Annotated in this window: 109 protein-coding genes, 1 tRNA gene and 1 pseudogene (1 of these 111 running past the window's edge); 61 read left to right on the top strand and 50 right to left on the bottom strand. The window is 37.2% G+C overall.

Features of this window, described 5'->3' with window-relative positions; translation table 11 throughout:
- Window positions 1-1,981 carry the 5' portion of a sensor histidine kinase gene (locus K8089_RS03345; RefSeq protein WP_237601860.1) on the bottom strand. It extends 881 nt beyond the left edge of the window, so the window shows 1,981 of its 2,862 coding nt (coding positions 1-1,981); it begins with the start codon at window positions 1,979-1,981; its stop codon lies off the left edge, out of view.
- 46 nt (window positions 1,982-2,027) lie between these two features.
- On the opposite strand from K8089_RS03345, the gene radA reads away from it, so the two are divergent.
- Both radA and K8089_RS03335 read left to right on the top strand, forming a co-directional pair.
- Window positions 2,028-3,398 (top strand): DNA repair protein RadA, encoded by a 1,371-nt coding sequence (gene radA, locus K8089_RS03340; protein ID WP_237601859.1) that lies wholly within the window; start codon window positions 2,028-2,030, stop codon window positions 3,396-3,398.
- Window positions 3,399-3,525: 127 nt separating this feature from the next.
- On the top strand, window positions 3,526-4,890 hold the full coding sequence (locus K8089_RS03335; RefSeq protein WP_237601858.1) for an acyl-CoA dehydrogenase family protein: 1,365 nt from the start codon (window positions 3,526-3,528) through the stop codon (window positions 4,888-4,890).
- Between the two features lie 27 nt (window positions 4,891-4,917).
- Here the strand turns inward: K8089_RS03335 and K8089_RS03330 are convergent, their stop codons facing one another.
- Both K8089_RS03330 and K8089_RS03325 read right to left on the bottom strand, forming a co-directional pair.
- Complete coding sequence (locus K8089_RS03330; RefSeq protein ID WP_237601857.1) at window positions 4,918-5,955, bottom strand: aldo/keto reductase; 1,038 nt, start codon at window positions 5,953-5,955, stop codon at window positions 4,918-4,920.
- Between the two features lie 75 nt (window positions 5,956-6,030).
- Complete coding sequence (locus K8089_RS03325) at window positions 6,031-6,804, bottom strand: exodeoxyribonuclease III (RefSeq protein ID WP_237601856.1); 774 nt, start codon at window positions 6,802-6,804, stop codon at window positions 6,031-6,033.
- A gap of 207 nt (window positions 6,805-7,011) precedes the next feature.
- Here K8089_RS03325 and K8089_RS03320 point away from each other — a divergent pair, with 207 nt between their 5' ends.
- Together K8089_RS03320 and K8089_RS03315 are read left to right on the top strand one after the other, a co-directional pair.
- A complete protein-coding gene (locus K8089_RS03320; protein ID WP_237601855.1) occupies window positions 7,012-10,497 on the top strand; it encodes a hypothetical protein in 3,486 nt (1,161 codons plus the stop codon).
- A 36-nt stretch (window positions 10,498-10,533) separates the two neighbouring features.
- Complete coding sequence (locus K8089_RS03315; RefSeq protein WP_237601854.1) at window positions 10,534-10,911, top strand: hypothetical protein; 378 nt, start codon at window positions 10,534-10,536, stop codon at window positions 10,909-10,911.
- Window positions 10,912-10,958: 47 nt separating this feature from the next.
- Here the strand turns inward: K8089_RS03315 and K8089_RS03310 are convergent, their stop codons facing one another.
- Both K8089_RS03310 and K8089_RS03305 read right to left on the bottom strand, forming a co-directional pair.
- The gene (locus K8089_RS03310; RefSeq protein ID WP_237601853.1) at window positions 10,959-12,497 is read right to left on the bottom strand and encodes a glycine--tRNA ligase; all 1,539 of its coding nucleotides are present in this window, start codon (window positions 12,495-12,497) and stop codon (window positions 10,959-10,961) included.
- Between the two features lie 128 nt (window positions 12,498-12,625).
- Window positions 12,626-13,510: a hypothetical protein gene (locus K8089_RS03305; protein WP_237601852.1), complete on the bottom strand. Its 885-nt coding sequence runs from the start codon at window positions 13,508-13,510 to the stop codon at window positions 12,626-12,628.
- Window positions 13,511-13,593: 83 nt separating this feature from the next.
- Here K8089_RS03305 and K8089_RS03300 point away from each other — a divergent pair, with 83 nt between their 5' ends.
- Window positions 13,594-14,256: a ComF family protein gene (locus K8089_RS03300; protein WP_237601851.1), complete on the top strand. Its 663-nt coding sequence runs from the start codon at window positions 13,594-13,596 to the stop codon at window positions 14,254-14,256.
- 80 nt (window positions 14,257-14,336) lie between these two features.
- Complete coding sequence (locus K8089_RS03295) at window positions 14,337-15,941, top strand: Ig-like domain-containing protein (protein WP_237601850.1); 1,605 nt, start codon at window positions 14,337-14,339, stop codon at window positions 15,939-15,941.
- Here the strand turns inward: K8089_RS03295 and K8089_RS03290 are convergent.
- The 3 genes from K8089_RS03290 to K8089_RS03280 are packed head-to-tail and all read right to left on the bottom strand — an operon-like array spanning window position 15,928 to window position 18,362.
- Window positions 15,928-16,707, bottom strand: a complete 780-nt coding sequence (locus K8089_RS03290) for an amidohydrolase (RefSeq protein WP_237601849.1) — start codon at window positions 16,705-16,707, stop codon at window positions 15,928-15,930. The two genes, K8089_RS03295 and K8089_RS03290, sit on opposite strands and share 14 nt — an antisense overlap.
- A gap of 49 nt (window positions 16,708-16,756) precedes the next feature.
- Window positions 16,757-17,899 carry a methionine aminotransferase gene (locus tag K8089_RS03285; protein WP_237601848.1) on the bottom strand — a complete coding sequence of 381 codons (1,143 nt, stop codon included), beginning with the start codon at window positions 17,897-17,899 and terminating at the stop codon, window positions 16,757-16,759.
- The gene (locus K8089_RS03280; protein ID WP_237601847.1) at window positions 17,883-18,362 is read right to left on the bottom strand and encodes a very short patch repair endonuclease; all 480 of its coding nucleotides are present in this window, start codon (window positions 18,360-18,362) and stop codon (window positions 17,883-17,885) included. Before K8089_RS03280 ends, K8089_RS03285 begins: the two co-directional genes overlap by 17 nt.
- 17 nt (window positions 18,363-18,379) lie before the next feature.
- On the opposite strand from K8089_RS03280, the gene K8089_RS03275 reads away from it, so the two are divergent.
- Window positions 18,380-19,162 carry an Eco47II family restriction endonuclease gene (locus K8089_RS03275; RefSeq protein ID WP_237601846.1) on the top strand — a complete coding sequence of 261 codons (783 nt, stop codon included), beginning with the start codon at window positions 18,380-18,382 and terminating at the stop codon, window positions 19,160-19,162.
- Here K8089_RS03275 and dcm read toward each other — a convergent pair whose 3' ends face one another.
- The gene (gene dcm, locus K8089_RS03270) at window positions 19,163-20,431 is read right to left on the bottom strand and encodes a DNA (cytosine-5-)-methyltransferase (protein ID WP_237601845.1); all 1,269 of its coding nucleotides are present in this window, start codon (window positions 20,429-20,431) and stop codon (window positions 19,163-19,165) included. It abuts the gene before it with no gap.
- Between the two features lie 186 nt (window positions 20,432-20,617).
- Window positions 20,618-21,934, bottom strand: coding sequence for an adenosylhomocysteinase (gene ahcY, locus K8089_RS03265; protein ID WP_237601844.1), 1,317 nt, complete (start codon window positions 21,932-21,934; stop codon window positions 20,618-20,620).
- 95 nt (window positions 21,935-22,029) lie between these two features.
- On the opposite strand from ahcY, the gene K8089_RS03260 reads away from it, so the two are divergent.
- The 9 genes from K8089_RS03260 to K8089_RS03220 all read left to right on the top strand — a co-directional run bounded on the left by K8089_RS03260 (window position 22,030) and on the right by K8089_RS03220 (window position 29,119).
- Entirely contained in the window at window positions 22,030-22,668 is a 639-nt protein-coding gene (locus K8089_RS03260) for a 4'-phosphopantetheinyl transferase family protein (protein WP_237601843.1), read from the top strand.
- The gene (locus tag K8089_RS03255) at window positions 22,669-23,385 is read left to right on the top strand and encodes a phosphoglycerol geranylgeranyltransferase (RefSeq protein ID WP_237601842.1); all 717 of its coding nucleotides are present in this window, start codon (window positions 22,669-22,671) and stop codon (window positions 23,383-23,385) included.
- A 189-nt stretch (window positions 23,386-23,574) separates the two neighbouring features.
- A complete protein-coding gene (locus K8089_RS03250; protein ID WP_237601841.1) occupies window positions 23,575-23,835 on the top strand; it encodes a thiamine-binding protein in 261 nt (86 codons plus the stop codon).
- Complete coding sequence (gene pnuC, locus K8089_RS03245) at window positions 23,819-24,454, top strand: nicotinamide riboside transporter PnuC (protein ID WP_237601840.1); 636 nt, start codon at window positions 23,819-23,821, stop codon at window positions 24,452-24,454. Before K8089_RS03250 ends, pnuC begins: the two co-directional genes overlap by 17 nt.
- The gene (locus tag K8089_RS03240) at window positions 24,454-24,993 is read left to right on the top strand and encodes an AAA family ATPase (RefSeq protein ID WP_237601839.1); all 540 of its coding nucleotides are present in this window, start codon (window positions 24,454-24,456) and stop codon (window positions 24,991-24,993) included. The genes pnuC and K8089_RS03240 overlap by 1 nt, the downstream gene beginning before the upstream one ends.
- Before the next feature lie 96 nt (window positions 24,994-25,089).
- A complete protein-coding gene (locus K8089_RS03235; protein ID WP_237601838.1) occupies window positions 25,090-26,613 on the top strand; it encodes a DUF4301 family protein in 1,524 nt (507 codons plus the stop codon).
- On the top strand, window positions 26,610-27,014 hold the full coding sequence (gene arfB, locus K8089_RS03230) for an alternative ribosome rescue aminoacyl-tRNA hydrolase ArfB (RefSeq protein WP_237601837.1): 405 nt from the start codon (window positions 26,610-26,612) through the stop codon (window positions 27,012-27,014). Before K8089_RS03235 ends, arfB begins: the two co-directional genes overlap by 4 nt.
- A 212-nt stretch (window positions 27,015-27,226) precedes the next feature.
- Entirely contained in the window at window positions 27,227-27,616 is a 390-nt protein-coding gene (locus tag K8089_RS03225) for a hypothetical protein (protein WP_237601836.1), read from the top strand.
- 123 nt (window positions 27,617-27,739) lie between these two features.
- Complete coding sequence (locus tag K8089_RS03220; RefSeq protein WP_237601835.1) at window positions 27,740-29,119, top strand: sigma-54-dependent transcriptional regulator; 1,380 nt, start codon at window positions 27,740-27,742, stop codon at window positions 29,117-29,119.
- On the opposite strand, the gene K8089_RS03215 is transcribed toward K8089_RS03220, so the two are convergent.
- The gene (locus K8089_RS03215; protein WP_237601834.1) at window positions 29,116-31,599 is read right to left on the bottom strand and encodes a hybrid sensor histidine kinase/response regulator; all 2,484 of its coding nucleotides are present in this window, start codon (window positions 31,597-31,599) and stop codon (window positions 29,116-29,118) included. The two genes, K8089_RS03220 and K8089_RS03215, sit on opposite strands and share 4 nt — an antisense overlap.
- 306 nt (window positions 31,600-31,905) lie before the next feature.
- Between K8089_RS03215 and K8089_RS03210 the strand changes: the two genes are divergently transcribed.
- The gene (locus K8089_RS03210; RefSeq protein ID WP_237601833.1) at window positions 31,906-34,293 is read left to right on the top strand and encodes a TonB-dependent receptor; all 2,388 of its coding nucleotides are present in this window, start codon (window positions 31,906-31,908) and stop codon (window positions 34,291-34,293) included.
- Between the two features lie 16 nt (window positions 34,294-34,309).
- Here K8089_RS03210 and K8089_RS03205 read toward each other — a convergent pair whose 3' ends face one another.
- On the bottom strand, window positions 34,310-34,744 hold the full coding sequence (locus tag K8089_RS03205; protein WP_237601832.1) for a hypothetical protein: 435 nt from the start codon (window positions 34,742-34,744) through the stop codon (window positions 34,310-34,312).
- A 259-nt stretch (window positions 34,745-35,003) separates the two neighbouring features.
- On the opposite strand from K8089_RS03205, the gene greA reads away from it, so the two are divergent.
- Window positions 35,004-35,480 (top strand): transcription elongation factor GreA, encoded by a 477-nt coding sequence (gene greA, locus K8089_RS03200; RefSeq protein ID WP_237601831.1) that lies wholly within the window; start codon window positions 35,004-35,006, stop codon window positions 35,478-35,480.
- Window positions 35,481-35,482: 2 nt separating this feature from the next.
- On the top strand, window positions 35,483-35,878 hold the full coding sequence (locus K8089_RS03195) for an HIT family protein (protein WP_237601830.1): 396 nt from the start codon (window positions 35,483-35,485) through the stop codon (window positions 35,876-35,878).
- On the opposite strand, the gene K8089_RS03190 is transcribed toward K8089_RS03195, so the two are convergent.
- Together K8089_RS03190 and K8089_RS03185 are read right to left on the bottom strand one after the other, a co-directional pair.
- Complete coding sequence (locus tag K8089_RS03190) at window positions 35,875-36,219, bottom strand: hypothetical protein (RefSeq protein ID WP_237601829.1); 345 nt, start codon at window positions 36,217-36,219, stop codon at window positions 35,875-35,877. The genes K8089_RS03195 and K8089_RS03190 overlap by 4 nt on opposite strands.
- A 1-nt stretch (window position 36,220) precedes the next feature.
- Complete coding sequence (locus K8089_RS03185; RefSeq protein WP_237601828.1) at window positions 36,221-37,375, bottom strand: sensor histidine kinase; 1,155 nt, start codon at window positions 37,373-37,375, stop codon at window positions 36,221-36,223.
- A gap of 119 nt (window positions 37,376-37,494) precedes the next feature.
- Between K8089_RS03185 and K8089_RS03180 the strand changes: the two genes are divergently transcribed.
- The 7 genes from K8089_RS03180 (at window position 37,495) to K8089_RS03150 (ending at window position 42,573) form a co-directional block, all read left to right on the top strand.
- Window positions 37,495-38,367: a flavin reductase family protein gene (locus K8089_RS03180; RefSeq protein ID WP_237601827.1), complete on the top strand. Its 873-nt coding sequence runs from the start codon at window positions 37,495-37,497 to the stop codon at window positions 38,365-38,367.
- Between the two features lie 112 nt (window positions 38,368-38,479).
- A complete protein-coding gene (locus K8089_RS03175; protein WP_237601826.1) occupies window positions 38,480-38,857 on the top strand; it encodes a DUF3127 domain-containing protein in 378 nt (125 codons plus the stop codon).
- A gap of 95 nt (window positions 38,858-38,952) precedes the next feature.
- Window positions 38,953-39,594 carry a leucyl/phenylalanyl-tRNA--protein transferase gene (gene aat / locus K8089_RS03170; RefSeq protein WP_237601825.1) on the top strand — a complete coding sequence of 214 codons (642 nt, stop codon included), beginning with the start codon at window positions 38,953-38,955 and terminating at the stop codon, window positions 39,592-39,594.
- Between the two features lie 116 nt (window positions 39,595-39,710).
- On the top strand, window positions 39,711-39,965 hold the full coding sequence (locus K8089_RS03165) for a type II toxin-antitoxin system Phd/YefM family antitoxin (protein ID WP_237601824.1): 255 nt from the start codon (window positions 39,711-39,713) through the stop codon (window positions 39,963-39,965).
- A gap of 1 nt (window position 39,966) precedes the next feature.
- Window positions 39,967-40,224, top strand: coding sequence for a Txe/YoeB family addiction module toxin (locus tag K8089_RS03160; protein WP_237601822.1), 258 nt, complete (start codon window positions 39,967-39,969; stop codon window positions 40,222-40,224).
- 73 nt (window positions 40,225-40,297) lie between these two features.
- The gene (locus K8089_RS03155) at window positions 40,298-42,046 is read left to right on the top strand and encodes an agmatine deiminase family protein (protein ID WP_237601821.1); all 1,749 of its coding nucleotides are present in this window, start codon (window positions 40,298-40,300) and stop codon (window positions 42,044-42,046) included.
- 179 nt (window positions 42,047-42,225) lie between these two features.
- A complete protein-coding gene (locus K8089_RS03150) occupies window positions 42,226-42,573 on the top strand; it encodes a hypothetical protein (RefSeq protein ID WP_237601820.1) in 348 nt (115 codons plus the stop codon).
- Here K8089_RS03150 and K8089_RS03145 read toward each other — a convergent pair whose 3' ends face one another.
- The 6 genes from K8089_RS03145 to K8089_RS03120 form a co-directional block, all read right to left on the bottom strand.
- Complete coding sequence (locus K8089_RS03145; protein WP_237601819.1) at window positions 42,574-43,143, bottom strand: DNA-3-methyladenine glycosylase I; 570 nt, start codon at window positions 43,141-43,143, stop codon at window positions 42,574-42,576. It abuts the gene before it with no gap.
- 81 nt (window positions 43,144-43,224) lie between these two features.
- On the bottom strand, window positions 43,225-43,947 hold the full coding sequence (locus tag K8089_RS03140) for a hypothetical protein (protein WP_237601818.1): 723 nt from the start codon (window positions 43,945-43,947) through the stop codon (window positions 43,225-43,227).
- Between the two features lie 71 nt (window positions 43,948-44,018).
- Window positions 44,019-44,708: a tRNA pseudouridine(55) synthase TruB gene (gene truB / locus K8089_RS03135; protein ID WP_237601817.1), complete on the bottom strand. Its 690-nt coding sequence runs from the start codon at window positions 44,706-44,708 to the stop codon at window positions 44,019-44,021.
- Window positions 44,709-45,503 carry an undecaprenyl-diphosphate phosphatase gene (locus K8089_RS03130; RefSeq protein ID WP_237601816.1) on the bottom strand — a complete coding sequence of 265 codons (795 nt, stop codon included), beginning with the start codon at window positions 45,501-45,503 and terminating at the stop codon, window positions 44,709-44,711.
- Window positions 45,504-45,767 carry a DUF3098 domain-containing protein gene (locus K8089_RS03125; protein WP_237601815.1) on the bottom strand — a complete coding sequence of 88 codons (264 nt, stop codon included), beginning with the start codon at window positions 45,765-45,767 and terminating at the stop codon, window positions 45,504-45,506. It lies immediately after the preceding gene.
- A gap of 47 nt (window positions 45,768-45,814) precedes the next feature.
- On the bottom strand, window positions 45,815-46,693 hold the full coding sequence (locus K8089_RS03120; RefSeq protein WP_237601814.1) for a cell division protein FtsX: 879 nt from the start codon (window positions 46,691-46,693) through the stop codon (window positions 45,815-45,817).
- Window positions 46,694-46,828: 135 nt separating this feature from the next.
- Here K8089_RS03120 and K8089_RS03115 point away from each other — a divergent pair, with 135 nt between their 5' ends.
- From K8089_RS03115 to K8089_RS03105, 3 genes are all read left to right on the top strand, one after another.
- Complete coding sequence (locus tag K8089_RS03115; protein ID WP_237601813.1) at window positions 46,829-47,686, top strand: UbiA family prenyltransferase; 858 nt, start codon at window positions 46,829-46,831, stop codon at window positions 47,684-47,686.
- Window positions 47,687-47,780: 94 nt separating this feature from the next.
- Window positions 47,781-50,819: a leucine--tRNA ligase gene (locus K8089_RS03110; RefSeq protein ID WP_237601812.1), complete on the top strand. Its 3,039-nt coding sequence runs from the start codon at window positions 47,781-47,783 to the stop codon at window positions 50,817-50,819.
- A 161-nt stretch (window positions 50,820-50,980) separates the two neighbouring features.
- Window positions 50,981-51,670, top strand: coding sequence for a zinc metallopeptidase (locus tag K8089_RS03105; protein WP_237601811.1), 690 nt, complete (start codon window positions 50,981-50,983; stop codon window positions 51,668-51,670).
- Between the two features lie 233 nt (window positions 51,671-51,903).
- Here K8089_RS03105 and K8089_RS03100 read toward each other — a convergent pair whose 3' ends face one another.
- Entirely contained in the window at window positions 51,904-53,271 is a 1,368-nt protein-coding gene (locus K8089_RS03100) for a saccharopine dehydrogenase family protein (RefSeq protein WP_237601810.1), read from the bottom strand.
- A gap of 71 nt (window positions 53,272-53,342) precedes the next feature.
- Between K8089_RS03100 and K8089_RS03095 the strand changes: the two genes are divergently transcribed.
- On the top strand, window positions 53,343-53,741 hold the full coding sequence (locus K8089_RS03095) for a DUF423 domain-containing protein (protein ID WP_237601809.1): 399 nt from the start codon (window positions 53,343-53,345) through the stop codon (window positions 53,739-53,741).
- A 70-nt stretch (window positions 53,742-53,811) separates the two neighbouring features.
- Window positions 53,812-55,413, top strand: coding sequence for a phosphoenolpyruvate carboxykinase (ATP) (pckA, locus tag K8089_RS03090; RefSeq protein WP_237601808.1), 1,602 nt, complete (start codon window positions 53,812-53,814; stop codon window positions 55,411-55,413).
- Window positions 55,414-55,488: 75 nt separating this feature from the next.
- Here the strand turns inward: pckA and K8089_RS03085 are convergent, their stop codons facing one another.
- Together K8089_RS03085 and K8089_RS03080 are read right to left on the bottom strand one after the other, a co-directional pair.
- The gene (locus tag K8089_RS03085) at window positions 55,489-56,238 is read right to left on the bottom strand and encodes a uroporphyrinogen-III synthase (RefSeq protein WP_237601807.1); all 750 of its coding nucleotides are present in this window, start codon (window positions 56,236-56,238) and stop codon (window positions 55,489-55,491) included.
- 32 nt (window positions 56,239-56,270) lie between these two features.
- Window positions 56,271-56,930, bottom strand: a complete 660-nt coding sequence (locus K8089_RS03080; protein ID WP_237601806.1) for a DUF4271 domain-containing protein — start codon at window positions 56,928-56,930, stop codon at window positions 56,271-56,273.
- Window positions 56,931-57,039: 109 nt separating this feature from the next.
- Here K8089_RS03080 and K8089_RS03075 point away from each other — a divergent pair, with 109 nt between their 5' ends.
- The 3 genes from K8089_RS03075 to K8089_RS03065 all read left to right on the top strand — a co-directional run bounded on the left by K8089_RS03075 (window position 57,040) and on the right by K8089_RS03065 (window position 59,626).
- Window positions 57,040-57,789 (top strand): polyprenol monophosphomannose synthase, encoded by a 750-nt coding sequence (locus K8089_RS03075; RefSeq protein WP_237601805.1) that lies wholly within the window; start codon window positions 57,040-57,042, stop codon window positions 57,787-57,789.
- Window positions 57,790-57,854: 65 nt separating this feature from the next.
- Window positions 57,855-59,195 (top strand): dihydroorotase, encoded by a 1,341-nt coding sequence (locus K8089_RS03070; protein WP_237601804.1) that lies wholly within the window; start codon window positions 57,855-57,857, stop codon window positions 59,193-59,195.
- Window positions 59,195-59,626 (top strand): DUF4296 domain-containing protein, encoded by a 432-nt coding sequence (locus K8089_RS03065; protein WP_237601803.1) that lies wholly within the window; start codon window positions 59,195-59,197, stop codon window positions 59,624-59,626. Before K8089_RS03070 ends, K8089_RS03065 begins: the two co-directional genes overlap by 1 nt.
- Here the strand turns inward: K8089_RS03065 and K8089_RS03060 are convergent.
- Window positions 59,618-60,628 (bottom strand): NAD-dependent epimerase/dehydratase family protein, encoded by a 1,011-nt coding sequence (locus tag K8089_RS03060; protein WP_237601802.1) that lies wholly within the window; start codon window positions 60,626-60,628, stop codon window positions 59,618-59,620. The genes K8089_RS03065 and K8089_RS03060 overlap by 9 nt on opposite strands.
- A 199-nt stretch (window positions 60,629-60,827) precedes the next feature.
- Between K8089_RS03060 and tyrS the strand changes: the two genes are divergently transcribed.
- Together tyrS and K8089_RS03050 are read left to right on the top strand one after the other, a co-directional pair.
- Window positions 60,828-62,126, top strand: a complete 1,299-nt coding sequence (tyrS, locus tag K8089_RS03055) for a tyrosine--tRNA ligase (RefSeq protein WP_237601801.1) — start codon at window positions 60,828-60,830, stop codon at window positions 62,124-62,126.
- A 177-nt stretch (window positions 62,127-62,303) separates the two neighbouring features.
- Window positions 62,304-62,474 carry a hypothetical protein gene (locus K8089_RS03050; RefSeq protein ID WP_237601800.1) on the top strand — a complete coding sequence of 57 codons (171 nt, stop codon included), beginning with the start codon at window positions 62,304-62,306 and terminating at the stop codon, window positions 62,472-62,474.
- Window positions 62,475-62,827: 353 nt separating this feature from the next.
- Here K8089_RS03050 and K8089_RS03045 read toward each other — a convergent pair whose 3' ends face one another.
- Both K8089_RS03045 and K8089_RS03040 read right to left on the bottom strand, forming a co-directional pair.
- A complete protein-coding gene (locus K8089_RS03045; RefSeq protein WP_237601799.1) occupies window positions 62,828-63,802 on the bottom strand; it encodes a LuxE/PaaK family acyltransferase in 975 nt (324 codons plus the stop codon).
- 90 nt (window positions 63,803-63,892) lie between these two features.
- Window positions 63,893-64,870 carry a T9SS type A sorting domain-containing protein gene (locus tag K8089_RS03040; protein WP_237601798.1) on the bottom strand — a complete coding sequence of 326 codons (978 nt, stop codon included), beginning with the start codon at window positions 64,868-64,870 and terminating at the stop codon, window positions 63,893-63,895.
- Window positions 64,871-65,110: 240 nt separating this feature from the next.
- On the opposite strand from K8089_RS03040, the gene K8089_RS03035 reads away from it, so the two are divergent.
- Window positions 65,111-65,791: a response regulator transcription factor gene (locus tag K8089_RS03035; protein WP_237601797.1), complete on the top strand. Its 681-nt coding sequence runs from the start codon at window positions 65,111-65,113 to the stop codon at window positions 65,789-65,791.
- Window positions 65,792-65,797: 6 nt separating this feature from the next.
- Window positions 65,798-66,835 (top strand): sensor histidine kinase, encoded by a 1,038-nt coding sequence (locus K8089_RS03030; protein WP_237601796.1) that lies wholly within the window; start codon window positions 65,798-65,800, stop codon window positions 66,833-66,835.
- On the opposite strand, the gene K8089_RS03025 is transcribed toward K8089_RS03030, so the two are convergent.
- A complete protein-coding gene (locus tag K8089_RS03025) occupies window positions 66,809-67,876 on the bottom strand; it encodes a glycosyltransferase (protein ID WP_237601795.1) in 1,068 nt (355 codons plus the stop codon). The genes K8089_RS03030 and K8089_RS03025 overlap by 27 nt on opposite strands.
- A gap of 66 nt (window positions 67,877-67,942) precedes the next feature.
- Here K8089_RS03025 and trmB point away from each other — a divergent pair, with 66 nt between their 5' ends.
- The 7 genes from trmB (at window position 67,943) to K8089_RS02990 (ending at window position 72,768) form a co-directional block, all read left to right on the top strand.
- Window positions 67,943-68,617, top strand: a complete 675-nt coding sequence (trmB, locus tag K8089_RS03020; protein WP_237601794.1) for a tRNA (guanosine(46)-N7)-methyltransferase TrmB — start codon at window positions 67,943-67,945, stop codon at window positions 68,615-68,617.
- Between the two features lie 38 nt (window positions 68,618-68,655).
- Complete coding sequence (locus K8089_RS03015; RefSeq protein ID WP_237601793.1) at window positions 68,656-69,282, top strand: lysine transporter LysE; 627 nt, start codon at window positions 68,656-68,658, stop codon at window positions 69,280-69,282.
- Between the two features lies 1 nt (window position 69,283).
- Window positions 69,284-69,607: an MGMT family protein gene (locus K8089_RS03010; RefSeq protein ID WP_237601792.1), complete on the top strand. Its 324-nt coding sequence runs from the start codon at window positions 69,284-69,286 to the stop codon at window positions 69,605-69,607.
- A 235-nt stretch (window positions 69,608-69,842) separates the two neighbouring features.
- Entirely contained in the window at window positions 69,843-70,982 is a 1,140-nt protein-coding gene (locus tag K8089_RS03005) for an Mrp/NBP35 family ATP-binding protein (RefSeq protein WP_237601791.1), read from the top strand.
- Window position 70,983: 1 nt separating this feature from the next.
- Complete coding sequence (locus tag K8089_RS03000; protein WP_237601790.1) at window positions 70,984-71,226, top strand: NifU family protein; 243 nt, start codon at window positions 70,984-70,986, stop codon at window positions 71,224-71,226.
- A gap of 67 nt (window positions 71,227-71,293) precedes the next feature.
- Complete coding sequence (locus K8089_RS02995; RefSeq protein WP_237601789.1) at window positions 71,294-72,346, top strand: NAD(P)/FAD-dependent oxidoreductase; 1,053 nt, start codon at window positions 71,294-71,296, stop codon at window positions 72,344-72,346.
- A gap of 92 nt (window positions 72,347-72,438) precedes the next feature.
- Entirely contained in the window at window positions 72,439-72,768 is a 330-nt protein-coding gene (locus tag K8089_RS02990) for a 2Fe-2S iron-sulfur cluster-binding protein (protein ID WP_237601788.1), read from the top strand.
- Here K8089_RS02990 and K8089_RS02985 read toward each other — a convergent pair.
- The 5 genes from K8089_RS02985 to K8089_RS02965 all read right to left on the bottom strand — a co-directional run bounded on the left by K8089_RS02985 (window position 72,765) and on the right by K8089_RS02965 (window position 76,773).
- On the bottom strand, window positions 72,765-73,454 hold the full coding sequence (locus K8089_RS02985; RefSeq protein WP_237601787.1) for an SGNH/GDSL hydrolase family protein: 690 nt from the start codon (window positions 73,452-73,454) through the stop codon (window positions 72,765-72,767). The genes K8089_RS02990 and K8089_RS02985 overlap by 4 nt on opposite strands.
- A gap of 186 nt (window positions 73,455-73,640) precedes the next feature.
- Window positions 73,641-74,819 carry an acyl-CoA dehydrogenase family protein gene (locus tag K8089_RS02980; protein ID WP_237601786.1) on the bottom strand — a complete coding sequence of 393 codons (1,179 nt, stop codon included), beginning with the start codon at window positions 74,817-74,819 and terminating at the stop codon, window positions 73,641-73,643.
- Between the two features lie 50 nt (window positions 74,820-74,869).
- Complete coding sequence (locus K8089_RS02975; protein ID WP_237601785.1) at window positions 74,870-75,580, bottom strand: tRNA1(Val) (adenine(37)-N6)-methyltransferase; 711 nt, start codon at window positions 75,578-75,580, stop codon at window positions 74,870-74,872.
- 68 nt (window positions 75,581-75,648) lie between these two features.
- Window positions 75,649-76,173, bottom strand: coding sequence for a ribosome maturation factor RimM (rimM, locus tag K8089_RS02970; RefSeq protein ID WP_237601784.1), 525 nt, complete (start codon window positions 76,171-76,173; stop codon window positions 75,649-75,651).
- Window positions 76,174-76,185: 12 nt separating this feature from the next.
- Window positions 76,186-76,773, bottom strand: coding sequence for a 30S ribosomal protein S16 (locus K8089_RS02965; RefSeq protein ID WP_237601783.1), 588 nt, complete (start codon window positions 76,771-76,773; stop codon window positions 76,186-76,188).
- Window positions 76,774-76,911: 138 nt separating this feature from the next.
- Between K8089_RS02965 and K8089_RS02960 the strand changes: the two genes are divergently transcribed.
- The 9 genes from K8089_RS02960 to K8089_RS02920 all read left to right on the top strand — a co-directional run bounded on the left by K8089_RS02960 (window position 76,912) and on the right by K8089_RS02920 (window position 87,095).
- Window positions 76,912-77,703 (top strand): DUF6252 family protein, encoded by a 792-nt coding sequence (locus K8089_RS02960; protein WP_237601782.1) that lies wholly within the window; start codon window positions 76,912-76,914, stop codon window positions 77,701-77,703.
- 180 nt (window positions 77,704-77,883) lie between these two features.
- Window positions 77,884-78,333, top strand: coding sequence for a ferritin-like domain-containing protein (locus tag K8089_RS02955; RefSeq protein WP_237601920.1), 450 nt, complete (start codon window positions 77,884-77,886; stop codon window positions 78,331-78,333).
- A 187-nt stretch (window positions 78,334-78,520) separates the two neighbouring features.
- The gene (gene dnaE / locus K8089_RS02950; protein WP_237601781.1) at window positions 78,521-82,951 is read left to right on the top strand and encodes a DNA polymerase III subunit alpha; all 4,431 of its coding nucleotides are present in this window, start codon (window positions 78,521-78,523) and stop codon (window positions 82,949-82,951) included.
- Between the two features lie 152 nt (window positions 82,952-83,103).
- The gene (gene trxA, locus K8089_RS02945) at window positions 83,104-83,421 is read left to right on the top strand and encodes a thioredoxin (protein WP_068761863.1); all 318 of its coding nucleotides are present in this window, start codon (window positions 83,104-83,106) and stop codon (window positions 83,419-83,421) included.
- Window positions 83,422-83,606: 185 nt separating this feature from the next.
- Entirely contained in the window at window positions 83,607-84,152 is a 546-nt protein-coding gene (locus K8089_RS02940) for a ClpP family protease (protein WP_237601780.1), read from the top strand.
- 79 nt (window positions 84,153-84,231) lie between these two features.
- On the top strand, window positions 84,232-84,696 hold the full coding sequence (locus K8089_RS02935; protein WP_237601779.1) for a copper resistance protein NlpE: 465 nt from the start codon (window positions 84,232-84,234) through the stop codon (window positions 84,694-84,696).
- Window positions 84,697-84,769: 73 nt separating this feature from the next.
- The gene (locus tag K8089_RS02930; protein WP_237601919.1) at window positions 84,770-85,699 is read left to right on the top strand and encodes a DUF58 domain-containing protein; all 930 of its coding nucleotides are present in this window, start codon (window positions 84,770-84,772) and stop codon (window positions 85,697-85,699) included.
- Window positions 85,700-86,002: 303 nt separating this feature from the next.
- A tRNA-Asp gene (locus tag K8089_RS02925) sits at window positions 86,003-86,076 on the top strand.
- Between the two features lie 332 nt (window positions 86,077-86,408).
- On the top strand, window positions 86,409-87,095 hold the full coding sequence (locus K8089_RS02920) for a DUF5995 family protein (protein WP_237601778.1): 687 nt from the start codon (window positions 86,409-86,411) through the stop codon (window positions 87,093-87,095).
- On the opposite strand, the gene K8089_RS02915 is transcribed toward K8089_RS02920, so the two are convergent.
- Complete coding sequence (locus K8089_RS02915) at window positions 87,079-87,216, bottom strand: hypothetical protein (RefSeq protein ID WP_237601777.1); 138 nt, start codon at window positions 87,214-87,216, stop codon at window positions 87,079-87,081. The two genes, K8089_RS02920 and K8089_RS02915, sit on opposite strands and share 17 nt — an antisense overlap.
- Window positions 87,217-87,265: 49 nt before the next feature.
- On the opposite strand from K8089_RS02915, the gene K8089_RS02910 reads away from it, so the two are divergent.
- From K8089_RS02910 to K8089_RS02900, 3 genes are all read left to right on the top strand, one after another.
- A complete protein-coding gene (locus K8089_RS02910) occupies window positions 87,266-87,826 on the top strand; it encodes a Crp/Fnr family transcriptional regulator (RefSeq protein WP_237601776.1) in 561 nt (186 codons plus the stop codon).
- 101 nt (window positions 87,827-87,927) lie between these two features.
- Window positions 87,928-88,803 carry an alpha/beta fold hydrolase gene (locus K8089_RS02905; protein WP_237601775.1) on the top strand — a complete coding sequence of 292 codons (876 nt, stop codon included), beginning with the start codon at window positions 87,928-87,930 and terminating at the stop codon, window positions 88,801-88,803.
- Window positions 88,804-88,896: 93 nt separating this feature from the next.
- Window positions 88,897-89,823, top strand: a complete 927-nt coding sequence (locus tag K8089_RS02900) for a DUF5694 domain-containing protein (RefSeq protein WP_237601774.1) — start codon at window positions 88,897-88,899, stop codon at window positions 89,821-89,823.
- Window positions 89,824-89,879: 56 nt separating this feature from the next.
- Here the strand turns inward: K8089_RS02900 and K8089_RS02895 are convergent, their stop codons facing one another.
- Both K8089_RS02895 and K8089_RS02890 read right to left on the bottom strand, forming a co-directional pair.
- Window positions 89,880-90,227: a hypothetical protein gene (locus tag K8089_RS02895; RefSeq protein ID WP_237601773.1), complete on the bottom strand. Its 348-nt coding sequence runs from the start codon at window positions 90,225-90,227 to the stop codon at window positions 89,880-89,882.
- 320 nt (window positions 90,228-90,547) lie between these two features.
- On the bottom strand, window positions 90,548-92,356 hold the full coding sequence (locus K8089_RS02890) for a HEPN domain-containing protein (RefSeq protein WP_237601772.1): 1,809 nt from the start codon (window positions 92,354-92,356) through the stop codon (window positions 90,548-90,550).
- Between the two features lie 587 nt (window positions 92,357-92,943).
- On the opposite strand from K8089_RS02890, the gene K8089_RS02885 reads away from it, so the two are divergent.
- Window positions 92,944-93,921, top strand: coding sequence for an AAA family ATPase (locus K8089_RS02885; RefSeq protein WP_237601771.1), 978 nt, complete (start codon window positions 92,944-92,946; stop codon window positions 93,919-93,921).
- A gap of 3 nt (window positions 93,922-93,924) precedes the next feature.
- Entirely contained in the window at window positions 93,925-96,396 is a 2,472-nt protein-coding gene (locus K8089_RS02880; protein WP_237601770.1) for a S8 family peptidase, read from the top strand.
- Between the two features lie 246 nt (window positions 96,397-96,642).
- Here the strand turns inward: K8089_RS02880 and K8089_RS02875 are convergent, their stop codons facing one another.
- Window positions 96,643-97,050 (bottom strand): helix-turn-helix domain-containing protein, encoded by a 408-nt coding sequence (locus tag K8089_RS02875; protein WP_237601769.1) that lies wholly within the window; start codon window positions 97,048-97,050, stop codon window positions 96,643-96,645.
- A gap of 172 nt (window positions 97,051-97,222) precedes the next feature.
- On the opposite strand from K8089_RS02875, the gene K8089_RS02870 reads away from it, so the two are divergent.
- Entirely contained in the window at window positions 97,223-97,429 is a 207-nt protein-coding gene (locus K8089_RS02870) for a helix-turn-helix transcriptional regulator (RefSeq protein WP_237601768.1), read from the top strand.
- Window positions 97,430-97,658: 229 nt separating this feature from the next.
- A complete protein-coding gene (locus K8089_RS02865; protein WP_237601767.1) occupies window positions 97,659-97,817 on the top strand; it encodes a DUF3871 family protein in 159 nt (52 codons plus the stop codon).
- 37 nt (window positions 97,818-97,854) lie between these two features.
- Here K8089_RS02865 and K8089_RS02860 read toward each other — a convergent pair whose 3' ends face one another.
- From K8089_RS02860 to K8089_RS02795, 14 genes and pseudogenes are all read right to left on the bottom strand, one after another.
- The gene (locus K8089_RS02860; protein WP_237601766.1) at window positions 97,855-99,759 is read right to left on the bottom strand and encodes a hypothetical protein; all 1,905 of its coding nucleotides are present in this window, start codon (window positions 99,757-99,759) and stop codon (window positions 97,855-97,857) included.
- On the bottom strand, window positions 99,752-100,264 hold the full coding sequence (locus K8089_RS02855) for an ABC-three component system middle component 5 (RefSeq protein WP_237601765.1): 513 nt from the start codon (window positions 100,262-100,264) through the stop codon (window positions 99,752-99,754). Before K8089_RS02855 ends, K8089_RS02860 begins: the two co-directional genes overlap by 8 nt.
- Entirely contained in the window at window positions 100,261-100,833 is a 573-nt protein-coding gene (locus K8089_RS02850; RefSeq protein WP_237601764.1) for an ABC-three component system protein, read from the bottom strand. Before K8089_RS02850 ends, K8089_RS02855 begins: the two co-directional genes overlap by 4 nt.
- Entirely contained in the window at window positions 100,833-101,015 is a 183-nt protein-coding gene (locus tag K8089_RS02845; protein ID WP_237601763.1) for a hypothetical protein, read from the bottom strand. Before K8089_RS02845 ends, K8089_RS02850 begins: the two co-directional genes overlap by 1 nt.
- Before the next feature lie 83 nt (window positions 101,016-101,098).
- A complete protein-coding gene (locus tag K8089_RS02840) occupies window positions 101,099-101,419 on the bottom strand; it encodes a hypothetical protein (RefSeq protein WP_237601762.1) in 321 nt (106 codons plus the stop codon).
- 3 nt (window positions 101,420-101,422) lie between these two features.
- Window positions 101,423-104,470, bottom strand: coding sequence for an Eco57I restriction-modification methylase domain-containing protein (locus K8089_RS02835; RefSeq protein ID WP_237601761.1), 3,048 nt, complete (start codon window positions 104,468-104,470; stop codon window positions 101,423-101,425).
- Window positions 104,471-104,764: 294 nt separating this feature from the next.
- Window positions 104,765-105,415, bottom strand: a complete 651-nt coding sequence (locus tag K8089_RS02830; protein ID WP_237601760.1) for a hypothetical protein — start codon at window positions 105,413-105,415, stop codon at window positions 104,765-104,767.
- A 404-nt stretch (window positions 105,416-105,819) separates the two neighbouring features.
- Complete coding sequence (locus tag K8089_RS02825; RefSeq protein WP_237601759.1) at window positions 105,820-106,455, bottom strand: response regulator transcription factor; 636 nt, start codon at window positions 106,453-106,455, stop codon at window positions 105,820-105,822.
- Window positions 106,456-106,466: 11 nt separating this feature from the next.
- Window positions 106,467-107,183, bottom strand: coding sequence for a sensor histidine kinase (locus tag K8089_RS02820; protein WP_237601758.1), 717 nt, complete (start codon window positions 107,181-107,183; stop codon window positions 106,467-106,469).
- A 111-nt stretch (window positions 107,184-107,294) separates the two neighbouring features.
- Window positions 107,295-110,060, bottom strand: coding sequence for a PAS domain-containing hybrid sensor histidine kinase/response regulator (locus K8089_RS02815; RefSeq protein ID WP_237601757.1), 2,766 nt, complete (start codon window positions 110,058-110,060; stop codon window positions 107,295-107,297).
- Window positions 110,061-110,088: 28 nt separating this feature from the next.
- Window positions 110,089-111,504 (bottom strand): hypothetical protein, encoded by a 1,416-nt coding sequence (locus K8089_RS02810; RefSeq protein WP_237601756.1) that lies wholly within the window; start codon window positions 111,502-111,504, stop codon window positions 110,089-110,091.
- A gap of 12 nt (window positions 111,505-111,516) precedes the next feature.
- On the bottom strand, window positions 111,517-114,318 hold the full coding sequence (locus tag K8089_RS02805) for a hypothetical protein (protein ID WP_237601755.1): 2,802 nt from the start codon (window positions 114,316-114,318) through the stop codon (window positions 111,517-111,519).
- 9 nt (window positions 114,319-114,327) lie between these two features.
- Window positions 114,328-115,134 carry a hypothetical protein gene (locus tag K8089_RS02800; RefSeq protein WP_237601754.1) on the bottom strand — a complete coding sequence of 269 codons (807 nt, stop codon included), beginning with the start codon at window positions 115,132-115,134 and terminating at the stop codon, window positions 114,328-114,330.
- Window positions 115,135-115,223: 89 nt separating this feature from the next.
- A pseudogene (locus K8089_RS02795) lies at window positions 115,224-115,343 on the bottom strand (peptidoglycan-binding protein LysM); the annotation flags it as partial.

Here is a 115,343-nt window from a genome sequence, read left to right as displayed (position 1 = left end):
ACTTCGTTTTTTCGGGATTGGTGAATGTAATGGCTTCCATTGAAAAACTTAAATAGTTTTTTTGGTATGGTAAAACAACGCCATTTTCTGTTCGGTAGATACTATCGTTAAACGGTTCTGAAAATAAGTGAATTTCCGCTAGATTTAACTTTGGGGGCTTTTTATTGGGTATAAAATTGTTTTCATTAAAGGCTATTATTCCATTTAACGACGAAGCCAAAACTGTTTTGTTCTGTGTAATAAGAAGTGAATTATAATCTATGTCGTTTTCTAAAAAATGCGGTGTAGTGTTGTAATATTTCGCTATTATGGTATCTTTTTTTAATAAAGATTCCAGATTTACTTTAACTAATAACGCTCTGCCTGCCAACCATAAATCGTTTCCATCTATTTCTAAGGCGCGAAAATATTTTAAACCAGCGAAACGACTCAAGCTAAAGGTTTGTATTTTAAAATGGTTATTTTCAAGGCGTATGTAGTATAGATTTTTTTCACTGCCGGCGATAATTTCGTTGGCTCCAATTGAGGCAATGCTTCTAAAATCGCTATGCTCTTTGGGGTCTAAGCCCGGAATTATATCTAATTTATTATTCTTAATTTGGTACAATCCACTTATTTTACAAAGCAAATAGCGATCGCCAATAGCTTCAATGCCAATCGATTTTTTAGATTTTATGTAAAAAATAGAATCTTTTGAAAGAACTTTTATTCTGTCTGTTTCAAATAGAAGGGTGTTGTTGCGGTCTTTATAAATTAAATTGTAGTCGCCTTCATCAACGAGATTTGAACTTGATTTACTCGCAGCATGTTCATAAACTGCATTGCCTGTGTTATACAATAGGTTGTCTTCTGCAGTGACAAATAGATTTTTTATTGAGCCATTTTTGGTTATTTGGCGAATGTTTTTTTTCTCGTCAATAATAGCAACACCATTATTCGTAGCGATAACTATTTCTCCTTTCCATTCCACTATGTCGTTAACCGCTATTACACCTTGACTGTCATCATAAATTTTATAGGCGGTGTCTCTAAACCGAATAATCCCTTCGCCATAAGAGGTCATCCAGTGGTTGCCTTCAGAATCTTTAATGGTTTGGTAAATATATTTAGAAGGCAGACCCTGTGCTTCATTTATTATTTTTAAATGGCCTGTTTTTTTATTAAAAATACCAAAACCATTCCCCTCAAAACTTAAAAACAATTCATTTTCATTTTCTTCTAAAATTCCATAAATGCGGTTTTTGTCAAAATCTTCAGGATTGAATTTGTATATAAAAAGTTGGCCATCTGTTATTTTATAGAGTTCGCCATAAGCGCCTACCCAAACATTTTTAGCACGATCTACTAATACCGAATAACAAATATTATTAATGCCGTGCTTTTCGCTAAAAACATTTTCAATTTTTAACGGATTTAAAGTGAGTTTATAAATACCGTGGTCTGTGGAAGCTAGATAAATAGTATTTGTATCAAACCACGCAGCTTTTTGTATTCCCGAAAATTTATTTCCTGCACTGTTTTTGAACAAAAGCTCCAATTTGCCATTTTTATAACTGGCAAATCCTTCTATAAAAAAAATATAAATAGTGCCGTCTGCCGCTTCAAGTATAGCAGTTGCCGCACCAAGTTCATTAAAATCTATACCCTTTGGATTAGTAATTTTACCAGCATCAATTATGCTCACACCTTTATCTAAGGTGCCTGCCCAAATACGACCTTTTGAATCTTCAAAAAGACTAAAAATAATATTTGAGGCGAGCCCGTCTTCGGTAGCGTAATTTTTAAAAGTGGTTCCGCTAAAGCTACTTAATCCAGCGGTGGTACTTATCCAAATTCGGTCGTCTTTAGCTTGTAGAATTGCAAAAGTCTCATTGTTTATAAGGCCTTCCTCTATTTTGTATTTTTTAAATTGATATCGCTGAGCGGTTGCATGCATTGAGCAAACACACACAAATAATAATGTGAGGAATAAGCGTATCATTTAGCGAAGTTTCTACCGTAAATATATTTAATTTAGCCGAACTATTATGGCTAAAACTAAAACAACATTTTTCTGTCAAAACTGTGGCGCCCAATATGCTAAGTGGCAAGGGCAGTGCAACGCCTGTAAAGAATGGAATACCATTGCCGAAGAGGTAATTCAAAAAGCCGAAAAGGTGAGTTGGAAAACCCATGATTCGCCGTTAACCGAACGCAGCCGAACCGCAAAACCACAACGTATTTCTGAAATTTCTACCCAAGCCGAAGCACGGCTCAATACAAAGAACAACGAACTAAACAGGGTTTTGGGCGGCGGATTAGTTCCGGGCTCGTTAACACTTTTAGGCGGAGAACCAGGCATCGGGAAAAGTACGTTAATGCTCCAGATTGCACTTCAGCTGCCTTATAAAACGCTTTACGTTTCGGGTGAAGAAAGTGCGCAACAAATTAAAATGCGGGCCGAACGTATTCAGCCTATTGCTGAAAATTGCTACATTTTAACCGAAACCAAAACACAGAACATTTTTAGAAATATTGCGGAAATTGAACCAGATATTGTGGTGATAGATTCCATCCAAACGCTACACACAGACTATATTGAAAGCACTGCAGGAAGCATTTCGCAAATTCGTGAAACTACCGCCGAACTTATAAAATTTGCAAAGGAAACCGCAACTCCAGTAATTTTAATTGGTCACATTACCAAAGATGGAAACATCGCAGGGCCAAAAATTTTAGAGCATATGGTAGATACGGTTTTACAGTTTGAAGGCGACCGAAACCATATTTACAGAATTCTGCGCGCCAATAAAAACCGCTTTGGAAGCACCAACGAATTAGGTATCTACGAAATGCAGGGCAGGGGTTTACGCGAAGTTTCAAATCCTTCTGAAATATTAATTTCTAAAAATGACGAAGATTTAAGCGGCACCGCAATTTCGGCAACTTTAGAAGGTATGCGTCCGTTGATGATTGAAATTCAAGCTTTGGTAAGTAGCGCAGTTTATGGCACACCGCAACGAAGCGCCACGGGTTACAACGCAAAACGATTAAATATGATTCTTGCCGTTTTAGAAAAACGCGCAGGTTTTAAACTAGGGGCAAAAGATGTTTTTTTAAACGTCACTGGTGGAATAACCGTTGACGACCCCGCAATAGATTTGGCTGTAGTTGCCGCGGTGCTTTCTTCTAATATAGACATTGCCATAGACAAACGCCTCTGTTTTGCCGCTGAGGTTGGTCTGGCAGGCGAAGTACGTCCCGTAACCCGGGTGGAACAACGCATTTTAGAAGCCGAAAAACTTGGTTTTACCTCCATCGTTATTTCAAAATACTGTAAAATTCCAAAGAATAATTTTCACATAAATATTATAAAGGTGGCTAAAGTGCACGATGTAGTACATCATCTTTTTGGATAACTATCATATTTACTTTAAAATTCATTAAATCTTTGTACCTATATTTTTACCGGCGAATTAACTTTTCTTTAGCCGTGATAAAAATTGCTTAATAGTATCTTTAGAAATCATTTCTGAAAAATATACTATGTCTATCTTCTCAAAAATAAAACAGACCATTCATTTAATGAAAGAAATTGATCTTGATGCGCTCGGAAAACTTTCGCAAAAAGTAGATCTTTCTGAAATTATGAAAACCGTGGGTGAACTTGACGATCGCCAACTTGCAGGTTTAATGCGAATGTTAAAACACAAAGGCGGCAAAAAGGGGCAACACAAACTTCCGCCTATCGATGGCGATTTTTACGATTTAGCCTTAAAACTCACTCCCCAACAACGCGAGCTTCAAATAAAAGTCCGTAATTTTATGGAAGACGAAATAAAGCCGATAGCCAATGAATACTGGAATAAGGCTGAATTTCCGTTTCAAATTATTCCGAAAATGGCAGAATTAAATATCTGCGGACTTACATACGAAGGTTACGGAACACCAAATGAAAACTACGTAATGGAAGGAATTATCGCGATGGAATTGGCCCGGGTAGATGTTTCCATTTCTACATTTTTTGGCGTGCACAGCGGCTTGGCAATGGGTTCAATTTATATCTGTGGAAGTGATGAACAGAAACAGGAATGGCTGCCTAAAATGGCTAGAATGGAGCTTATTGGCGCCTTTGGTTTGACCGAGCCCGATGTAGGTTCGGCAGTTGCAGGCGGTCTGGGAACTACTTGCAGACAGGAAGGTGATGAGTGGGTTTTAAACGGACAAAAAAAATGGATTGGAAATGCCACTTTCGCCGATGTAATTATTATTTGGGCGCGCGATGAAGCTTCCGATCAAGTGAAAGGTTTTTTAGTGCGAAAAGGAAACCCAGGGTTTAAAGCCGAAAAAATGCAAAACAAAATGGCACTCCGAACCGTGCAAAACGCACTAATAACAATGACAGATTGCCGCATTCCCGAAAGTGATAGACTTCAAAAATGCGACTCGTTTAAAGACACTGCCAAAGTATTGCGAATGACTCGTGCTGGCGTAGCTTGGCAGGCCGTGGGTTGTGCCCGCGGTGCTTACGAAGCTGCTTTAAAATACACCAAAAAGCGCGAGCAATTTGGAAAACCGATAGCTTCTTTTCAATTGGTGCAAAATCATTTGGTTGAAATGGTTTCAAATCTTACTGCAATGCAAACTTTGTGCTTTCGACTTTCGGAACTGCAGGATGAAGGTTTGTTGACCGATGAGCACGCATCGCTCGCAAAAGTTCTCTGCAGTATGCGAACCCGAGATGTAGTAAGCCAAGCCCGCGAAGTTATGGGCGGCAACGGAATACTTTTAGAATACGACGTGGCTCGTTTTGTGGCAGATGCCGAAGCAATTTACAGTTACGAAGGCACCAAAGAAATAAACTCACTGATTGTGGGCCGCGCAATTACGGGCTATAGTGCGTTTGTGTAAAGAAGCCGCCTTTGTAGGTTTGGAGGCTTAAGGCGCTGGATTCGGAATTTGATTGTGCACCACATTAATCTCCTTTAAAATTTCTTTTGAAAGAGAAATGTCGATGCTTTCAATATTTTCTGAAAGTTGCTCGATGGAAGTGGCGCCAATTATTGGCGTAGTCACAAATTTCTTTTGAAGTATAAAAGCCAAAGCCAAATGCGCAAAACTTAGATTGTACTTTTTGGCAATTTCGTGATATTTTTCAGTTGCTTCAAAAGCGGTTTTGCTGCTGTAACGACTGTATTGTTTAAACTGATTTATTCGGGAATTGGCATCTGCCGTTCCATTCAAATATTTTCCGGTGAGCATTCCAAATCCTAAAGGTGAATAGGCTAAATACCCAATATTTTCGCGCTGAAGAATTTCACTCAAACCAATTTCATCCTTCCTGTTCAATAAATTATACGGGTTTTGGACGGTTGCAATTTTCAGCTTTCCTTTTCGCGATTCTTCCACACAACGCATCACGCCAAAAGGGGTTTCGTTTGAAAGTCCAACGTGGCGAATCTTTCCTTCTTTTACTAATTCTTCTAAATGTTGAAGTACTTCAGCAAAATTATCCTTCCAATTTTCGTTTTCTTTGTGGGTATAATCGCGCTGCCCGAAGTAATTGGTGCTTCGCTCCGGCCAATGCAGTTGGTACAAATCTATATAATCCGTTTGTAGGCGTTTTAAACTTTTATTGATTCCATCTTCCAACGATTTTTTACTGAAATCTAATGGCTGCCGAACGTGATCCATATTTCGGCTCGGCCCCGCAATTTTGGTAGTTAAAATTATATCTTCTCTATTTTTCTTTCTGGCTAACCAACTCCCAATATAAGTTTCCGTTCTTCCCTGCGTTTTCGGGTTTGCGGGAACGGGATACATTTCGGCACAATCAATAAAATTGATTCCTTTTTCAATAGCAAAATCCAGCTGTTCGTGGGCTTCGGTCTCCGTATTCTGCTGGCCCCAAGTCATCGTGCCAAGACAGAGTTTGCTTGTTTTTAGATTGGTATTGGGGAGGGTGGTGTATTTCATAGCATTTCCCGCGGAGGCGAGAATTTTTTTATAAATGTTTAAAACTTATTTTCTTTATTTCTATTAATGAGATTCTCACCTTTGTGGGAATTCGAGTTCTACCAAAAGCGGACAGTGGTCACTGTGCATTGCATCGGGTAAAATAACGGCACGCTTCAAGTTATCTTTCAAAGTTTCTGAAACCAAATTGTAATCTATGCGCCAGCCTTTGTTATTATTTCTTGCGTTAGCGCGATAACTCCACCACGTATAATTATGCGGTTCTTTGTTAAAATAACGGAAACTGTCAATAAAACCACTTTTCATAAAACCATCGAGCCACTCTCTTTCGACGGGTAAAAACCCTGAAACGTTTTTATTGCGAACGGGATCGTGAATATCAATAGCTTGATGGCAAATATTGTAATCGCCGCAGATTATCAAATTTGGAATTTCTTTTTTCAACGCATCGATATACTTTTGAAAATCGGCCATAAACGTAAACTTGTGTTCCAATCGCGCAATGTTTGTGCCGCTGGGTAAATACAGACTCATTACAGAAACATCGTCAAAATCTACACGAATATTTCTACCTTCAAAATCCATGTGTTCAATGCCAATTCCGTATTCAACGTGATTCGGTTTTATTTTTGAAAAGATTGCCACGCCGCTATACCCTTTTTTTGTGGCACTAAACCAATAATGGTACGGGTAACCGGCTTCTTCAATTGCTTCAACTTCTACCTGATCTACATTTGCTTTTGTTTCTTGAATGCAGATAACATCTGGGTTTGCCGCTTGCAGCCAATTAAGAAAGCCTTTGCGCATAGCAGCGCGAATTCCGTTTACGTTGTATGAGATTATTTTCATATCAATCCCTCGCGAAGGCAGGGGTCTCTTTTAGGTTTAATTTTTTTGTAGCGGCAATATAAAAATCTAAAATTCGATAACCAACTTGTTCCGTATTTCTTTATCGGTTTGTCTATTTTTGATGAGATTCCCGCCGAAGTTAATTCGGAGCGATTTCTATAAGGTGGGAATGCAAAATAAAAACCCAAGTGTTTAGTTTAATAGTTGATGAAGTTATTCCTGTATCTTTTCTTCTTTTTATTTGCAGCCGTTGGCTATGCGCAGGATATTACACTCCATGCGGGGGGCACGGCTTCAAATTATAAAGAGAAGAAGGTTGCTTTAAGAGACACCGTGGTTTTGGATAGCGCGGGTATTAATCCGAAACGGTTTGTAATTCTCGATAAAGATGGTAATTCGCCGAATCCTTTCAGCTATCGGATAGACTTCAAAAAAGGAACTATTATTTTTTCCGAAGAACTCCAGCAACAGCAAGATTCGCTGACAATTCAATATTTACAGTATCCCGATTTTTTAACGCGAGATTATTTCACGCTCGATTCAAAGATTATTATTGAAAATACTGGACAAATAGACAAATTGTATTCGCTGGACGAAAGTACAACGAAAAATGTTTTTACGCCTTTTGACGGATTAAATACTTCGGGAAGTATTACGCGTGGCATCACCATTGGCAACAATCAAAACGCCGTTGTAAATAGCGAGCTCGACCTTCAAATTACTGGGAAACTGAGTGATAAAGTTTCAATTAGAGCATCCATTCAAGATGCTAATATTCCCACGCAGGAAGGTGGCTATTCGCAAAGTTTGAATGAATTTGACCAGATTTTCATCGAGCTTTTTGGTGAAAACTGGAACATCCGTGCTGGCGATATCGATCTTCAAAACAACAACACTTACTTCGGAAGATTCACCAAAAAAGTGCAGGGAATTTCTCTTGGCGGCACTTTTAATAATGACGACGGTTCAAAAATTTCGGCTTATGCCTCGGGTGCCTTGGTGCGCGGCGTTTTTTCAAAAAGTGAATTTATTGGGCAGGAAGGAAACCAAGGGCCGTACAAATTGGTAGGACCCAATGGCGAACTTTATATTTTAGTGGTTTCGGGCAGCGAGCGGGTTTTTGTAAACGGACTGCTGCTTCAACGAGGCGAAAACGAAGATTACGTTATAGATTACAACGCTGGCGAAATTAAATTCAACCCCACTTTTCCGATAACCAGCAATATGCGAATTTCGGTGGAATATCAATATACCGACAGAAGCTACACGCGTTTTATAGGTTACGGCGGCGGAAATTATACCAGTGAAAATTTAGATTTGGGCGTGTATGTATATTCTGAAAGTGACGCGAAAAACCAGCCTTTGCAACAAAGTCTTTCGGAAGAGCAAGTGGCTATTTTACAAGCTGCAGGCGACGATCGTGAAATGATGAATGCGCCTTCGGCAGTACCAGATACCTATTCGGAAAATAAAATTCTCTATAAAAAAGAAGTTGTAAATGGCGAAACCATTTTCGTTTTTTCAAGTAATCCCGACGACGAACTTTTTAGCGTGCGATTTTCACTCGTGGGGCCAAATAATGGCGATTATGTAATAAGTGAAACCAATGCCATAAGCCGTATTTTTGAATATGTGGCGCCGGTGAGCGGTGTGCCACAGGGAAATTATGCGCCGGTTATACGGTTAAATGCCCCAATAAAATTACAGGTTGGCGGCTTAAACGGAAGTTTCCATCCTTCCGAAAAAACACGTGTAGATTTTGAAGTTGCAGGCAGTAAAAACGACCTCAACCTTTTTAGTGATATTGACGATAATAACAACGATGGTTTTGCGGGAAGATTGGCTTTTAAACAACGCGTTTTAACAACGGCCGATACGCTGAAAGTTGAAGCCTTTGGCTCGTTAGATTTTGTTCAAAATGATTTTAGAACTATTGAAAGGCTCTATAATATTGAGTTTAACCGCGATTGGAACCTTATCAATCCGATGGGAAACCAAAGTTTTGTTATTTCGGGAGTTGAGGTTGCTGATCCAAAAAGGGGCGGCGGCCGTTATGAATTTCAGAATCTAAATTATTCCGAAAATTTCAACGGTACGCGGCACGTAATTGCTTCAGATTTAAAGCTGAAAAAATTACGCTTTCAAACGTACGGAAGTTATCTAAATAGCAAGGCCGATTCTATTTCGTCTAAATTTTTTAGGTTCAACAACAGAACCACTTATTCTTTAGAAAAAGCTTGGGTGGGAGGCAAAGTTGCTATGGAGGACAATCAAATTAAGGATGTAGTTCGCGATAGCATTTCGCCAATCAGTCAAAAATTTAGTTCGTTTGAAGTGTTTTCGGGCATTGGCGATAGTACTAACGTTTTTGTGGAAGCGGGTTATCAGTTTCGGGTAACCGATAGCGTTCGCAGTAATGTGCTTCAAAAGGTGAATTCATCGAACACTTACTATTTAAAATCGAGACTTATAAATACTGAAAACACACAACTCTCCGCTTTTGCCAATTACAGAACCTTGAAATTTGAACCAAGCTCAGATACTGGATTAGACCCAAATGATACACTGCCGATAACAATTGACGAGCGAGAAACGGAGCGCTCGCTAAATTCCCGAATTCTATATAACCAATCGCTTTTTGATGGCGGCATTCGCTTAAACACAGCTTTGGAATCTAACAACGGAGTGATTGCGCAACAGGAGTTTACCTATGTAAAAACCGAGCCGGGGCAGGGCGTGTATGTGTGGATTGATTACAATAATAACGGAATTCAGGAACTGGAAGAATTTGAAGTTGCACAGTTTCAAGACCAAGCAGAGTACGTGCGGGTATTGCTTCCGAATCAGGTTTTTTTGAAAATTAGACAGAATAAATTCAGTCAAATTCTTACGTTGAATCCACAGAATTGGTCGAATAAGGCAGGGTTTAAAAAGCTGCTTTCACATTTCTACAATCAAACTTCCTATGTTCTGGACCGAAAAGTGAAGCGAAAAAACGATGGTTTCAACATAAATCCGTTTGAAGATGGCGGTGATGATCAATTGGGTTTAACGCTCAATTTTAGGAATGCCTTGTTTTTCAATCGTGGGAAACAGCGGTATACCATCAGTTATACTTTTATTTCTACTTCGGCAGATAATTTGCTGGCCGTGGGGTTGCAGCGGAATAATTTGCATAGTCACCAATTTAATTTCAATCATAAATTTTACGAAAGCTGGTTGCTGAATTTAAAAGGCGCAACGGGTAGTAATGAAAACCTTTCAGAAAGTTTTGCCAATAGAAACTACCGCCTCGATTCGTATGAATTCAACCCTAAAATTTCATACTTGCTCAACCAGCAAACGCGTTTTGATGTGTTTTATGAATTCGCGAATCAGGATAATCAATTGGGCGAATTGGAGAAATTGAAACAACAAACCATCGGATTATCCTTTGCTTACACCAACGCCGAAAAAATTTCAATGAACGGCGAGCTTAATTATATAGACAACAAATTTGAAGGGAGTCCTTTTTCGCCTGTGGCTTACCAAATGTTAGAAGGTTTACAACCGGGAACTAATTTTACGTGGCGCATGCTTTTTCAGAAGCGGATAACGAAATATCTGGATGCTAACTTTTCATATTTTGGAAGAAAAAGCGAAACCACAAAAACGGTGCACACGGGAAGTGTACAATTGCGGGCGTATTTTTAATTTTTGTATCTTCATAAATCATTTAAAAGAGATTTTATGTTAAAAATGATTCTTGTATTCTTTTCAGCTATAATTCTTTCCTGTGGTTCCACGGAAAAGCAAACCCAAAGTGCTACTACTTCTGAAACTACGACGACTACAGAAACTTCAGAAACCGTCGATCCTCAAAAAATGATTGCTGAAGGTTATACGTTAGGCACTATAATTTATTCGGAAAAGGAAGGTGACTGCCCGTACACCATTCAAATGCCAGGCGATAAAATGGAATTTTTCTATTTACACCCTATAAATTTAGAGAAAGTTTATAAAAAAGATGGTTTAAAAGTTTGGGTAAAATTCACCGGCTTGCGACGGATGAATCGTTGCGACAGAGCGACTCCGGCGGAAATAAATGACATAAAAATAGGAGGATAAATTAATGTCCTCCTATTTCAAAATATAGAATTAACGACTTAAAAAAACTATTTGGAAAGCCAGCTTTTGTAAGAGATGGTTTCCTTCATTTTTTCTGAAATTTCTTCAATTTTAATACGTTCCTGCTGCATCGAATCTCTATGGCGAATGGTGACTGTATTGTCTTCAATTGTTTGATGGTCAACAGTTATGCAGAAAGGAGTGCCGGCTGCATCTTGGCGGCGGTAGCGTCTTCCAACGGCATCTTTCTCGTCGTAAACCACGTTGTAATCCCACTGCAAATCTTCAATAATTTTATGTGCGATTTCTGGTAAGCCATCTCTTTTAATTAAAGGAAGAACCGCCGCTTTCACAGGTGCTAAAATTGCGGGAAGTTTTAATACAGTGCGTACGCTACCATCTTCTAAAGTTTCATCTTGAAGGGAATTGCTAAGTACGGCAAGGAACATTCTGTCTAAACCGATAGATGTTTCAACCACATAAGGCACGTAACTTTCGTTTAATTCGTGATCAAAAAACTGTAGTTTTTTTCCAGAGAATTTTTCGTGTGCTTTTAAATCGAAATCAGTTCGGGAATGAATTCCTTCCAATTCTTTAAAACCAAAGGGAAAATCGAATTCAATATCTGTGGCCGCATTTGCGTAATGAGCCATTTTTTCGTGATCGTGGAAACGGTAATTTTCTTCACCCATTCCTAAGGAAAGGTGCCATTTTAAGCGGGTTTCTTTCCAGTACTCGTAATATTTGAGTTCTTCGCCGGGACGTACAAAGAATTGCATTTCCATTTGTTCAAATTCGCGCATCCGGAAGATAAACTGTCGCGCAACTATTTCGTTACGGAACGCTTTGCCGGTCTGTGCTATTCCGAACGGAATTTTCATCCGTCCGCTTTTTTGAACGTTCAAAAAGTTTACAAAAATACCCTGTGCCGTTTCGGGACGCAGGTATAGATCCATTGCACTTTCTGCAGAAGCACCCAATTTAGTTCCAAACATTAAGTTGAATTGTCGCACTTCTGTCCAATTTTTTGAACCGGTGTCAGGGTCGGCGATGCCTAGTTCTTCAATTAAAGCTTTAACGTCTGCCAAGTCTTCATTTTCCAAAGAACGCGCCATTCTTTCCAAAACGGTGCGTTGCTCGGTTAAATATCTTATAACGCGCGGATTTGTGGTTACAAATTCTTCTTCATTAAAACGTTCTCCAAAACGTTTTTTCGCTTTTTCAATTTCCTTTTGTGCTTTTTGATTTAGCTTTTCGGCATAATCTTCAATTAACACATCGGCGCGGTAGCGTTTTTTAGAATCTTTGTTGTCTATCAACGGATCGTTAAAAGCATCGACGTGGCCAGAAGCTTTCCAGGTTGTGGGATGCATTAAAATTGAAGAATCGATTCCTACAATATTTTGGTGCATATACACCATGCTGCGCCACCAGTACTCGCGTATGTTCTTTTTTAACTCTACTCCGTTTTGGGCATAGTCGTAAACAGCGCTTAACCCGTCATAAATTTCGCTTGATGCAAAAATATAACCGTACTCCTTTGCGTGGGAGACTACTTTTTTAAATTGATCATCATTATGTGCCATGGCGCAAAAATAGGAAAAAGCCCTCCAGAACCCAAGTAGTGAATTGAAATTTACAAAAAATAAATAACCCCAAATATCAAAGTTGATTTTTGAGGTTATTTATTTATATAAAGGAAGCTAATTGTATTTTATTTCAGCTGCATATAAGTAGTTGCAATAAGGCTTGGCCCGTCAAAAAGATTGATGGTGTAACGGCCTTCAATTAGGTCAACTTCGGCAGAATTCACCAAAATACATACGTCTAATTCATCGTTTTCGTAAAATACGTTTGTAGAACTACTGTAGTTTATATTTTTTTCTTCAAATTGTTTTACCGCATCGTCACCCATCATTTTATTTCGTGGGTTAATAACTTGCACGTAAAGCGTTCTGTCGCCCTTTTGCGCAATGGCATTAGGTGCTAAAGTGAAACAAGCTCTAATTTTATCGGCACGGCTTGCGCGTTTTGTATCTACAACTTTTCCGCTATTTCTAATAATTACCGCTTCACCGCGTAAATCTGTTGCTTTAACGATAGAACCTTTTTTAATAGTTTCGTTCATCGCTATATTTTCTTGGTTTACAGAATCAACAACCATACGGGTATTTTCTAGCTCGGTAGAAGTGCTATCGCGCTCCATCGCCAATTGTTTATTAGCCGCAATCAAACTGTCAGCACGTTTAAATAATTGAATGCGTTCTCGTTTAAGTTTGCCAATTTCAATTTTATATCTATCAATTAAAGCTAAGTTTGCTTTTGCATCTTTTACCGAATCTAACAGCACTGTAATTCTTTCGCGTGCAGCTAGTAAATCTTTGTCTTTTAGCTCGTTATCTTTTATTACTTCATCGTAATTTGCAATAAGGCCTTCCAGTTCTTGTTCAATATCTGCTTTTTGTACTTCAAGATTTGATATTGTACTTTTACTATCGTTAAATAAGGTGACCGTATATACAGCAAGGGCAATAAGTAAAACAGAGAGTACCCCAATGAGTATCTTAAATTTACCACTATTATTTTCGTTCCCAGTCATAATTAATAAGTTAAGTTAAGTCGGTAAATGTAGGGAGCTAATTCTTCATCTAACGTTTACGAAATGATAAAAATTCTTAAAATATGTTAAATCTTCTTTTTCCGAAAGTTTGTGTGGGTTGTAAGCAGCTGTTATTGAAGGGGGAAGAAGTATTGTGCTTAGAATGTATTCACTCTTTGCCATTGGCTGGTTTTCATAAAACGGGCAGTAGTTTGTTAAAAGATAAATTTTACGGCAGATTTATTGTGAAAAACGCCACGGCAATTGTTTATTTTCAAAAAAGAGGGCTTACGCAAGAATTGCTTCACAACCTAAAATACCGTGGAAGAAGTGAAATCAGCAATTTTTTTGGGAAATGGTTGGGAGCCGAATTAGCAGAAATAGCTTCATATAAAAACGTAGATGTTGTTATTCCTGTGCCACTCCACAAACAAAAGTTGAAAAAACGAGGCTACAACCAAGTGGAAGGTTTTGGAAAAGAAATAGCGAGAGCCCTGAACATTCCCTATCGCGATGATGTTTTAATTAAAATTTCAAAATCGGGCTCGCAGGTTTTTAAAACGCGAATCCTCCGTTTTGAAACCGAAGAAGTTTTTACAACCCAAAATTTACAAACGATTGCAAACAAACACATTTTACTGGTAGACGATATTATTACCACAGGAGCTACCTTAGAAAAATGCGCCCTTCAACTATTAAAAGCAAAAAATGTAAGTATTAGTATTGCCACAATTGCCACGGCCTAAAAGTAAATTGCGCATTGTTGCTAGTTATTGTTTAATTTTGAAGCCACAACCCCGCGTGTAATAATTTTAAAAAACGTTAAGTGAAACATCGCCTGCTTTACATTCCTATCGCCTTTTTATTCTTACTCTCTTTTGTGGACTGCGCAAAAAAAGGCTCGCCAACAGGTGGCCCGCGTGATACCATACCCCCAGTAATAGTGCGTAGTATTCCCGAAAACTATACCACTAATTTTACTGGCAGTGAGATTGAAATTAGGTTTGATGAATATATAAAACTGAAAGAAATAGCTAAAGAGCTCATCATTTCGCCACCAATGCAATTCGCACCTGTAATTACACCGTTGAGCACTTCAAAAAGCTTGAAAATAAAAATCCGCGATACGTTAAAACCAAACACCACGTATTCCTTCAATTTCGGAAATAGTATTGTGGATAATAATGAAGAAAATAAATTCGACTATTTTAAATATGTTTTTTCTACAGGGAGCTATATTGATAGCTTAAAAGTAACTGGAACAGTGAAGGATGCACAGCTAATTTCTCCTGAGATTCCTACTACTGTAATGCTTTACGAAGCCAACGAAACTTATACAGATTCAATTGTATATTTTGAAAAGCCAACTTATATAACGGTTACCAAGGACAGCACCGGAACTTTTGAGTTGAGTAATTTAAAGGAAGGAACGTATTTGCTTATGGCGTTGAAAGAAAAAAATAACGATTACATTTTTCAGCCAAAAAACGATAAAATAGGTTTTGTAAAAGAGCTAATCACATTGCCTGCCGATACTACGTACGCTTTGACGCTGTTTAAGGAAACGCCCGATTATAAATTTGCTCGTCCAACTCAAATTGGGAAAAATCATATTGTTTTTGGGTACGAAGGCCGTGCCGATAGTTTAAATATTGAAATACTTTCTGATGTGCCCGATGACTATACTTCCACGGCTTTTAAAGATGAAAAAAAAGATACACTCCACTATTGGTTTAAACCCGCTTTACAAGTAGATTCCTTAGTTTTTAAAATTGCCAACAACAACAGAATTGATACAGCTACGGTTCGGATGCGTGAACTTTTTAAAGATTCTTTAAATATTTCAGCGATAAAAACTGGAACTATAAAATTAAAAGACACTTTTAAACTTCGGGCAAATACGCCTCTCGTTTCCTTTGATGCTTCAAAGTTTGAAGTAATGTCTAAAGATTCAACCTTGGTAGAACCTACGGTAAATCTGAATAAAAAATACAACTGGGCCGAACTGTTTTTTCCGAAGAACGAAGATCAAAGCTATGCTATAATGCTATTGCCTGGTGCTTTAACAGATTTTTTCGCAGCAACTAACGATACGATTTCATTCAATGTTAACACCCGTCTAAACTCAGAATACGGAACTTTAAACTTAACGTTGGTAAACGTGGCGCAATTGCCAATTATCGTGCAAATGTTAGACAGCAAGTACAAAGTAGTAGCAGAAGAATATCTTTCGGAAAACAGAACGGTGTTTTTCGACGCTCTTTCGCCCGATAAATATTTCCTTCGCATAATTTACGACGAAAACAAAAACGGAAGATGGGACACAGGAAGTTTTCTAAACCGAATGCAGCCCGAAAAAATAATCTACTATCCCTCACAAATAGAAGTCCGCGCCAATTGGAGCTTGAACGAAACTTTTACCTTAAAGTAAATTGGTCGCTATCATTTAAAAACCGAAACTTTTTTCGGTTGGTTTCAATATGTTCTTTTTCTAAAATAACGGTTTCAAGAAATTCGTTTTCAAAGGTGGTGGTGGAAACCTGTTTCCCTATAACATCATAAACCGCAGAATGTCCGCTGTATTCGTGTTCGTTCCCGTCTAAACCTACACGATTTACACCAACGCAATAGGCCATGTTTTCAATAGCGCGAGCGCGAAGCAGGGTGTCCCACGCGAGGGTTCTCACTTTTGGCCAATTAGCAACGTAAATTAAAAGGTCGTAATATTCGGTATTTCTTGACCAAACTGGGAAACGCAGGTCGTAACATATTAACGGGCAGATTTTCCAACCTTTGTAATCTACAATTAGTCGTTCAGTGCCTGCGCTATAGGTTTCGTTTTCTTTGGCTAAAGTGAAGGTGTGTTTTTTGTCGTATTTTTTATAATCTCCATTGGGAAAAACGAAGAAAAGTCGATTGAAAAACGTACTGTTTTCTGAAATAATTACACTTCCTGTAATGGCGCAGTTATACTTTTTAGCTTCAGCAATCATCCAGTTTAAAGTTTGGCCATTGTTGGGCTCGGCCAGTTTTTCGGCATTCATTGAAAAACCGGTGGTGAACATTTCGGGAAGAATAATTAAATCTGTTTCCGTTTCAATAGTTTCGAATTTTTTTGAAAATAATTCTCTATTGGCTTCTGCACGCTCCCAAACTAATTCACTTTGAATAATTGTTATTTTTAAATCGGTTTTCATTTTTTTTTAATAATACGGTTTCCAATTAACAGCAACATACAAAATAAGCTTATAATTCGCTAAGAATTTTTGCTGCTTCCGCAAGCGTTTCGTCTGTTTTGGCAAAGCAAACGCGAATCTGCTTAAAATCTTTTTTGCCTTCATTAAAAACCGAAGTTGGAATGGTGGCAATTTTCAATTCTTTTGTAAGTCTTTCTGCAAAAGCAATATCGTTTTCAGTTGAAATTTCAGAAAAATCCAGCATCTGAAAATACGTACCTTTTGAAGGAATTATTTTAAAGTTTGATCCTTCCATTAAATGCAAAAAGAAATCGCGCTTTTGCTGATAAAAATCTGAAAGTTTTAAATAGTGATTTGCATCTTTTAGATAGGTTGCCAGTGCTTTTTGAATGGGATGATTCACACAAAAAACAACAAACTGATGCACCTTTTGAAACTCTTTCATTAAATATTCCGGTGCAGCGCAATAGCCCATTTTCCAGCCCGTATTGTGAAATGTTTTTCCGAAGGAAGCGGTGATAAAGCTGCGGTTCGCCAAAGCGTCAAATTTTGAGGCACTTTGATGCACATTACCGTCAAAAATTATGTGTTCGTAAACTTCATCGCTTAAAACTAGTAGGTCATTCTTTTCGGCTAAACGCTGCAACTCCAGCATATCTTCTTCAGAAAATAGCATTCCACTGGGGTTGTGCGGACTGTTAATGATTATCATTTTTGTTTTTGAAGAAATTTTATCGCTTACTTCTTTCCAGTCCACCCCGTAAGACGGCGGTTTGAGCTGAATAGGAACAATTTTCCCACCAAATAATTGCACGGTTGGCGCATAACAATCGTAAGCTGGGGTAAAAATAATTACTTCATCGCCTTTGCTAATTGTGGCGGCAATAATTGTAAAAATAGCTTGTGTTGCTCCGGCCGTTATTGTGATTTCAGTTTCGGGGTTGTAAAAATGCTGGTAAAGGTTTTCAATCTTTTTTGAAATCTCCATTCGCAATTCAAAATCACCCTGCATCGGGGCATATTGATTAAACCCATCGCGCATAGCTTGATCCACCAAAGCATTTAAAGCGGGATCGCTGGGGAAGTTTGGAAATCCTTGTGAAAGGTTGATGGCTTCGTACTCAGCCGCCATTTGGCCCATCACTGAAAATATGGAGGTTGATATGTTTGGGAGTTTAGATGGTATAATCATTTTGACCTGTATTAATATAAACTAAAATATCGTTGATACATTTGTTCAAGTTAGTCTTTATTTCGTTACTCCAAAAACGGAAGACGGTATATTCCATTTCTTCAAGCTGCCTATTTACTTCACGATCGCGCTGCATATTACGTTCTATTTTTGGTATCCAAAAACCACGATTTCTCCTTAAGGTTTTTTTTCGTTCGGGCCAATTGTAACCGTGCCAAAATTCACCGTCAATAAATATAGCAAGTTTATATTTTTGAATTGAGACATCAGGTTTTCCAGGCAGTTTTTTGCTATTTACACGATAGCGAACACCTTTTTTCCACAGTGCTTTCCTAAAAAGTAATTCTGGCTTGGTATTCTTTCCACGGATTTTGCTCATCATTTTTGAGCGCATTTTTGTGGTGTAGAAGCCGGACTCTTCATTGAAACGCGGGACTTTTATTTTGTTATCTTCGTAATTCATAGCAATTGATACAAATTATGAATAATCTTGGCCAATCAGAAAACAAATACATAGATTTTGTAAGTGACGAACACTTGTTAAAATGTATTTCTAATTTACACAATTCATATTTATCGGCTAAAAGAGAGTTTACCAAAAAGAAATTTTATAAAAATAAAGTTGATATTTTTAAGCTAACTTTTGATTCAAGATTTAATCAGCTTTCTGAAGAAGAGCTTATAAAGCTTGAACTGTCAAGACAAATTGATAAATCCGTAAATAATGCAATCGGCACATTTCACGAAGAGGTTTTGGGCGGGATTGAAGGTTTTAATAGTGGCAGATTCCTTGGATATGATTTAAAAGCGAACGATGATTCACTTTTTGCAGAAATCAAAAATAAGCATAACACAATGAACAGCAGTTCTGCCGAAAGTGCGTTTCAAAAGCTCGCAAGATTCGCTAATGACAATAAAAATTCAAAGTGTTATTTGGTGCAGATATTGGCAAAGAAAAGTTTTTGCAAAAAATGGGAGGCAATTATAAATGGAAAGGAATACAGCCATAGCAGGGTTTATATAATTTCTGGTGACCAATTTTATACTTTGGTTACAGGAAAGAAAAAGGCATTATTTTATCTATATAAATCTCTTCCTAACGCCATAAATGATTTTTTAAAAAGCGTTTCTGAAGAAAAATTAAATGAGAACAATATTCTTTCAGAAATATCCAAAAGTGCAAAAGATAATAATAGAACGATTTTAGATGAAATTACGTTTGAAAACTTTCTTTACTATAAAGGCTTTGATAGATTAAAATAATTAAATCGTTTCGACTTCTGCACTAATTTTTATTTTTTCAGTCAAATGAATATTATTTAAAAACCGCACCAAAGAATACCCAATTTCCTTGGCCAAATTTACAGGTACTGCATTTCCAATTTGCTTATACTGCTGCGATATAGAACCTTTAAACTCCCAATCATCGGGAAAAGTTTGAATTCGGGCATACTCTCGAACTGTAAAAGGTCTCGTTTCATCTGGATGACAACGTTCCGTTTGTTTTTGCGCAGGGCTACAAGTTAAAGTCAAACACGGTTCATCCCAGCCAATTCTTCTTGCCATTCCAGTTTTTCCTCCTCCTAAAAAAAAACTTTTCTGCATATATTCTTTCTGAATATCCAAAGGTAAATCTCTCCAGTAACCTTTTGGTGGAACTAAATCGAGAACATCTTTTTTATGTTGTGGATATTTAGCGCCTTGAGATTTTGGAACGTTTGAGTCAAATAACTTGCCTTTTTTTAAGGCATCCTTTAAATTATAGATTTCGGAATAGGGTTTTGGATATTTGTATTCAGCATTGATATCCTTTCGTATTCCAACTAAAATTAACCTTTCGCGCTTTTGGGGAACATTATAATTTATCGCTTTTAAAACTCTAACTGGTAATACAACATTATAACCAATTTCATCTAATATGGAAATCATACCTTCCAAAGTTTTTCCATTGTCGTGACTTAAAAGTCCACGGACATTTTCGCCTATACAAATCTTTGGCCTTGTTTCTTGTACGACTCGAGCAAATTCATAAAAAAGTGTGCCTCGTGCATCTTCCAATCCTAATTTTTTTCCTGCGTAACTAAAGGCTTGGCAAGGAAACCCTCCCGTAACCACGTCAATATTGTTTTTGAATTCGGTAAAATCAATTTCTTGGATATCGCCTTCTAACACATTCCAGTTCGGACGGTTTTCGCGCAATGTTTGACAAGCCCATTTGTCAATTTCATTTAAAGCTTTGCATCTTAGTCCAGCTTGTTCCATACCAATGGCAAGACCACCAGCACCGGCAAAAAGTTCCAAAACAGAATATTCTTTTAATGGTTCAACAAAGTTGCCGTCATCGAGCTTATCGAAATACGATTTGAACTCTGGAAATATCTCCAATTGTTCTTTTTTGTAGACTCTATAGTTACTCATAGGCTCTCGAACAGCTGCGAGTTTGCCATCATTATCCCATCTACGAAGGGTTTCTGGGTTTTTGCCTAAAATTTCTGATGCTTCAGAAAGTGAATAATATTCTTTGATAACCATGTTGCACAACCTTATATATGGTTACAAATTTAAATTATAATTTCTAATTTATAAACAGATTGAAATAAAAATATTCGAAATTTATTCACCAAAAAAACCCTCACAAAATTGCAAGGGTTTTAATTTTAAAAGTAAGAGATTCCCGCCGAGGTCTATCTTTAGCGATAGCCGAACGGCTGGAATTCATTAATATCTGTAATACTCAGGCTTAAACGGTCCTTCAACAGTTACGCCAATATATTCAGCTTGTTCTTCAGAAAGTTCAGTAAGCTCAACACCAATTTTCGCAAGGTGAAGTTTCGCTACTTTTTCATCTAAATGCTTCGGAAGCATATAAACTTCATTTTCGTAGTTTTCGCCGTTTTTCCAAAGCTCTATCTGCGCTAAAGTTTGGTTGGTAAAACTGTTGCTCATCACAAAACTTGGGTGGCCAGTGGCGCAACCAAGGTTTACCAAACGACCTTCAGCTAAAAGAATGATATCTTTGCCGTCAATAGTATATTTGTCAACTTGTGGCTTAATTTCAACGTGCGTATTTCCATGATTTTCTTTTAACCACGCAACTGCAATCTCGTTATCAAAATGTCCGATATTACAAACGATGGTTTTATCTTTCATCGCTTCAAAATGCTCTCCGCGAACAATATCTTTATTTCCAGTGGTAGTAATTACAATATCTGCATTGCCCACAACAGTTTCCAATTTTTTCACTTCAAAACCGTCCATTGCGGCTTGTAGCGCACAAATTGGGTCAATTTCAGTAACGGTAACAATACTTCCCGCACCTTTAAACGAAGCAGCAGTACCTTTACCAACATCGCCATAACCGCAAACAACTACGCGCTTTCCAGCAAGCATAATATCGGTTGCGCGACGTATTGCATCTACAGCACTTTCGCGGCATCCGTATTTATTGTCGAATTTACTTTTGGTAACACTATCGTTAATATTGATGGCGGGCATCGGTAATGTTCCTTTTTTCATGCGCTCATAAAGACGATGAACACCAGTGGTAGTTTCTTCAGAAATACCTTTTACAGCAGCAGCTAGTTCTGGATATTTATCTAAAACCATATTAGTTAAATCACCACCATCATCCAAAATCATATTTAACGGCTCACGTTTTTCGCCAAAGAAAAGCGTTTGTTCAATACACCAATCAAATTCTTCTTCAGTCATCCCTTTCCAAGCGTACACCGGAATTCCAGCAGCAGCAATTGCAGCGGCGGCGTGATCTTGCGTAGAGAAAATGTTACAAGAGCTCCAAGTAACTTCAGCACCCAAAGCAACTAAAGTTTCAATAAGTACAGCCGTTTGAATAGTCATGTGTAAACATCCAGCAATGCGCGCTCCTTTTAAAGGCTGTTCTACTCCATATTCCTCACGAAGCGACATAAGTCCGGGCATTTCGGCCTCAGCGAGTTCAATTTCCTTTCTTCCCCAATCTGCAAGGGAAATATCTTTTACTTTAAACGCCGTATAAGGCACAGTTTTCGTTGACATATTTATTATATTTATACCCGCAAAAGCGGACATTCATTAAAAATTAATTTTCTAGTTTTAAGTCTGCAAAACTACGAAATATCCTTTGAAAGTTTATGCCACTTTACAAAACTATAACAGTTAACCCCACAACTAATGTCTTCATTTGGAAGATTGAAGAATCGTTCGAAACGCTTTCCAAAGGAATTGCACTTACCCAAAACTGTGCGAACCGAGTAGAAAATATGAAAAGCGATTTACACCGCCGAGGGTTTATGAGCATTCGCCATTTGTTGGCATTGGGAGGATACACCGATCACGATTTGTATTACGATGAAAATGGAAAGCCACACTTAACCGGCGATAAACATATTTCTATTACACATTCCTTCAACTTTTCGGCAATTATAATTAGCGATTCTGAAGTGGGGATAGACATTGAAAAGCAACGCAATAAAATTCAAAAAATAGCACATAAATTCACCCCAATTGAAGAATACCGAACCATTGCCAATGACGATGCTTTAATGCGTAAACTTACAATTGTTTGGTGTGCAAAAGAATCGCTGTATAAAAGTTTTGCTGAAAAAGGCGTGAGCTTTTTGCAAAATATTTACGTTGAAGAATTTGCGCTCGAAGATTTTAAAACCGCCGCAACCGTTACTTTCGAAGAGAAAACTGTAAAATACAATGTAGATTATTTAGAGTTTGAAGGTTTTACTTGTGCCTACGCATTACTCTCTGAAAAGCAATAAATGAAAGATACGTTTTACAAAACGCTTCTTAAAAATATTTCCGAAAAAAAGAAGCTTCTCGCTGTTTTAATCGACCCTGATAAGTTCTCAAATGCTGAGGCAAAAGTATTTCTGAAAAAAATTCCGAAGGAAACTACACACCTTTTTGTAGGTGGAAGCACCGTAAAAAACGGCAAAACCGAAGAAACCGTAATTGCTTTGAAAGCCGAAACACAACTTCCTGTTTTTCTGTTTCCGGGCGATTATTCGCATATAACACCGCTCGCGGACGCCCTATTATTCCTTACTTTACTTTCGGGAAGAAATGCTGAATATTTAATAGGGCAGCAAATTAAATCCATTTCAAAATTGAAAAACTCAGCGTTGGAAATTATTTCCACAGGCTATATTTTAATTGATGGCGGAAACAATTCTGCAGTCTCAAAAGTGACGCAAACGGAACCACTTCCGCAAAAAAATGTTGAAAAAATTGTTCACACCGCACTTGCCGGACAATATATGGGTGCAAAACTAATTTATTTAGAAGCGGGGAGCGGCGCGAAGTTTCCCGTAAATCCCGAAATAATTTCCGCAGTAAAAAAAGCTATTAATATTCCCTTAATTGTGGGCGGCGGAATAAAGACAGAATTGCAAAAGCAAACTGCCTACAAAGCCGGCGCAGATATCATTGTGATGGGCACGGCGTATGAAAATAGTCATTTCGGCTCCGCTCAATGACCGTTCGGTGGCTTAGCAGCGCCGAAGCCAATCTATTGGTAATAGGAGTGGTTATGAATAAATTCCAAAAACTGCAAACCGCTACTTACATGGAGTGCTTTTATAATTGTAACTTTGTCGATTGTCATTTCAGCTCCGCTCAATGACCATTTCGGTGGCTAAACGGAGCCGAAGCCAAATTAAATACGTATGAATATTTCAGTAGAATTAACCCTTTCCCCGTTGCAGGACGACTACGAACCTGCAATAATTAATTTCATTAAAAGTCTTCGAAATTCTGGGCTTACCGTTATAGAAAATCCGCTTAGCACACAGGTTTACGGCGATTATGATACGGTGATGAATCTGCTTCAAAAAGAAATGAAAATTGCATTGGAAGCCGTGGAAAGAGGCTTGCTTTACATAAAAATAGTAAAATCTGATCGCAGCGATTATGAGCCCCATTTTTGATTGGTTTTTTGCGCAGTACCAAGACATACCAACCTATTTAGTAGCGTTAGAAATCGTTGCGGTATTTTTTGGATTTTTGAGCGTTTGGTATGCAAAGCAGGATAATATTTTAGTGTATCCCACGGGGATTATCAGCACGGCAATTTTCGTTTACATTCTCGCTATTTACGCACTTTTGGGCGATATGATGATTAACGGTTATTACTTTGCAATGAGTGTTTACGGCTGGTATATTTGGACCCGAAAAGTAGATGAAACGCATTACACACCAATTACTAAAACCACGAAAAAAGAAAACAAGCAGTCAATCTATATTTTTATCGCAACGCTTATTTTCGTGTTTGTGGTTTATGAATTTTTTGATAAGTGGAACAGTTGGACCGCATATGTTGACACTTTTACAACCGCTATTTTCTTTGTAGGAATGTGGCTAATGGCAAAAAAGAAACTCGAAAATTGGGTTTACTGGATAATTGGCGACCTTATTTCGGTACCGCTTTATCTGTATAAAGGGCTTGTGTTTACTTCGTTTCAATATCTTTTATTCACTGTTATCGCTATTTACGGATATCGCGCGTGGAAGAAAAACCTGAACATTCCCGAAACTAGTTTAATGTAATGATAAAAGTAGTGTTATACGGCCCCGAATCTACGGGAAAAACCACATTGGCAAGACAATTGGCAGCACATTATAATACGCAGTGGGTACCCGAATTTATGCGTACGTATCTTGAAGAAAAGTGGGATTTAAAAAAAGAATTGGTCGCAAAAGAAGATTTAATTCCAATTGCAAAAGGACAATTAAAACTTGAAAAGAAAGCGTCGCAATTAGCTGATAACCTGTTAATCTGCGATACAAATCTGCTTGAGCTGAAGGTGTATTCCGAATATTATTACAACGGTTACTGCCCCGAAGAAATAAAAACCGAAGCAACCAAAAACAATTATAGCATCTACCTATTAACTTACGTTGATACGCCGTGGGAGCCCGATATTTTGCGGGACAGACCCAATAATCGCGAGGAAATGTTTCGTATTTTCGAGGCCGAATTAAAAATGCAAGGTTTCCCTTTTGAAATATTAAAAGGAAACAAGAAAGAGAGATTTAATAAAGCAGTTGGAATTATTGACCAATTGCTGAAATCAAAATCTCTGTGAAGCTCTGCATTTCGCTGAGCTACGCTGTGAAATAGCTATAACACAGAGTTACTCGCAGAAAAGAAACAGAGCAACACAGAGAAATAATCACAAAGAATGTTTACTGAAAAAAACCTAAATCAAATAAAAGCTCACGGACTTTCCGAGGCAAAGGTTAAAGACCAATTGCAAATATTTAAGAATGGAATTCCATTTGCAAAGGTTGTTGCTCCCGCTTCGGCAAATAACGGAATTGAAATATTTTCGGAAGAAGAGCAGCAGCAATTCGCCAATCTTTTTGAAGCTGAAAAAAGCAAGCTCGATTTGTTGAAATTCGTTCCTGCATCTGGTGCCGCCACGAGAATGTTCAAGTTTTTACACGAGTTTTTGGAAAACTATAATCCTTCGGAAAACATAGATGCGTTTCTTGAAAAAGCAGAATATAAAAACCTTAAAATATTTTTCAATTCAATTGAAGACTTTGCATTTTCACATTTAGTTTTTCAGCAATTAGAAGATAAATTTCCTGATTATTACAACTTTAAAAAAGGGAAAAAGCATTATTTATTTGTAAAAGAAATGCTGGAAGAAACTGGTTTAAATTTCAGCAACACGCCAAAAGGTCTCGTTCCTTTTCACAAATACGATGAAAATTATGTAACTGCTTTTGGCGAACAATTGTATGAAGCAGCATTTTACGCAACATCAAATGGGACGGCATATTTGCATTTTACCGTTTCGGCGGAACACGAAGAAAAGTTTAAAAAAAGGTATGCTGAAGTGCAAAAAACGGTTGAAAATAAGACGGGTGTAAAATTTAAAATCACCTATTCTTTTCAAAAAAATGAAACAGATACCATTGCTGCAACGCCCAAAAATGAATTATTTTTAGACGAAAACGGCGATTTGCTTTTCCGTCCGTCGGGTCACGGAGCGTTGTTGGAAAACCTAAACGACGTTGATGCAGATATTGTTTTTATTAAAAATATAGACAACGTAGTTTCTAAAAATTATATTGAGTCTATCGCTTTTCAGAAGAAAGTATTGGCTGGAAAATTGATTTCGGTGCAGCAGAAGATTTTCAATTTTATTGAAATGCTTCATTCAAATAATATTTCCGAAGAGACTTTAAATACAGCTGCTCAATTTATTTCCGGAGAATTAAACATTATAAACATTCCTTTAAACAAAGAAGCACTTTTAAATATTTTGGAACGCCCAATTAGAATTTGCGGTGTGGTTGAAAACACGGGCGCTCCCGGCGGCGGGCCATTTTTAGTAAAAGATAAAAACGGAAAACTTTCGTATCAAATTGTGGAAATGTCACAGATTGACACAAACAATCCCGAACAAAAGGCTTTGGTAGCTAAAGCCACGCATTTTAATCCGGTCGATTTGGTTTGCGGCGTGCGCAATTATAAAGGTGAAAAGTTTAATTTGCTGAAATTTTCGGATCCCGATACGGGTTTTATTTCGAATAAATCGTATCACGGAAAACCGATAAAAGCGTTGGAAATGCCAGGACTTTGGAATGGCGCAATGGCAAACTGGAATACCATTTTTGTAGAAGTGCCGCTAATTACTTTCAATCCAGTAAAAACCGTGAACGATCTTTTAAACGAAGCACACCAACCAACGTGAATACAGAAATTTTAATATCGGAACTCAATTTTAAAGGCATTCGCAGTAGCGGGCCCGGCGGTCAGCACGTAAATAAAACTGCTTCAAAAGTTGAGGTTTCTTTCGATTTGGAAAATTCGCACGCCCTTTCAGAAACTGAAAAAGAGCGACTTCGCAATAAGCTCGCTTCAAAAATCACTTCCGAAGGCATAATTATGTTACAATGCGGCGAAACGCGGAGCCAGCACCGAAATAAATCGATTGTTATTGAACGTTTGTTAGTACTACTTCAGCAAAACTTAAAAGTTGCAAAACCGCGAAAAAAAACTAAACCTTCCAAAGGTGCAATTGAACGCCGTTTAAAATCTAAAAAGCAAAACGCACTTAAAAAATCGAATCGGCGGCCGCCAAAAATCGATTAGCATTTATACAGTAACTGTGTAATATTTATACAACTGTTCTTCTATTTACACACTTTTGTAATTCTTCAAAACAATTCAAAATTCTTTAAATCGTTGTTTTAATGGGGTTTGAGTAATCTTTTGCGCGCTGTGTTTCTATGGCACTACTTTTTCAATATACAAGTCAACAAACAAACTTTGAAACGATAAATAATTTATTAAAAACAAAAACAATGAAAAAGTTAATTTTAAGTACAGCAATTTTATTAGGAGGTTTAACCGCTGCAACTGCACAAACCGATAAAGAACCAACCGCAATGGCTGCGCAAAAACAATCTGCCGTTGAAGTGCAAGTTGAAAACAGACTAGACGCTGCGCAAGATGCTGAAACCGCTACAGTCGCTGTTGTTCCACAAGACTATAAAGAAGTAAATGCTTCTGAGGTGCCACAAACTGTGAAAACTGCCGTAGCTAAAGATTTTAGCGATGCGACAATTTCTAAGGCTTATGTGAATGCCAAGGGTGATTACAAAATTGAACTTACAACTGCCGATGCTAAAAGTGCAACCGTTTATGCAAACGCAAAAGGTGAGTGGATTAAAAATGAATTAAAGAAGCAGTAAGCTGCGGGTATTTTAGATTCAATACTTCTGAGAAAGGCGTCCAATTTTTGGACGCCTTTTTTGTGATAATTTTAGAGATTCCCCGCGCATTTACTTACTATTTTTACCTTCTTGTAAAATACAATGACGCAGCAAATACACATAGTTGAAGACGATGTAGCTTTTGGAAAAATGCTCACTACCTTTTTGGAACGAAAAGGTTTTGATGTTTCGGTTTCCCTCAGCGGAGAATACGCTCGAAAAATGATTTCTGAGAATACCTTCGATTTGCTGATTACAGATTTAAAACTTCCCGACGACTCTGGTTTGGCGCTGTTAGAATTCGCTCGAAAAGTTTCTCCGAATTCAAAAGTTATTTTAATGACGGGCTACGCCGAAGTTGATACCGCGGTAAAAGCCATTAAAAAAGGCGCTTTAGATTATATTTCGAAACCCTTTCGTCCCGAGGAATTGTTGATGATTATTGAAGAAGATTCTTTAAAAAACACAACTGCTGAAAATAGTACTTCGGAAACAGCTGTTTCAAAAAGTGCTGAAAATTATGAAATTGATGAACAGAACCAAGTTTCTGAAAAACCAAATTTTGTCGTCGGCATTAGCGAATCATCAAAAAAATTCAATGAATATTTAAGGCTCGTTGGACCTACGGATATGTGCGTTTTAATTCAAGGTGAAAGTGGCACGGGAAAGGAAGTCGCGGCAAAGGCCATCCATGATTTTAGCAATAGAAAAAACCAAAAATTTGTGGCAGTAGATTGCGGCGCAATTCCAAAGGAGATTGCTGCAAGCGAGTTTTTCGGTCACGTAAAAGGAAGTTTTACCGGCGCCGTAAACGATAAAAAAGGTCACTTTGAAGCTGCTGATGGCGGAACTCTTTTTTTAGATGAAGTAGGAAACTTGTCTTATGAAAACCAGATTCAACTTTTACGCGCATTGCAGGAACGACGCATAAAACCAGTGGGAAGCAACTCCGAAATTAACGTTGATGTACGAATACTTTCCGCAACCAATGAAGATTTATTAAAAGCTGTTTCCGAAGGGAAATTCAGAGAAGATTTATACCATCGGTTAAACGAATTTTCAATTCACATTCCGTCTTTACACGAACGCAAAGAAGACCTGTTTATGTTTACCGAATACTTTTTGGCCGAAGCAAATTCTTCTTTGGGTAAGGAGGTTGCAGGGCTTTCAAAAGAAGTGGAGGAAGCTTTTAAAAACTACGCTTGGCCGGGGAATTTACGCGAATTAAAAAACGTAATTAAACGATCGGTTTTATTGACAAATTCAAAATTAATTCCGTTGGAAGTGATTCCGAGTGAAGTTTTATTTTCTGAAAAAAGACAAAAAGAAACAGTCGATTTTTCAAAAGAAAGCAACGAAAAACAACTTATTTTAAACGCTTTAAAAGAGGCGGATTTCAACAAAACCAAAGCTGCTAAATTGTTGAATATTACCCGAAAAACACTTTACAACAAATTGGAACTTTATAAAATTGAACTTTAAATCGCTCGATTTTTAAGTGCTTTTTGCAATTCTTTAATATTCAAAATCAACTTTTCAAAATCTTTTTGTACTTCGTCTCGGGAGTTTTCGAAATTATTTTCTGTTGTGTAATTCTCCATTTTTTCAAGAATAGGAATAACTTCCTTCGCTCTAATTTGGCGAAACATGGTAAGCATGCGATGGGCAATTTCTGAAATTGATTTAATGTCCTTTTCAGTAATTAATTCAGAAATTTGCTGAATATCTTTTTCGGTTTGAACGTTTAAAACACTCAACACTTCTTCCATTGCTTTCGGTGTACTCAAAAAAGATTTTAAAAGAGAAAGATCAAATTTTTCACTTTGTGATGCGTTTTTTTGTTGTGTTTTATTCCTCTGCTTTTCCTCTAAAAAATTGTTGCGCTCTGGAAATATTTTGGCCAAAGCAGCCACAAGCTCCTGCTTTGAAAAAGGTTTCGGAAGCATTTCAGCAAAACCTTTTTCAAGATAAAAATCGTGACTGTGCTCTCCACTGCCCGTCATTGCAATTACAGGTTGGTTTTGATAGAAAGAAATTTTACCGTCCGTCAAATTTTTTAAAACTCCAAACCCATCAGTTTGTGGCATTTGTATATCGGTTATAATAAAATCGCCCATGGACTTCGCTCTAGTGCCATAATCAGAATTTTTTAATTCTTCATAACTCGCAAACGCTTCGGAAGCAATATTCATTTGCTCAAAAACTTCTTGCAAAAGCGCCCGCATGGCGTCGTCGTCATCAATAATTACAGCTTTTAAGTCATGAAATGTACTTTGTGTTTTTGAAGTTGTTTTCGATAAAACTCGCTCAGAATTTTTTAGAGGAAGCACCAAAGTAAAATTGCTTCCTTCCCCAAAAACACTTTTCACTTTTAAAGTTCCGCCCAGTAATTCTGTAAGTTTTTTTGAAATGGCGAGGCCCAAGCCACTGCCCCCAAATTTGTGGGCTATTTCAGTTTCGGCTTGCGTAAATTCGTTGAAAATAAGTTGTTGTTTTTCTTTTGAAATACCAATCCCACTATCAATTACAGCGATTTGAACCGTTGAAATTTTGCTGTTCTTTTCAATTTCCTCAACCTTTATTTCAACACTTCCTTTTTCAGTAAATTTAAAAGCGTTACCTACTAAATTGTTTATTATTTGCCGAATTCGCAGCGGATCGCTCTCGAAAATTCTATCTTTTAATTCTTCAGAAATAGAAGTTTTTAGCGTGACGGGTTTTTGAAGATATTGTTGTTTCACGGCGTTTCCAGCGTCAATAATTATATTTTCGAGGGAAAACGGAATACTTTCAATCGGCAATTTTCCAGCTTCCAATTTTGAGTAATCGAGCAAATCATCCACTAAATGCGAAATAAAATGCGAGCTCGAAGTAATCTGCGTCAAATAGTATTTTTGTTTTTCGGAAAGGTTTGAATTTTCGAATAATTCAGCATAACCACTAATTGTATTCAGAGGTGTTTTTAAATCGTGACTTACGGTGGAAATGAGCTGTTCGCGACTTTTTAAAAGTGATTCGGCGTAGTTTTTAGATTCTTCCAAATTCTTTTTAAAACGTTCCGCCTTAAAAAAGTCTGAGAGGATAAAATAGGAAAACAATAAAACCAAGATGCCACCAAAAATACCGGCAAACTTTAAAATCTGTTTTGTACGATCAATAGATTCTGTGCGCTGTTGTCTGTCTAAATTATTGTTTTTCGTTACCTCGCGGTCAAAACTGGCAATTATCTCGCGCAAACGCTCCGAAATATTGAGATCGTTTCTAATTAATTCATTTTCCTTTTGCATTAAAGATTCCCGAATTCGCGAGTTTTCCTTTTTGGCCTCGGCCACAATGTAGCGCGAGGCAATAAGCATAGAATCTACGGTTTTAGATTTTATGGTTGAGGTGTCGCGCTGCCTATCGCTATTGAGATAATCTGCGTAATTCTGCCAAATTTTCCGCTCTTTATTGCTCAATTTCGCGGGGTTTCGAATTAATGATTCCACAGAGGTTAATCCTACGGAAGCCTCTAGTTTTCGCACTTCACGCATTATATCGTCTAACGAAGCGTCTTTTTGATTTGTTAACCGAAGAATTCGGAGTTGTTCAATATTCTGGTTTTTTTCTTTCAATAGTGCAGTAACACTATCCAACTGTTTTATTTGAAATTGGTTCGTGGTAAGTGCTTTAATTTCTTCAATTTTTCTAAAAAGTGAATCGGTTTTACCCATATACTTTTGAAAGTCGTCGTCACTTTCTGTTAAAAGTGCAAGCCGTGAAAATCCGTCGGTTTCATAAAGTAGATTAATTAGTGTTCCAGTTTCTATAAATTTTTTTTCACCAGTAATTTCAGAAGATTCGGCAGTGTAATTTTTAAATTCGGAAAAAATAAAATAGCCTGCAAAAATTGATAATGCCCCTAAAACGAGGTAGCTGAGGATAATTTTAAATGTAAATTTATTTTTTGCTGTGGCCATCATTCAAATGTAAAAACTAAAGCAAAGGCGAAGTATTAAGGATATGGTAAAAATTGAAACCGAAAATAGATTTGAAATGTAAAAAAGGAGTGTATCTTTGCCGAACATCTCAAAGGGGTGCTGGAATAATTTTTAATTATGAAAGCTGAGATTATACCCAAAGAACCTGGGCGGGTAATGCTGCCAAGGGAACAAATTGTAACCCCCTGTAATAATACGCCGCGTATTGTTTTCAGGGATTTTTTATTTAACCTTTAATCGAACCTAGAATAACGCCCCTTTTATTCGTATAAATTATAATTATTACGAATGAAAAAGTTATTGATTTCAACAGTTTTTACATTTTTTAGTTTTGTTGTTTTCGCTCAGGAATATACCGTTTCTGGTATTGTTACTGATAGTGACGGACAACCATTACCCGGCGCAAACGTTATTCTAAAAGGAGACGGGGGTACAATTACAGATTTTAATGGAAAATATAGTGTTTCTTTAAACACCGGAAACCAGCTCATTCATTTTAGCCACGTTGGTTTTGAGCCCGATAATCGTTCTATTTTTGTAAATGGCGATTTGGAATTAAATGTTACCTTAATTAAAAAGGCAGAAACTTTAGATGAAGTTTTAGTACAAGCCGTTCGCGTATCGGCAGATTCGCCAATTACCCATTCAAACCTAGACAAAGAAGAGCTCGAAAAGCGAAATCTTGGGCAGGACATTCCGTATATGCTCAGCTATATGCCATCGGTTGTTACAACGAGCGATGCCGGTGCTGGCGTGGGTTATACGTACATTCGGGTTCGTGGAAGCGATGCTTCACGAGTGAACGTAACCTTGAATGGAATTCCGTATAACGACTCCGAAAGTCAGGGCACGTTTTGGGTGAATTTGCCAGATTTTACTTCTTCGGTGCAAAGTTTACAATTGCAACGCGGTGTGGGAACTTCAACAAATGGTTCCGGTGCTTTTGGTGCAAGTTTGAACTTGTTGAGCGATGCAGTTTCAAATGAAGCTAATGGCGAAATTTCAAATTCCTTCGGAAGTTATAACACGCGAAAACATAATGTTAAGTTCAGTACTGGCTTGCTTTCCGAGCATTTTGAATTAGCGGGAAGATTGTCTACCATTCAATCTGATGGGTATATTGACAGAGCCAGTTCTAACTTAAAATCATACTTTTTGCAGGGTGCTTTTGTGAATAGAAATACCTTAATTAAAGCACTGGTTTTTGGTGGTACAGAAGAAACATACCAGTCGTGGAATGGTTTGGAAGATCCTGAAAAACTTGAAAATGACAGAACGTACAACACCGCTGGCATGTACACGGATAAAGACGGAAACATTCAGTTTTATGATAAAGAAGTAGATAATTACGCGCAAGATCACTATCAATTGCTTTGGAACCAGCGCTTCAATAATAATTGGAGCACCAATGTTTCCTTCAATTACACGAAAGGGAAGGGCTATTTTGAACAGTACAAAGAAGATGAAGATTTTGAAACTTACGGTTTTGAACCAATCGAAATTGGTGGCGATACAATTAATACAACCGATTTAATTCGTCGCCGTTGGTTAGACAACCACTTTTATGCAGCCAATGCAAACGTAAATTACAAAAACAATAAAGTAGATTTTACAGGTGGCGCATTTTATAGCTATTATACGGGCGATCATTTTGGCGAAGTAATCTGGGCGCAATACGCCAGCGATTCCAAAATTCGCGCTCGTTATTACGACAGCAATGGTACCAAAACTGAATTCACCGTTTTTTCAAAAGCAACTTATAGCGTAAATTCTCAATGGAGCATTTTCGGCGATTTGCAGGGGCGATTTTTAAATTATAAAACTACTGGAATTACTTCAGATTTAGTTGAAATGATATACGATGAAGACTATTCGTTTTTCAATCCAAAGGCAGGTTTAACCTATAAACTGAATCCTGCAAACCAATTCTATTTTTCGTACGGAAAAGCGCACCGCGAACCTTCTCGAAACGACTATGAGCAAGGGATTACAACTCCTGAAAAACTAGACGATTTTGAACTTGGTTGGCGTTTTGCTTCAGAAAAAACAAAAGTGAATACCAATGTTTTTTATATGAATTACAAAGATCAATTAGTACTTTCGGGCGAATTGAATGATGTAGGCGCAGCTCTTAGAACGAGCAGTGGCGAAAGCTACCGTTTAGGATTAGAAATAGATGCTGAAATTCAACTTTTAAAAAATCTGAAAACCCTTCCAAATATTGCTTTAAGCACTAATAAAAATGTAGATTTTGTTAGCTCGCGCGATGGTGAATTGGTGAACTTGGGCAATACAAATATCTCGTTTTCACCTGCTGTTGTTGCTGGAACTATGTTAGAATATTCACCAGTAAATAAATTGTACTTAGGCTTTCTTTCAAAATTTGTGGGCGAACAGTATATGGGAAATATAGATAGCGAAGCTTCAAAATTAGACAGTTATTTCGTCAACGACTTAAATATTGTTTATACTTTAGACTCGCTTCCGTGGGTAAAAGAAGTAGTTTTTTCAGCTTTGGTGAACAATATTTTTAACGTGAAATATATTTCCAACGGTTATTTTTACACTTGGGACGACGATTTCAGCAATCCCGGAACTGTTACTACTATTGAAGGCGCGGGTTATTATCCCCAAGCGACCATTAACTTTCTGTTGGGGGCAACAATTAAATTTTAAATATTTCTTTAAAACTTTAATTACTAATTACAACAGTATTTCCATTTTTCTGGGCGTTGTATTGCTGCATTGGATACTTACTGTCGGGTTCTGTAGTGTGCTGTCCGGAGGTTAAAAAATACTTGTTCTCGTCAGTAGTGCAGGGACAACTAGCAATTACACCTGTTAATTCCATGCGCGAACAGCTGCTCGGGGCGTGGTTTGGATCTGTAAGATCAAAGGCTAAATATTGGTTTTCGCTTACGCAATAAACAACAATTCCTTTAATACCTTGGCTGGTTACAACATAGTTTCCGGGGAATTTCAACGGGTTGTATTCAGGTAAGTTAAGATTTAAATTTAGATTAACCACAGGATCGGTTAAATACGGATTGCGTTCGCGCTTATCGTCGCTTTTTGAGCAAGAAATGACAATGGCGAAGATTAAAAGGAAAAGAATTTTATTTTTCATCTTTATAAAATATGTGCAACAAATGGAATGCTATTTCCCAAATGGTACCTTTTAGTCGATTTGTGATTTTTTGAAGAAAACATTAAAATTAATTAGGGCCGAAATTACAACAAATTACGCAACAAGTAAATTTTTAGTATATTTGTTAAACATAATCCCGTCGTTGTATGGGATTTTTCTATTCCCGCGAAGGCGGGAATCTTATTATATAGAATTTTAAGAATTTAAAAAGGGTTTGTACTACACAAACGATGAAGTTATGAGTAAAGTATCTTATTACACGGCCGAAGGATTAAAAAAATTAAGAGATGAAGTAGATCACTTGCGCGATGTTGAACGTCCAAAGGCATCGAATGCTATCGCAGAAGCACGCGATAAAGGCGATTTAAGTGAAAATGCCGAATATGATGCCGCTAAAGAGGCACAAGGCATGCTCGAAATGCGCATTTCTAAACTAGAAGAAACGCTGGCAAATGCCCGATTAATAGATGAGTCGCAATTAGATTTGAGCAAAGTTTTGGTGCATTCCAACGTTAAAATTAAAAATCAAAATAACGGTATGGAAATGGCTTACAAATTAGTAGCCCAAAGCGAAGCCGACTTAAAAAGCGGGAAAATTTCGGTAGATTCTCCTATCGGAAAAGGGTTGTTGGGAAAACAAAAAGGCGAAATAGCCGAAATACAAGTGCCAAACGGAACCCTTAAATTTGAAATTTTAGAAATAACAAGAGATTAATTATGGCGTCTATTTTCACACAAATTATTGACGGAGAAATTCCGTGTTACAAAATTGCAGAAGACGATAATTTTATTGCGTTTTTAGATATAAATCCAAATGCAAAAGGCCATACGCTGTGTGTTCCAAAAGAAGAAATAGACAAGATTTTTGATATGGGCGAACATTTGTATTTACAATTGATGCAGTTTTCAAGAAAAGTGGCGCGTGCATTAGAAAAAACCGTGCCTTGTGAACGAGTGGGGATGGCGGTTGTAGGTTTAGAAGTGCCGCATGTGCACGTACATCTTATTCCTTTAAATGAAATGGACGATATGCGTTTTTCCAAAAAAGTAAAAATGACTTCGGAAGAATTTGAAGCTTTGGCACTGGCAGTTAGGGAAAAATTGAAACCTTAAGCGGGAATCAAAACATAAATTGCGATGGCAACTATAATAATTGCCACCAAAACTGAAATATAAAATAGCGGTTTTACCTTTAAATAATGTTTATTGGTTTCCGCTATTTTTTTGTTGTAATCAAAAACACGCTCAATGTCTTCGGTCCAATTTACGGGGTAAATAGTGTTTTTGCAAGTATGACAATATAGCGTTTCGGCTAGTTGCGATGCGGGTTTGTTATAAAATGGCGTTTCCTTCTCTTTTTGTGTAAAAGTAAATTCCAGTCCGTCCGCACCAAAGCAAGTGGGACAATTGTTTTTTAAGTGTGCCGTATGTATTGTGTGAATTTTAGTACTCATTTTAAGAAGTTGTCTTTAGTGCTATTTCCATAGTTGTACCTTGGTTTGGACCACTTTTGGTGACGCGAATTTTTCCGTTGTGGTATTCCTCAATAATTCGTTTAGCAAGCGAAAGTCCCAAGCCCCAACCGCGTTTTTTGGTAGTGTAACCCGGGGTGAAAATCCGTCTAAATTCGCTTTTTGTAAGTCCTTTACCTGTGTCGGCAATGCGTAAATAGACAAATTTTGTATTTTTTTCAATTGAAATAGTTATCGTTCCTTTTCCTTTCATGGCATCAATTCCGTTCTTTACTAAATTTTCAATTGTCCAACTAAAAAGTTGTGGATTCAATTGAACATAAATTGGTTTTTGGGGAATGTTTAATTGAAAATCTATCAGTTTTGAAGTGCGCTTTTGCAAATAATAAAAAGTAGTTTTTGTTTCTTCCACTAAATCGTGCTGCTCTAGTTTTGGCACCGAACCAATTTTTGAAAACCGATCGGTAATCATTTCTAAACGCGAAATATCCTTCTCCATTTCAGCAACGTATTCCTGATTTACGTTTTCAGATTTTAAAATTTCTGTCCAACCCACAAGTGAAGAAAGTGGGGTGCCAATTTGATGGGCCGTTTCCTTTGCCATTCCCGCCCAAAGCTTGTTTTGTTCAGCAGATTTCGAAGTTTTATAAAAGAGATAAATCGCCAAAATAAAAAGAAAAATTATTAAAATAAGTGCTGCGGGATAATATTTCAATTTGTTTATTAAGGGTGAATTTCCGAAGTAAATAATAGATAAAACTTGGTCGTTATACTTAACTTCCAAAGGTTCATATTCTGAAGCAAACTGTTTTATTTTCGCCTTTATTCGTCGTTCGTTGCCTAAAACCTCTTCATTGATATTTCTGCCCTCATAGGTGTTTTCCTTAACGGTATGCAGAATCATGGGCGTCGTACTATTGCTTCGTATTATAGTAAGTGCAGTTTCGCTAATCGGGCTTCCTTCGTCTTCTTGGCTCTGTGCCAGTTCTTCTTGGGCAACCGCCCATATTTCCATTTTAGCTCGCTCATTTTCCTTCAATTGATTGAAAAAAATGTATGTATTCCACAAAATAAGACTAATAACAATAAGTGAAGCTAAAATAAAACCCCAACGGGAGAGTGATTTGTTACGCATCATAAGGAATAAATTTTTCTGGACTGCCTACCAATAGGCGCGTTTAAATATAAAGCAAATATGTTAATATTATTGTGCAATCAAGTTTTTACAAGCTATAATCTTTGGGTACATTTGCCGCAATGATATCTATAGAACCAAACCAATTATCTACGGCAAAATTGCACGGCTATATCTTGGGCGCAGTTTCGCCTAGGCCTATTTGCTTTGCAAGTACCGTAGATAAAGAAGGAAAAGTAAACCTTTCGCCATTCAGCTTTTTTAATGTTTTTAGTGCCAAACCGCCAATTTTGGTGTTTTCGCCGGCAAGACGTGGGCGCGATAACACCACAAAACACACTTACGAAAATGTTTTAGAAGTGCCCGAAGTAGTTATAAACATTGTAAGTTATGCAATGGTGCACCAAGTATCGTTGTCTTCTACCGAATATGCTAAAGGTGTAAACGAATTTACAAAAGCCGGTTTTGCCGAATTGGCTTCCGAAATGGTAAAGCCGCCTCGCGTGGCCGAAGCTCCCGTACAATTGGAATGTAAAGTTAACGAAGTAATTTCCCTTGGAAAAGAAGGCGGTGCTGGGAATTTGGTTATTTGCGAAGTAGTGAAACTTCATATAAAAGAAGATATCTTAGATGAAAATGGAAGCATCGATCCCTTTAAAATTGATACGGTTTCCAGACTTGGTGGCAATTGGTATAGCCGCGCTAAAGCTGGTCTTTTTGAAGTACAAAAACCCCTTACAACCCTTGGTATAGGCGTTGATAGCCTTCCGGAAGAAATTCGGAAAAGTAAAGTGCTCACAGGGAATGATTTAGGGATATTGGGCAACGTAGAAAATTTCCCAAATTCGGAAGAAATTAATACCTTTATACATGCTTCGGAAGAATTAAAAATGCTAATTTCAGAAAATAACAGCGAATCAATTCATAAAAAAGCACAGCAATATCTGCGCGAAGGAAAAGTTGATCAAGCTTGGAAAGTATTGTTAGGCAAGTAGGCTCGCGATACATCGTGCGCAGTGAAATTTAATGCATCGAAACATTAAAGCGCAACAAAACGCAATATTTCAAAATTAAATAGATTAAAAATTACAATAAATAATAAAAACGATGGAATTACAAGGAAAAATTAAAATGATAGATGAAACTAAAACCTACGGAAACAATGGTTTTAGAAAACGAGAGCTGGTAATTACTACCGAAGAGCAATATCCACAACATATTTTAATTGAGTTTGTGCAGGATAAAACCGATTTATTAAACCCATTTAAAGTAGGACAAGAAATAAAAGTTAGTATTAATATTCGCGGTCGCGAGTGGGTGAATCCACAGGGCGAAACCAAATACTTTAACAGCATTCAAGGATGGCGTGTTGAAAACTTATCTGCTGCACCTTCAAGTGCCGATATGCCGCCAATGCCACCAGCAGAAGCCTTTGAGTCTGCAAACGACTTTAACGAAGAAGAGCACGACGATCTTCCCTTTTAATTAAGGGCTGGTACTTTCCCATAGTGCTGAAAAAACCTCAAAGAATTAATTTCTTTGGGGTTTTTTTATGTGAAAAATTTCACCAATTTTGAACAATGCATTATTTAACTGAACAGCTTTGGTTTCCTAATACTGCTGAAACTACGCGCGATGGCTTGCTTGCCCTTGGTGGCGATCTTTCGGTGCAGCGCTTGGTGCTGGCCTACAATTCGGGCATTTTTCCTTGGTACGAAGTTGGACTGCCCATTCTGTGGTGGAGCCCCGACCCGCGAATGGTTTTATTTCCCGAAAAATTTAAGGTTTCTAAAAGTCTTCGGAAAACTTTAAATAGCAAAAAATTTAAAATTACTTTCAATAAAAATTTTACCGAAGTCATAAAATATTGTGCCACTGTTCCGCGGAAAGGACAAGCTGGAACGTGGATTACCGAAGAAATGCAACAAGCTTATATTGCGCTTCACAAAGCCGGACACGCCTTTTCCATTGAAGTTTGGGAGCAGGATAAATTGGTTGGCGGTTTATACGGAATTGACCTTCCGCAGAAAAAAGTGTTTTGCGGCGAAAGTATGTTCAGCTTGGTGAGCGATGCCTCAAAAGTGGCTTTTTATCATCTTTCAGAATACGTAAAAAGTCAGAATTATAAATTTATTGACTGCCAGATTTACAATGAGCATTTGGAGAGTTTGGGGGCGGAGGAGATCGAAAGGTGGGTGTTTTTAGAGATGCTCCACGAGTAGGTTTTTCATTGTTCTACCATTTCAATATGGGTGTAATTTCAATAATATTCCAAATCTGAAATATTTGAATAGCTAATTATTTGTACGTATATTTGTACGTTATAAAACACATCATTATGTTAATTACAACAGTTTCAGATTTCAGAAAGGACATGAAAACTTATTTGGATAGAGTGGTAAAAAACTTTGAGACATTAATTATAAATCGTGGTAAAGACTCCGGAATTGTAGTTATGTCATTAGAAGAATACAATTCTTTAATGGCTACAAATCACGAATTATCTTCTCGAAAAAATGAATTGAGATTAGATTCAGCCATAAAAAAATTAAAGCATTACGCTGCCTTCGAAAAAGACTTAATAGAAGGCTAAAATGAAATATGTATTTGTTGACGAGTCTTGGGAAGATTATCTGTATTGGCAAAAAACAGATAAAAAGAAGTTGAAGAAAATAAATGAACTTCTAAGAGATATAACCCGAAATCCTTTTGAAGGAATTGGCAAACCAGAGCCTCTGAAACATAAATATTCAGGATTTTGGTCAAGACGAATAGACAGTGAGCATAGATTAATTTATCAATATAACGAAGGAGAAATATTGATTGCAAAATGTAGATTTTATTACGAATAAAAAATTTTGAGGTTAGTGACTGAAAATAAACCGTCTAAAAACCTATCTTCGTAGTCCACAATTCGCAATTCAGATGAAAAATTACTACACAAAATACCTTTTGGTATTGTTGATGGCATTGCAGACTGCTTTTGCTATATCGCAAGAAAAACCAAACTTACCGCACAATTTAACCGAAACAGAGAAGGGCTTAGTTTCGGAATTTCAGTTTACAAGCCCCCGATTTTCGCCTCCGCCAACTGGCTCGGTTCGCGCCGCAGCCGAGTGGGAGGAAGTAGAATATCTTTTAGTTACTTGGAATCCTTCGTATCCAAACATTCTCCGGCAAATAGTGGCAGCTGGAGTGCAGGAATGCAAAGTGATGATAACCACCCAAAACGAAACTTCCGTAGCAAATTATTTAACTGCCAATGGCGTAGATCTTACCAATGTATCCTTTTTAGATGTGGATTGGGATAGTATATGGATTCGCGATTATGCAGGAAATACTATATATTCCAACGATGTGGGCGAACTTGCATTAACCGATTGGATTTACAATCGTCCCCGCCCAAATGACGACGTGATGCCAATTGCACACGCCGCACAAGCTGGTATTCCGCTGTATACAACCAATTCTGGCACTAACGATTTGGTAAATACTGGTGGTAATTATATGAGTGACGGTTTGGGCAATGCCTTTGCTTCAAAATTAATCTTGAATGAAAATGCTCCCGGAAATCCTTACGGAGTAAGCGTTAAAACGGAAGCTCAAATAGACGGAATTATGCAGGATTATATGGGCATTAACCGTTTTGTAAAAATGAATACCCTGCCGTACGACCAAATCCACCATATTGATATGCATATGAAATTGCTGGATGAAGAAACCATTTTGGTTAGTAAGTATCCACCCGGAGTTGCCGATGGCCCGCAGATTGAAGCTAATATTCAATATGTTTTAGACAATTTTGAATCGCCTTTTGGAACGCCTTACAATATTGAATGGATTGATGCTCCGCCAAGCGCAAGCGGTAATTATCCTAATACTGGCGGCCCTTACAACACGTATAGCAATGCGGTTTTTGTGAATAAAACTATTATGGTCCCCACCTATCGTCCCGAAGTAGATGCCACGGCATTAGCGCAGTATCAAGAAATGCTGCCCGGCTATACTATTGTGGGCATAGACGTGGATAATCCTGGTGAGAATTTAATTAATTCTTTGGGTGCCATTCACTGTATTACACACACCATAGGCGTTGCAGAACCACTTTGGATTGTACACCAACCAATAGATAATGCTAGTTCAGGTACTACCATTACTATTGAAGCTATGATAAAACATATTTCTGGAGTGGCGCAAGCAAAGGTTTTTTGGAGGGAAGAAGGCGCTAATTCATACAATGAAATTGAAATGGCTCCCTCAAATGGCGATAACTGGACAGCAGATTTTACTATTCCCGGCTATCCTGTAAATATTGAATATTACATTTGGGCAAAAGCTATTTCTGGAAAAGAAATGAACCGACCCATTGTAGCTCCCGAGGGATTTTGGACCATGGAAGCACAATTGCTTTCTTCAAACGAGTGGGCACAGAACCATATTTCAGCGGCATATCCAAACCCAACTACTGGAAAGGTTTCTTTTAATATGAATGCAATTCAAGGCCTAGTAACCGTGAAAATTCACAACCTTTTGGGACAAAAATTATACGAAGCAAATGTTGAAAACGGCCATGGAAAAATAACCTTAGATCTCAACAAAAACTGGCAAGGAACACTTTTAATTACATTTGAAGGCGACTTCGGAAAAATTCATAAAAAGGTGATAAAGCTATAAATGGTATCGAAAATTTGAAGACTAAAACTTAAAATTTAATAGCTTCCTTCGCAACAACTAAAAATTTTGTTAAATTTTAAAGTAAAGACAATATATTCGTTTTTTAGTGGTTTTTTTGTGCAACAAATCACAAGAATATCCGTATTCACTAAATTTTTCGTAAAATCTAAATATCCCCAATGATTATAAAGAAAAACCTGCTTGCTCTTCTTTTCTTTGCTAGTATTTCCACCTTTTCTTTTTCGCAATCTAATTTGTATAAAACAGACGGCAATAAACATATAGATGTGGTGCTTGTTTATGAACAAGTGGTCCGCGATGGCTACGGGACGCCCTTTATTTATGAAAGATTAGCTACTGCTTACTATTTTAAAGGTGAATACGACAAAGCAGTTTCTTGGTTTCAAAAATTTTATTCGGAACAGACAAGTACAGATCCTCAACTTGCGTACCAATACAGCCAGTCTTTAAAAGCCGTTGCATTTAAAACATCAGAAAAATCTGCAAAAGCGGTTGTACTGAAATAATTATAGTTCGCGGTAGCGAAAACAAGTTTCAATGTGGTCGTTCACCATTCCTGTGGCTTGCATATGCGCATACATTACGGTGCTACCCACAAATTTAAAACCACGCTTTTTTAAGTCTTTGCTCAACGCATCGCTTACAGCTGTGGTTGCTGGAATTTCTACGTGGCTTTTGCGAATATTTTTTATTGGTTTGTTGTTTACAAAACCCCAGATATAGTTGCTGAAACTGCCAAATTCCTTTTGAATTTCCAGAAAGAGCTGCGCGTTTGTAACTGCAGCATTCACCTTTAACTTATTGCGAATAATTCCCGCATTTTGAAGTAGCGAATCAATTTTTGATTGGTCGTATTTCGCTATTTTTTTATAGTCGAAATTGTCAAAGGCTTCTCTAAAGTTTTCGCGCTTCCTAAGAATTGTAATCCAACTCAACCCTGCTTGAAAAGTTTCTAAAATTAAAAATTCAAAAAGCGTATCGTCATCCTTTACAGGCACACCCCATTCTTCATCGTGGTATTTTACGTAAAGCGGATCGGTTCCGCACCAACTACAACGTGTTTTTTCTGAATTCATAATTTTTAAATTTTATTTACTGAAACGCACCCAAAAAGTAGTCGGCCTGCACTTACTGTAAACTGCCAACTGCACACTTAATTATTGTTGTCCGGGAAAGTTAAAAGTAATGGTGCCCAATTGATTGCTTCGCGAAGCATCCGTGCTAAAACGTGCTTGCTCGGCGTATTCTATAGCTGCATCAATTAAACATTCGTTATTTGTGGTGGAAGCATTTTTGTTAAAGGAGTTTTTCACAACTTTTCCAAGATTATTCACCTCAATATTAATTACAATTTTCCCAAAACCGTAACACGTATAAACCGGATTGGGCAAATCGATATCTTTTCTGTTTACCAATTGGTAGCTTATAGTTGTGTTTCTGTTGCTGCTTTTTACTACGGCTTCCCCTTGCTCGCCGCTTTCACTATTAGAGAATCTTTTCTTGATTTCCTTTTTGGGTTTTGTAATTACTGTAGTTCCAGTGCCTGAATCGGTTTGTGATTTTTCTATGGCATCGTTCATTTCCTGAAGCTTGCCTTCGGTGGTTTCTGTAACCTCTTGATTTTCGTCTTCTACCGAAGAAATGAACTTTTCAGCTTCATTATAAGCGCGGTTGGTTTCAATTTTTACCACTTCGGGCGTGCGTTCTACAATGGCTAAATCTTCGGGAAGCAATTCGTCTGGAGCCATAACTACATCGTAACTTTCTTCATTGGTTTCAACCTGTTCTTTAGAAAGTTTCACGCTGTATAGAAACAGCACTAAACTCCCTGAAAGCAGCGACGTAATTAAAAATGCTCTATATGAATAATTAAAATTCATTGTTACAAGTACCGAAATTTTGTGCAAAATTCCACAAAACCGCTCAATATTAAGACAGTATTAGTGATTTTTTAACTTGGTAGTGATTTTTCAAAAGCTTCAATATCAATAGCTTTATCTATTGAAAAATCGCCAATCTTTGTTCTTCGAAGGGCAGAGAGATGCGCTCCATTGTTTAATGCTTTTCCAAAATCGTTCGCTAAAGAACGAATGTAAGTGCCTTTGCTGCAAGCTACTTTAAAATGAACGATTGGAAGTTCAATTTTAGTTATTTCAAATTCTGAAATAGTAATAGTTCTAAACGGTATTTCAATTTCTTCGCCACTTCGCGCGTATTCGTATAGTCGTTTTCCTTCTTTTTTTAAAGCTGAAAAAACGGGAGGTTGTTGCTGTATTTCACCTAAAAACTGCTTTGTAGCTTCTTGTATTTTTTCTGAAGTGATTTCTGAAATATCAAAAGTATTATTTATTTCAGTTTCCAAATCATAACTGGGGGTTGTAGCGCCCAAGGTAAATGTGCCTGTGTATTCCTTTTCCTGTGCTTGAAATGTGTCTATTCTTTTGGTGAATTTTCCGGTGCAAATAATTAAAAGTCCCGTGGCCAAAGGATCGAGCGTACCCGCGTGCCCGACTTTTATTTTTTTAATTCCGAATGATTTTTTAATCAACCATCTAATTTTATTCACCGCCTGAAATGAAGTCCATTCCAACGGTTTATCTATTAAAATTACCTGGCCTTCTTTGTAGTCTTCCGCCGTCATTTAAATATAAAAACTAGTTATTATTGCGAGCGATCCCACGATAACACAATAGATTGAGAAATAACGAAGTTTGCTTTTTTTAACCAGCGAGATCATCCACGTACACGCAATAAGACCACAAATAAAGGCGGCAATAAACCCGATGCCTAAAACCCCGAGGTCTGTGTTGTGCGTTGAAATTTGACCACCTAGCAAATCTTTTGCTATTTTACCAAAAATTAGTGGCACTACCATTAAAAACGAAAATCGTGCAGCTTTCGATTTGTCGTTTCCTAATAAAACAGAAGTTGAAATTGTAGCTCCACTTCGTGAAATACCCGGCAACATAGCGATTGCTTGGGCTATTCCAATAATAATTGAATCTTTTAATGTTACAGGTTTGCCGGTATTTTTTGAACGATCTGCTAGCCACAATAAAACGGCAGTAATAATTAACATAGCACCCACGAAGGCGATGCTTCCGCCAAAAAATGATTCTAATTCTTCTTCAAAAAGCAAACCAATAATTACGGCCGGCAGCATTGAAAGTATAATCTTTACGGTAAATTGTGTTTCATCATTCCACTGAAATTTTAAAACTCCACCTACAATTTCAATAATATCTTTTCTGAAAACAACGAGCGTACTGAGCGCAGTAGCAAAATGAAGGACAACCGTAAAAAGCAAACTTTCTTCTGGCACCGAGGTGTCTCCTAAAATTACTTTTCCAATTTCAAGATGTCCGCTTGAAGAAACAGGTAAAAATTCAGTAAAACCTTGAACAATACCAAGAATAATAGCATCTAGATAATCCATTTAATTTTCTTCTTTGCGCTCGGGTTTTAATAAAATAGCATATACTTCAATGGCAAAGCCTATGAGTACCAAGGCAGGGGCCAAGCGAATACGACGCCAGTTGTAAATTTCGGGGTTAAAAACATTTGGGTCGTCACTACCGCCGCCCGTCATTAGTATAAAACCTAAGGCAATAAACGCTACGCCAATAAGCATAAATGTGTAGTTTTTTCTTTCAAACACAAATACGGGTTTATAATTTTCTTTTTGTTTTTTCTCTCCCATCAAAAAAATGTTTTAGGTTTTTAGTTTAAAGTTTCTACGCACTACCACTAATAATACAAATCGTCTGTGCGCAAATTTAAAAATCGCTGGGTGGCAATAAATGTGCTAATCCAAGTAATTAAAACTCCCATTAAAAATATAAATGCAAATAACACGGCCAAAAGTACCGGATCGCCTAACAACTGCAACTGTGGAAAACTCTGGTTGAGGTAATAAAGTACCAATCCCATCCCTATCATTGCCACAATTGCGCCAATTATACCCAGCCTAACACTTCTCCAAACAAAGGGTTTACGAATAAAACGTTTGGTTGCACCAACCATTTGCATGGTTTTTATTGTAAATCGTTTGGCGTAAATGCTAAGTCTAATACTACTGTTTATAAGCAATACGGCGATAAACGTAAAGATTCCACTAATTATTAAAACCCAAAAACTTATGCGTTTTACGTTCTCAGTAAGTTGCGCAATTAATGGTTTGTCGTAAATAACATCGTCAACAAAACCTTTGCTTTTTAGCTCGTTGGTAATTTCTTCCATTTTTTGTGGCGTAACGTAATCTGCTAAAATATAAACATCTATGCTGTTTTGCAGTGGGTTTTCGCCCAAATATTCAATAAAATTTTCGCCTAAAGTTGCTTGGTGTTCCTTGGCAGCTTCTTCTTTGGATACAAAGGTTGCAGACTTAGTATATTCAGCCAAAGCCAGACTTTGTTTCAATTGTGTAATTTCAACTTCCTTTGCGCTGTCTTTCAGAAAAACGGTTATTGCTATTTGTTCTTTAAAATAATCGGCTACTTTTTTCGAATTCAAAACCAGCAATCCCAGCAATCCCAATAGAAAGAGCACCAATGAAATACTGATAACTACAGAAAAATAGGAAGAAATCAACCTGCGTTTTTGATATTTTTCAAAAGAGGAACTCATAGGGTTTGCTGAATTTTGGCGTAAAAATACAAGTAATTTTGCATCTTGTGTTAAACAACGCTGAAAGTTTCCAATTTGTTATAATTAGATTAAATTTGTGAGGCCTTAAATTAACCTTCCATTATTAAAAACCTATTGAAACTTTTAAAAATATCTAGACCGGGGCTCTGGTTTCCAGTTATTTGGCTTTATTTATTGCCTTTCAAATTAACTTCGCGTTTTTGGGAAGAGCCTTTGTTTTGGATAGGTTTGGTATTTGTTGTTTTTCCGCTCAATTTTATGATTTACGGACTAAACGACTTTACTGACGGGAAAGCCGATTCGTTAAACCCGCGAAAAGGCAACTATCTCTTTGGGCCAAATTTGAGTAAAAAAGAATTGGAACCGGTGTTTTGGCAAATATGTTTCGTAATTCTGCCATTTGTAGCCTATTTTTCATACGTCATTGGTAGGGAGATGTTTTTGTTGCTACTCTTTATGATTGTAATAACAATAATTTACAACTTTAAACCCTTCCGGTTAAAACGACGACCGCCGCTGGAAATATTATTTCAAGTTGGTTATATTTTTACGGCACTTTTCAGTATTCTTTTAAACGATTTAGAAATGATGCCGTGGCAAACCTTTCTATTTCTTTCGCTTTTTGCTTTCCACGCCCAACTTGCTGGTGAAATCATGGATATTGAACCCGATATTTTAGCTGCCAAAAAAACCACTGCAGTTTTAATAGGAAGAAAAAAAACAAAGCTACTCGTGCTGTTATTGATTTTAATTGAAGTGTTTATATTAAAATTCTGGTTTAATGATTGGGTGCTATCCGGCTTTTTGGCCGCTTTTTCACTTTGGTTGGTTTTAGATATTTTCATTTTCTTCAAAGAAAAACCGTACACCGTTAAGCAAATGAAAATCTTTATTATAGCTATGAATATTTTCGCACTTCTATCTATTGCATGGGCGCTTTATTCTGAAAATCTGCTGCAATTAAACTTTTAAATATTAAGGTTTTTACTTCTTCTAATAAACCTTAAATTTGCCTGCATATTCCAAAGCTTTAACGAGGAATGTCTTTTTTCAGAAAAATTTTAAAATGAGCAAATATCACTTCAACGAAATAGAAGCAAAGTGGCAAAAATATTGGGCCGAAAATCAAACTTTTAAGGCAGCCTCCCCCGACCCCTCCAAGGGAGGAGAGAATCTCAAACCGAAATATTATGTTCTCGATATGTTTCCTTATCCTTCCGGCGCCGGTTTGCACGTTGGGCATCCGCTGGGTTATATTGCCAGCGATGTGTATGCGCGGTTTAAACGCCACCAAGGGTTTAACGTTTTGCACCCAATGGGCTACGATTCATTTGGACTACCTGCCGAACAGTACGCCATACAAACAGGTCAGCATCCTGCCGAAACCACCAAAGTGAATATTGAGGGCGGCGTCGATAACAGAGGTGAAGAAATCCAAGGCTATAGAAAACAGCTGGATAAAATAGGTTTTTCGTTCGATTGGAGTCGCGAAGTGCGCACCAGTAATCCCGAATATTACAAATGGACGCAGTGGATTTTTATTCAGCTTTTTGAATCTTGGTATTGTAAACACGCAAATAAAGCGTTCCATATTTCTGAACTGATTGATGTTTTTGAAAGCGAAGGAAACGATAATGTAGAAGCGATTTGCGATGATAATGTTGAAGTATTTACGGCACAACAATGGCGCGATTTTTCAGAAACCAAAAAGCAGGAAATTCTTTTAAAATACAGACTTACCTATTTAGCCGAAACCGAGGTTAACTGGTGCCCACAATTGGGAACCGTTTTGGCAAACGACGAAATAGTAAATGGCGTCTCCGAGCGCGGCGGCTATCCCGTAGTCCGCAAAAAAATGAAACAGTGGAGCATGCGCATCACCGCCTATGCCCAACGTTTGCTCGACGGACTCGATACTATAGACTGGCCGCAACCGTTGAAGGACTCGCAGACTAACTGGATTGGTAGAAGCAAAGGGGCAACTGTTAAATTCAGAATTCAGAATTCAGAATTCAGAATTCCCGTGTTTACCACCCGCCCAGACACCATCTTCGGTGTAAGTTTTATGGTTTTGGCGCCGGAGCACGAATTGGTTTCACAAATAACAACCGAAGAACAAAAGGAAGCGGTTGAAAAATACGTTGAAGCCACCGCAAAACGCAGTGAACGCGAGCGAATGGCCGATGTAAAAACCATTACCGGCGTTTTTACTGGAGCGTATGCCGAGCATCCTTTTTCGGGAGAAGCAATCCCAATTTGGATTGGCGATTACGTTTTGGCAGGCTATGGCACGGGTGCCGTTATGAGCGTTCCCTGCGGCGATCAGCGCGATTACGAATTTGCAAAACATTTCAATTTGCCAATTCCGAATATTTTTAAAGGCGCAGATATTTCGGAGGAAGCGTATTCCGATAAAGAAAATACAATTATCACCAATAGCGACTTTTTAAACGACCTAAATTATGCCGAAGCCACCGAAAAAATAATCGCTGCTTTGGAGGAAAAAGGCGTTGGCGAAGGCAAAATAAACTACCGTTTGCGCGACGCCGTTTTTAGTCGTCAACGGTATTGGGGCGAGCCATTTCCTATTTATTACAAAGATGGGATGCCGCACGCAATCCCAACGGAGTGTTTGCCATTACGCCTTCCCGAAGTAGAGAAATACCTGCCAACCGAAGAAGGCGAACCGCCTTTGGGCCGCGCCGATGTTTGGGCTTGGGACACAGAAAAATCTACAGTAGTTAGCAATGATTTAATTGACAACAAAACCGTTTTTCCTTTAGAATTGAACACCATGCCGGGCTGGGCAGGAAGCAGTTGGTACTTTTTCCGATTTATGGAAGCTGCGAAGCGCGATGAGGTTTTCGCCTCAAAAGAAGGGTTGGATTATTGGCAAAACGTAGATTTATACATTGGCGGAAGTGAGCACGCCACCGGCCATTTATTGTACAGCCGTTTTTGGGTGAAGTTTATGCACGACCGCGGTTTGGTGCCTGTAGAAGAACCATTTAAGAAGTTGATAAATCAAGGAATGATTTTGGGGGAGAGTGCGTTTGTGTATAAAGCTATTCCGACATTATTGAGTCCAACAAAAGGAATACAAGATTTATCTTTTCTTAAAACTCAAATTTTTGCGAGTGCTTGTTTTGTAAAGAATGAACAATTTTGTGAGACATGTAATGAACAACATAAACTTGCTGCAGATTTTATTAATAATGAATTGGAGCAATTAAATTTGGTTGATGAAGTTCCATATATTATTGAGTTTAGATTTTTTCCTATTCACGTAGATATAGAATTGGTTAATTTGTCAAATCATTTAAATGTAGAAAAATTTAAAAAATGGAGACCAGAATATAATAACGCCCAATTTATTTCAGAATATGGCGGGATAGTTAAAGTAATCCGCGAAGTAGAAAAAATGTCTAAAAGCAAATACAACGTGGTAAACCCCGATGATATTTGCAACCAATACGGTGCAGATACGTTGCGGATGTACGAAATGTTCCTCGGGCCGTTGGAACAAGCAAAACCGTGGAGCACTGCGGGAATTTCGGGGGTACACGGTTTCCTAAAAAAACTATGGAAACTGTATCATTCGGGAGAAAACGAAAACTTTTATGTTTCCGAAGAAGCGGCTTCAAAAGAGGCCTTAAAAACACTTCATAAAACCATCAAAAAAGTAGCGGAAGACATTGAGAATTTCAGTTTTAATACTTCGGTATCTTCATTTATGATTGCGGTGAATGAGCTTACTGCACAAAAATGTAATTCGCGCAAAGTTTTGGAACCATTTATAATTCTTATTTCGCCCTACGCACCGCACATTGCGGAAGAGCTTTGGGCGAAGTTGGGGCATTCATATAGTATTTCGAAAGCACCTTTTCCAAAGTTTGAAGAGAAATTTTTAGTAGAAAGCACTAAGGAATACCCAATCTCTTTCAACGGAAAAATGCGGTTTACACTGGAATTGCCATTGGATTTTAGCAAAGATGAAATTGAATCTGCCGTAATGGCACACGAGAAGACAGCCCACTATTTAGAGGGAAGAACCCCAAAAAAGGTAATTATCGTTCCCGGGAAAATTGTGAACATCGTAGGCTAATTCCCGCATAGACGGGCATCCTATGACTTGAAAAAACAAATTTTCATACAATTTTTGCAAAGCTTAATTCAGAAAGGGTTTTTTTGCATAGTATTTGCTAGTTTTAAAATAGAAAATTATTAACTAAAAAGGAGATGCCCGCCTTTGCGAGCATAGAAACTATGATTGGATATTATATACTTGCCGGAATAATCTTTTTGGTGAGCTGGTACGTGAGCAACAAGCTGAAAAGTAAATTTAAAGAATACAGTAAAATCCACCTCCAAAATGGAATGAGTGGAAAGGAAATTGCCGAAAAAATGTTGGCAGATAACGGAATTACCGACGTACAGGTTATATCGGTGCCGGGTCAATTGACAGATCATTACGATCCTACAAAGAAAACAGTAAACTTAAGCGAGCCTGTTTATATGCAGCGTAACGCAGCAGCGGCGGCTGTAGCGGCGCACGAATGTGGTCATGCGGTGCAACACGCCACTGCGTACAGTTGGTTAAAATTGCGTTCAACAATTGTACCTGCTGTTAGTATTTCAAGTAAGCTATCTAATTTTGTGATTATGGCTGGTATAATTTTATTTGCCACGGGTTCTGCAATTGGCACGTGGATTTTTGGCGTTGGAATTTTACTCTTCGCAGTTACAACCGCTTTTGCTTTTATCACTCTTCCAGTTGAATTTGATGCCAGTAAACGTGCTTTAGTTTGGTTAGAAACCAGCAATATGGTTACGCCACAGGAGCACGATGGTGCAGAAGATGCCCTAAAATGGGCCGCGCGAACGTATGTAGTGGCAGCACTTGGGTCTTTGGCTACCTTACTCTATTTTATTTCAATTTTTTTAGGAAGAAGATAACTAAATTTACCATTATCAATTTACTGAATAATAAAAAGAGGCTGTTTAAAAAGTAGTTTTGGTTGTCAGTTTGAGCGCAGTCGAGAACTCTATGTTTTTGACATACAACATACAATAAGGTCTTGACTCCGCTCGACCTAACAAACTGATTGATTTTACTTTTTAAACAGCCTCTTCGTTTTATATTAAAATTTTTACTTCACCACTCACCACTCACCACTCACCGCTAATTTTTAATGTAAATTTTCGGGGTTATATCCCAAATACTTCACTTCTTCTTCTCTAAAAATCACACCGTTTTCCTCTAATTCCTTTAAGATTGGTTCATAAACTTCTTTCGCAATCGGACGTTGCACTCCCGGCGTAGTAATTTCACCATTTAGTATTTTAACCGCAGCAATTGCAACTGGCAATCCTACTGTTTTTGCCATTGCGGTATGGGTTTGATCTTCGCCTATCAAAGCCATATGGCTATCTATTTGGTGCTTTTTACCGTCTAATTCGTAGCCAAATTTATGATACATAACAATCATATCTTTATCTTCTGGCGCCAATGTCCATTTTTCTTCCAAGATTTTTTGAAGCGCCATGGCAGGGGTTGCGTTTTCAATACCAATGGTCTTTTCTTTGTTGAAAATATCTAACTCCTCTAATTTCTCCCACATTAAATCGTCTTGATCAATTTTTAGGGCATAGCGAAGTTTCAGTTCAATAGTATCGGTGGGCGAATAAGCCAAAAATAAGTTTACAAACTCGCGATATGTTAAGTTTTCAGAATCTGGAATTGTATAAGTGTCATCCGTCATTCCTAATTGTACAAACATATTCCACGCCTTGCTAAACCCAACCCTTCTAATGGTTCCCCGGTAAAGTGTAAGGATGTTGTCCAGTCCGTAAACAGATTGGTACTGTAGTGAGTTTCTATTCGCTAGAACTTCAAATTTTCCATAACCTTCAATATTGATAAATTCGGTTCTTCTAAAAAGTCTGTGATAAGGAATGTATTTATACCTTCCTTCTTGAACGAATTCCGCAGCGCCGCCTTGGCCTGCTAAAACAACGTTTCGAGGGTTCCACGTAAATTTATAATTCCACAGATTGTTGTCGCTTTCGGGTGCAATTAATCCACCGCAAAACGATTCAAAAAGCAACATCTTGCCTCCTTTTGCTCGAATACGGTCTATTACTTGCATCGCACTCATATGGTCTACTCCAGGGTCGAGGCCAATTTCATTCATAAAAACCAAGCCTTTTGCTTCGGCTTTGTGGTTTAGCGCTTGCATTTCTTTGCTTACGTACGAGGCCGTAACCATATGTTTTCCAAATTCAATACAATCTCTAGCCACTTCAATGTGATAGCGGGCCGGTAACATTGAAATTACCAAGTCGCTATTTTGAACGGCTTCCTTTCTTTGAACGTCGTTAAAAACATCGAGCATAATTCCGCGTGCGTTATTATGCCCTGATATGAACTTTTGCGCAGACTGAATAGAAATATCCCCAATGGTAATAAAAAGGTCTTCTTTTTCACTTTTGTCTAGTAAATAGCGTATTAAACTTGCGGCAGATCTTCCTGCGCCTATAATTAAAATGTTTCTCATTGGGGGAGTTTTTTGTTAACTTTGAAGATATATTTTGAAAGGCACGAAATTACTAATTCCAAAATTCAAAAATGACAGTTTTCGATAAAAATATGGTGGTAACGGCTTCTTTTCTCGCAGCTATTACTATTGCAATGGGTGCCTTTGGGGCACACGGTTTAAAGAATATGGTTGATGCAGCCGCATTGGTTACTTTTGAAACAGGCGTACGTTACCAAATGTACCATTGCTTGGCTATTTTGGCTTTGGGATTGGCACCTGTTATTCCTAAGAAAATAAAGAAAACAGTATTCTGGTTTTTTATTACCGGCATACTTTTTTTCTCGGGTTCAATTTATCTGCTTGCGCTAAATGAAATCTTGCCATTTAATGCGACAACTATTGGATTTATTACCCCTATAGGAGGGTTGATGTTTATTATAGGTTGGTTTTATTTTGGCTATGCCGTGTTTTCTATTAAGAAAGAATAAATGTTTTTTTATTTTCCTTCAATCTCTCTAAGATTTGCTACTTTTGTACTCTACAAAATCTAAAAAAGGTATGGTCGATAAAAACCAAGCTACGAAACCGATTTCGATTGAAAAATACGGAATCAAAAATGCAAAAGTTAAATATCAACTTTCTTCTCAAGAGCTTCACAGCGAAACATTGCAAAAAGGACAAGGAACAGAAGCCGCTAGCGGTGCCTTGGCAGTAAACACAGGAGAATTTACAGGAAGGTCTCCAAAAGATAGGTTTATTGTAAAAGACGATGTTACGCGCGAAAGAGTGTGGTGGGGAAATATAAATATTCCATTTCCGCCAGATATGTTCGATAGACTTTACGATCGCGTTACAGATTATCTTTCAAACAAAGAAATATACGTTCGCGATAGTTATGCTTGCGCTGATAAAAATTATAAATTGAATATTCGCGTAATTAATGAAACACCGTGGAGCAATCTTTTTGCACATAATATGTTTCTTCGTCCAACTGCGGAGGAATTAGCATCGTTTGATCCGGAATGGCTTATAGTAAATGCTCCCGGATTTATGGCAGACCCAGAAGTTGACGGTACAAGACAACACAATTTTGCAATTCTTAATTTTACCCGTAAAATTGCCTTAATTGGCGGTACAGGTTACACAGGCGAAATTAAAAAGGGAATTTTCTCTGCGCTTAACTTTATTCTTCCCGTATTTAAAGAAACTATGCCTATGCACTGCTCGGCAAACGTTGGTGACGATGGAGAAACTGCTATTTTCTTCGGACTTTCGGGAACTGGTAAAACAACGCTTTCGGCAGATCCAGATCGTAAATTAATAGGTGATGATGAACACGGTTGGACCGCAGATAATAAAATCTTCAATTTTGAAGGAGGTTGCTACGCTAAGGTAATAAACCTATCTGCCGAGAATGAACCAGATATTTATAACGCAATAAAGCCCGGCGCACTCCTTGAAAATGTAATTATGGATGATAAAGGTGAAGTTGACTTTGCCGATACTACGATTACACAAAACACTCGTGTAAGTTACCCTATTTATCACATCAATAATATTCAAGTGCCGTCTATAGGCGAAAACCCAAAGAATATTTTCTTTTTAACGGCAGATGCTTTTGGGGTACTGCCTCCTATTTCAAAATTAACTCCGGGACAAGCTGCATATCATTTTATTAGTGGTTATACGGCAAAGGTTGCGGGAACCGAAGAAGGAATCAACGAGCCTACGCCAAACTTTTCAGCGTGCTTTGGAGCTCCGTTTATGCTACTTCACCCTACGGAATATGCCGAAATGTTAAGCAAGAAAATGAAAGATTCTGGCGTTAATGTTTGGTTGGTAAACACAGGATGGACCGGTGGACCCTATGGCGTGGGAAGCCGAATGAAACTTAAATATACCCGTGCAATGATTGCCGCCGCATTAGAGGGAAAACTGAAAGATGTTGAATTTGAAAAACACCCAATTTTCAATTTGATGATGCCAAAATCCTGCCCCAACGTACCTTCGGAAATTTTAAACCCAAAAGATACTTGGAAGAACAAAAAAGCGTACGATATTCAAGCTAAAGAATTGGCAAATTCATTTAAAGAAAACTTCGCCAAGTTTGAATCTTATGCCAACGACGAAATACTTTCGGGAGCACCAGCTGCTGAATAATTTCCTCAATTAATAACAATAAAAAAAAGGCTTGCCAATGCGGTAAGCCTTTTTTGTTTTTCTATTTAAAAAAGATTATTTTTTATTGTTCACCTCTTTAATATACTTTTCTAAAGCCATTGTCATTGAAGGCGTCTCGGGGGTTGGAGCCTGTATATCTACACGCAAGCCCTGTTCGGCTGCAGCTTTTACCGTAGTGTTTCCAAATACGGCAATACGCGTATCTTTTTGCTTAAAATCTGGAAAGTTTTCAAATAACGATTGAATTCCACTTGGGCTGAAAAATACCAAAATATCGTAATAAACGTCACGCAAATCTGAAAGGTCGCTAATCACCGTTTTGTAGAAGGTAGCTTCTTTCCAATCTACTTTCAATTCGTTGAGCAATTCAGGTACTTCAGGCTTCAATTTATCGGATGAAGGCAAAAGGAATTTTTCGTTTTTGTATTTCTTGATCAACGGAACAAGTTCAGAAAATGTTCGTTTTCCTACATAGATTTTCCGTTTTCTATAAACCACATATTTTTGGAGATAATAAGCTACAGCTTCACTTAAACAAAAATATTTCATAGAATCTGGAACCTTAAAACGAAGCTCTTCAGCAATTCTGAAATAATGATCTACAGAGTTTCTGCTGGTAAGAATAATAGCAGTATATTTAGTGAGATCAACTTTTTGGGCTCTAACATCTTTGCCTGAAACACCCTCAACGTGAATAAAGGGGCGGAAATCAATTTTCACCTTTTGCTTTTCAATTAATTCAAAATAGGGAGAGTTTTCAATTTTAGGCTCTGGTTGGGAAACCAAAATAGTTTTCACTTTCATAGGTAGTCCTTGTTTTTTTTAAATATTATCCTTTAAACAATGCTCTTGTAAAGGATGATATAGGGTGAAATTTCAAGTGTGCAAAGATACAAAATAAAATAGAAGAAATTGCGGAATATCAATTTTCCATTTTTCTTATAGCTGTAAAGCAATGCAATAGCGTTTAACAGCAGTGCAATTACGCCAAAGACTATCATCGCTATTGGCGTTGGAGAATAGATATATAAAAAAATAAGATTGCCCACAAAGAAAAATATTCCTAAAAAATTTCGGTAACTCAATTTTTGATACAGATAATTATTAATAAGCTCGTCCATCGAAAAAATGTTCGCTACAATTTTTTCAAAAGTGAATTTAATTAAAATAAACATGCTGTAGGCAGTACCAATTTGTATAAATAGCCAATCGTTGCTTTTTACTAATTCTGGATTAAAAACTTTAAATAATAGAAAGATAAAAATAGAAACGCAGATAATCTGTGCAACAAACAGAATCATATTAAAGGGGTGGTTCAACTCGTCGTTTTTGCCGTGTACAAAAAAGTATTGATTTGTTAATGGCAATAGCGAAAACTCGTTAAATCGTCTGGGGTAATAATATTTCGCCAGCGCATACAGCACGAAACACCCAAGCAGCAAATATGTAGCCCAGTCGGTAGAATCTATAAGTCTATAGCTAAAATCTGCTTCCAATTTTTTTGGTAAAGGTACAGTAAAATATAATTTCTTTTTAAGCTACGAATTAGATTTTCATTCACATTTGTTTCTTCAAAAAAGGGTACATTTGCGCTAAAATAGCAGTATGTCCAAGGCGGTAGTGGTGGTGCCAACCTACAATGAAATTGAAAACATAGAGCGGTTGTTGCGCACGGTTTTTTCGTTACAGCGCGAGTTTCACATTTTGGTGGTGGACGACAACTCTCCAGACGGCACCGCAAACCTTGTTGAGAATAATTTCACCAACTATCCCGATAAACTGTTTTTGCTAAAAAGAGCCGAAAAAAATGGATTGGGAACCGCTTACATCGCTGGATTTAAATGGGCTTTGCAAAGGGATTACGACTACATTTTTGAAATGGACGCCGATTTTTCGCACAACCCAAACGATCTAATTAGATTGTTTAATGCCTGCCATAAAGACGGCAACGACATGGCCATTGGTTCACGCTATGTAAAGGGCGTAAACGTTGTAAACTGGCCCATGAGCAGGGTATTGCTTTCGTGGCTCGCTTCGCGATATGTGCAGTTAATAATGGGGATGAATATCTATGATGCCACCGCCGGATTTATTTGCTACCGAAGAAGTGTTTTAGAGAAAATAAACTTAAACAAAATACGTTTTGTGGGTTATGCCTTTCAGATTGAAATGAAATTTAAAGCCTACATCAGCAAATTTAAAATTGAAGAAGTACCGGTAATTTTTACAGACCGGACCAAGGGCGAATCTAAAATGAGTTCGGGTATTATTTCCGAAGCTATTTTCGGGGTACTCGCAATGAAATTTAAAAGCGTGTTTAATAGAAAAAAATTTAATGAAAAGTCTTTTCATTAAAATAGTAATTTAAAAAATGGAACTTTAGTAACTCCATTTGGCCTAAAAAAAGATATAAGCTACAGATGAAATCAGTTTTAATTAAAAACGCGAACATAGTAAACGAAGGAAAAATTGTAAAAGGAGACGTTCTCGTTCAAGACGGCCGTATTGCAGAAATTTCTGAAACCATTAGCATGAAATCTGCCGAAACAAAAGTTATAGACGCAGACGGAAGTTATTTACTGCCCGGAATGATAGACGATCAAGTGCATTTTCGCGAACCGGGATTAACCCACAAGGCAACAATTGAAACCGAATCTAAAGCTGCAGTGGCAGGAGGAATAACCTCTTTTATTGAAATGCCAAACACGGTGCCGCAAGCTACAACTATTGAGTTGCTTGAAGATAAATTTGATATTGCTGCTAAAACCTCGTGGGCCAATTACTCGTTTATGTTTGGTGGCACCAACAATAATATTGACGAAATTTTAAAAGTTGACCCGCAAAAAGTAGCCGGTTTAAAATTGTTTTTGGGCTCTTCTACCGGAAATATGCTCGTTGACGATCCAAAAATTTTAGAAGAAATTTTCAGCAAAACAAAGTTGCTTATTTCGGCACATTGTGAAGACGAAGACACCATTAAAAAGAATTTAGAAAAATATAAAGCTGAATATGGCGAAGACATTCCCATTGCGCTTCACCCAAAAATTAGAAGCGAAGCAGCTTGTTATATATCGTCGTCTAAGGCGATAAAGCTTGCTGAAAAAACGGGAGCGCGGCTTCACGTATTTCACGTTTCAACTGAAAAGGAGACACATCTGTTTAACAATAAAAAACCACTTGCCGAAAAGAAAATAACTGCTGAAGTTTGTATTCACCATTTGTGGTTTTCAGAAGAAGATTACAAAACCAAAGGCACAAAAATAAAGTGGAACCCCGCAGTAAAAACCGAAAAAGATAGAAATGGATTGTTAAAAGCATTGCTCGATGACCGTATAGATGTAATTGCTACAGACCACGCCCCGCATACTTTAGAAGAAAAAAACAATACATATTTAAATGCGCCTTCTGGTGGGCCATTGGTGCAGCACGCCTTAGTGGCACTATTAGAAATGTACCATAAAGGCAAAATTTCTTTGGAGAAAATTGTTGAAAAATTTGCGCACAATCCTGCTATTCTTTTTCAAATAAAAGAGCGCGGCTTTATTAGAAAAGGGTATAAAGCAGATTTGGTTTTGGTTGACCTCAACTCGCCCTGGAACGTAAAAAAGGAGAATATTCTTTATAAATGCGAATGGTCGCCGTTTGAAGGAACTATATTTAAATCCCGTATAACGCACACGCTGGTTAACGGAGTTGTGGTTTATGAAAACTTTAAATTCCCAAATAGAAGCAATCCTGAAAGATTAACATTTAACAGATAATGAAATACTGGTTTTTTGTTTTCGTATGTATTTTAAGTTTTGTGGGTTGCCAAAATGTGGAGCAACCTAAAAAGCCAAAAAATCTTATCTCTAAAGAAAAAATGGTCGATATTTTAACAGAATCGTATATGGCCAATGCCGCTCGCAGCGTAAACAATCAAACCATTATAGAAAGAGGAGTAGTTTTAGATTCGTTAATATATGGCAATTTTGGTGTGGACAGCCTACAGTTTGCGGAAAGTAATGCCTTTTACGCGGCAGATATAAATACGTATATGGAAATTTTTCAAAAGGTTGAATCAAGACTCGCAGCAAAGCAGCAGAAAATGGACAGTCTTCGTCAAGTAAAGAGGGCTTTAAAAGACAGTATTTCAACGAAGGATTTTGAAGAAATAAACGAAGCTGAACCGTTAAAAGACAGCTTAATTTAAGGATTTCTTATATGCTTCAGCTACGCGTTTAAGCGTTTCTTCTGTAGGTGTAAATTCAAAATTAAGGGTGTTTTTAATTTTTGAAGAATCGTAATTCGAAGTTTTAAACATAGCCCGAACCATTGATTTTGGTATGCTTCTATCGGTATTGAATAATTTGTTTGAAAGCCAATCCATTCCACTTAAAAAAAGCATAAGACGTTTCGATAATTTTTTAGTCGGTGGTTTTGTACCGAACAGAATCGCCAATTTAGACAGTAGCTCTTTATAAGGTATATTTTCGCCTACCAATATAAATTGCTGGTTTACTATTTCAGATTCCATCAGCGCTTTCATTGCTTTCACCACGTCTTTAACATCCACGATCCCCATTGTTCCCGAAGGATAATAGGAGACACCTCGTTTTCCCAACGAAATAATTCGGCTGCTCCCGCCATCGTCGGGCGAAACACCTAAAATAACCCCAGGATTTACAATTACAGCGTTAAGGCCTTCCTGTGTGCCACGCCATACTTGCATTTCGGCAGCGTATTTTGTAATTGCGTAAACGTTGTTCTTTTCATCGGGATTCCAAGGGTTTTCTTCATTGACCAACCGATTGTTCAAATTGCTTCCCAAAGTGGCAACAGAGCTTACGTAACAGAGCTTTTCAACGTGGTTTGAGAGGCAAATATTTACAATGTTTGCAGTGCCTTCTTCGTTTATCTTTTTTAATAGTGAGTATTTAGACGTTTCAAAATTGATGATAGCCGCGCAGTGATACACGGTGGTTATGTTTTTAAAAGCCTCGGTAAGCGCAGGAATATCAATGATATCTGCTGCTACCCACTCAATTTTGTTAAAAAGTGAATCTACTTCCGAAGTGTAAAGTGCAAACACTTTTTTAACCGCTTGCATGTCGCTGTTTTTTCTGTGTATAGCGCGCACGGTAGTATTTTCTTTTAACAGAAAATACAAAAGGTGCGAACCCACTAAACCTGTACCGCCGGTAACTAAAATCATTATGCGAAAATACTCAAATTGAAATCGAAAATAATGCTGAAAGTAAACAGGATTTTTTTTAAAGCGAATCTTTTCAAGCTAGTAGGCGTAAAATATAAATTTTTGAAATAATAATTATGAATTTTTTATACCGCGATAAACGCATTACCATACCTTAAATATTTAATCAGAACCTTATCTTTGCACAAAATTTATAAAAATGAAGCTGAAAAATTTCGTAGAAGAATTACAATGGCGAGGCATGGTACACGATGTAATGCCCGAAACCGAGGAGCACCTTATGGAAAAAATGCGCTCTGCTTATGTGGGTTTCGACCCAACTGCAGATTCGTTACACATTGGCAACTTAGTGCCAATAATGCTCTTGTCGTTCTATCAACGCTGCGGACACAGACCTGTTGCACTTGTGGGCGGAGCCACAGGTATGATTGGCGATCCATCAATGAAAAGCAGCGAGCGAAATTTATTAGATGAAGAAACGCTCAAAAAAAACCAGGATGGCGTAAGAAATCAGCTGTCACAATTTTTAGATTTCTCTTCGGGCGCCGAAAACCAAGCGGTGCTCGTAAATAATTACGACTGGATTAAAGAATTTTCATTCCTCGATTTTATTCGAAATGTTGGGAAGCACATCACCGTAAATTATATGATGGCGAAAGATTCTGTAAAAACCAGATTGAGCGGCGATAGCGCAGACGGGCTTTCATTTACAGAATTTACCTACCAATTAATTCAAGGGTACGATTTTGTACATTTAAATAGAAGTTTAGATTGTACATTGCAAATGGGCGGCAGCGATCAATGGGGAAATATAACCACCGGAACCGAGCTTTTAAGAAGAATGGACAGCACAAAAGGCTACGCATTAACCTGTCCGTTAATCACAAAAAGCGATGGAACTAAATTTGGAAAAAGTGAAGGCGGAAACGTTTGGTTAGATGCCAACAAAACTTCGCCGTACAAATTTTACCAATACTGGTTAAACACAAGTGATGAAGATGCCGAAAAATACATTAAAGTTTTTACGTTTTTAGATAAAACCACTATTGAATCCATAATCGTTGAACACAGAGAAGCGCCGCATATGCGTTTGCTTCAAAAACGTTTGGCACAAGAAGTAACCACGACGGTTCACAGTGCCGAAGAACTTGAAAAGGCTGTAAAAGCTTCCGAAATATTGTTTGGAAAATCTACTTCGGAAGATTTAAAAACACTTGACGAAAAAACCTTTCTCGATGTTTTTGAAGGCGTGCCGCAAGCAGAAATTTCGAAAGAAGAAATAGTCGAAGGCATAAATATTATTGGCGCATTAGCTGAAAAAACCGGATTTTTAAAATCGAATGGAGAAGCGCGTCGTGCCTTAAAAGAAAATTCAATTTCAGTAAACAAAGAAAAAGTTACAGACGATTTTACCCTTTCTAAAAATGATTTAATAAATGGTCAATTTATTCTATTACAGCGAGGAAGAAGAAATTATTTTATTATAGTGGCTCAATAAAATTTTTATCCATTTGAGGTCGCTGAGCGAAGCCGAAGTGCAACGGGGTAAAAAGAATTATTTTATTATAAAGGCGGTATAATTACGTATTTTTTAGGGAGTAAAATTTGATTTATAAGTACTGTTGAACTGCGAAAGAAAGTAATAGCCTGTGCAAACAAAGCCGATGAAAAGACGTTGCGAATTGCGTATGCTGTTTTTGAGAATTATGAAGGCGCTAAAGAATATGACCTTCCGGAAGTTGCAGAAAAATTGATTTTGCAAGCCTTGGAAGAAAGTGAGGAGGGATTAATAAAACCTCATAATGAAGTTATGGCTGAATTCAAAAAAAACCGTCTTTCAAAATAAATGAATGTTTTTTCAACTACAACTGCAGAAATTACTTATGCCCAATAAATTGATTTCATTCTGGAAAAATAGGATAGATTAACTGTTGTTTTGGACAATACAAAGGATTCGCGGGAATTTGACAAATTTCTAAAACTGATATAATTACGTAAGTTTAGATTGAAATTATTTTTGATCGCTATCAAAATCCACAACGGCTCAGAGAGAAAAAAATCCCCGGCAAAACTTGCGCGGGGATTTTCAATTAACTAACCAACCAAATTATGAAAAATCATCACTTTTTCACATTAGTTTGGTCGGAACAGCTTTCAGTTTCTTACACTCATTATTAAGGGTTTATGTTAAATATTTCCCTAAAAAACCATCAAATTACAACCTCGGATGTCACTGCTGTCAAAACGTCCAATAATTTCAAAAAAACCATCGTCAAAAGTTTTCCCTAAATCTTGGGTTGCAATAAATGCACAGGAATGAAGGTTGGCCAAATCAATTACATTTATTCCGCCAGTTTTTCCGGAAGTGTAAGTAAACGCATCTTCGGTGTCGCGCGTTAAAACCTTCATCCACGGGGGACAGTTAAAAATGCCGTCGCCCGTTGAATAAGCTTGCGAAAGCAGTTCGGTCATTCCGTATTCGCTGTGAATTTTAGCAACACCAAATCCATTTTTTAAAATTTCGTGCAATTCTTCTTTAATCATTTCTTTTCGGCGACCTTTCATTCCGCCGGTTTCCATCACGATTGTATTTTTAAGCTGAAATTTTCTTTTTTCAATTAAATCAAGCAAAGCATAGGAAACGCCTATTAACAGCGTTTTTTGATTGTTCTTTTCTAAGGCGTCTAACTTTTCAATTAGCGCTTCCATTTCGTATAAATAAAAACCGCTTTCTGTGTTGTTACTTTTTTCAATCAAGCTTTCAACCATATAAATTAAAGAAGAACCTTCGCGTTCCAAATAGGAGGGCAGCAACGCCAGTATTGTATAATTTTCAGGCTTGCCGTACTGTTGTTCAAATGCTTTTTGGAAACTCGTTTCGTACAATTTTAAATCTGAAACAAAATGTTTACTCGTAATACTACCCGTGGTGCCGCTACTTGTAAAAATGGTTTCTTCGGCTGTATTTCCAGTAATTATTTTATGGCTTTTAAAAAATTGAATGGGCAGAAAAGGAATCTGTTTTAAGGATACAACTTCAGAAATGTTTGTATTCAAAAGATTGCAGAAATCGCGATACACCGATACATTTTCATATTGAAAACGAAATATTTGGAGCGCAAGCTGCTCAAATTCTTCCGAAGATTTTATATTGAAAATTTCTTTTTCAAACATAGCAATTAGACTGCAAAAATTTTCTCCAAAAATAGGTAAATAAAAAAGCTCCCGCCGAAACAGAAGCTTTAAAAATAATTTTGTAACAGATTATTTAATCACCAATTTTTTGGTTGCTGAATTATTTCCCTGCTCTATTTTTAGGATATAAACGCCACTATTCAATTTTGAAATATCTAATCTGTCGCCAATTAATGCAGTTTGCAAAACTTTTTTGCCCAGCACATCATAAATTAAAATGTTTTTCGCTCCGGTTGTTTTTGAAGTGATGTTTACAAAACCTTTGGTTGCCGGATTTGGATAAAGCGAAAACTGTTGTATAGGCTGTTCAGTCACGCCAACAGCGCCAACAAACATAATATTGTCGAGCCAAAAAGATTCGCCTCCTGCGTTGTTCCTGCCTTCAATTACTAATTGTACTACGCTGGACGGAAGCCCCATCAATACGTTTTGCCACTCTAATTGATACTCTCCCGTGCCAGAATCAAACGGCACTAAATCGTCGAGGTCTGAGCCTGTCGAGTTAAAAAGGTCAATTTCGGTACTATTTGTAATGTCTCTCACGTAAATACGCAAGCGGTCTGAACCAGATTCATTGGTAGTTCCATCGCCTTCATAATTGCCATTTGAAGGATTGCTACTGTTTATTGAAAGGAGGAAATCCACAGATAAACCGGGTGAGGAAATGCCTGTTAAATCTACTTGATCAAACTCAAGAATATAGTTTCCGTCAATATCGCTCAATCTATACCCTTTTGTTCCAGCTGTAAATGGAACGGAAGAAGACGGTTTTTTATCGGTTACACCCACGTCATCTCCATCGGTGAGACCAACATTTGGTGTGTCGTACGGTACGTATGTGGCATTAAAGCCCATTTCTCCGCCAACAGATGTAAAATCTACAAGCGGCTCGCTGGCGTTGTTAATTAAATCGTGTGCAATATTCGGATCGCCAGTATCCGTATATTTTCCTGAAAATGTTTCTGGCTCCTCAAAACTGGTTCCCGCAACTTGAGCAAAAGAAACAGAGACCAACAAAAGAGCCACAATTAATGTAGTTTTTTTCATCGGAAAAATTTTAAGGTTAGTATACAAATATAATTCATAAAAAATTTATAACCAATTGACAGTGAGGTAAAAGAGGTTTTTAAAGTTGAGGTTTTATAAACTTTAACCTATATTTTTCTAATATTACCAAAAGGTTATTTAATGGTTAACAATAAACGTGCTAAAGATTAGCTCACATTAAATAATAGTATCTTTGAAATGTTAAAACCCGAAATATTGCTTCGACAATAGAATATAAAAATGAAAAAAAAAGATATTACAATTTTGTTGGTAGACGACGAACCGGACATTCTTGAAATAGTAAAATACAATCTAACTACTGAAGGCTACACAGTTGAAACTGCCGAAAATGGATTGGAAGCAATTGATAAGGCAAAACAAATAAAGCCCCAATTAATCATTATGGATGTAATGATGCCGAAAATGGACGGCATGGAAGCTTGCGAAAATATAAGAAACATACCGGAGCTTTCCGAAACTGTAATTACCTTTTTAACCGCCAGAGGAGAAGATTATTCGCAAATGGCAGGCTTTGAAGCTGGAGCCGACGATTATATAACCAAACCCATAAAACCAAAAGTACTTGTTAGCAAGGTAAAAGCACTGTTACGTCGTTTTAAGAAAGAAGCTGAAAACGACAAAATTAAACTTGGCAATCTCACAATTAATCGGGAAGAATATAAAATAATGCTGGGTAAAAAAGAGTTAATTCTGCCAAGAAAAGAATTTGAATTATTAGCACTTTTAGCTTCTAAACCCGGAAAGGTGTTTAAGCGTGAAGAAATTCTAGATAATATTTGGGGTAACGACGTAATTGTTGGTGGACGAACGATAGATGTTCACATTCGCAAACTTCGCGAAAAAATTGGCGACGACAGGTTTAAAACTGTAAAAGGTGTGGGTTACAAATTTGTTGTTTAATTGCCGATGAAATATTCTAGAAAATATAATTTTGCTGCTTCTACTTCACTGCTCATCGCTTTGTTTTCTACATTGGTAATGGCCGTTTTTTTGTATTTCTTAATGGCTACAGTTTCGTTTTGGCTCCTGTTATTTTTTGTTATTTCCTTTTTATTTTCGTTTTACATTCTTCAATATAGAGTAGAGAAATTTATTTTTCACCGTATTAAAAAAATGTATAAGGACGTTCGCATTTTAAAAGAAAAAGACTTCCCAAAACCCGCTGTTACTACAGATATGGACGTGCTTACCCGCGAAGTAGAAAATTATGTAAACGTAAAGAAGCTAGAAATTGAAACCCTAAACGTGCGTGAAAATTATAGAAAGGAATTTATGGGAAACGTTTCGCATGAGCTTAAAACACCGCTGTTTACAGTGCAAAGCTATATTTTAACTTTGCTCGATGGTGCAATGAAAGATAAAAAAGTGCGCAAAGAATACTTGCGAAGAGCAAATAAAGGCGTGGAAAGACTTATCTATATTGTAAAAGAATTAGATATGATTGCCAAACTAGAAATTGGCGGTTTGGTTTTGAATAAAGAGGAATTTAACATTATTAGTCTCGTTCAAAATATTTTTGATTTGTTGGAAATGAGAGCTAAAAAGAAGAATATTTCTCTGGTTTTTGATAAGGAATACAACGAAGAAATTATTGTAAATGCTGATAGAGAACGAATTGAACAAGTGCTAACCAATTTAATTGTAAACTCATTAAAATACGGTAAACAAGACGGAACCACTGAGGTAAGTGTTGAGCGCATTTTAAAAAATAAAGTTTTGGTGCGCATCACCGATAACGGCGAAGGCATTTTAAAAGAAAACATCCCCCGTATTTTTGAGCGTTTTTATAGAGTAGATAAAAGCGGTTCCCGTAAAGAGGGCGGCAGCGGTTTGGGCCTTTCCATCGTAAAACATATTGTGGAAGCTCACAACGAAAAAATATATATTGAGAGCCAATTTGGAGTAGGTTCTGAATTTTCATTTACCCTCGAAAGAGGTAAATAATTCGGTAAAATTAATAGGGGGATGGTTTAGTTTTTTCAATCCTTTATAAACCAATACCTGGTTTAGCTTTTCTGCCTTAAAATGCTGCTGTTTACAGCTTGGTACAATTCCCAAATGCTTTAATCGTTTTGCCAAATACTTTTGCTCATATTGCCCGGGTGTAGGCACGAAAAATGCCTTTTTTTCAAGCACCGTTAAATCCATAATAGTAGTATATCCTGGCCTTGCGACTATTATTTCGCTTTGGTTTACAACTTCCTCCAAGGCATCAGTTTGTAAGAAATTCACCGTTTTAATAGTTCCAAAATCTTCCCATTTCTGAGAACTTTCAATTACTCCGCGAACCATTACAATGCTTTTTTCACTTGCTTTAAAAATACCCTTCAGCTGCTCTTCAAATATTGAACGCTGTGGCTCTGGTCCGGAAAGTAACAACAGAATATCTATCGTTTTTGGGAGCTCACGTTTATTCATTCGACTTAAAACTCCCATATAGGTAACAGGCAAACTCTCCTTTTGTAAATGCCCCAATTCTCCACTTAAATTCATCACTAGATCTGCCACATCGGGTACCCAACACGCATCAAATTTTGCAATAATTTTTTGATGAATAGAACTGCTAAAATACGAGGTGCTTCCCGTTAAAACTTGCAATTGATGCGTAATATAAACCGAAGGAATGGTGCTATTTCGTACGCCAAATCGGTTGTCGCTTATTATGCCGTCAATTTCTTTTTCGGCCACAATTTTTTTTATGTGTTTTATTTCTGCTGCAATTGTTCGCTGGATTCTCGGAAATTTTAACAGCATTTTCCATTTAAAAAATCGTCCTTTTTTAGGATATGTAATGTTATACGAAGGTAATTCCACAGACTCCAAATTGGGAAATTCTTTTTGAAGTAGAAGTAATGCCGCGCCATCTGAAGCTACCAAAACACTAAAATTATGGGCAAGCAAGGCGCGAATTATAGGAATGCAGCGCGTTGCATGGCCCAGCCCCCAGTTTAAAGGTGCAACAAGAATAGTCTTCTTTTTCGGCATAAAACAAAGGTAGCAATAATTGCAGCAGGATTATATTTCCTTAATTTTACCGAAAATTTTAAAATTTTGGGAAGTAAAAATAAATTACGGCGCTTTAAGGAAAATGAAACTTTTGATAATGTGGTGCAACCATCGCGAGAAGAAGTGCAAAACAATACGCTAAAACTAAAAGGAAATTGGCGAAAAAATTTCTTTAAAAATGAAAATCCACTGGTTTTAGAACTCGGTTGTGGCAAAGGGGAATATTCCATTAGCTTGGCACGTGCCAATAAGAATATAAACTTCCTGGGCGTAGATATTAAAGGAGCTCGGTTTTGGCGAGGTGCAAAAACTGCTTTGGAAGAAAACCTGAACAACGTAGGTTTTTTGCGTACCCAAATTGAACTTGTTGACCATATTTTTGACGAAAACGAAGTAGATGAAATTTGGATAACGTTCCCCGACCCCCAAATAAAATTTAAACGCACCAAACACCGATTGACCAACTGCGATTTTCTTCAGAAATATAAAAGGATTTTAAAGCCAGACGGCGTTGTTCACCTTAAAACCGATAGCGAATTTATGCATGGCTACACCCTTGGCTTGCTGCACGGCTTAGGCGAAATTATAGAATATGCACACCACGATGTGTACGGCAGTGATGGCGCTCCAGCTACAGTAACCGATATTCAAACATTTTATGAAAATCAATATCTTGAAGAAGGAAAAAAGATAACCTATATCCGATTTAAATTCCGTTAGTTAAAATTTTATTATATTCACAGAAATTAAGGCCCTGAATGGCAATTTTTTACAACTTACTAATAGGTCTATTTGGGTCGTTTATTGGAGTATTGCCGCCGGGGCTAATAAATATGTACGCGGCAAAAATTAGCATGAAAGAGGGCCGGAAAAAGGGCTTTCTCTTTTCCATTGGCGTGTGTATTACCGTCATGATCCAAACTTTTATCGCCTTGATTTTTGCCAGATATATTGGCAAACACCCAGAGATTGTAAGTATGCTTCAAAAGGTTGCTTTGGGAATTTTTATTAGCCTTACCATTTACTTTATGTTTATTGCAAAAGATACACGAAGAGAGATTCGGGATCACGGTGAAAATTCAAAAAAAAATCGATTTTTCTTAGGCGTGTTTATTGCAATGCTTAACCTGCTCCCCCTTCCGTACTGGATGTATTTAAGTATTACCTTTTCGGCCTTTGGTGCATTTTCATTTTCGCAACCAGCACTGCTACTTGCCGTTTTGGCCTCCGGGATAGGCACATTTGGAAGCTTGGCACTCTACGTTCAATTTTTTAGACCAAAAGAAGATTCCAGCAAGTTAAAGCTGAATATGAATTACGTAATAGGAATACTAACTGCTATTATTTCCATAATTACATTCATAAAAATACTTAAGCAAATGTAAAGTGACTGAAGTAAGTTTTTTTGAAAAAGTATATCAAGTTGTGAAGCTCATTCCCTACGGAAAAGTGACTTCCTATGGCGCTATTGCAAACTATTTGGGCGCTTCGGGAAGCGCGAGAATGGTTGGCTGGGCAATGAACGCGAGCAAAAAGCAAGAAGTGCCCGCCCATAGAGTGGTAAACCGAAATGGATTGCTAACCGGAAAGCATCATTTTGACGGAACAAACTTAATGCAGCAACTTTTAGAAAACGAAGGAATTGAAATTGTAGATAATAAAATCCAGAATTTTGAAAAACACTTTTGGGACCCTATGAAGGAGCTTTGAGAAAGAATTTACATATTCCAAGCACTAAACTCCAACCAAACGCTTCCAGGGTTTTAAATATTGAAAGTGTTAAATAGCTGAAATCTTCAATCTTCTATTATTTCCTAATTTTCAAAAAATTTACAAATAATAGGAAATAATTTCAACAAAACTTCCTATGAGTTACCCCTATATACTGCCAACTTATTTTAGTATATTTGCACTTTAGAATGAATCTAAATATTATATAAAACAAATGAGCATTTCAAAACAAGATATCCTTCAAGCCCTTGAGACTATTACGGTTTCAGGTGAAGGAAGAAATATGGTGGCGAGCGGTGCCGTACAAAATGTAGTTACTTTTGCAGACGAAATTATAGTAGATTTAAAACTTTCTTCACCTGCACTTCACATAAAAAAGCGCGCCGAGGCAGATATTGTTAAAACCATTCACGAAAAAGTGGATGCAAACGCCAAAGTACAAGTAAATATAAAAGTTGAAGCACCAGCAAAACCGCAAAATCCAAACCTGATAAAAGGAAAGCCAATTCCAGGAATACAAAATATTATTGCCGTGGCTTCGGGAAAAGGTGGCGTTGGAAAATCTACCGTAACTGCAAATATAGCGGTAACACTTTCGAAAATGGGCTTTAAAGTGGGTGTTTTAGATGCCGATATTTACGGTCCTTCAATCCCAATAATGTTTGATGTGGCAATGGAAAAACCACTTTCAGTAAACGTTGGTGGAAAAAGTAAAATGAAACCTGTTGAAAATTACGGAATTAAAGTACTTTCCATTGGGTTTTTTACGCAACCAGATCAGGCGGTTATTTGGCGTGGCCCAATGGCTGCCAAAGCGTTAAACCAACTTATTTTTGATGCAGATTGGGGCCAATTAGACTTTATGTTAATCGACCTTCCGCCGGGTACTGGCGATATTCATTTAAGCATTATGCAATCACTTCCAATTACGGGTGCAGTTGTGGTGAGTACGCCGCAAAATGTGGCTTTGGCAGATGCCAGAAAAGGAGTGGCTATGTTCCGACAAGAAAATATCGATGTTCCAGTTTTGGGAATTATTGAAAATATGGCCTATTTTACACCTGCTGAACTTCCTGAAAATAAATACTATATCTTTGGAAAAGAAGGTGCAAAACATTTAGCCGAAGATTTAGATGTGCCATTTTTAGGCGAAGTACCCTTGGTGCAAAGCATTCGCGAATCGGGAGATGTGGGTAGACCAGCAGCATTGCAAACTGCAACCCAAACCGAGGAAGCTTTTGAAACAATTACAAGAAACGTGGTAGAAGAGACCGTTCGCAGAAACGAAAACCTTCCACCAACCGAAGCGATAAAAATTACAACAATGGCAGGTTGCAGCGCCGTAAAAAAATAATATGACAACGCAGGAACTAACAACAAAGGTAGAGCAAGCATTAGAGGAGATTCGCCCATTTTTACAGAATGACGGTGGCGATATCTCCCTTGTTTCAATTCAAGACGATAGAATAGTAAATGTACAGTTGGAAGGCGCCTGCGTGGGGTGTTCTGTAAATCAGATGACTTTAAAAAGCGGTGTAGAAATGACCATTAAAAAATACGCTCCACAAATAGAAAAAGTTGTAAGTATTACTCAGTAATGACAACCGTCATTTTATTCAACCAACTTCTAAATTATTTTTGAACTTAATTAAGAAAGAGTTTTTCATGATAAAAACAGATATACTCATCATCGGGGCAGGGCCTACTGGGCTTTTCGCTGTTTTTGAGGCCGGATTGCTTAAGCTGAAATGCCATCTAATCGATGCGTTACCACAGGCAGGCGGACAGTGTACAGAAATATATCCTAAAAAACCCATATACGATATTCCTGGTTTTCCTGAAATATTAGCAGGCGATTTGGTGAAAAATTTAATGAAGCAAATTGAACCTTTTCAACCTGGCTTTACTTTAGGCGAACGCGCAAATACAATTGAAAAACTAGACGATGGTTCTTTTATTGTCACTACAGATAAAGGCACAAAACATCACGCCCCAATCGTCGCTATTGCCGGTGGACTGGGTAGCTTTGAGCCCCGAAAACCTCCAATTACCAATCTTTCCGACTTTGAAGATAAAGGCGTGGAATACATTATTAGAAACCCAGAAATGTACCGCGATAAAAATGTGGTTATCTCTGGTGGCGGCGACTCTGCGCTAGACTGGAGTATTTTTTTAACTGATGTTGCCAAAAGCGTTACCCTGGTTCACAGAAGAAATGAATTCCGTGGTGCCTTAGACAGCGTTGAAAAAGTCCAAGAACTAAAAAATCTGGGCAAGATTGAATTGATAACCCCTGCCGAAGTAATAGGTTTAGTTGGAACCAATAGTTTGGAAGAAGTAGTAATAAAGCAAGGCGCTGAGGTTTTTAACCGCGAATGCGATCATTTTATTCCCTTATTCGGATTGTCACCAAAACTAGGCCCAATTGCCGACTGGGGACTTGAAATTGAAAAAAACGCCATTAAAGTCAATAATGCTTTAGATTACCAAACTAACATTCCTGGAATTTATGCCATTGGCGACGTAAACACCTATCCCGGAAAACTTAAATTAATACTTTGCGGATTTCACGAAGCAACGCTAATGTGCCAAAGTGCATACCAGCGTATTTTTCCGGATAAACGCTATGTAATGAAATATACTACGGTTGGTGGTGTTGAAGGGTTCGATGGTAGTAAAAAAGAAGCTCCAAAAGCTGTGGTAAAATCTATTGATTAAGCCCATAACCCCAAGAAGAGTAAACAAGTTCGGATATATAAATTTTTAACTCATAGCGCATAGCTCAAAGCTCATAACTCATCAGCTTTCTTATGAAAGATATAAAAATAATTATTACAGACCGTCACGGAGTTAAACATCAAGTTGACGCCCCCACCGACATGAATATGAATGTTATGGAATTAGTTCGCTCCTACGAATTGGCTCCCGAAGGAACAATCGGTATCTGTGGCGGAATGGCAATGTGCGCCTCTTGCCAATGCTATGTAGAGAGCAATCACGAACTTCCTGAAATGAGTTATGATGAAGACTTAATGCTTTCCGAAGCTTTTAATGTGAAAGATAACAGCCGCCTTAGCTGCCAAATATTTATAAAGGAAGAACTCGACGGATTGGAAATAGAATTGGCTCCCGAAGTCTAGTGAAGTGTTTTCAACACACTTTTAAATAGCAGTTCAACAAATCTTTTATATGCTTTTTCAGAAGGGTGCAAACCGTCTGCTGCAACCAATTCTGGATCGTCTAAACCTTGCTGTGTAATTGGGGTTATGTTTTTAAATGCCACTCCTTTTTCTTCAGCAATCTTTTTAGCGTATGCATTGTATCTTTTTAAGTCTGAAGTTATTTTTTCCGCTTTCCCAGATTTTTGTCCGAATGGCGTAAAGGCATAATCGGGAATGGAAAGTACAATTACGTTTTCGGTTTTTCCCTTTGCAAAACCTATTGCCAAATCCAGCAATTCAATGAACTCTTCTTCGTAAAGTGAAAATGATTTTCCTTGGTATTGATTGTTCACGCCAATCAACAAAGTAACCAAATCGTAATCTTTTGAAGGATTTTCAGTGGCAATTGCCGTGAGCAAATCGGTAGTTGTCCAGCCTGTTTTAGCAATGATTTCCACCGAGGTTTTTTCTTTTAAAACAGCGTTTAAACTGTCTCTCAATTGGGATGGATAATTGCAGTCGCCGCAAACACTTTCGCCTATAGTGTAACTATCGCCTAGGGCTAAATATTTATAAGTTATTTCTTCCGAAGAAACTTTCTCTTGCGAAATTCCACACGAAACCTGAAGGAGTGCTAATAGTATTAAAATTTTATAAGTTGTCATTTTTGTAATTTCAGTTTATAATAATACGATAAAAGCGCCAACTTAGATTTAAAACCTATCAAATATTGGCGTTTAATTGTTTTTTAAACTGAAATACTAGAAAATTTAAAACCACGAATGCTCGAATTATAAAATATTCGTGAATTCGTGGTTTTCCTTTTTAAGCTTTTGAAAACTTAATCGCCGTTACGAAAAAGCGTTTAACCCAGTAATATCCAACCCTGTAATTAACAAATGGATATCGTGTGTGCCTTCATACGTAATTACACTTTCAAGGTTCATAGAGTGGCGCATTAGGCTGTATTCGCCAGTAATGCCCATTCCGCCCAGCATTTGTCGTGCTTCGCGGGCAATGTTTATAGCCATATCCACATTGTTGCGTTTCGCCATGGAAATCTGTGCGCTGGTTGCAGTGCCTGCATTTCGCATAACGCCCACACGCCAAGCTAGCAATTGCGCTTTGGTGATTTCAGTAATCATTTCAGCCAGTTTTTTCTGTTGAAGTTGGAATTGACCAATTGGTTTTCCAAACTGAATTCGCTCTTTTGAATAACGCAGTGCGGTGTCATAACAATCCATTGCAGCGCCAATAGCACCCCACGCAATTCCATAACGAGCCGAATCAAGGCAGCCAAGCGGCGCGCCCAAACCAGATTTGTTTGGAAGCAAGTTTTCTTTTGGCACTTTTACGTTGTCAAAAATAAGTTCGCCCGTTGCCGAAGCGCGAAGCGACCATTTGTTATGTGTTTCGGGAGTAGAAAAACCTTCCATTCCGCGTTCAACAATCAAGCCGTGGATTCTGCCTTCTTCGTTTTTTGCCCATACAACGGCTACTTGTGCAAAGGGCGCATTGCTAATCCACATCTTGGCACCGTTTAAAAGATAGTGGTCGCCTTTATCTTTAAAATTGGTAGTCATGCCACCGGGGTTACTACCGTGGTCTGGTTCGGTTAAACCAAAGCAGCCCATCCATTCGCCCGAAGCGAGTTTTGGAAGGTATTTTTTTCGTTGTTCCTCGTTGCCGTATTTCCAAATTGGATACATAACCAAAGAAGATTGCACCGAAGCGGTACTGCGCACGCCGCTATCGCCACGCTCAATTTCCTGCATAATCAAACCGTATGAAATTTGATCGAGCCCAGCGCCGCCGTATTCCTCGGGAATGTATGGACCAAAGGCCCCAATTTCAGCAAGACCGCTGATAATTTGTTCTGGGAATTCTGCCTTTTGGGCATATTCCTCTATAATGGGAGATACGTCGCGCTTTACCCAATCGCGGGCAGCTTGGCGTACCAGTTTGTGTTCGTCTGAAAGTAATTCGTCAAGATTGTAATAATCTGGAGCTTCAAATAAATCTGGTTTCATGTATAAGTAATTTAAAGGAATACAAATGTAGAAATCACAACCATATAGACCTACATTTTCAGGTAAAATTCCCGTAGAAGATTTTTGTATTCCTCCGTATACTTATGGCGTGAAGTTTCAATGATAAGATTCTCTATTTTAGGGGAAGTTTTTTCAAATGAAAACTCCAGCATACTTCTTTTTTCTTCGGAAGTTTCATTCCCGCGAACTCTGCAAATTCTATTCGGAAACAGATTTACTGCCGAAGCCATTTTTATAAAATTTTCTTCTTCTTTCCGCGGAATGATAACCGCAAAACCTCCTTCTTCAGAAAGTAAAATCGAAACACTTTCAATCAATTCGTGAAAAGGAAGGGCGTCGCTAAAACGTGCAATATCACGAGACTCATCGGTAGTTTTATAATCTTCAGAATAAAATGGAGGGTTTGAAATGATGAGGTCGTAGTTGTCTTCAATTTCCTCAACAAACTCTTCCAAAGAAGCGTGATAACAAAACAATCTATCGCCCCAAGGTGAATTCTCAAAATTATCCACACACTGTTCGTAGGCCTTGTCGTCAATTTCAAGGGCGTCCACCATTTCTGCATTGGAACGCTGGGCGAGTTGAAGTGCGATAATTCCTGTGCCGGCACCAATATCTAAAATAGAAAACGGATTGTTTTTAAGTGAAACCCAAGCGCCCAGTAAAACCCCGTCTGTGCCAATTTTCATGGCGCAGCGGTCTTGTTCAACGGTAAATTGTTTAAACTGAAAAGGTTTCAATGTATTTTAGATTAACGGTTGCCACTTGAAGTTTTTGAGATTTGAGATTTGGTATTTGAGATTTCCTCCTATAGGTACATTTCAATCAACCCTTCCGGCACTTCCAAAAGTATGGTTTTCTTTTCCCGATCTACTTTTTTAATAAAATGGTCAATCATCGGGATTAAGATTTGTTTTCCGTCGCGGTCAATTTCAAACAAGGCTTGCGACGTTGTATCGTTAACGCCAGTTATTTTACCAATTTCTCCGAAAGAATTGTCTTCGGCAGTAAAGCCAATTATTTCGTGGTAGTAAAATTTATTGCCGGTAAGTTTTGGAAGAAATTCCAAAGGCAAATAAAGATGTGCGCCAATTAGTGCATCGGCGTCGGCTTCGTCATTTACATCTTCAAAACGCACGCGAAGCAATTCGCTTTTGTGCAGTGAACTTTCTTCAATAAAAAATGGAATCAGGTTTTTGCGTTGTTCCACAAAAACCGATTCCATTTCGGTAAAGAGTTCGGGTTCGTCTGTATCAAGTTTAATGAGCAGTTCCCCCTTAAAGCTATATTTTCTAACGATTTTGCCCAAGTAGAAGCAGTTCTCCTTTTGCATCGTCTTTAATTTTTAAGCTTCTTTCTTGTCCTCTTTTGCTTCGTCTGCAGCTTCTTCAATTGCAGATTTTGCAGCTGGAGCTTCTTCAGTTTCGGTTTCAGCGGTTGCGTCAACTTCTTCCTCAGTTGCTTCTTCTTCTGCAGGAGCAGCAGCGGCAGCAGCTTCAGCGGCACGCTTTTCATTTACAGCTTTTTCAGCAGCTAGAGCTTCAGCTTTCGCTTTTTCTTTAGTTTCTGAAAGTGTTGCTTTTTTGTGATCGATAGAACCTTTTTTAGTTTCTGACCACTCGTTGAATTTTGCCTCAGCTTGTTCTTCAGTTAAAGCGCCTTTACGAACACCACCAGCAAGGTGATTTTTCATTAAAGCTCCTTTGTAAGATAAAATGGCGCGAGCCGTATCTGTAGGTTGTGCTCCGTTTTGAAGCCACTTTACAGCAAGGTCCACGTCAAGGTCAATCTGTGCAGGGTTTGTTGTTGGATTGTACGAACCTATTTTTTCTAGGTATCTACCATCTCTTTTACTACGGCTGTCTGCCGCGATAATCCAGAAAAAAGGTTTCCCCTTTTTTCCACGTCTTTGTAGTCTGATTTTTACAGGCATGTTTACAATTAATTTTTAGGGTTCTCGACCCCGGTTATAATTAAGGACGGCAAAGATAGTGTTTTTTTAGTTTTGAAATTCAAACAATTAAAGTTTTTCTTTTACATTTGTAAAAAAAGGCTTACAAACTATTTGCTGATGAAAAAGTTACTCTTCCTAATTGCTGTAATATCGCTAATGTCCTGCGAAGATACTAAAACAAATGTAGTTGCATTACAGGCAAAAGTAGATAATAATCTCTACATTTCTACCGAGGCTCGTGCTGCGTTAAACCCAAATGGTACCGTAACGATTCAAGGTTTTGATCGAGATGAATCTATTACAATCCATCTTTCGCGTTTAGGGGAAGGGAATTTTACTATTGAAGAAGGTGCGCGAAACTACGCAATTTATGGCGATATGGGTGGTAATGTCTATACCACAGATCCAAATGGAGAAGGTGTTGTAACAATTTCAGAACTTAACGAAACCAATAAAACGCTTTCGGGAACCTTTAAATTTAACGCCTTCCTTGCGGGAATAGATACGGTTTATGTGTCTAAAGGTGTGCTGTACGATATTCCATATTCTAATGTAAATATTGATGATCCCAACAATGCGGGTTCGTTTAGTGCGAATGTTAATGGCATTGCGTTTATGCCACTTACCGTTTCATCGCGAAGTACAGATAATGCAATTATTACTTCTGCCACCACTGAAAATGCTATAATGATGGTTTCTGTGCCAACCAATGTTGAACCTGGAGAATACACGCTTCCACGAGCAGGATTCGCAGCTAAATACCAAGGAGTAGATGGACTTGAAACTACTTCAGAAGGCACCATTAATATTCTTGACCACAATATTTCTGCAGAGACAATTAAAGCTACCTTTTCTTTTGTAACAGATATGTCTGAGATTACAGAAGGCCAGTTTGATGTTGGTTATTAATTGCTATTTGCACTACAGCTACTACAAAGGTTAAACCCTGTTAATTTGTTTTAAACTTAGGTTAATAATTCGTCCAGCCGCTATTATTTCTGGTATATTCGAGTATATCCGAATGAAGTTAAACAGTTGTCTTTAGAGGAATGACGATGAAAAACAACTGTATAATTTAAAACAATTATGATGAAGTACACAGAAAAAATGTCGAACAAACTAAATCAACTATTAGAAAAAAATTATGACGCCGAAAAAGGTTATAAAAAAGCAGCAGAAAATGTGGATAACACAAAACTGAAGCAATTTTTTAACGAACAGGCTCAGAAAAGATACGATTTTGGACACGAGATAAAGTCTGAAATTAAAAACTACGGCGAAACCCCCGAAAAGGGAGGAAGTGCAACAGGCACAATGCACAGAACGTGGATGGATATTGAAACCGCATTTTCTTCCAATAACGAAGAAACCATTTTAAATGAAGTGCAAAAAGGTGAAAAAGCCGCCGTTGAAGAATACAACGAGGTTATAAACGATACAACATTACCACCCACAACCCAACAAATATTAACCAAGCAAAGAGACACCATTGAAAATGCTTGGCAAAGTGCAAAAAACTTTGAAACTGTAGTATCCTAATATTTTGAAAAAGAAGGATTGAAACCGCTTTTGGAATTTTCCAAAAGCGGTTTTTTATTGTGAACAACTCCTAACAATTTAACTACCTAAAAGCAGGGGATTTTTCTATTTTTACTTTTTCCAAAACGTTCCCGGAGCGGAGCCGAAATCAGCAATAGTAAATAGTAATAATCAATAAATAATCCCGATGTATTTAATCTTCGATACAGAAACCACAGGCCTTCCCAAACGCTTTAACGCTCCCGTTAGCGATACCGATAACTGGCCACGCTGTATTCAGATTGCCTGGCAGTTGCACGACGCCATGGGAAACTTGATAGAGCATCAGGATTATCTTGTGCAACCAGAAGGTTTCAACATTCCTTTTGACGCCGAAAAAATTCACGGAATTTCCACAGAACTCGCAACTGCCGAAGGTATTTCCTTGGAAGAAGTAGCTGAAAAATTTCTAGCAGCACTTTCAAAAACCAAATTCCTTGTCGGGCAAAATGTAGGTTTCGATTTAAACATTATGGGGGCTGAATTTTTCCGTTTAGGCATGGAAAATCCCATGCCCAATCTCCCGGTTTTAGATACCTGTACCGAAACTACCGCTCAGCTTTGCCAAATTCCCGGTGGCCGTGGTGGCAAGTTTAAATTGCCAACCTTAACCGAGCTTCACGAATTTCTATTTAGCGAGCCCTTTGCCGAAGCACACAACGCCACCGCAGATGTTGAAGCAACCACACGTTGTTTCTTAGAATTGGTGCGACGTCAAATTTTTACCGCTGAAGAACTTGTGGTTCAGCCAGATTATTTCGAAAATTTTTCAAAGGAAAATCCGCAGCCGTTTCAGCTTATTGGTTTAGAGCATATCAACTTGAAAAAGGCTTCAGACCGAATTAGAAAACAAATGCAAGCTGCTTCGGAAACGGAAAAAATTTCTTCCGAAGAAATAAAAGAAAATATTGCTACCCTCGAAGACGCCCCTTTTGTGCATCTTCACAATCATTCGCAATTTTCAATTCTGCAATCTACCTCCAGTGTTTTAGACTTGGTGAACGCAGCAGTTAAAAATGATATGCCCGCTATTTCGCTTACTGATACCGGAAATATGATGGGGGCTTTTCATTTTGTACAAGCGGTTTCCAATTACAATAAAACACTTGCCGATATACCCAAAAACGACGACGATGAAAATCCGCAACAACCGCTAAAAGCAATTGTAGGGTGCGAGTTTTTTGTCTGCGAAGACCATCTAAACAAAACCCATAAAGACAATGGCTACCAAATTGTATTTCTCGCCAAAAACAAAAATGGCTATCACAATTTAGCCAAAATGGCCTCCATCGCTTACACCGACGGATTTTATTACGTGCCGCGAATTGATAAAAACATAGTTGAAAAATACAAAGAAGATCTTATTGTTTTAACTGGAAGCCTCTATGGCGAAGTGCCCGGAAAAATTTTAAACGTTGGTGAAAACCAAGCAGAAGAAGCACTGCATTGGTGGAAAGAACAGTTTGGTGAAGATTTGTATGTAGAAATTATGCGCCATAATCAAGAAGATGAAAAGCGCGTAAACGGTGTTTTAATTGAAATGGCAAAGCGCAACGGCGTAAAACTTGTTGCCTGCAACAACACCTATTATATAAGTAAAGAAGATGCCAACGCCCACGATATATTGCTTTGCGTAAAAGATGGCGAAAAGCAGGCAACGCCCATAGGTCGCGGTCGCGGCTATCGTTACGGTCTGCCAAATCAGGAATATTACTTTAAAGGGCCAGACGAGATGAAGTCGCTCTTTAAAGATCTTCCCGAAGCCATTTTAAACATAAAAGAAGTAGTTGATAAAATAGCGCCGTATAGCCTACATCGCGACGTTTTACTTCCTAATTTCGGAATCCCGGAAGAGTTTTTAAACCCAGAAGATATTGATGGTGGCAAGCGCGGTGAAAATGCGTATTTACGACACCTAACCTATGAAGGTGCTAAAAAACGCTACCCCGAATTAATTGAAGTTTCCTATGAAGTGCTCACCGATGCTGAAATTCCCGAAGGGGCATCAGATCGGGTTAAGGAAATAAAACAACGTTTAGACTTTGAGCTGAGCGTAATTGCGAATACCGGCTATCCTGGTTACTTTTTAATTGTACAGGATTTTATAGCCGAAGCCCGAAAAATGGACGTGTCCGTGGGGCCGGGCCGTGGTTCTGCGGCGGGAAGTGCGGTGGCCTATTGCTTGGGAATTACAAATATCTGCCCCATAAAGTACGATCTGCTTTTTGAGCGTTTCTTAAATCCAGACCGTGTGAGTATGCCCGATATCGATATCGATTTTGATGACGAAGGCCGAAGCAGGGTTATGGATTATGTTATTGACAAATACGGCAGCAATCAAGTAGCACAGATTATTACCTACGGTACAATGGCCGCAAAATCTTCCATTCGCGATACGGCGCGCGTGTTGGATTTGCCGTTGAATGAAGCCGATAGGATTTCGAAACTGATTCCGAATATGACTAAGCTGAACAAAATTTTCGGTTTGAGTCCTGCAGATTTACGAAGCCGCTTTAGAAGCGATGAGCTGCCAAAAGTGCAAGAACTTCTAAATCTGGCAGAAGGAACCAATCTGGAATCGCAAACTATAAATCAAGCAAAAATACTGGAAGGCTCCGTTCGGAATACGGGTATCCACGCTTGCGGTGTAATTATTACGCCCAGCGATATTACAGATTTCGTGCCCGTTGCCACGGCAAAAGATTCCGATTTGTACGTTACCCAATTCGATAACTCGGTGGTGGAAAGTGCAGGTCTTTTAAAGATGGATTTCTTGGGGTTGAAAACACTAACCCTTATTAAAGACACCGTAAAACTTGTAAAGCACAAACACAATATAGACCTCGATCCAGACTTCTTTCCGCTGGACGACGAAAAAACGTACGAGCTTTTCCAAAGAGGCGATACAGTAGGTATTTTTCAATATGAATCTGCCGGAATGCAGAAATATTTGAAAGAGTTAAAGCCTTCGGTTTTTGCAGATTTAATTGCGATGAACGCCCTATACCGTCCTGGCCCGATGGAATATATTCCCAGTTTCGTTAGAAGAAAACACGGCGAAGAAGAAATTGAATATGACCTTCCAGCAATGGAAGAATACTTAAAGGAAACCTACGGAATTACGGTTTACCAAGAGCAGGTGATGCTTCTTTCGCAAAAGTTGGCAGGTTTTACAAAAGGTGAAGCCGACGTTTTGCGAAAAGCGATGGGTAAAAAACAAAAAGCAGTGCTCGATAAAATGAAGCCGCAATTTGTTGCCCAAGCAGCCGAAAAAGGCCACGACCCCGAAAAACTCGAAAAAATCTGGAAAGATTGGGAAGCTTTTGCCAGCTACGCCTTTAACAAATCGCACTCTACTTGTTACGCTTGGATTGCCTACCAAACCGCTTATTTAAAAGCCCATTATCCCGCAGAATATATGGCGGCGGTGCTGAGTAATAATATGAGCGACATAAAACAAGTTACCTTTTTTATGGACGAGTGCAAGCGAATGGGACTAACGGTTTTGGGTCCGGATGTCAACGAATCGTTCCACAAATTTACCGTAAACGACCAAGGCGCAATCCGTTTTGGAATGGGTGCTGTAAAAGGCGTTGGTAGTAGTGCCGTGGCAACAATAGTTGAGCACAGAAAGGATGGTAAATACAAATCGGTTTTTGATCTGGCAAAGCGAATTGACCTGCGCTCCGCAAATAAAAAAGCTTTTGAAAACTTGGCTTTGGCGGGTGGTTTCGACAGTTTTGACACCCACCGCGCGCAATATTTACACGACAGTGGCGATGGCGTAATGTTTATTGAAAAAGTTTTGCGATATGCCGCAAAATATCAAGAAACACAAAACTCTTCGCAAGTGAGCCTTTTTGGCGATGCCAGCGAAGTGCAAATTCCTGAACCTGAAGTACCGCCCTGCGAAGAATGGGGCACGATGAAAAAACTGAAACAGGAACGCGAAGTGGTTGGCGTCTATATTTCGGGCCATCCGCTGGACGATTTCAAAATAGAAATGACCAGCTTTACTAACTGCAAAGTTTCAGATTTTAACCATTTGGAAGATTTTATCAATAAGGAAATGTGTTTTGGCGGGGTAGTAAGCGATGTGCAACACAGAGAATCGAAAGCGGGAAAAGGTTGGGCTATTTTTACAGTGGAAGATTATGACGATAGTTACGACTTCAAAATATTTGGCGAAGAATATTTAAAATGGCGCCATTTCTTGGTTCCCAATAGTTTTATTTACGGGCGAGTTTTCGTAAAAGAAGGCTGGACCAATCGCGATACTGGTAAAAAAGGCGAGCCGCGACTTCAATATAACAGCTTCCTATTATTGCACGATGTGATGGAAACCTACGGAAAAAAGATAACCATCACCATGCCGCTAAACGATTTAAAAGAGGACAAACTAGATTCCCTTAAAACATTGGTTAATACCCATAAAGGTAAAAAACAATTGTTTTTTGTGGTCTATGAAAACGAAGAAAAAATTCACCTCACTATGCCCAGTAGAAAGCATAAAATAAATATTTCCAAGGAATTGCTGGACGAACTTGACCGGGAACAGGTGCGGTATAAGTTGAATTAAATAGTGTTTGTTGCATTTTAAAAGCTGGATAAACAAGAATAAAATATAGCAATAGAAATAAACAATACCCACATTTCCTAAACATATATTAAGAGTGTAAGAATTAGTATAAAAATTAACTATTTTTGAAATTCATTAAAAAAACGAAGATTATGGCATTAGAAATAACAGACGCAACATTTGAAGAAACGGTTTTAAAAAGCGATAAGCCGGTATTGGTTGACTTTTGGGCAGCCTGGTGCGGACCTTGCCGAATGGTAGGACCCATCATTGAAGAAATAAGCAAAGAATACGACGGTAAAGCCGTAGTAGGAAAAGTAGATGTTGATGCAAACCAAGAGTTTGCCGCTAAATATGGCGTACGTAACATTCCAACCGTTTTGGTTTTTCAAAATGGCGAAGTAGTAGGCCGTCAAGTTGGCGTTGCTCCTAAAAATGTGTATGCAGAAGCAATCGATTCACTTTTGTAAAATATTTGAAAAAGAAAAATTAAAAACAAAAGGCTTGGCGTATTGCTAGGCCTTTTTCTATATTAGTGGAATGGCTGGTCGCGAGTTTATGCTAAGCGTAGTTGAAGCACAGTCGAGACCGCATTTTAAAATAGTAAGCTTATAGAAAACCTCTTGACTACGATGGAGGACACAGACCAAAAACTATGAAAAAAACAGAAAAAGTACAGGATAAAATAGATGGTAAATTACTAGAGGAACGCAAAGTTTTTCTTTGGGGAATGGTTGACGATAAAAGCGCGCGCCACGTGGTAGACAGATTGATGTATCTGGATGCCTTGAGCCACGACGAAATTAAATTTTACATAAATAGCCCTGGTGGTTACGTAACTTCCGGGTTCTCTATTTACGACACCTTAAAAGAAATAAAGAGTCCAGTTTCAACTATTTGTACTGGCTTGGCAGCGTCTATGGGAAGTATTTTACTTTCTGCTGGCGAAAAGGGAAAACGCTTTATTCAACCACACGCTCGCGTTATGATTCATCAACCAAGTGGAGGCGCCCGAGGCGTTGCTAGCGATATAGAAATTACCGCACAGGAAATTTTAAAAACCAAAGAAATTAGCGCCCGTATCCTTGCCGAAAACTGCGGTCAGAAATTCGAAAAAGTGATGAAAGATTTTAACCGCGATCATTGGATGAGCGCCGAGGAATCTGTATCTTATGGTATTGTAGATAAAATTTCAAAATAAGAACTTCCCAAAACTTTTAAATGAACCTACGAACAGTAGAAAAGTATTAACAAAGTTCAATATTAAAAAAAAGAAAAAGATGAAAAACGTAGCATTATTATTTGGTGTCGTCGCCATCACTTTAGTTGGTTGTAAAAATGGCGAAAAAACGGAAGCTTCTTCCGAAGACATGACGGAAACTGTAGATTCAACAGTTGTTGATTCACATAACTCAGAAACCTCGCTAGATTGGGCTGGGGTTTACGAAGGTACCACACCCTGTGCAGATTGCGATGGAATAAAAACTGTTGTAGAGCTAAAAGACGATAAAACCTACATCTTGTCTCAAACCTATTTAAGCGATTATGAAGATAAAAAAGCAGAAATAGGAGAGACCGGTACCTTTACCTGGGACGAAACAGGCTCAAAAATCACCCTGAATATTAAAAACGGAACCCTAAAATTCAAAGTTGGGGAAAACCAATTGACTATGCTTGATTTGGACGGCAATGTGGTAACTGGCGATCTGGCCGATTTTTATATTCTGAAAAAAACTGTTGAATAAATTCTTCTATAAAAAAGAAGATGAATATAGAAAAAGAAATAAACGACCCTTCGCCTGCGCTCAGGATGACAATATGAATATAGAAAAGGAAATAAACGAGATTACGGGTTTTAAAAACCTAGAGCTGCTTGCAAAACAAGTGGTGGAAGGCTTTATTTCTGGGCTACATAAAAGTCCGTTTCACGGGTTTTCTGCTGAATTTGCCGAACATAAAATTTATAACAATGGCGAAAGTACCAAACATATAGATTGGAAACTGTTTGCCAAAACCGATAAGCTTTATACCAAGCGATACGAGGAGGAAACAAATTTGCGCTGCCATTTAATTGTAGATAATAGCAGCTCGATGCACTATCCAAAGCTAAAGCAATTCAATATAAATTCTTTAAATAAAATTGGTTTTTCGGTTCTAGCTTCAGCGGCAATTTTAAATTTAATGAAACGTCAGCGCGATGCCGTTGGCTTGAGTATTTACAGCGATAATTATGAGTTTTACGCTTCGGAAAAAGGCAGTGAGCGCCATCACCAAATGCTGCTTCAAAAACTAAACGAAGCCTTGATTTCTTCAAAAGAAAAAACGGAAACTAAAACCTACGAACATCTTCATTTAATTGCTGAAAAACTAAAACGAAGATCCTTGGTTTTCCTTTTTACCGATATGCTTCAAAGCGATGCAGAAGCTGAAAAACTTTTTGAGGCGCTGCAACATTTAAAGTACAACAAACACGAAGTTATACTTTTTCACACTTTCGATAAAAAGAAGGAGTTAACATTTAATTTTAGTAACCGTCCCAAGCGCTTTGTAGATGTTGAAACTGGAGAACACGTAAACCTTTACGCAGATAATATTAAAGAAGAATATGCCGAAGCAGTGCAAAAGTACTTCACCGAATTGCAGCTGCGTTGTGCGCAATACCGAATTAAGTACGTTTTAACCGACATTAATGAAAGTTTTAATAAGATATTGACTACGTATCTAGTGGAACGTCAGAAGTTTGGATAATATTTAATATTTTTTAAAAAAATAGTTTGTGAAAATGAAATGGAGTGGTATATTTGCCACCGCTTAATACAGCAAGAGAGAAATTTCAAAATGTATTGGTAACAATTTTTCACTATGCCCAACTGTTGTTGGGGTTTGCCCCTAAGTTTCGGGATAGAGTGAAAAACTTGGTCTGGTAGTTCTCCCGATAGTTATCGGGATGATTAGAATACTAGATAGAAGAAGAGATAGTTATTAAAATTTAGTGTAACAATATTACCAATCGACTGTTGTCGATTATCGTGAAAACGAATTTATAATATTGGTCTGGTAGTTCAGTTGGTTAGAATACCTGCCTGTCACGCAGGGGGTCGCGAGTTCGAGTCTCGTCCAGACCGCATAAACACCCGAGAAATCGGGTATCTCTTTCACCTTAGAAAGAGGAATGAAGTTGTGTTGTCCCGAATTAACTTCGGGATGTGGTTGAATCCCGATAGCTATCGGGAAGACCGATGAGAAGCTTATCCATTAGGATGGGCTTTTTTTGTTTGGGGGATTTTGATGCGTTTTTGGCATATAAAAGGGACCAAGCCTAATTGTTGTGTTTATGCAAAAATCCTGGTAAACCTATAAATTGGGTTAAATTAGGTGTTAGAGTAACCGTCACTTTCTTTTCAATAATAAAAAATCGTATTTTGTATATTTTAATAGTGTATTAAATATAAAAAATATGAGTCCAACAGATCCAGTATTGGTTAAAATGGCCCGCTACGCCGATGATTGGAAAGCTACCAAAGATTCGCGCCATGTGTTTTTAAGCTGCTATCATTTAATGAGTACCAACATGGTTTCGGCAATTAACAACAACGAATTTCACGATTCAGCCTGGGTAAATACATTGCTACACCGTTTTGCAGATTATTATTTCGACTCCTTAACGTGTTATGATTGTGGAGACCTAACCTCCAAAGTTTGGGAACACGCGCATAAAACCACTTGTACCAAAGAGTTAAGCGAACTGCAGTGCTTAATACTTGGGGTTAATGCACATATAAATTACGACTTAGTATTAGCCTTATTCGATCTTTTAAAACCTGAATGGAACTCCCTTTCCATAACGCAACGACAACAACGCTATGAAGATCACAAACGCGTAAATTATGTAATTGCATGCACCATTGATCGTGTACAAGATGAAATTCTAGAGCCGTTAAACCCGATGCTTGAATGGGTAGATAGTTTGCTGGGTAGAATGGATGAATACTTAATTTCTAAACTTATTACCAGCTGGCGGGAAGATGTTTGGGAAAACACACAAATGCTTCTAAAAATTGAACAACCCGAAGCTCACGAGGCTTTTCGCTTTCAACTTGAAAAAACAGTTTTAAAGCGTGCAGATACTATTTGTGTGTTTTAAAACGAATGCGTTTTACATAAAAAGCCTTGCATTTTCCTAAAACCATATCACCATTTTCTAAAAACTCACAGCCTATTTCCCTTAAAAACATCCCACGGCTTTTAAGCAACGTATTTTTCATTTAATTTAGAGGTTATTAGGGACTCCAGTTATGTACAAGCGCTAAAACAATGAAAGACTTCTTTAATAAAATACATCCAATAGATCAAAGTATCCTTGACGCGTACCTTTCGGAATGGACAGAATACAAGGCTCCCAAAAAAACTGTAATGACAGCCCCTGGAGAAACGGAGCGATACATTTATTTTGTACTTGACGGTATTCAAAAATCCTATTACCTAAACCAACACAAGCAGCATGTCATTGCGTTTACCTATCCACCCTCATTTAGCGGGATACCCGAATCGTTTCTTACGCAAACCCCCTCAACGTATTTTTTGGAGACAATTACCGACAGCTCCTTCCTTCGACTCTCTTTTGAAAAGCACCAGCAATTGATGCACGAACATCGGGAAATAGAAACCCTTTTCAGAAAAGCAACCGAACTCCTTTTAATTGGCATGGTACAGCGTCACTATGAATTAATGGCTTTTGATATAAATCAGCGATTCAAATCTTTTGCTCAAAGAAGCCCACACCTATTCAGCCTTGTAGCCCATAAAGACTTAGCTTCCTATTTGCGGATTGATTCATCAAACTTTAGTAAGCTGTTCAATACGATTAAGATTTAGAATCTTGGTTTATACCAAAAATAAAATGTGATATGTGCCTGATCTTTGTTTCAAAATAAGAAACAGTAAAACAGCTACTTAACATTTTAATCTTATCCATAATGAACGCAACAATCTTTTCCCAATCGTGGGTGGACACCGCCCTTTATCCATTTAAAAACAACTTTCTGCGATTAGAAGCAGGCAATATGCATTATGTTGATGAAGGAAAGGGTGACGTCATTCTGTTTGTTCATGGCACTCCAACCTGGTCATTCCTATATAGGGATTTTATAAGGGAACTTTCAAAGGACTATCGGTGTATTGCAGCAGATCTTATTGGATTTGGTTTGTCTGATAAACCTAAAGACTTTGTCGGTACACCGCAAGAACACGCCATCAATCTAAGGCAGCTAATTGAACATCTCAATTTAAAAAACATAACGCTAGTAGTTCATGATTTTGGTGGACCCATTGGGTTGTCTTATGCCATATCAAATCCTGAAAATGTAAAAAGAATTGTGATGTTTAATACCTGGCTATGGGGAACAAAGGAAGATAAAAACGCTCAAAAAATAGACCGAATCCTTCATAGCAGTTTGGGCAATTTCTTATATCTAAACACTAATTTTTCACCCACAGTGCTGCTCAAAAAAGCTTTTTACACTAAGAAGCTCCTGAGTAAAAAAGTACACTACCACTATAAAAAACCTTTCCCAAATAGGAACAGCAGATATGGCCTGCTCAACCTTGGAAAATCCTTAATTGGTTCATCTGATTGGTATGAAGAACTATGGCAAAATGCAGTTGTGATAAAGAATAAGCCTGTATTGATTCTGTGGGGTGAAAAAGACAATTTTATAAAAATGAAGAATCTGGAGAAGTGGAAAAACTTCTTTTCGAGTGAAACCACTTATGCTTTTAAAGCTGGACATCTAGTTCAGGAAGAAAAACCCAAAAGGACAGTTGCAATAATGAAGAAGTGGCTAAGCGATTAATCAAAAAAACAATGGCCAGTTGATGTATGTGTGGTGAAATAATGGTTAAAAGAATCTTTTAAAGAAATATGAATCTATCTAAAAAATATAATTATGAATACTAATCAACTAATTAAAGTCCTCCTAATTTCAGCGGTGATAATGGGAAGCAATCAAGTGAGAAGTCAGAATAAATCAGCACAACTTTCTTACAAGGCTTCCAAAGAAGCTATACTTCTTGGGGTATATCATTTTGACAATCCAGGAATGGATACCTATAATCTCGAAATCGATGATTATTTCACAAAAAAGAGACAGGCTGAAATCCAGGAAGTAGTTGCTTTGTTGGCAGCATATAAGCCTCATAAAATATTTGTCGAATTCCTACCAGGCCAACAACCCAAATTGGACAGTTTGTTTGCGCTTTATGCTAGCGGTCGTTTAACATTAAAAGCCATTGAGGGTGGACAAAACGAAGTGTACCAGCTGGGGTTTAGGTTGGCAAAACAATTGGGAATCAATGAAATTATAGCGGTTGACCATCCCGGAGTGTTTTTAGCGCCTTATGCAGATTTTATTTCAGATACACTTTCAATAGAATCGTACCAGGAATACAATAAAGCATACAATCAACAAATGGAAAAACGTCAAAAAGACTTTACTGAAAATACGGTAAAGGAGAATTTGATTCATCTAAATGACTGGCAACAAATTTTAAACAACCACAACTATTATAACAACATAGCAATAACCGTAAAAGACACTGCAAATGTGATGTTTGGTTATCAGGAAATGGAGATGGAAATTGATGGACTTCTTTATCAAATGCGATCTTTTGATTTCAACAATATTGGGGTGGCACTGGCAACGGAATGGTATAGGCGCAACCTGTTTATATACCGTAATATTCTAGAACAAACAGAGGATAATGATAGGATTTTAATCATTTTTGGAAGCGGACACTTAAGGCATTTGCATCAATTTTTTGACGATAATCCCGAGTTTAAAACTGTTGCTACCAATAACTTTTTAAATAAATAAAAAATGGATGGGACTATCTCATAAAGTGTGAGTACACCTAAAACCCTTACTGTGCTTTACCCTCCCAACAATACTTTCTCCAAAGCATCATAACTATCCAATTGCGTATCAGGCATTAATGAATCTGCTAAGTCTAAGATTGTGGCTATGGTCAGATCCTCAGAACATGAGGACAATCGGGGAGAGCAAAACCCTTCCTCATTTTCCAACGCCAAAATACAGACCCGCAACAAACATGAAATAATATAGCGAAGTTCCCCATTGCTCGTTACCTCAAAACTTACTTCCTGCATCGTAACATTATTGCCCCTTTTATAATGTCGGCGTTTTCTCGGACTTAAAAGTTCAATTGCTTCCGCCAACTTTTCCTTATCCGTTTTAGCTACGCTTTTATTTGTTTCCATTGTTTACTTTTTATCAGTAGTGTCCAATTAAAATATTTCAAAATTTCGTTCAGTCAAAGCTGTTAGGCGCTTAAAGCATTTTTATTAAGTGATAGCTTGCTATAAGGTTCACCACGGAATTTAACAACTAAAAAATATACTTAATCAATTCAACCTAATTGCTAACCCTTTTAAAGCAAGTCTTATATCTTACGTCTTTCAGCGAAGCGGCGGTTGCTGAGCGAAGCCGAAGTATCTTACATCTTAAGTCTGACACGTCTAACTTTTTAATAAACATTTTCCGCCATTAATAGCAGTTTCCCGTATATAGTGTATAAAAATCACACCCGTAAAGCCCTTCTTTTTTCATACTCCTCCGCCAAAACCCATAAGTGCTTTAAATGTGCAGCAACCTCCTCTCTTGCCTGCCGCACAAATTCCTCCGCCATAATTATGGCGCCCTCACTATCATTACGATTAACTTGGGGGTTTCTGTTGTTTCGCAATACACGCCTTGCATTGCAGATAAGATGGTATAGGCGTTGGTTCTCGTAATCGGTTTTGTGAAATATAGTAGTGGGCGTTTTTGAAAAATGGTTACACAGATGGAGGAGGTAGGGCAGGGAAAACTCCTTTGGCTTAAACTCCCAAAATACATGCAGCAGCCCTAAACAAACTTGTTCAAGGACCAATTGCGCCAACATCATTTCGATTCTTGGTTCTTTATATTTAATTTCGCAGGTGTCCAAATAACCCAAAAATTGTGCTGCTTGGGAGTATTTTTTGTTCCATTTCTTTTCAATTCCCGTCACAATCTTGGGGTAGTAGGATATGCAATGATTGTAGCCCAAGTCTTTTTCATTTTTATAATAAATCCATTTCGACTCTGTAATTATATGCTCCAAAAAGTGGCTGCCAAAACTCCTTTTTCTCAAAATCTCACCCACCGTAAATAAAATTGAATACACCTTGCAATCTTGGGCTGTTTCCTGAAAAATAAAATTCGTAATTTCTGCAGGGCTTAATGGTGCGGGTTTATTAGTAACCAGCATCAGTGTATAAATGGTAGTATTTTGCAACAATGATGCAGCCTGCTCCAAATAGACTTCCAGCATTTGTTGATCCTCGTACTTGCTAATTAGAAAAACGGAATCAACCTTCAACCTTGTTTTTATCAATTCTATTACCCCTATCAAAAGTTTGTCTTCCGTCTCGTAGGTGCCACTTTTGGTAGTATGGGTATCGGTTTCCTCCGTATTCACTTTTTGAGGGGTTGTAAGATTGATTGTTTCTTCCGCTTCTATTTGAATTTCCTCCCCTCTCTCATCTGCCTTATCTTTTTTATAGCTTGCCGCAAAACAGCGTTGCCAAGTGAAATAGAATACCGATTTCACCAAAGTAAACAGTTGCTCGGTCTTGTAATACAACATATCTATTGCTTCAAGGGTGGGCTCAAAATCACTTTGGTACCGCGCGGCACAATAAGATTGATCCAAAAGCTTCAATACCGCTACCTCCTCCTCAGCATTTGGGTCAAAGAAGGATGCCAATACGGGAATAAAACCGTCACAATACGCCTGATGTTCCCGAAGCCTATGGGTAATTTTGTTCCTTCCCATCAAACCACATTCCGCTGTCCGAAATAGTAGTTCTATGGTTTGGTGGTAGGCAAAAGTGCTCTGGGCATAGTGACCCTTTTCAAAATGGCTACTCGCTCCTTCATTAAAAGCATCAATCTTCTTTAGCTCCTTATCGAAAGCGCGTTTGCTTCTGCCTATCAAATCGTTTAGGCAGAGGGCAGGGGTCATAAATGGGAATTCCAGTTCCGGCTGTCCATACACCATCCTGCCCAATAATAGATTCTCAATAAAAAAGAGGTTTCCCACCTCAATCTGTTCCATGGCGTAACTTTGCGTATATATCCGGTGCCGCAGCTGTGCGTGGCCCTTCAACAAAGCATCCGCTTTCTCAAAGGTGTTGGGATTGCATGCATACTCACTTACAATAATGGTAAGCATGCTAACATCAGGATTAACAATAAATTCTCCCCAAAAAATAAACAGTGGTTTTAATTCAGCTATCAGCTCATTTAATAGTGATTCTGGTAGTAGGTGTGTTGGGACCGGCGATGAAATGGGTTTGTAGCTCATTTGTTTTTGTTTTTTGTGACTCGTTGTTCGTTCGTTCGTTCGTTCGCTCCTCGCTCTTTTTACAGCTACAAGTTGCAAAAGCTTGGCTGGATAAAAAACCAATAGACTTGGTAAAAAACCAAAATGGGAGGGATATTTTACCGAGTGTATTTATAACGAATGACGTCAAACAAAAATGAGCAAAACCACCCTGCCCTTAGCGGAGTCGGGAGTCGAAGGGGTCATTGTACTCGAAGCGAGGCAATTTCAGGAGGCTACATAAGGTTTTTCGTAAAGTATTCAACTCCATTCGTGATAGATTTGTTTAGCGTAGTGAATCTATTAAAGTGACTCGAGAGAAACACTTATAATTTGTAGAGCCACGTTGCAAATACTAAACATAATTGGAACCGCCTTGCAAAAAGCATCCAACGGAAGAAATTTCTTTATGAAATAAATGCAACACTGTTTTCAGGAAGGGACAGAAGCTGAGTGGCGGGATAAGTATAGGATGGAATTATTTATAGATTTAATTTTGATATTACAGTTTTGCATCAATTAATGATAAAACTTTTGTATATTTTTACGGCAAATAGCGTGATAAGATAATGGCAGCTGCAGAACAAATCAAAAGTTTAATTAAATCCTTTAGTGATGGAGACGATTCTCGATTCTACGCTACAGCAATGCAAATAGCAGCTGCAGAAGCGAGAAAGGGTCGTCAAGAGTTAGCTGAAGAATTAAAGAAATTAATTAAAGACTCAAGAAAGTCTAAACTTGACATAAGTAGTTTAAAAAACTTACCAGTAAATGCCGCTCAAAAGGAGCTGAATGATTTATTGGAATTTACAAGACCTGATGATAAATTGAAAGATATGGTCTTGAATGATAAATTAAAAAAAATCATTATCAGAATTTTAGATGAACAAAAGCAAATTGAAAAATTAAGGCAACATAATTTATTTCCAAGAAAAAAATTACTACTTACAGGACCGCCTGGTTGTGGCAAAACAATGACCGCAAGGGTGTTATCTAACGAGCTTGGAATTCCTTTATTTGTTATTAGACTTGATGGACTAATAAGCAGGTATATGGGAGAATCAAATGTTAAACTTCGTTTAGTTTTTGATACAATGAAAGAATTTAGAGCTGTTTATCTATTTGATGAATTTGATAGTATAGGAACAACTAGAAATCAAGGAAATGATGTCGGAGAAATAAAAAGAGTTTTGAATAGCTTTCTTTTACAAATTGAAAAGGACGAGTCAAATAGTTTAATAATTGCTGCCACAAATATGCCAGAAAATCTTGATGAGGCGCTATTCAGAAGGTTTGATGATATAATTAATTATCCTCTACCTACAGAAGAGCAAATTTATCAATTTTATAAAAAAGAATTAAACGATAAGTTATCCGATTCACATACTATACTGCTAAATCTGTCTAAACAATCTATAGGTCTTAATTTTTCTGACTTAAAAAGAGTTTGCGAAGACTTTCTGAAAAATATCCTTATTTATGGCGAGGAAAAATCCAATCTAGAATTTATAACTGAAATAATAAATTCTAGGAAAAAGCCTTACTAATAAATGTCTCAATTAAATCATATTTTTTTAAATGGCCATACCTCGTCCTTTCCGTATAGCACACATGGAGGTGGTGGTTTCAATTTAAAACCTCGATTAAATAGACAACAGCATGGATCAAAAATACAACAAGAATTTAATGATGCTGTTAATGAATTTTCAGAAGGTGATATTGACTATGAGTTCGTCTATATTGAGTTCGAATCGGCAATTGATTTTGAATTAACTTTTGACAGATTTGAAGATGCAGAAGATAATATTAGACTTGCTTCATGCAAAGGCATATTTATAACTAATGAAGATGGGAAAGAACAAGTTGTCTATAAAATTGCTGTTTATTTAAACAAAAGAGCTGTTTCTAACTTCCTGATTAAAATTGAGCAATATTTAAATGAAGATACAGCAGGAGGCAAACCACGCAATCAAAATTTAATTTCAAATATTGAAAGCATTAAAGCTGCAACTCTTGAAAGTTTTTGGCAAGAACCAGAAATTGAATTCCCTGCATCAGGTCAAGAGGTTTGGTGGGAAATTTGGTATAGTAATGTAGGCAGAGAAGAAGTTGTATCATCTATAAATAATTTGAAGGATGGCGGCTTAACCATTAATGAAAGAATACTAGAGTTTCCGGAAAATATTGTTGGTTTAGTAAAAGGAACATCTGATCAATTAGCTAGTATTCTATTATATCAAGATAATCTAGCTGAATTAAGAAAACCAATTGAAACTTCAGATTTCTTCACCAATTTGGATAAAACGTGGGAAGGTGACTTCATTGAAGATTTAAAAGATAGAATCAATAATGAAATAGCTCAAAGCAATGTTGTTGTCTGTCTTTTAGATACCGGTATTAATATAACTAATCCACTATTGAAAGATTTAATTCTTGCAAGGAATTTAGATTCTATAAATCCAGAATGGACAACTGCTGATTCATATAGACATGGACATGGTACTCCTATGGCAGGAATTATTTTATATGGTGATTTAAATGAACCGTTGAGTAATACGGGAATCATTAACATAACGAATAATGTAGAAAGTATCAAAATAATAGACGCTAGTACAGCAAATGACCCTGAATTGTATGGTAATATCACATTGGAAGCTATTGCAAGCGCTGAAATCATTAATCCATTATCTAAAAGAATCGTTTGTTTAGCTGTAACAGCTCCAAATAATGAATACCTTGGCAGACCATCCTCTTGGTCAGCTGCAATAGACCAAAAATTATTTGGTACTATAAATAAAAGAAATGATAATACATTAATTTTAATTTCTGGAGGTAATTTACCCTTAAATGATAGATTAAATTATCCAATATCCAATGAAGATTTTTCCGTTGAAGATCCTGCTCAATCATTTAATGCAATTACCGTGGGTTCATTTACAGATAAAGATAGGTTAGATGTTCAAGAATTCCCTGGAGCAGCGTTACTGGCGCAAAGAGGTCAAATGGCTCCCTGTAATTCTACTTCTTTAAAATGGAACAAAAGATGGCCTCGTAAGCCAGATGTTGTATTTGAAGGTGGAAATGATGGAATATTTAATTCAGGCATTCTAGATCACGATTCGTTAAAACTTTTGTCAACAGGAGTAGGAGGTGTGGGAAGATCTTGGTTAACCACATTTTCAGACACAAGTGCATCTGTAGCTTTGGCTTCAAAATTTGCTTCTGAATTATATCAAATGTATCCAAATTATAAACCAGAGACAATAAGGGCTTTAATAATACATTCAGCTGAATGGAGTAGCACACTTCTAAATAATTCAAATATTAGTGACTTAAGTTCTGATGAAAAATGGAATCTTATATCTAAAATTGGCTATGGAATTCCAAATTTAAACAAAGCGAAGTATAGTGCTGAAAATTCTCTAACATTAATAGCGGAAAGGTCTTTAAGACCTTATAAATATGAACAAAGCAGGGCAAAAACGAATGAGTTTCACCTGTTTGATTTGCCTTGGCCAAGTGATATATTAACTGATTTGGCAGAGACGAATGTAACGCTAAAAATAACATTGTCATATTTTATCGAACCTAATCCTGGAAATAGAAGATATGCAAGCGATCAATCATATAGATCACATGGTTTGAGATTTAAGATGATAGATAGAAATGAAGGTTTAGAAAGATTTAAAGCTCGTGTTAGCAAATCTATTAAGGAAGAACAAGATGATTACGTACAAGAAGGTAGTGAAAATTGGTTGTTAGGCAGTCAAGTTAGAGATAAAGGAAGTATTCATAAAGACTTATGGGAAGGTTCGGCCGCAGACTTAGCATTGAGAAATAAGATTGCTATTTATCCAGTTGGAGGCTGGTGGAAAAATCGAAAAAAACTAATGAGATACAACTCAGATGTCGATTATAGCTTAATAGTTTCCATTGAAACAGAATCGACAGAAATTGATATTTACAATAATGTTCTAGCTCAAATCCCTGTACCTGTGAGTATTCCAATATCAATAGAATAATAACTTTCCGAACATATTATGCAAAATGGAATCTCGATATTGAAGTTAGCCTCATAAAATTTTGGTAAAACAATAGGCTTGATAAAAAATTAAAAGAGAGGTATATTTTACTAGACAGATTCATTCACAAGGAGGATAAAATGAACATAACCAGCCTGCCCTGAGCGGAGTCGAAGGATCATTGCGAGGCAGATAGGCCGTGGTAATTTCTTGATGTTACTTACGGGTCATAAATGGACTACGGTTCTATAGCTTATGCTCCAAAATCTTCTCCACATAAGCCAACTTTTCCCTTTCGGCTTGTAGCAGTCGTTCGTAAAGTTCAAATATTTTATCGTGAGGTGCGAAGCGTGAAGCGTGAAGGGAAGCTTCATGGAGGGGCTCCACTTCAAAAGCATCCTGTGGGCGGTTTAGGAAGTTTTCGCAATAATTAATAAATGCTTCTTCGGTAAACAGTGTAATCACATGGGGCGATACTCCTAGAACACGGGCTATTTGTAAAAGTGTTTCTTCTGCTACGCTTTCTTGGTGTTCTAGATGCGACACCTGTTTTTGGCTAATACCAAGCTCAAACCCCAAAGCATCCTGCTTCAACCCCCGAAGCTCTCGAATACGTCTGATATTTTGGCCAATATGGTTTTTTGTAGTGTCCATATTAATTGCTATTAAACCATAATTACTTTTCGCTAAAATACAATAAATTATTGTTTTAAGGAAATTATATTCGATATAAAGGAAAGAAAATGGCACGAAACAATAATTTAATAAAAAATACGAGAAGATTAGACTCGTTATATTTGCACTAAATGACAATTATTCTCACTAAATGACAAAAATTCACTACAATCGTATTAAAGCTGTATTGGCTGAAAAAAACGTTTCCAGCAAAGATTTAGCGCAACATCTTGGAAAAACGGAATCCACGGTTTCTAGATGGTGTACCAACGATGTTCAGCCCGCTGTAGAGATCTTTTATCAAATCTCAGAATTTTTAAATGTTGACATTAGGGAATTATTTGTGTCTACAAAATAATAACATTCAATCTGCATTTGTCAATATACATGCCTATTCACACAAACTCAGCAATTCACATAAGCCCTTTACGGATTTCAGTACTTGGTGGTTTTGTGTTTTTGTTACATTTGGAAATACGAACCTAATTATATAATTGGAATAAACATTAAATAATTTTCATCCGCATGTTGTAAAACATTATGACATACGTGTATGTGCCAAATAAAAAGCAAAATCAAACTGTAAAGTGATTAAAGGAGGTCAGCTTGCTCCGGAATATCTATCTGCTAATAAGAACAGTTATATTGACACCTTTTCAGAAAGGAATGTAAATGCTTTTGAATTTGCAAATGGATTGGTACAAACTATCAAGGGTGATTCTAACTACCATTGGTTTTTGAGTTGAGTGAAGCTTAGCTTAATTATTGGGCTACTTTTCTTTACTAAAAAATATTTAATGTTTTATTATTACCCTCGTTTGAATAGAATTTTCCAACACAATATTCAGAGTTATTAAATTCCTCGGGTATATAAGAAGTTGTGTATATTATTTGATAAGATTTTTTTGGATACGCTTCAGCTTTATTAATTATTAATCTTTGAAAGTTTTTAGCCCGTCTTTCTTCTATCCCATTATCTTCCATGTTATCACATAAAATAAATCTAGGAAACCTCATTTCCGGCAGTTCAAGACTTGCAAAAAATAATGCAAATCGCACTGTATTTTTTAAATAAAAATTTGAACTTGCTGAAAACCTCTTCTGTCTATCATCTACATAGATAGCATTACTCCCGTAATCAATTTTAAGAGATTCAGCTTCCTTAAATCCATCTTCTCTATTTAGATCTTCGTGCAAAAGGTCTAAAGCAAATTCTTCAATTTGTTCTGAAGTGCTATTTGCCAATGCACTTTGAGCAAATTCTTGATGCTTAATTACCTCGTTTAATTCTTTAAGTCTAGCCTTATGTTTTAATAGGTCATCTTGGAATTGCTGAAATTTAGTTGCTGTTTCAAGTAAGGTTGTAAACTGCATTATTTGCCCATCAATTTCTCCAATTTCCACTAAAAGAGAGTCAATTCTTTCGTCTCTTACACTTTGTACATCTTCAATTGAATGGTTAACGGCTTTTTGAGAAGTAGTTAACTCAGCATCCATTTTTTCCTTTTTAGCACGAAGGTCAGCTAGTTCGTTAATTTGTCTTTCCCTTATTCGTTTTGATTCAATTATTTGAAAAGAAATTTCCTGTTGCATCTTACTTAGAGCATTGGCAGCGTTCTTACTTTCTAAAGGCTGTTTGCAGAGTCCACAGTTGTCCTCATTGGTTTTCTCCAGTGATGAAAGACATTCAGGACAAAATACTAATGGGAAATCATTTAATCTCTCCTTAGTCTTTAAGGAATTTTTTATTGATTGAATTTTGCTTTCAAGCATTTCAAGAAAGAAAGTTGTGTCTTGAATTTCATATTCTAAAGAAAATATCTTTTCATCTAAAGCTTCTACTTCCCTTCTTAATTCAAGGGCTTTTTTCTGAAGTACTTGAAATTCTAGTTTTGACTTTTTTGTATATACAGCTCTTTTTTTGTTAGACTTTAGATTTTCAATTTCAACAGCAATTTTATCTTTATTGGACCTTAAACTATCAATTGTTGCTAAAAGATGGGAGGGTTGGAGCATAAGAGGGTTTTCAGAGAGACGCTTCATACCCTTAATTTCTCCTTCAAGTATTTCAACCTTTTTTGTTAGCTCCCTTTTGGTTAATCTATTTTCATAAAGTTTTTCATTATATATACCTAAAAGCAGTTCTGCTATTGTCTTTCTGGTAAGAGAGGTGTCAAATTGTTCATAAAAGAAAAGAGAGTTTGTTGGAGAATCTTGGTCTATATATAATAACCTTAAAATTTGGTGCATTGTAATATTGGCTTCACCATAAACCGTGGGAATGTTTAACTTTTCAAATAGAACATTAGATAAGCTTTTTTTATTGGACGTTGCACTATATGGAAATTTAGTCCAGTGACCAGGCTCTGTTGATTTGGTGGCTTCTTCTAATGCTCCCCAATAAATATACATAGGCTGATTTGAAGATGTTGAAACTTCTCTTTTTAAAACTGCTATAATTCCATTTAAGTTTACTTCTGCTAGAACACTATTGCATTCAAGTGCTTCATCTACCCAATTATTGAAAGCACCCCCCAAAACATAAAAGATAAAATGTGAAATTGTGGATTTCCCACTACTATTTTCACCGCGAATAATATTTATACCAGCCTTAAATTTCTCATAATAAGCTACCTTTCCAGAATTTGTGTAGATTTTTAGACTATTTAAAACTAATTGATTATTCATCGTATTTAAATTCTGATAAATTAGTGCGGGCTTTAAGACCATTGTTGCCATAAAAGTCCATATTGTAAAAATATGTAGTTAAAATTTTTAGAACATTACTCTCTCTATTTTCTAATGAAATGTCCATATCCTCAAGGATTAACTTCAGTTTGTTTCTATCTATAACATTAATTCTTCCAGTTGAATGAAAACTTTTGTCTATTATCCCATAAGATGCTAGCTTATTAAAAGCTGACAACTGGTATGGGCTCATTCTTTCAAAAAGTTTTCTTGGGTTTATAATTTTTCTATAGGGATTATACTTTTTTGGGAAAAGCTTTTTAATTTGTCTGTCTTCAGGTTTAACTCCAAACCTGATGTTTTCAATTTCATATGGAAATGCCATATAAAAATCCCAAATTCTAATGCGTTCGTATTCAACAGAGTCTTGCTCCATTTTATTTAATAATAGAAGGATTCTATAAAAAGTGTGATTTATGTCAAAAGCTTCATTGTATGTAATCATGCTACCCACTTAATATGGCATCTACCTGTCAGGTAATAAACCATTCCTTTAATTTCTGCTTGATTTAGATATAATACATTGTCTTCAGATGCTTCTCTGTTTAGCAATTCATAAACAGGGTTAATTATCTCAATATAAATGTCATTTTGAAGTTCTATTACGTCTTTTCCACTATTAAGTAGAGGCAATATTTTAGCTCTAAATAATTCAGACACTTGTGCTAGAAGAAGAACAAAAATTCTTTGTGCAGATTGATACTCTTGATAATGATAAAGTTTTTTTGCAAACTTTTGTTTTACAATTTCGGCATCTTCAATGTAATTTTCAGTACACCCAGCATCATTTAATTTTGCATCTAATCCAATAACATCTTTTTCTATTTGATATTCTGTCAACTCAAAACATATTTCTTCAATCTTATCTTTATTATCATATTCCTCTGATAATTCTTGAAATAATCTTCTTATTTGACTAATCTTTATCTTTTTTGGGGAGTTAACAATTTTGTCTCTTCCAACTACGTCTCCACTTTCAGTCTGAATGTTTTTCTGTTGTACCTTTTTTGACATTATTTTTTTTGAATTTTGTCTCTACCTACCACGTCACCAGACTTTGTGCGAATATTTTTTTGCTTAACATCATTAGAATTAGTCTTTGAAACTACCTTTTTGTAAACTAGCCAAGAACCTCCAATTAGAGCTAGTACAATTGGAACTATGTATTCCAAATTATTTTTAATAAATTCAATCATGGTTTTGATTTAAATTAAAACATAAACATCTATCTGTAATAATGCTTAAAATCGTGGGGAGAATTCAAATCTACTTAAATTCTTCAAATATTCCTCTTCAACCCATCAAATACTTTAGGGTCATTGGTTTTCAAATAAGCTTTAATTCTACTATTATGGGGTGGCACTAATAAATTGAATTGACGTTGTAATCTTATTTTGTGAGGCTGTAATGCAATTGATTCTTCCACCATACTTTTAGCCCATCGTTCCAGTTCTTGTTCTTTTTTTTGTTTTGAGGAAACCGTTAAGTTTAGTGCAGGTATGTTACTTTCTAACACTATCCTGTTTTCTAATTTATTTAAGATAAGTTCCTGCTGTTCCAATATTTTATCAAGCTTATTTGAAAGTTCCTTAATATCCATTTGTTAACTATTCTCCACAATCCCAATCTCCTCCTCACTCAACCCATAAAGCTCATAAACCATAGCATCAATCTCTTTATCTGTTGAGGTTATTTTATTTTGAATTTCCAAAGCTAATTTCTGCTCAGCTAAAAAGTAATCTTCCCACTCTGCTTTTTGAGAAAGAGAAAGTTCTATTTTTTTCTTTTTGAGTTCTTTTAGAAAATCAGCATAGGTTAGTTCAAACCAGTTTTCTAATTTTTTACTAAGTTTGGCTAATTGCTCAAATTCTCTTTGCAGAGTTCTATGAACTTTGGTAGACATCTCATCCAATAGTGTAATATTTTCTGTTTGAGAATTAGCTAGAATAGTTAACCTTTCAACATCTACTTTTGACATTTCTGGTATAGGAAAGGAGCCAAGATTATCAAGGCTAATTTTAGCAAATACTTTCCCTTGTATATCGTGTAATATCCTATAAAAAATAGTGGCTGATTTTGAATTTATAATAGGCAATAAACATTCAAGATTTAAACCATTTTCCTTTTTATAAATACCGTGAACAAGAGTATCAAAATAAAAATTTTTTGAATCTAGGGATGCAATAAGTTTATCTCCTGTTTTTCTTATTAGGATTTTTTTATTCTCAAAAAGTTCAGGATTTCTCAAGGCAAAATCAATTCTATTTTGCTTTTTCATCCCCTGTTTAGATTTAACATCATCTAGACTAATTGTATCACCTATGTTTTCATCATAATTTATATAATCATTACTCCATTTTATTAAATACTTAGAAATGTCCTTACCCCATATAATAGGCTTATGATTAGGGGTTCCTTTTTCATTAGAAATAAGTATATGCTTAATATTCCCTGGATTTAATCCATTTTTAAGATTATAATAACTTCTTAATGGTTTTAATTTTAATAGTTTATCTAAGATAGAGCCTGCCTTTTGGTCAATTATTGAAATTTCAAAATTAGGAATGCTTAAGAAAAAATCTTGTCTTTGATTACTTTCTATAAGACCTATTGTGGAAATGAAATCATTAATTTTATTTGCTTCTGCTAATCTGATTTCTTGATTTAATTTAACTTCATTAGTAATGGTAAAATTAATTATTAGACTTCCTCCAACTTCTGCATCATCAAAGACCTTTTCTGTAATTGTAAAAATCTCATTTATTTGGGTTTTAAGAAGTAATTCCTCTCTTATTAGCTTATAGTAAGAATTAAATAGAAGAGATTTTGGAATAATGAATTGAACAACTCCTCTGTTGAACACTTGTAACATTCTTTCTATAAATAAGATATAAAGATTAATTTTATAATTCGTCAATGGGAAATGTTCCTCAAAATAACCTTGCGAGGCATTATCTATAAAAATTCCATAAGGAGGATTCCCAATAATCACATCAAATCCACCTTTATCAAATATCTGAGGAAATTCCTTTTGCCAATTAAAAGCACTATCTCCTGCAACACTTACATCATCAATTAAAGAGTTTCCACATTTAATATTATCACTCAAATCATTCAGTTTCCTATTAGGTTGTGCCGTTCTTAACCATAATGATAATTTTGCTATCTCTACAGATTCTTCATTTAGGTCAACCCCAAAAAGGTTATTCTCCAAAATACTTTTTTCAACATCACTTAATACAAATGCATCTTTGTTATACTTGGCAGAGAGTTCATCAATGTATCTGTGTTCCTTGATTAGAAAGTCCAATGCTTGGTTTAAAAATGCTCCAGAACCACAGGCTGGATCACATATAGTGAGTTGTAATAGCCAATCTCTATAAATGCTGAGGTTATCCAATCTTTTCCTACTTCTTTGCTTAGCGGGCTGGTATGCTTCATCTGTTATATCAAGTTCTGCTTTCTTTTCTTCACAGAGCTTCCCTATGGTATTTTCTACTATGTATTTTGTAATGTATTTGGGGGTGTAGAATACACCATCTTTTTTTCTCTTAGTATCTGCCCTATCAATAGTTTTTCCTTCTAGTTGGGCTGTAATCTCATCTATTTCATTAAGGGAGTTTTCAAAAATATGCCCAAGGATATTTACATCTACTTCACTTTCAAAATCATAATCTGAGAGTTTAAAAGAATGTTGGTAGAGTAGGTCATCATCTATTTGAATAGTATCTAAAACCTCATCAGGTTTAAACAGCCCTCCATTATATGGAAATACATCATATTGTTTACCTTTAAAACCAGTATTCAGATACCCAAAGTATTTTTTAAACCTATCATACAATGGAGTGTAAGCATCAAGTTCTTTTAACTGCTTCCATTGTTTTAGAATCACCCTAACAGAGTTAGGAGGTAATAAGTTTCTGTCTTCCGCAAAGAATAAAAACAAAAACCTATCCAGTAGCTTTTGAGATTTTTTGAAAAGCTCCAATGGCTCAAACTGCGGGTTTAATTCACAGAGGTTTTGGAATAATTCTCTTTTGAAAAGGGAGTAATCTTTGTAGAGTTGTTTAGTGATTAATTCCTCTTGACTTAGTGATTCGTCTTTCAGTTTTTTGGGAATGTTATTCTTAACATTTTCAAAACCTAAACACAAATAAAGCAATTTAAAATCTTCCTCACTAAGGGTAAATAAGTTGAATTCTATATGTTCAATGGCATTATCAATATAAAACCTCAACTTTTCAAAATTGGAGGTAATTACATAAATACAACCTGATTGGTTGTTTTTATATCCAAAGGCTTGTTCCTCTACTTTACCTAAATCCGTAGTGTTAGTACCTTTAAGTTCTATTACACCAGTGACTTTGTCTTTTATAATAATTCCACCATCAGCTTTTTTGCTGTCTTTTACATTTTTAAGTTCTGTTGTGAGATTAAAATTGTGCTCAGGATTTAGAGTATATCCCAGGATTTTAACAAATAAATCCCGGAGAAAACCTTCTTGGTATTGCTCTTCCTTACTGCTCCTTATATTCTCTTGAATAATAGGATTTAAAAAATGAGATTTATATAATTCCCACTTTTCAGCAAGCTTTATTGAATCTTGTGTTTTGAGGTACTTAGTAACAACCGTTGTTTGAAATAATGGCATCGCAATAATCTAGATATAACTTATTGTTAAAAATAGATAATTTACCTTAGTTTTAAAACGTAATAGGATTTTATAAATTTTTTAAGGCGTCTGAATATAACTCTTAAACAAGTGCCCTAGAAATGGCACTTTAAACTTTGAGAAATTAAACCTTTATTATTCTATCACTAAAGGAATTTACAAGAGGTCCAGTTTCAATGGCCGCACTATACAAGTCCCAACAAATCCCCAATTAACACCCCTTTGCCAAAAGCACCACCCAATCATAAATCAACCAATTAACGGATTAACAAATCAATAAACCCCCAATACCTCAATCCCCACCGCATTTTGTCCCAATAACGGATATTCTTCCTCCCCGAGAATCTCTAAAAATCGCAACCCTATTGCCAAGAAATATTGAACGCCCTTTTTCTTAACTATGGCTTTCTCCGTTCGCAACTCCAACACCTCCCATTCATCCTTTCTGGCTCTTCGCACAGGAACTGCAGTATAAGTGGTGAAAATATTGCGCTTGTTGTCGTAGGTAAGTACCAAATATTGAAGCTCAAAATGGGTTGCACTACTGGGAAACCTGATAGAGGAGGGGTCAAAATCCGACCATGACAATGAAAAATCCGTCTCGTTAACCTCTGGATTCCCTAACTGCTGCCGTATCCCCAATTTGCGATTGAAAACAAATTGCCGCAGTAGTAACTGTCCTTTTAAGGTCCGCAATCCTTCGCCTACATTTAAACTGCCGGGAGCCGATTTAGGATCTACGGCCTTGATGGCCATAAATAATGACATTAACCGCTGATGCAGCGTCCCATCCTTATAATACTTCAGAATAGGATGTAACCCAATCTTAAATTCCTTCACAAAAACACTGCATAAAGTCATTTCGTCAGAGTTTTTGGAGATTCTTGGATTATTTTTATTATTTTCGTAGTTGAATCCTCTCATGGCACACAATTTGTTGATTATTAGGTGAATATAATGCATTTCTTCCCTAAAAACAAATTTCTAAGCCGACTCCATGCCGACCTAAAGCCGATCCAATGCCGACAGCATGCCGACCCAATGCCGACTCTAAGCCGACTATACTCCCTAGATACTCCTATGTTAAGCCATAAAAGAAGCCTGAATATTTGCCGCTATCGCGTGTGTGTAACCTGTGGGGTGTTTGGAAAAATGAGTGATGTAATATTATGAATTAAAGAAGAATAGTTTAAGCCTCAACGGCAGCTACCCCTTTTTAAAAATAGCCAATAATTAACCCTCCTTTTACAATATTACTTCGGTATAAAACCAAAGTAATATTATAAAAGCTAAGGTGTATGTTTTGCAAACAAAATACTTGCTATTGTTTATGCGTACATTTTTAAAACTTCCACTAAATCGGGAATGGATTGAATTTTTAATTTCTCGAACACCCTGTTTTTATAGGTGCTGATGGTTGATGCATGAAGATTTAAACGGTTGGAAAGCTCTTTTAACGGTAAGCCTTCTACCAATTTGTTTGCAATTTCCAGCTCCCTGTTAGACAATGATTCTAAAGGTGATAGTTTTTGCGGCTTGTTTAAAGTGTTTGAAAGTATAGTGTCTTTTATTCCCTCGCTAATAAACTTTCCTTCCTCAAGCATGGCGTATAGGGCACGGTCAATTTTATCCTTGCTGGAATGCTTGTTTAAAAATCCGTGTGCGCCCATTTTAAGATAACGCAAACCATACAGATGTTCGTCTTGGGAAGAAAAAATAAGGATTTTTAATTCCGGTTGTTTCAGCTTAATAAAATCAATTGCTTGTTGTAAAGTGCCATTGGGCATGTTTACATCTAGAATTACAAGATCAAAACTTTCGCGGGAGATAAGAGATGAGAGCGATTTGTAATCGTCTACCTCAGATAAGAGAGCCTGTGGCCGGAGCTGCTTTATAATTTGCACCAGCCCCATACGCACTATACCATGATCATCCGCAACTAAAATGCGAGTGCTAGTATGCATAATATTTCAATTTAGATTAGGGGCAGAATCATAGAAATTTTTGTGCCCACATTTTCAGTGGATTCAACTTCTATTTTTCCTTGCACCAATAATACGAAATTTTTTGCAACATGCAAACTTAATCCAGCACCTTTTTCTTTTTCAGTGCCTTGAAAAACAGGATTTTGAAATGTAAATAGCGTTTTTTGCGTCGAAGCCGTCATCCCCGTACCCGCGTCAATTAAGGATAAAACGACAGATTTGTCTGTTTTTTCGACTTCAAAATAGATAGTGCTTTTTTTATGTGAATATTTTATGGCATTGTCTGTAAATTTTGATAAAATATAATGAATTAAGAATTTATCGCTTTCAAAAATGACACTTTCATCTCCCTTAAATTGAAAATCGATTTGTTTCTTATTCAATTTCCCCTCAAATTCCTTTCTTAACTTTATAAACATATCCAATGCTAAAAGCTCCGACTTTTTTAATTCAAAATTATCCATTTGGGTGCGTAACCATTGGTTGGTGTCGGTAATGGTTTGAAGATTTTTTTTAGTATCCTTTTTTATTTGAACTAATAATTTAAAAAAATCGTCTTTGCTTATCGTTTCATTTTCAACGGCTTCAATGGTCCACAACAGGCTGCCAAAGGCTTCCTTAAAATCGTGAGTGAGTAATGAAATCCATCCTGTTTTTAGTTCATTTTGTTCGTGTAAACGTTCAATTTCTTCAGTGAGTTTTTTCATTTCCGTAGTAAATAATTTTTCAATTTTGCCCGTAATCCCTCTTTTTTATAGAGATGTACTTCTATTGGAAAGCAATACTAATAATTTTTTTTAATTTATTTGGCATCCGTCTTAGTTCATTATTTTTTCGCCTAACCATTTTGAAAGCATATTGCTCAACGTCTGTTTTAATAGCGGCTTTGTTATAAAATCGGTCATTCCAGCCTCTAGACATTTTTCTTTTTCACCCGGAAGACTACCCGCGGTAAGCGCAATTATGGGTACCTCTACGTGGGCTTCCGATGCTCTTATTTGCCGGGTGGCCTCTAAACCATTCATCGTGGGCATTTGTACGTCCATTAAAACAAAATCTGGAAGTTCCTTTTTATATACTGCAACCGCTTCTTCGCCATTTGTGGCTTCAATAATTACAGCATTGGGAACAATACTTTGTAAAAATAGCTTTGTTAAATGCATATTTACATCGTTGTCCTCGGCTACTAAAATCTTGAGATCGCAGGTAGCAGGTACAGAAAACGTATCTTCTATAACCGGCGATTTTTCTTCTGAAATATTTTTAAGACGTCCCAAGGTTTGGTACATCTGCTTCATTCTAATGGGTTTTACCAGCCTGCTTGTAACCTCCAATTCGTCGCAGGCAGATTGAAGTTGGTCGTCATCTGAAGAGCTGTACAACACAATAAATGGCTGCTCCTGGGTTTCGGCAGGTTGAAGCCCCTTTATCTTTCTAATTGTTTCCAGACCGTCCATAATAGGCATGTGGTAATCCATGATAATTACGTCAAACTCTGGCTTGTCTAGCATAACCAACAAAGCTTTTAATCCGCTGTCGGCTTCTTCAACTTCAATGTTTTTTATCTCCAGCATGCGTCTTAAAATTTTTCTGTTGTTCTCATTGTCATCAACAATCAAAACCCTTTTAATATCTGCTAGACCGTTTTCTAACGGTTCGTCTTCTACCCTAAATTCAAGGTCAAAGTAAAAGTTACTGCCTTTCCCTTGTTCACTTTCCAATTGCAGGGTGCTGTTGGCCAAGGCTAATAGCTTGTTTGAAATAGATAAACCCAACCCCGTGCCGCCAAAACGCTTGGTAATACTGCCGTCTTCTTGCGAAAATGCATTGAATATTTCTTGCTGCTTGTCTTTGTGAATTCCAATACCTGTATCGCTAACCCCAAAACGCAAACGCATTTTATTGTTGCCATAATCTTCTAAAATGTTAACGTATAGTTTTATCTCCCCCTTCTCGGTAAACTTTAAAGCATTGCCTAATAGGTTTACCAAAATTTGCTTTAAGCGCATAGCATCTGCCCAAATATATCTGGGTATTTTGTGGTCTATGTCTAAAAGCATTTCCAAGCCCTTTGTGTTTATGCCATACGAAACAATATTGAATGCCTCTGACACTACCTCCTCCACTTCAATACGGTCAATGGCCAACTTCATATTGTTGCTTTCCATCTTTGAAAAATCGAGAATGTCGTTAATGATACTGAATAACGAAACTCCCGATTGATTGATAATTTCTAAATACTGTTTCTGGGTGTCGTCTAAATTCGTGGCTAACGCAAGTTCGGTAAACCCGATAATCCCATTTAAAGGGGTGCGAATTTCGTGACTCATATTGGCCACAAATTCCGATTTCGCTTTATAGGCTTCTTCAGCGGCTTCCTTGGCTTGAATAAGCTCATTGCTCATTCTTTTACGCTCGGTAATATCTATTACGTTGGTTAAAACCAGTTTCGTTCCTGCTTCGTTTTCATCTAGGGCACTCATAAAATACCAAATGGCCTTTTCTCCAGATTTTTTTACAATTGAAATTTCGCCCGACGCTTTTCCGTGTTCCTGAATCGCTGCTAAATAGGCGTCTATTTCATCGCGATTTTCAGCTGGTCTTAATTGGTAAATTGAAGAATTCTGCATCTCTTTTCGGCTGTAGCCAGTGGCTGCCAAGCCCGCTTCATTTACGTCAATAAAATTACCGTCTAAATCGTGAATGCTTAAAATACCCTGAATATTATCAAATAGGTTGTGATACTTTTCCTCGCTTTTTTTGAGTAGCTGCTCTCTTGTTACAAATTCGGTAACATCACGGCCAATGGTAAAAATAAGTCCGGCCTCTATATCTGGGGTGCTGGTCCATTCTATCCACTTTATGCCTCCTTTCTTTGTTTTATAACGATTGGTGAAATTAACAACAGACTTGCCCAAAGATAGGTTCTGCATTGCAAGCGCTGTTTCCTCTTTGTCGTCTTCGTGTAAAAAATTGCTGAAGGGCGATTGCAATATTTCGTCATTTGTCCATCCCAGTGTTTTTGAAAAGGCGGGGTTTATCTTTACAAAGTTTCCTTCAAAAGAAGCAATCCCAATCAAGTCATTAGAGAGCTGAAATAAATTGTCGTGTTTTCTTAAGCGCTGTTCCTTTTCTTTACTCGCTACCCATCGGTTTATTTGATCAACCGCTTTTTTTAAAAAGCTTTTATCCAAATCGGTTAAAACTCTTTCTTTATCATCAAAGATATTTAGACTCCCAATACGGGCGTTTTCGGAATCTAAAATTGGGAGTGATTCATAAAATTTCACATCAAATGAAGTTACCGTATGGGGTGCCAGATCCATATCTTTATCCGTGCTTTTTAAGTTGTTTTTTACGGCAGCATTAAGCACACTTATCTCCTTATTGATATCGTCATTAGCGGCAATAACAAATGCTTGGTCTTCGTCTCTGATAGTAATGGTGCATAAACGCATATCGATCATTTCTGAAACCGAAAAAAGCAAATAGTCAAAAACTTCGGCATAGCGCTTTTTGAGCATATTTAACTTAACGACTGATTTATCTTGGTCTGGATTACTTTTTGGATTTACTATTTTCATCTTTTTCATTAGTTAATTGGGGCAGCCTTTATAGGGCAGTAAAACTGTATATAACGTTAATAGAGTAGGTGCTTTTTTCTTTTGCTACCAGCGATTGGGCAGCAAGAGCTGAAATGGTATATTTTATATTTAAGTTCTTGTCGAGTACCGGTGTACCGTTGTTGATAATTTTTTGGGAAGTAGTAGATAATGCCACATTTTGTGAGCCTCCTTCTACCCCTACTTCTAAAATACTTGAAGGAATATCAGACTGCACCCCAGACTTCCGAAAGAATGGTACATCTGTTTTAACGTTAAGCTCATAGGTTTCATTGTTTGAAATCAATAATTGATTGGCAATTGTTTGCGTTTGCCCATTTTGATATTGTTCTATCGTATTAAAATTAAAATTTACGGAACTGCCAGAGGTGGGAATGGTTATTTCAGAAAGTGGTACAACGTTTACTGTAAAGTCAATGTTTTGTTGAGCCCCAGTGCTGTTGTCTGTACTTTTAGCATTCAAATTGATCTGAAACTTATACGTTCCCGCTTCAAAAAAATGCGTGTTAAAGTCTGATTTTGATACGGATGCTTTTAGTCGAAATTCATTCCTATTGCCACTTTCTACATTAAAATTATCTGACGGGGTAAAATCTTTCCATGTTTCGGAAAGTGGTAACGTATTAATTTTAGGACTATTCCCGCCAAGGTTGATAATTGAGACATTACGCGTTCCCTCTACTCCTTTTGAAGAGGTAAACTGAATGGTGGAAGAGGCGCTTTTTCCAAACAACTTAAAATCTACAGTGTTTCCTATTACAAAATCGCCCAAACTCGCTTGTACTTGTGGACCCCCAGACCTATATTGATTTAGCGAATTTATTTGTCTATAAACAGAATTATTGGCAGTAAGCCACCAAATGGCTTTTGGAACGGAAATAACTACATTAAAGGAAGCCGGAGTAAAATCGTCGTCATAATTTTGCCCGATAGCCAATGAATAATTTCCAGCGACTAACGTATTATTTAAAAAGACATCCGCAGGCATTTTGAATTTGAAGGTTATATTTCCTTGGTTATATCTTCCTGAAGGGTGTGGAAAATACCACGCCTGTGGACTTGTAGTGAAATGCTGAAAACCAGGCAACCCGTCTTTGCCTTGGAGCGGCGCATCTTCTCCCCCAATGCTATTAAATTGCCAGTGAAGTACAGCATTAGGTAAGAAAACTCCCGAGTGTGTCGTATGCGAAAAATTCTGACTGCTTAAGGCCCACATAGTTGGGTCATTGTGTTTTTGCCACTTTGTATTTCTTTGGGCATACATTACATTTTGAATCGTGAGAAATTCTGAACGGTTAAAGATATTTAATTCTGGCACCACAATATTTACATCCTGTGCATTTACAGCCTGAGATGCACCAAAGAATATTAAAATTCCTAAAATAAACCAATTGTAAATTTTCATATCCTCAATGTTTTAAAATTTCTTCACCTTAATTTCAGTATTCTTCTTTTTGTATTCAAAAGTTAAGGTTTTTGGATTTGTTTCATTTTTCAATAACACATTTTGCGAAGCATTTACATATTCGTACTTGTTGTTTTGAATATAAATCGTGTACCTGCCATTGCCTAAAAATAATTCAAAAGTATCGTTTTGATCAACTACGGTACTCGTTATGTTGCCCTCACTGTCCTTCGCGTAAACAACAACCCCACGTACCGATGTGGCAAGCTTATCATATTGCTGCCTTAACTCTACCAATTTACCAATTACTTTGTTCTTTTTTACCAATCCAATTTTAAGCGTTTTGTTGCTGTCTATTAAAATGCTTGGGTCGGTAACCATTCGTAAACCAGCGGTTTCATTAATTTTTAAAGTGTAACTTCCTTTTGGTACATTTGAAAACCGAACTTTTCCATTTTTATCTGTAATTGCAATAAAGTCGTCTAATTTAACAGTTTCGTGAGCCATTACAACTTCATCAGCATCCTTAATACCGTTGAAATTTTTATCGATAAATAATTGCAAATTAAGATTGTGGTTACCCATCGCAGTAGCTTTAATAAAGTATTTTTTAATTCCTAGCCTAAATTGATAGTTATCTCCACTGTACCCCAAATTTAAAGTAGAATTGTATTGATTGTAATTGCCGTATGCCGTGGCAGACCAACTTCGGTTGAGTTTATATTCTAAGTTTCCATTAACCGTTTTATTGGTGTTGTTGTATAGTTCTGAAAAATTAATTCCCGCTGCAATGGAACCTGTAAAGGTGTTGTTTATAGTGTGAAAATTATAGGAAGCATATGCACTGTAATTAAAGAAATCTTTATCTTCTTGGGTGTAATTATTTAAATCCATTATGGAATTTGGATTGTATTGGGCAGTGCCATTTACCGAAAAACTTCCGAACCTATAGGAAAGGTTCGTTTTTAAACTGTGAAAGCCATTGTTATTTGAAGGGATGGAGTACGAATATTCTGCCGAAAGATCGATGCTTTGTCCGCTGAAGGAAGTGCCTACTCGTGTGCCAAAACGGTAGGCAAGTAATTCGTGTGAAAAAGTAGAAGAAGTGCTTTTTTGTTTTTCTACTTGCGGCGAAAATGTAAAGTTCCAATTAGCCAACGAAAACTGCGTTCCTGTTTTTACCGATTGCGTACTGTAATAATAATAAGGATACTCCCTTGGTATGTTTATGGTTACATCCTCCTCCTGAAAACTTAAATATTCGGGCTGTACTTGCGAGTTTTGATACTGTAGAAATAAACGCGCAATACGTGAAACTTTGTACCCCAAATTCTGATTAAAATTAAGCGAACCGCGGTTTAAGCCCGCGTAACTGCTACTGGCAATATCGTTTATAGACTGGAATTCCCATCTGCCAAAATTTGTTTGATAATTTAAGCCAGCGCTAATTCCAATATTTTCATCGTCATTTACGAGTCCTCTCTCATGACTTATACCCGTTTCTAAACTCAGATTGTTTTGTGAATTTAAACTAAGTGCAGAAGCAAAACTGGCAACCTGCGTATCGGTATCTAAACGCGGATTATGGTCAAAAATATACGAAGCTTTTCCGTGCAAGCCTTTTGATTCACCAAAACTGTATTTTGCACCTGCAATTTTAGAGCCTTCATTCTCCGGAAAATAAGTGCCGTAAAGGTTGTAATTGTTGTCAAGACCAAATACTTCAACCATCTTGTTCTCGCCAATCTTGGTGCTTACCAAACCGCCTCTCCCCGAAGCGGAATAATCATAATCGTTTGCGTACACATTTCCAATACGGTATACGGTATTCTTTTTCTCTATTTCAAACCAAGTATCGTACAGATTGTATTGGTTTTCGGTTAAGTAATAATCGGTTGCCAAATTGAACGTGGCACGTGTGTTTTTTCCTAATGAAAACGTTGAGTTGCCTTTTACTTGTAAATAATTAAAACCACTGCTCTGTTCGTTGTAACCTACTTCTATAAAATTTTTCCCCATCTCGGCACCCGGTCCGCGCATAACTTGCCTATTATTAGAAAGAATAACTAATCGTAAGTAGGTGTTGCCTACATCTTCGTTGTCAATTAAATCGGTAGCCTTTACGTTTATATTGTAATCTGGGAAAAAGGATCCTTGGTGCTGTAATGTCACCTTGAATTCCACCATTCTTTTTTCCTGTCCTTCAAGAGCGAGTATAATTTCTTTTGGTCGAATTTCCAGCCCATCTGGAATGCCTTGAAAAGTAAGTTTAATAGAACGTTGCGAATAACCTCTGTTTTCAACAAACAACGAAAGTGTAGATTCGGTCTGGGAGGGATCAATATAGTTTTCGCGCGTAAAGGAATATAGCGCAATCTGCTTCTCTTCGTTTCTTTCAATAAAAAACGAAGCTGCTATGTTTTCTTTTTTTCCCTCAACGAAGTAGGAGAGTTGATAGGTTATTGTTTCCGATTTCATTTTCATAAAATCGGTGTTTACTAAAAACTTGATGGGCAGTTTTAAGGCGTCACCCTTTACTAAGGTATAGCTGGTTTTTGGTGAAAGGAGTAAACCGGGATAGGTATCCTGAGGCTCCAAATTTTCAATCCTAATCTCCTTGTCGCTATTGTTTTTTAGAACAATAAAATTTATAAAACTTTGACCCTGTTTTACAGAAACCGAATCTTTTTCAAAATAAAAATTTAATTGACTTTTATCTTGAGCATACCCATTAAAAATGCCGAAAAGCACAAACACCAAAATTGGAGTTGTGTTTTTTAGGATAAGTAACGATATGCAGTTTGGGGATATCAATTGTAGTTTTTAAAACGCGAAGGTCTTTTCACCGACTCGTAAATCGTTGGTGCCTGCCATTTTTACAATGGCAACTCCCAAGTAAGTTCCTGATAGTCCTTCGGGTACGTTAAAGTTTACAATTTGCTTTGTATCAGGAAGCATGGATATATTGATTGGTTCAAGCTTAATTTCTTCACCAGTTTCAGTATTTGTAAATTCTAATTCTACAGTGGCGTCGTTTATTACGTTGCCGTCGTTTTCAATGCCAATTGCAACTTTTCGTGAAGTAGTATTTTCATCAGAGATCTCCTCAATACTCATAATCTCTAAACTCAAGGTGCTGTTGTTTGGTGGGGTGCAGTACACGTGCAAACCAAATTCAAACAAAGCAATAATCCCGATTCCATTTTGTAACTCCGCTTTGTCTTTTTGCTTACCAATCTGAGTAAAAAATAACATGCTATTTGTTACGGCTGAAGTAGAAGCGTCCGCAGGAATTTTCATGGTAATAATAATTTCCTTAGTGCTTTTAGCTGGAAGGCTTACGGATGACTCAGTGGTGGAGATCCAAGTAGCGTTCGAATTTTCTAGAGTGCCAGGTTCAAAGTACACTTTGTTTCCGTCTTCTTCTCGTTTCCAGTCTTTTGTGTTTATGTTGAAAATGTAGTCAACTTCAGAGTTATTGTTTAAAACTACGGGTTGGCTTACGGTTTCACCAGGATTGCCAGTAAAAAAAAGTCGTGTTGGCGACATAGAAATTCCTTGTGCAAAAGTTGATAGGCCGAAGCAAGTACAAAAGAATAAAATAAGAGAATAATGCAAGTAGGTACGCATAGGGTTTATGGGTTTTTAGTAATAAAGAAAGATTCCCAAAATTACGTTAAAAATGTAATCTAGGGAATCTTTATGCGTTAAAACCGAAATTATAGTGCGGTAGCAGTATAGGTAACCGTTTGGGTATAAGTACCAGCTGGTTTTCCTAAGATATCAGAAGATGAAGATTTAGCTGCAGGAATTAAATAATCTAGTTCTAAAACCACTGC

This window comes from Aequorivita vitellina, assembly GCF_022008365.1.
Lineage (GTDB): Bacteria > Bacteroidota > Bacteroidia > Flavobacteriales > Flavobacteriaceae > Aequorivita > Aequorivita vitellina.
Note: the sequence above shows the minus strand (reverse complement) of the source record. Positions and strands in the feature narration are given on the sequence as shown.

Bases quoted from the DNA above. Each gene is read 5' to 3' on its own strand.
- radA (WP_237601859.1), top strand. From the start codon at position 2,028: ATGGCTAAAACTAAAACAACATTTTTCTGTCAAAACTGTGGCGCCCAA.
- K8089_RS03335 (WP_237601858.1), top strand. From the start codon at position 3,526: ATGTCTATCTTCTCAAAAATAAAACAGACCATTCATTTAATGAAAGAA.
- K8089_RS03330 (WP_237601857.1), bottom strand. From the start codon at position 5,955: ATGAAATACACCACCCTCCCCAATACCAATCTAAAAACAAGCAAACTC.
- K8089_RS03325 (WP_237601856.1), bottom strand. From the start codon at position 6,804: ATGAAAATAATCTCATACAACGTAAACGGAATTCGCGCTGCTATGCGC.
- K8089_RS03320 (WP_237601855.1), top strand. From the start codon at position 7,012: ATGAAGTTATTCCTGTATCTTTTCTTCTTTTTATTTGCAGCCGTTGGC.
- K8089_RS03315 (WP_237601854.1), top strand. From the start codon at position 10,534: ATGTTAAAAATGATTCTTGTATTCTTTTCAGCTATAATTCTTTCCTGT.
- K8089_RS03310 (WP_237601853.1), bottom strand. From the start codon at position 12,497: ATGGCACATAATGATGATCAATTTAAAAAAGTAGTCTCCCACGCAAAG.
- K8089_RS03305 (WP_237601852.1), bottom strand. From the start codon at position 13,510: ATGACTGGGAACGAAAATAATAGTGGTAAATTTAAGATACTCATTGGG.
- K8089_RS03300 (WP_237601851.1), top strand. From the start codon at position 13,594: ATGTTAAATCTTCTTTTTCCGAAAGTTTGTGTGGGTTGTAAGCAGCTG.
- K8089_RS03290 (WP_237601849.1), bottom strand. From the start codon at position 16,707: ATGAAAACCGATTTAAAAATAACAATTATTCAAAGTGAATTAGTTTGG.
- K8089_RS03285 (WP_237601848.1), bottom strand. From the start codon at position 17,899: ATGATTATACCATCTAAACTCCCAAACATATCAACCTCCATATTTTCA.
- K8089_RS03280 (WP_237601847.1), bottom strand. From the start codon at position 18,362: ATGAATTACGAAGATAACAAAATAAAAGTCCCGCGTTTCAATGAAGAG.
- K8089_RS03275 (WP_237601846.1), top strand. From the start codon at position 18,380: ATGAATAATCTTGGCCAATCAGAAAACAAATACATAGATTTTGTAAGT.
- dcm (WP_237601845.1), bottom strand. From the start codon at position 20,431: ATGGTTATCAAAGAATATTATTCACTTTCTGAAGCATCAGAAATTTTA.
- ahcY (WP_237601844.1), bottom strand. From the start codon at position 21,934: ATGTCAACGAAAACTGTGCCTTATACGGCGTTTAAAGTAAAAGATATT.
- K8089_RS03260 (WP_237601843.1), top strand. From the start codon at position 22,030: ATGCCACTTTACAAAACTATAACAGTTAACCCCACAACTAATGTCTTC.
- K8089_RS03255 (WP_237601842.1), top strand. From the start codon at position 22,669: ATGAAAGATACGTTTTACAAAACGCTTCTTAAAAATATTTCCGAAAAA.
- K8089_RS03250 (WP_237601841.1), top strand. From the start codon at position 23,575: ATGAATATTTCAGTAGAATTAACCCTTTCCCCGTTGCAGGACGACTAC.
- pnuC (WP_237601840.1), top strand. From the start codon at position 23,819: ATGAGCCCCATTTTTGATTGGTTTTTTGCGCAGTACCAAGACATACCA.
- K8089_RS03240 (WP_237601839.1), top strand. From the start codon at position 24,454: ATGATAAAAGTAGTGTTATACGGCCCCGAATCTACGGGAAAAACCACA.
- K8089_RS03235 (WP_237601838.1), top strand. From the start codon at position 25,090: ATGTTTACTGAAAAAAACCTAAATCAAATAAAAGCTCACGGACTTTCC.
- K8089_RS03225 (WP_237601836.1), top strand. From the start codon at position 27,227: ATGAAAAAGTTAATTTTAAGTACAGCAATTTTATTAGGAGGTTTAACC.
- K8089_RS03220 (WP_237601835.1), top strand. From the start codon at position 27,740: ATGACGCAGCAAATACACATAGTTGAAGACGATGTAGCTTTTGGAAAA.
- K8089_RS03215 (WP_237601834.1), bottom strand. From the start codon at position 31,599: ATGATGGCCACAGCAAAAAATAAATTTACATTTAAAATTATCCTCAGC.
- K8089_RS03210 (WP_237601833.1), top strand. From the start codon at position 31,906: ATGAAAAAGTTATTGATTTCAACAGTTTTTACATTTTTTAGTTTTGTT.
- K8089_RS03205 (WP_237601832.1), bottom strand. From the start codon at position 34,744: ATGAAAAATAAAATTCTTTTCCTTTTAATCTTCGCCATTGTCATTTCT.
- greA (WP_237601831.1), top strand. From the start codon at position 35,004: ATGAGTAAAGTATCTTATTACACGGCCGAAGGATTAAAAAAATTAAGA.
- K8089_RS03195 (WP_237601830.1), top strand. From the start codon at position 35,483: ATGGCGTCTATTTTCACACAAATTATTGACGGAGAAATTCCGTGTTAC.
- K8089_RS03190 (WP_237601829.1), bottom strand. From the start codon at position 36,219: ATGAGTACTAAAATTCACACAATACATACGGCACACTTAAAAAACAAT.
- K8089_RS03185 (WP_237601828.1), bottom strand. From the start codon at position 37,375: ATGATGCGTAACAAATCACTCTCCCGTTGGGGTTTTATTTTAGCTTCA.
- K8089_RS03180 (WP_237601827.1), top strand. From the start codon at position 37,495: ATGATATCTATAGAACCAAACCAATTATCTACGGCAAAATTGCACGGC.
- K8089_RS03175 (WP_237601826.1), top strand. From the start codon at position 38,480: ATGGAATTACAAGGAAAAATTAAAATGATAGATGAAACTAAAACCTAC.
- aat (WP_237601825.1), top strand. From the start codon at position 38,953: ATGCATTATTTAACTGAACAGCTTTGGTTTCCTAATACTGCTGAAACT.
- K8089_RS03165 (WP_237601824.1), top strand. From the start codon at position 39,711: ATGTTAATTACAACAGTTTCAGATTTCAGAAAGGACATGAAAACTTAT.
- K8089_RS03160 (WP_237601822.1), top strand. From the start codon at position 39,967: ATGAAATATGTATTTGTTGACGAGTCTTGGGAAGATTATCTGTATTGG.
- K8089_RS03155 (WP_237601821.1), top strand. From the start codon at position 40,298: ATGAAAAATTACTACACAAAATACCTTTTGGTATTGTTGATGGCATTG.
- K8089_RS03150 (WP_237601820.1), top strand. From the start codon at position 42,226: ATGATTATAAAGAAAAACCTGCTTGCTCTTCTTTTCTTTGCTAGTATT.
- K8089_RS03145 (WP_237601819.1), bottom strand. From the start codon at position 43,143: ATGAATTCAGAAAAAACACGTTGTAGTTGGTGCGGAACCGATCCGCTT.
- K8089_RS03140 (WP_237601818.1), bottom strand. From the start codon at position 43,947: ATGAATTTTAATTATTCATATAGAGCATTTTTAATTACGTCGCTGCTT.
- truB (WP_237601817.1), bottom strand. From the start codon at position 44,708: ATGACGGCGGAAGACTACAAAGAAGGCCAGGTAATTTTAATAGATAAA.
- K8089_RS03130 (WP_237601816.1), bottom strand. From the start codon at position 45,503: ATGGATTATCTAGATGCTATTATTCTTGGTATTGTTCAAGGTTTTACT.
- K8089_RS03125 (WP_237601815.1), bottom strand. From the start codon at position 45,767: ATGGGAGAGAAAAAACAAAAAGAAAATTATAAACCCGTATTTGTGTTT.
- K8089_RS03120 (WP_237601814.1), bottom strand. From the start codon at position 46,693: ATGAGTTCCTCTTTTGAAAAATATCAAAAACGCAGGTTGATTTCTTCC.
- K8089_RS03110 (WP_237601812.1), top strand. From the start codon at position 47,781: ATGAGCAAATATCACTTCAACGAAATAGAAGCAAAGTGGCAAAAATAT.
- K8089_RS03105 (WP_237601811.1), top strand. From the start codon at position 50,981: ATGATTGGATATTATATACTTGCCGGAATAATCTTTTTGGTGAGCTGG.
- K8089_RS03100 (WP_237601810.1), bottom strand. From the start codon at position 53,271: ATGAGAAACATTTTAATTATAGGCGCAGGAAGATCTGCCGCAAGTTTA.
- K8089_RS03095 (WP_237601809.1), top strand. From the start codon at position 53,343: ATGACAGTTTTCGATAAAAATATGGTGGTAACGGCTTCTTTTCTCGCA.
- pckA (WP_237601808.1), top strand. From the start codon at position 53,812: ATGGTCGATAAAAACCAAGCTACGAAACCGATTTCGATTGAAAAATAC.
- K8089_RS03085 (WP_237601807.1), bottom strand. From the start codon at position 56,238: ATGAAAGTGAAAACTATTTTGGTTTCCCAACCAGAGCCTAAAATTGAA.
- K8089_RS03075 (WP_237601805.1), top strand. From the start codon at position 57,040: ATGTCCAAGGCGGTAGTGGTGGTGCCAACCTACAATGAAATTGAAAAC.
- K8089_RS03070 (WP_237601804.1), top strand. From the start codon at position 57,855: ATGAAATCAGTTTTAATTAAAAACGCGAACATAGTAAACGAAGGAAAA.
- K8089_RS03065 (WP_237601803.1), top strand. From the start codon at position 59,195: ATGAAATACTGGTTTTTTGTTTTCGTATGTATTTTAAGTTTTGTGGGT.
- K8089_RS03060 (WP_237601802.1), bottom strand. From the start codon at position 60,628: ATGATTTTAGTTACCGGCGGTACAGGTTTAGTGGGTTCGCACCTTTTG.
- tyrS (WP_237601801.1), top strand. From the start codon at position 60,828: ATGAAGCTGAAAAATTTCGTAGAAGAATTACAATGGCGAGGCATGGTA.
- K8089_RS03045 (WP_237601799.1), bottom strand. From the start codon at position 63,802: ATGTTTGAAAAAGAAATTTTCAATATAAAATCTTCGGAAGAATTTGAG.
- K8089_RS03040 (WP_237601798.1), bottom strand. From the start codon at position 64,870: ATGAAAAAAACTACATTAATTGTGGCTCTTTTGTTGGTCTCTGTTTCT.
- K8089_RS03035 (WP_237601797.1), top strand. From the start codon at position 65,111: ATGAAAAAAAAAGATATTACAATTTTGTTGGTAGACGACGAACCGGAC.
- K8089_RS03030 (WP_237601796.1), top strand. From the start codon at position 65,798: ATGAAATATTCTAGAAAATATAATTTTGCTGCTTCTACTTCACTGCTC.
- K8089_RS03025 (WP_237601795.1), bottom strand. From the start codon at position 67,876: ATGCCGAAAAAGAAGACTATTCTTGTTGCACCTTTAAACTGGGGGCTG.
- K8089_RS03015 (WP_237601793.1), top strand. From the start codon at position 68,656: ATGGCAATTTTTTACAACTTACTAATAGGTCTATTTGGGTCGTTTATT.
- K8089_RS03005 (WP_237601791.1), top strand. From the start codon at position 69,843: ATGAGCATTTCAAAACAAGATATCCTTCAAGCCCTTGAGACTATTACG.
- K8089_RS03000 (WP_237601790.1), top strand. From the start codon at position 70,984: ATGACAACGCAGGAACTAACAACAAAGGTAGAGCAAGCATTAGAGGAG.
- K8089_RS02995 (WP_237601789.1), top strand. From the start codon at position 71,294: ATGATAAAAACAGATATACTCATCATCGGGGCAGGGCCTACTGGGCTT.
- K8089_RS02990 (WP_237601788.1), top strand. From the start codon at position 72,439: ATGAAAGATATAAAAATAATTATTACAGACCGTCACGGAGTTAAACAT.
- K8089_RS02985 (WP_237601787.1), bottom strand. From the start codon at position 73,454: ATGACAACTTATAAAATTTTAATACTATTAGCACTCCTTCAGGTTTCG.
- K8089_RS02980 (WP_237601786.1), bottom strand. From the start codon at position 74,819: ATGAAACCAGATTTATTTGAAGCTCCAGATTATTACAATCTTGACGAA.
- rimM (WP_237601784.1), bottom strand. From the start codon at position 76,173: ATGCAAAAGGAGAACTGCTTCTACTTGGGCAAAATCGTTAGAAAATAT.
- K8089_RS02965 (WP_237601783.1), bottom strand. From the start codon at position 76,773: ATGCCTGTAAAAATCAGACTACAAAGACGTGGAAAAAAGGGGAAACCT.
- K8089_RS02960 (WP_237601782.1), top strand. From the start codon at position 76,912: ATGAAAAAGTTACTCTTCCTAATTGCTGTAATATCGCTAATGTCCTGC.
- K8089_RS02955 (WP_237601920.1), top strand. From the start codon at position 77,884: ATGAAGTACACAGAAAAAATGTCGAACAAACTAAATCAACTATTAGAA.
- dnaE (WP_237601781.1), top strand. From the start codon at position 78,521: ATGTATTTAATCTTCGATACAGAAACCACAGGCCTTCCCAAACGCTTT.
- trxA (WP_068761863.1), top strand. From the start codon at position 83,104: ATGGCATTAGAAATAACAGACGCAACATTTGAAGAAACGGTTTTAAAA.
- K8089_RS02940 (WP_237601780.1), top strand. From the start codon at position 83,607: ATGAAAAAAACAGAAAAAGTACAGGATAAAATAGATGGTAAATTACTA.
- K8089_RS02935 (WP_237601779.1), top strand. From the start codon at position 84,232: ATGAAAAACGTAGCATTATTATTTGGTGTCGTCGCCATCACTTTAGTT.
- K8089_RS02930 (WP_237601919.1), top strand. From the start codon at position 84,770: ATGAATATAGAAAAGGAAATAAACGAGATTACGGGTTTTAAAAACCTA.
- K8089_RS02920 (WP_237601778.1), top strand. From the start codon at position 86,409: ATGAGTCCAACAGATCCAGTATTGGTTAAAATGGCCCGCTACGCCGAT.
- K8089_RS02915 (WP_237601777.1), bottom strand. From the start codon at position 87,216: ATGAAAAATACGTTGCTTAAAAGCCGTGGGATGTTTTTAAGGGAAATA.
- K8089_RS02910 (WP_237601776.1), top strand. From the start codon at position 87,266: ATGAAAGACTTCTTTAATAAAATACATCCAATAGATCAAAGTATCCTT.
- K8089_RS02905 (WP_237601775.1), top strand. From the start codon at position 87,928: ATGAACGCAACAATCTTTTCCCAATCGTGGGTGGACACCGCCCTTTAT.
- K8089_RS02900 (WP_237601774.1), top strand. From the start codon at position 88,897: ATGAATACTAATCAACTAATTAAAGTCCTCCTAATTTCAGCGGTGATA.
- K8089_RS02895 (WP_237601773.1), bottom strand. From the start codon at position 90,227: ATGGAAACAAATAAAAGCGTAGCTAAAACGGATAAGGAAAAGTTGGCG.
- K8089_RS02890 (WP_237601772.1), bottom strand. From the start codon at position 92,356: ATGAGCTACAAACCCATTTCATCGCCGGTCCCAACACACCTACTACCA.
- K8089_RS02885 (WP_237601771.1), top strand. From the start codon at position 92,944: ATGGCAGCTGCAGAACAAATCAAAAGTTTAATTAAATCCTTTAGTGAT.
- K8089_RS02880 (WP_237601770.1), top strand. From the start codon at position 93,925: ATGTCTCAATTAAATCATATTTTTTTAAATGGCCATACCTCGTCCTTT.
- K8089_RS02875 (WP_237601769.1), bottom strand. From the start codon at position 97,050: ATGGACACTACAAAAAACCATATTGGCCAAAATATCAGACGTATTCGA.
- K8089_RS02870 (WP_237601768.1), top strand. From the start codon at position 97,223: ATGACAAAAATTCACTACAATCGTATTAAAGCTGTATTGGCTGAAAAA.
- K8089_RS02860 (WP_237601766.1), bottom strand. From the start codon at position 99,759: ATGAATAATCAATTAGTTTTAAATAGTCTAAAAATCTACACAAATTCT.
- K8089_RS02855 (WP_237601765.1), bottom strand. From the start codon at position 100,264: ATGATTACATACAATGAAGCTTTTGACATAAATCACACTTTTTATAGA.
- K8089_RS02850 (WP_237601764.1), bottom strand. From the start codon at position 100,833: ATGTCAAAAAAGGTACAACAGAAAAACATTCAGACTGAAAGTGGAGAC.
- K8089_RS02845 (WP_237601763.1), bottom strand. From the start codon at position 101,015: ATGATTGAATTTATTAAAAATAATTTGGAATACATAGTTCCAATTGTA.
- K8089_RS02840 (WP_237601762.1), bottom strand. From the start codon at position 101,419: ATGGATATTAAGGAACTTTCAAATAAGCTTGATAAAATATTGGAACAG.
- K8089_RS02835 (WP_237601761.1), bottom strand. From the start codon at position 104,470: ATGCCATTATTTCAAACAACGGTTGTTACTAAGTACCTCAAAACACAA.
- K8089_RS02830 (WP_237601760.1), bottom strand. From the start codon at position 105,415: ATGAGAGGATTCAACTACGAAAATAATAAAAATAATCCAAGAATCTCC.
- K8089_RS02825 (WP_237601759.1), bottom strand. From the start codon at position 106,455: ATGCATACTAGCACTCGCATTTTAGTTGCGGATGATCATGGTATAGTG.
- K8089_RS02820 (WP_237601758.1), bottom strand. From the start codon at position 107,183: ATGAAAAAACTCACTGAAGAAATTGAACGTTTACACGAACAAAATGAA.
- K8089_RS02815 (WP_237601757.1), bottom strand. From the start codon at position 110,060: ATGAAAATAGTAAATCCAAAAAGTAATCCAGACCAAGATAAATCAGTC.
- K8089_RS02810 (WP_237601756.1), bottom strand. From the start codon at position 111,504: ATGAAAATTTACAATTGGTTTATTTTAGGAATTTTAATATTCTTTGGT.
- K8089_RS02800 (WP_237601754.1), bottom strand. From the start codon at position 115,134: ATGCGTACCTACTTGCATTATTCTCTTATTTTATTCTTTTGTACTTGC.